Consider the following 112634-nt stretch of genomic DNA (forward strand, 5'->3'; position numbering starts at 1 on the left):
TGTTTCGCTTGGCTCGTCGTGATGGGCAAGCCGTACTCTCGGCTGTACGAAACGAGTTCTTCCGGAGTGATCGTTTTTAATTTTTGCTTGACAAGCTGTTGGTAAATGTTCATCGCAGCCGCCTCCTTGCTTCTGTTCCATCATATGACGTGAATGGAAAAGGCGTGTATGGTATAATGGAAAAAAACAAAAAGGGAAAGGGTGGTAGTTTGGCGCCAAAACAGCATAAAAAAGAACCGCTAGGCCATGTGTTGTATCGGGTGTTGATGATCGCCATCGGCGCCTCTTTGGCGGCGTTTGCCATCGAGCGGCTGCTCGTTCCAAACAAAATGATCGACGGCGGCATCATTGGCATATCGCTGATTCTGGACTACTTGACTCCGGACGAATGGCGGCTGCTCAATTTCGCCACGCTCGTCATCCTCTTAAACGCCCCGTTCATGTATTTCGGCTATAAGCAAATTGGGAAAACATTCATGCTGTCAACGATTTTAGGCGTCGTGATCCTCGGCGTCACCGAACGGCTGTTTCACCATCTTTCCCCGCTGACAACCGAGCCGATTTTGGCCACCGTTTTTGGCGGGTTGTCGCTCGGTCTTGGCGTCGGATTGGTCATCCGTCATGGCGGATCGCTCGATGGGACGGAAATTTTAGGAATTTTGATGACGAAAAGAATCCCGTTTTCGGTCGGCGAGTTTGTCATGTTTGTCAACGTTTTTATTTTTGGCTGGGCGGCGTTTGTGTTTGGCCTCGAGCCAGCCATGTATTCGGTGATGACGTACTACATCGCCTCAAAAACGATCGATGCGGTCATTGAAGGGCTTGACGAGACGCGGGCGGCCTTTATTGTGACCGATCATTATGAGGAAATTTCCGACGCCATTTTGCACCGGCTCGGCCGCGGGACGACGAAATTGCTCGGCAAAGGCGGATATACGGACGAGCAAAAGGAAATCATTTATGCAGTCGTCACGCGCTTGGAAGTGACAAAACTAAAATCGATCGTCAATGAAATCGACCCAGATGCGTTCATCACCATTATGCCGACGCATGAAGTGCGCGGCGCCCGCTTTAAATCAGCGATTCATTGAGGTTTACAAAACGCGGATGGTGGGGTATACTTGCATAGTGAAGCAAATCGGAATGATTCTGAATTAGCAAGGGAGAACCGCCATGGAAAATGGGCTTGTTGTGCAAATTGAGGATGTGTCGTTCCGCTATGAAAACGAGAACGTGCTTGAGCATGTTAGTTTAACGGTGCCGAAAGGGGCATTTTTAGGATTGGTCGGCCCGAACGGCTCGGGAAAATCGACGCTGCTCAAATGTGTGCTCGGCTTGTTAAAACCGAACAGCGGCCGCATTTTTTTGTTCGGCGAGCCGATTGAATCGTTTCGCGAATGGCATCGGATCGGTTTCGTGTCGCAAAAAGCGAACAGCTTCAACCGCAGCTTTCCGGCGACGGTTGAGGAAGTGGCGGCGAGTGGGTTGGCGGCCAAACGCGGCTTATTTCGGCCGCTGACAAACGAAGACCGCCGTGCGGTCGAAGCGGCGCTCGCGGCCGTTGGGTTGAGCGGCCTGGCAAAGCGCAATATCGCGGAGCTGTCCGGCGGCCAGCAACAACGGGTATTTATCGCCCGCGCACTGGCGAGCAAGCCGGATTTGCTCATTTTAGACGAGCCGACGGTCGGCGTGGATGCGCGCCATGTGCACGAATTTTACGAACTGCTCGGCGACTTGAACCGCCGCGGCTTGACGCTTATCTTAGTGACGCATGACATCGGGACGATCACGGACCGGGTGACCGATATCGCCTGTTTGAACAAGCGCCTCTATTTCCATGGAAAGGCGGAAGAGTTCGAACATCTTGGCAACGAGGCGATTTCGCAGTTTTATGGCCATCCGCTCCACGTCCTCTCTCACGAGCATGAACGGGCGGAATGAAACGGTGACGGTGGAGGAATGACACGTGTGGGAAGCCATTTGGCAATACGAATTTTTGCGCAATGCGTTTGTTGCCGGCGTTTTGACCGGTTTTACGGCGCCATTGCTCGGCGTTTTTATTGTCGTTCGGCGGCTGTCGCTCATCGCTGATGCATTGAGTCATGTGACGCTTGCGGGCATTGCCGCCGGGCTCTTGCTTGAAAAAACGATTCCGGCAGCCGCGAGCTGGAACCCGCTTTACATCGGAATGGGGTTTTCCGTCGTCGGGTCGCTGTTTATCGAAAAGCTGCGCGCTGTGTATCGGCATTATGAAGAGCTTGCGATTCCAATCGTGTTGTCGTCCGGTCTTGGCTTGAGCGTCATTTTCATTTCGATGGCCAACGGGTTTACGACCGATTTGTTTTCGTATTTATTCGGCAGCGTCAGCGCCGTCAGCCGTGCTGACGTTTGGACAGCGTTTGCTGTCGCCGCAGCTGCCGCGATGGTGATTTTGACGTTTTACAAAGAGCTGTTTCTTCTTTCCTTTGACGAGGAATACGCCCGTGTCTCCGGTGTTCGCACCACATTGATCCATTTTTTGTTTATTGTGCTTGTTGCGCTCGTCATTGCTGCATCGATGCGCATCGTCGGCGTGCTCCTCATCTCGTCGCTCATGACGCTGCCGGTGGCGGCGAGCATCCGCATCGCCAAAAGTTTTAAACAGGTGATCGGGCTTTCGATTTTGTTCGGGGAGCTGGCCGTCATCGCCGGGCTTTGGGCGGCGTATGAGCTAGACTGGGCGCCGGGTGGAACGATCGTCATCGCAGCGGTTGTCATTTTGCTTTTCGCACTCGGATGGAAAAGGGGGCGGCAGCGATGAATATCGACGAAGCGTTGCAGTTGATGAAAGAGAAAGGATTTAAATATACGGAAAAACGGAGACAAATGCTTGAGTTGTTTGCCGAAAGCGACAAATACTTGACGGCCAAAGACGTGCTTGAAGCGCTCCGTCCCGTCTATCCGGGCTTGAGCGTTGATACCGTGTACCGCAATTTGTCGCTCTTTACGCTGCTTGGCATTTTGGAAATGACCGAGCTTTCCGGGGAGAAACATTTCCGTTTTGCCTGCGGCGCCCGCCGCCACCACCATCATTTCATTTGCATCCAGTGCGGAAAAACGAAGAAGATTGACGCTTGTCCGATGGATGGGCTTGCGGCGCAGCTCGATGGGTATGAGATCACTGACCATAAGTTTGAAATTTACGGCACATGTCCGCAATGTCAACAGAGGGGCTGATCCCAAAACGCATTCGCGTTTTGGATCAGCCCCTTGTTTATGGCCGGAGGCGCTGTTCGATTTCTCGCTTTGCTTCAAGCCAGTTATTGACGCGGATGACGTTTTCGGGGAGCGGGCCTTGGTTGTACGGAGTGTCAAACAAAATGACGGGAATGCCGCATGTTTCGGCGATTTCGCAGGCATTATCGTACTTGTCTTCAAAGAAGGCCGACAGCTTATATTGGCGGACGGCGGCGATTTTGTCGTGCGACCCAATCAGATCAATATGGTGGTAATGGACGCCGTGCCGCCGGAACCAGCGCTCGGTGAGATCGTACAAATGGCGGCCACGGGCGCTGATGTAATACAGCTCGTATTTGTCTTTCCAGCTGTCAATCACCTCAAGCGCATAGCGGGCAAGCGGAGCCCTCTCATAAATATCCGCTTCGTTTTCCTCAAGCCAGCGGTCCATTTCTTCCTCCGCCACGCCGTATAACGGCGCCAAATTGTATTGCGTAATGTCGTTTAATGCGAGCTCTTTGCCGAATGCTTCGTTTAAATACGGAATGAACGTGCTCGGACATGTCACCGTGCCGTCAATGTCGATGCCAAGCCGTTTTTTCACCGCTTCATCCTCCTGTTAGAAAATATTCACACTGATAAAATAACGCCGGTTTCTCATACTAATAATGCTTCTTACTTTAGGAAAGCGAGGGAAGCATATGGCAGACGACCGCGAGCGCACGTATAACGGAAGTTACGTGCAATCGATCGGAAAAGAGGAACCAGAACGCAATTTTATGGAAGAAACAGCGGCGGAAGTCGCTGAACCGATTCGCCGCGGCGACGAACGGGACGAAGAACGCGCGGACGGCGCCGGGCTCGGCTGGCTCGCTTTGGCCCTGTCCATCATCGCCTTGTTGATTTGGCCGATTTTGTTAGGAGCGGCCGGCATTATTGTCGGGTTTATCGCGCGCCGGCGCGGCGCAGAGACGCTCGGTGCGTGGGCCATCGGCATCGGCGTCATCGCGATTCTCGTCCGTCTGTTTATTATGCCGTTTTATACGTAAAAAGCGAGGGTGTCCCCAAGTGGGGACGCCCTTTCTCGTTGTGCAGGAACATTCCGCTCATTGGGCGGAGCTGCCTTTCAGAGCGGCTTTGTTTTCCTTTTGCTTTGCAAAGTATTCTTCCGCCAGCTTGTCGATTTCTTTTTTCAGCTCTTCCACCATTTGCTCTTCGGGTACTTTTCGGACGATTTTGCCGTGGCGGAACAACAAGCCTTCGCCACGGGCGCCGGCAATGCCGATGTCGGCTTCCCGTGCTTCCCCTGGTCCATTGACGGCGCATCCGAGCACAGCGACTTTGATCGGCGCTTGAATTTTGGCGATATAGTCCTCGATTTCATTGGCGATGCTGATCAAATCGATCTCAATCCGCCCGCACGTCGGGCAGGAAATGAGCGTCGCCGCATTGGAAGCGAGTCCGAACGTTTTTAAAATTTCGCGCGCCACTTTTACCTCTTCAACCGGGTCGGCGCTTAACGAAACGCGGATCGTATTGCCGATGCCTTTGCTTAAAATGGCGCCGAGTCCAACCGCGCTTTTGATCGTGCCGGAAAAAAGCGTTCCCGCTTCGGTGATGCCGACATGGAGCGGGTAGTCGAACGTGCGCGCCGCTTTTTCGTACGCTTCAATGGCGAGGCGTACGTCGGACGCCTTTAACGAAACGATAATATCGTGAAAATCAAGTTCTTCTAAAATGCGGATATGATATAAGGCGCTCTCAACCATGCCGTCGGCTGTTGGATAGCCATATTTTTCCAAAATGCGTTTTTCCAGCGATCCGGCGTTGACGCCGATGCGAATCGGCACGCCGCGCTCTTTCGCCGCTTTCACGACCGCTTCGACTTTTTCGCGGCGCCCGATGTTGCCTGGATTGATGCGGATTTTATCGACGCCGCCTTCGATCGCTTTCAGCGCCAATTTATAGTCAAAGTGGATGTCGGCGACAAGCGGGATGTTGATTCGCTTTTTGATTTCCGGTATGGCCTCAGCCGCCCGCTCGTCCGGGCAGGCGACGCGGACGATTTGGCACCCCGCTTCCTCGAGGCGGTGGATTTGCGCCACCGTCGCTTCGACATCGTGCGTTTTTGTCGTCGTCATGCTTTGAATGATGACTTCGTTGCTGCCGCCGATTGTCAGCGGACCGACGCGGACCGGCCGAGTCTTTGAACGATGGATGATTTCACCCACGGGAATTCGCTCCTTTAACATTCAAGTCGCTTTCTGCATTATTGTAACAGTGCCATCCGCCGTTTGACAAGCGATTCGCCGTTCAGCGATAGATCGGCACTTTATAAGTTTTCCCGATTTTTAATGTTTGCGCATGTTCGCCTGGATTTAACCGTTCAAAATCACGGATCAGCTGCTCGAGCGGAACGGGCAATGGACCGTTGAGTTCTTTCTCGATGATGGACAACAACGTATCGCCAGGGCGAATGGTCACCGTCCGGTACGGGATGGCCGCCTGTTTCGACTGGACAACGGCTGCCGCTGTTTCAGATGAAGGGTGAAGCGTTCCGATGGCAAGGTCGCGGTAAACGATATAACTGGAAAGAAAGAGAAGCAGGAGAAAAATGAATTTTTTCATGACGCTTCCTCCGCATGCGTATATCTATTTCATATGTATGCTTGTCCAGCGAAAATATGTCTTCCTTAGCAAGGTCGTTGAGTTCATGAGGAAAACACTTCAACAAAAGAATGTCTCCAATTTGAAAAACGGCATCACCGTTCTTCTTTGCCTTCAAGGCTCGCTTGACGGCTTTTTGAAAATATTCCTGTTTTTTGTCTTTACAGAAACTTAACAACTGCTTTATAAGGGCCTAACAATGTCTCGCTACAATGGTCTTGTACGTTGAAAGTACGAAAACAAAACGGGGGGATTTCTGAATGTGGAGCAAACGAGTCAAATTGGGATTGGCCGCCTTGTTGATGACCGGCGTTTTGGCCGGCTGCGGGCAGACTGAAAAGAACAACGCGGGCGGCAATGAAGGAACGGCAAAGAAAGAAGAAACCTACTCCGGCACCATTGCACTAGCAGGATCTACAGCGCTTCAGCCGCTGGCAGAGGAAGCGGCAAACGCGTTTATGGAAAAGTATCCGGACGTATCGATCACCGTTCAAGGCGGCGGCAGCGGTACGGGCGTCAACCAAGTGGCAGCCGGCGCCGTGCAAATCGGCAACTCGGATGTGCCGGCGGCGGAGAAGCTGGACGACAAATCGAAAGCGTCAGAGCTTGTTGACCATAAAGTGGCCGGCATCGCCTTTGCGATTGTGGTTAACGACGATGTGAAGGTCGATAATTTAACGACGAAGCAAATTCAAGATATTTTCAGCGGAAAGATTAAAAACTGGAAAGAAGTCGGCGGACCAGATGAAGCCATTCACGTGATCAACCGTCCGGCGTCATCGGGTACGCGGGCGACATTTGAGAAAACGATCATGAAAGGCGTAAAAATCGATGATTCCATCGGTACGGTGCAAGATTCGAACGGAGCGGTCGAACAGGCGATCAACTCGACGCCGGGCGCTGTCAGCTATGTAGCCATGTCGTATTTAATCGGGGAAAAGAAAAACTTGAAAACGGTCAAAATTGACGGCGTGGAACCGACGGTGGAAAACATCCGCACGGAAAAGTACCCGTTTTGGTCGTATGAATACATGATTACCAAAGGGGAAGCGAAGGAAGAAGTGCGAGCGTTTATCGACTTTGTCAAGAGCGAAGAATTTGCGCCGACCGTTAAAAAGATGGGGTATATCCCGATGACGGAATTGGAGTAGAGAAGGGCGGAAGGCCGGCTCGTTAGGCCGGCCTTTGACAATGGAGGGATGAAGCCATGCAACAAATGCATACGAAACGGCGGAATCGCTGGCTTGAAGAGTACATCGGCCGCACGTTTGCGGTCATCTGCGGCTGGCTGATCGTTCTGATTACGGTGACGATGATCATCTTTTTGGCGGTAAAGGGAATTCAGTCCTTTACGGACAGCGGTCTTTCGCTTTCCGACATGTTGCTTTCGGCGCAATGGGATCCAAACGGCACGCCGCCGAAGTATGGGGCGCTCATTTTTATTGTTGGCTCGATGCTCGTCTCGCTTGGCGCTTTGTTGATCAGTGCGCCGATCGCGTTGGCGTTGGCGATTTTCATGAACTTTATCGCTCCCAAATGGTTCGTTTCGTTGCTCAAGCCGGTGCTGGAGCTGCTTGTCGGCATTCCGTCGGTGGTGTATGGCTGGCTTGGGGTGACGATTCTCGTTCCGCTCTTGCGCGAATGGTTCGGAGGCTCCGGCTTTAGTCTGCTTGCGGGGATCATCGTCCTTAGTATGATGATCTTGCCGACCATCACCAGCATTGCGGCCGACGCCTTGGCCAATGTCCCGATGACGTATATGGAAGCATCATACGGGCTTGGATCTACGCGTTGGCAGGCCATTTCCCGCGTCATCGTTCCGGCGGCGAAAGCCGGGATTGCCACCGGCGTCGTTCTCGGCTTGGCGCGGGCGTTTGGCGAGGCGCTTGCCGTGCAGATGGTGATCGGCAATACGATTAAGCTGCCTTCAGGCCTTGACAGCCCGACGGCGACGTTAACAAGTGTATTGACGATGGATATGGCGAATACGATCAACGGAACACCATGGAACAACGCGTTATGGACATTGGCGCTCATTTTGCTCTTGATCTCGTTTTTCTTCATTGCCGTGATCCGTTTGGTCGGCCCGAGAAAGGAGCGATAAGATGACAGCGCGAATGATCGATAAAGTTTGGACAGGCATTTTCTATGCGGTGGCTGCTGCAGTCATCGGGTTGCTCATGTTCTTTTTTGCCGTTGTGTTGTCGAAAGGAGCGGGGTTTTGGCAACCTGAGTTTCTGTTCGGACGGCCGAGCAATACGCAAGCGGGCGGCGGCATTGGTCCGCAGCTCATCAATTCATTTTATATGTTGGTTGTGACATTGCTTTTGTCGGTTCCGCTTTCGTTGGGAGCTGGAATTTATTTGGCTGAATACGCCAAACAAGGGCGGATCGTCGGGTTCATTCGCCTTTGCTTGGAAACGATGGCATCATTGCCGTCGATTGTCGTCGGGTTGTTTGGATTGTTGGCGTTTGTCACCTTGACGGGTTGGGGCTATACGCTGCTCGGCGGAGCGTTAGCCGTCACGATCATCAATTTGCCTGGATTGACGCGCATTTGCGAAACGGCGATTTTGGATGTTCCAGCCAACATTAAAGAGGGGAGTCTTGCCCTTGGAGCGACGCGCTGGCAGACGTTGGTCAAAGCGGTGCTTCCGGCCGCCATCCCGCAAATTGTCACCGGCGTCATTTTATCGGCTGGGCGCATTTTCGGCGAAGCGGCTGTTTTCATTTATACCGCTGGGCTGACGACTCCGATGCTTCGTTGGGATGCGGATTGGGGCAGCCAGGCCAACCCGCTGAACGTGTTCCGGCCGGCCGAAACGCTGACGGTGCATATTTGGAAATTGAATTCGGAAGGCATTGTCCCAGACGCAAAGCTGATCGCGGCCAAATCGGCGGCTGTATTGATGGTGGCCGTTCTTTTATTCAATTTGGCCGCACGGCTCGCTTCTTCCTTGCTTGCGCGGCATTTCTCCGGGGGGCGGCGCGCGCGTCGAGGACGAGGAGAAAGAAGCAAAGCAGCGTAAGCACAAAAAAAGCTGTCCTGCATCAACAGGCAGCTTTTTTATATTTCCCGTTTGGCTGATGGCACTTCCTTGACTGCCAAAAAGAGAACGACAAGCGAAACGAACCAATGGATCAACGCGCCGTAGGGCACGACCGCTTGCACCGTTTCCATCACGGTGAAAAAGACGGTCGACAGCGTAATGGCGTAAGCCGACATCACCCATGTATGGCGGTAGCGCAGCGTTTTGTCGAGCACGCCGGCAAGAATCAGGCCGAAAAAGGCAAAGATGCACACGCTGATGAATTTCCCGGCGCAGGCGAGCACGTATAAAACGAGCCCAAAAAGCGGGATGAGGACAGGGAGAAGCGACTGAAGACCGGCGATGAACGCGCGAACGTCTTCGTCGGTAATGGTCACATCCGGAAACGTGGCATAGCTGTAATGCTGCGCCTGATGGCCGGCGACGAGCACGGCTTCATGCTTCAAGAGCGCGATGGCGTTCGGAAACTGCTCGACGTTCTCACTCGTCACTTTGCCGGTGCTGTCAAAAATGATCGTAAATCCGCCTTGATCAATATGAATCGGCGTGGCCGCCTCCGAGTGAAGTTCGCCGTTTTCAATCGAAAACGGCGGCAACTCGTTATTCAATAAGGCGCTCGTTGTGCGGATGCCTTCCATAAGCGACGAGGAGACATAGTAAAACGTCGGAAGAATGGACAGCAAAGTCAGCAAAAACAAATAACCGATCGTTTTCCCAATTCCCTGAAATCGAAAGCGGGCGATGTCTTTTGGAGAATATAAGCTTTTCCACAGTTGGACGAATACGTTCATCGCAGACACACCTTTCTTTGTCTCCTTTTCCATTGTAGCCGGGAAAGAGGAAGAATTCAACTTGAGACAAAGAAAAAGCGGGCATCTTCCCGCTTTAGTCAGAAGGCAAATGAAAGGTGCCAAGCAGGGCGCGCCATTGCAACACCCGTTCATTTAGTGCATCGGCTTCGGAACGAATGGCAGCCATGGCATTGTGCTGGCCGTCTGTAAAATGCGAAATTTGCTCCATCGACGAAGCGATCTGTTGGGCGACGGTGGCAATCTCTGCGATATGTTCACGCATTTCGCTGATTTGCCGCTCGGTAGCGGCGAATTGTTCTGAAATTTGCAGCGTATGTGCGGATGAATGCGACACCATTGCGGTGATTTCTTCAAAGGCTTGTTGGCTTTCCGTGAACGTTTTTTTCGCTTCATCGAGTTGTTTTGCGCTTTCTTTCATCGATTGAACCGCGGCCTCGATTTGGCTTTGCACATCTTGAACAATGGATTGAATTTGTGCCAACGCTTGTCCTGTTTGCGCCGACAGCGCTCGGATTTCTTTCGCCACAACGGAGAACCCCCGGCCATGCTCCCCTGCTTTGGCTGCTTCAATGGCAGCGTTTAGGGCGAGCAAGTTCGTTTGCTCAGCGATGCTTCCGATTAATGACAGAATGCTGGCAATATGGCGCGAATGGTCTTTCAATGCATCGATTGTGTACATCGTTTTCGCAATGGATTGTTGCAGGTAAGCCATGTCGCTGCTTGCCCGTTGAACAAGCCGGTTGCCGCTTTCCGCTTGGGAGTGGGCTTGTTCTGTGGAACGACGGGCTTCCTCCATTCGAAAGGACATTTGTTCCATTTCATCCGCCAGTTGTTGAAAAAAAGAGGCGATGTCAGCCGATTTGCGCGCTTGTTGCTCTGCCCCGTACGCCGTGTCTGCCACCGCCGCTGCGATTTGTTCAGAAGCTGCTGTTGTCTCAGAGGATGTTTGGTTTAAAATGTTGGTAGCCGTTGCGATTTGTTCAGAGCTGAAGCGCATATGTTCGATAAGAACGGCCAAATTGCTGGACATCTGATGGAACCCATCGGTGAGGGCGAGAATATCTTTTGTCGCTGCATGCAATTCGATGCGCGACCGCCAATCGCCAGATCCAAGCCGTTCCATGGCTTGCTGGAGCCAAGCAATGGGGCGGGTGGCGCGGCGGATGATCCCCCATCCGGCGAGGCATACGATCAAAATGGAGGAAACAGACCCTGCTAAGTTTGCTGCTTGTTGTTTCAAAAGCGGCCACAAATAGTCCTTTTCTGGAATGGCAATAATGTAGACCGCTCCTTGCAAATCACTTGAACTAGAAAATGCAGCCAGCCATTGGTCTGTATGCAAAACTCCTTGCTTCTTTTTCAATATATCGCGCACGACCTGTTCGGGCAGCGTTTGGTTAGGCGAGGATGGCCGTTTTGCCACCGCCTTTCCCGTTTTCGTTACAATCAATTGCACCGGATGAAGGTGTAAGGCGTGGAATTTCCGTTCATTTAACGTCAATGAATAATTCAGTTTTTGAGAAAACGCTTCATTGGTCGTTGTCGCTTTTAAAATAGAAATTTTTTCAACCATCGTTTCGCTTGATAGCTGCAACTGTTGTTGGATCGACTGAATCGCTGAATGGCGCCCTTGAATATAGCCGATTGAGGTGATGACAAGGGCCGACAACGTCGTTGTAAGCACCATGGCCATCATGACAATGGTCTCAAGTCGAAAGGCGTTCCATAAAGAACCTGATCGTTTCGTTTCCATTTTCGCTGAGTTCCCCCTTAACTGGAAGCTACCTTATACTATAGCTTGTCATTATGAAGAAACGGTCAACGGTGTGTTGAAAATATGTAAACAAAAAGCGAGGACAAGCAAATCGATTGAAACATTGTGCCAACTTTGGTAAGCTAATCTCAAGCGAACGCGTTGGCGTTCGTGTACATAAACCAAAAAGGAGGAGATCGGTATGCCATTTGAATTGCCAGCATTGCCGTATCCGTACGATGCGCTTGAGCCGCACATCGACAAAGAAACGATGAACATTCACCACACGAAGCACCATAACACATACGTTACAAATTTGAATGCGGCGCTTGAAGGGCATCCGGATTTGCAAAACAAATCGCTCGAAGAATTGCTCAGCAATTTGGAAGCCCTTCCGGAAAGCATTCGCACGGCGGTGCGCAACAACGGCGGCGGTCATGCGAACCACTCGCTTTTCTGGACGATTTTGTCGCCAAATGGCGGCGGTGAGCCGACGGGTGAGCTGGCTGAGGCGATCAACAAAAAATTCGGCAGCTTCACCGCGTTTAAAGACGAGTTTTCGAAAGCAGCGGCCGGCCGTTTCGGTTCCGGCTGGGCATGGCTTGTCGTGAACAACGGCGAGCTGGAAATTACGAGCACGCCGAACCAAGACTCGCCGATCATGGAAGGCAAAACGCCGATTCTCGGCTTGGACGTTTGGGAGCATGCGTACTACTTGAAATACCAAAACCGCCGTCCGGAATACATTGCCGCATTCTGGAACATTGTCAACTGGGACGAAGTGGCGAAACGCTACAGCGAAGCGAAAGCGAAGTAATGAACGAAGCGGGGCGAAACGAAACGCCTCGCTTTTTTTTTAGCGACGGGAGGCCGCAGGCAAAGGAAGCGGTTTTCTTTGCGCCGGGTGCATAGCCATAGCAGAAATGGCCACACTACCGGATAGATGAAAAGGGGAGTTTGCAATGGCATTTTTCCAAAAACTAACCGGCCAAGAACAAGTGAACCGCGATTTGTTGCTTTTGCTTTGCATCGGTGGGTTTTACGCGCTCGGTGTTTCCCTGTCGAACACGTTTGTCAACATTTATTTATGGAAACAGACCGGCGATTTCCGCGACTTGGCGCTATACAATTTGGCGATTGTCACGATGCAGCCGCTGACGTTTATTTTCGCCGGCCGGATGGCAAAACAAATTGACCGCATTCTCGTTTTGCGGCTTGGCGTGTCGTGTTTAGCCGTTTTTTTTGTCACCGTTTTATTGGTCGGCTCTCGCGCCCATCAATATTTGCTTTTTCTCGGTGCGCTGCTCGGCGTCGGCTATGGTTTTTATTGGCTGGCATTTAACGTGTTGACATTTGAAATTACCGAACCGGAGACACGCGACTTTTTTAACGGTTTTTTCGGGGTGTTGACCTCATCAGCCGGCATGATCGGGCCGATTGTCGCCGGCTATATGATTTCATCGCTCGCCGGTGCGAAAGGGTATACGTTCGTTTTCTCGCTGTCGCTCGGCTTGTTTCTTGTCGCTGTGTTGCTCAGTTTTTTCTTGAAGCGCCGCGCGGCCGCGGGGAAATATTTGTTCGTCCGCATTTTAAAGGAGCGGAATGAAAACCGGAACTGGCGGCTCATTACGAATGCCCACTTTTTTCAAGGATTGCGCGAAGGCACGTTTGTGTTTATCATTTCCGTGCTTGTGTACGTCACTTCTGGAAGTGAATGGGCGCTCGGCAAATTCGGGCTTGTCAACTCGTTTGCATCGTTTGTCGCCTATTATGCCGTCTCCCGGCTGATCAAGCGTGAATATCGGATGAAAGCGATTTTGCTGGGAGGAGCGCTGCTATATGGGGCGATTTTTTTGATCGTTTTCCATCCGACCTATCCGCGCCTCATTCTTTATGCCATCACGATCGCCATTGCGTATCCATTGCTGCTTGTTCCGTATTCCTCCTTGACGTTTGACGTCATCGGAAAGAGCTGGAAATCGGCCGAGGCGCGCGTCGAATACATCGTTGTCCGCGAATTGTTTTTAAACGCTGGACGGGTGGCGTCGATTTTAGCCTTTTTGACGGCTGTGGCGCTCTTTGGCGAAGAAGCTGGCATCCGCGTGTTGATGTTTGTGTGCGGAGCCGGGCATTTGGTGATTTATTGGTTTGTCCGCCGCATTCGCTTCACCGATGGTTGTTCAGAGCGCGGCCGGCGCGAGCGGCTGTTGCTTCGGCCGAAGCTGGCCGGCGAACGAGGCCGTTCGCCGGTGTGAGGGGCCAAGTTTTTCCCTAGCCATGCCCGCCTTTTTCTTTTACAATAGGGGGAGGGAAAGGAGGACCGGGGGATGAAACGGAAAAAGCGGGCGCAAGTGCCGATTCGGTTAAACATTTTGTTCTTCTTTGTTTTTTTGTTGTTTTCAGCGCTGATTTTGCGCCTTGGCGTCGTGCAGATCGTCTACGGTGAAGATTATCGGCGCGAAGTGGAGCGAACGCAGGATGAAATCGTCAGCACGCCGGTGCCGCGCGGCAAAATTTACGATCGGTTCGGCCGCGTGATCGTCGACAATACGCCGCAAAAGGCGATTACGTACACGCGCTCCAAAACGACTCAGCCGGAAGAAATATTGGACGTAGCAAGGAAACTCGCCCAATACATCGACATTCCCGATGCAGAGAAAAAAGTGACGGAGCGCGATATGAAAGATTATTGGATTTTGACCCATCCGGAAGAAGCCAAAAAGAAAGTGAGCGAACAAGAACGGAAAAAGCTCGCTGACCAAGGGCTGACACAAAAAGAGATCGACAAAAAGGTGTACGAATGGACGCTTGACCGCATCACTAAGCAAGATTTGGCGCAAATTTCGAAGTCGGAGCTTGAAGTGATCGCCATTAAACATGAGATGGAGAGCGGCTACGCCTTGACGCCGCAAACGGTCAAAAGCAAAGGAGTGACCGACCGCGAATATGCGGTCGTCAGCGAGCATTTGAGCGAGCTGCCCGGCGTCAATACGACGGTGGATTGGGACCGGAAATACGTCTATGACAATACATTCCGCTCTGTGCTCGGCAGTGTGACGGAAGAAGATGAAGGCGTCCCGCGTGAACGGCTCGATTACTTTTTAGCCCGCGACTACAGCCGCAACGACCGCGTCGGCAAAAGCTATTTGGAGATGCAGTATGAAGAAGTGCTGCACGGCAAAAAGGCAAAAGTGAAAAACGTTGTCGACAAATCGGGCAATGTCATCTCGGTTGAGCAAGTGTATCCAGGCGAGCGCGGCAAAGATCTCGTGTTGACCATCGATGCTGAATTGCAGCAAAAAGTCGAAGAGATCATTCAGCAGGAGATTTTGGCGACGAAGCGCAAAGGCCGGTCGCCGCTCTTGGACCGGGCGTTTGTCGTCATGATGAACCCGAAGACGGGCGAAGTGTTGGCGATGGCCGGCAAGCTTCTTCAAGACGGCAAATTTGTCGACTTTGCCATCGGCAACATCACGTCCGCCTATGCGATGGGATCGGCGGTGAAAGGGGCGACCGTTCTCACCGGCTTTCAAACCGGGGTGCTTCATCCGAATACGTATATAAAGGACGAGCCGCTGTATATTAAAGGAACCCCGGTGAAAAAATCATGGAAGACGATGGGGACGATCAACGAACTGACGGCGCTCAAGCAGTCGTCGAACGTCTATATGTTCAAAACAGCGATCGCCATCGGGGGCGGTGTGTATCGTCCGCACGCGCCGCTTCGCATCAATCCAGAGGCATTTACGACGATTCGCCACTATTTCAGCCAATTCGGCCTTGGCGTGAAAACGGGCATCGATTTGCCGAACGAACTTAGCGGCTTCCAAGGACAAAGCACGCGCGGCGGATTTTTGCTTGACTTAGCCATCGGCCAGTACGATATGTATACGCCGATGCAGCTGGCGCAATACGTCTCGACGATCGCCAACGGCGGCTATCGGATGAAGCCGCAGCTTGTCAAAGAAATTCGTGAGCCGTCGGCTGACGGAAAAAAACTTGGCCGGATCATGAAACGGTTCGAACCGGTTGTGCTAAACCGGATTGATATGAAGACGGAATACATCAAGCGGGTGCAAGAAGGATTCCGCCGTGTGATGCAAGAGCCGGGCGGAACGGCGTATTCGTACTTTGCGAGTGCTTCGTACAAGCCGGCCGGCAAAACGGGGACGGCAGAGGCGTTTTACGATGGACCGATCCAAAGCCGACGGAATGATCCAACGTACAACTTGACGCTCGTTGGCTATGCGCCGTACAACGATCCAGAAGTGTCGTTCGCTGTTGTCGTTCCGTGGGCGACGCAAGGGGAGAGCGACGGGATTAATGACCGGATCGGCCGCCGCATTTTGGACGCCTATTTTGAATTGAAAGCGAAGCGAGCCGCTGAAGGCGGGAGCAGCTTCGATGCGCAAGGCGGCGCGGAGGCCGCCGATGCGCGCTGACAGGAAAGGCGCCTAGCCAGGCGCCTCTTTTTTTGCGCTTGCAAAAAAATGGCTCTTCACCAAAAGTTGTACTTGATTTTTTCTGAACATACCCTATTTACGCTTGGGAGGGAAAATCAGCACTTTTTGCATATCTTTGTGCCGGAAACCGTATTGCTTGTCAAGTGCATGTTGTGGTGAAGAGCCAAAAAATGATGTTTGTTTACAAAAACTTTACATACCGTCCACACAGCGTTAACGATCGTTTTGTATGCTCATGATAGGAAAAACTCGATCTTCCGCTGCCAGTGAGGGCGGAAGGAAATGAAAGGAGTCACGCCGATGAGGACGATGGCGGTGGTGGAGCGCCGAAAAGAGGACATTCCTTCGGCCCAGTTGGTGAAAAAAGAGGTCGTTTACGAAACGAATGGACTGAACGTATGGTATGGCGAGCATCATGCGTTAAAACATATTCACCTGTCTTTTTATGAACGCGAGATTACGGCGATTATCGGCCCGTCAGGATGCGGCAAGTCAACCTATATCAAAACGCTCAATCGAATGATCGAGCTCATTCCAAACGTCCGGCTCGAAGGGGAGATTTTGTATCGCGGCCGCCGCATTTTTGACACGTCATACCCTGTTGAACAGCTGCGGACGCAAGTGGGCATGGTGTTTCAAAAGCCCAACCCGTTTCCAAAGTCGATTTATGACAACGTCGCCTATGGGCCGCGCATTCATGGGATCCGCGACCGGCGGCGGCTCGATGAGATCGTCGAAAAAAGCTTGCGCCAAGCGGCGCTTTGGGAGGAAGTCAAAGATCGGCTTCATGAAAATGCCCTCGGTTTATCGGGCGGCCAACAGCAGCGGCTGTGCATCGCCCGCTGTTTGGCTGTCGAGCCGGATGTCATTTTAATGGATGAGCCGACATCAGCGCTCGATCCGATTTCGACAGCGAAGGTCGAGGAGTTGATGGGCGAACTGAAAACAAAATACAGCATCATCATTGTCACGCATAATATGCAGCAGGCGGCCCGCATTTCTGATCGGACGGCGTTTTTCTTAAACGGAGAAGTGATTGAGTACGGCGAGACAAAAACGTTGTTTTCTCGTCCAGCTGATCAGCGGACGGCGGATTATATCGCCGGGCGGTTCGGATGATAAAAGCGGCCGGAGGGCGTCAGGCATGACGGACAAAAAGTTCGTTTCAAAAAAGATGTGCTTCTTTCAAAAAACGCTGTTTGATGCGCAGACACAGCCTTAAGAAAAGGTGTCCCGGTCCTTTGGGAGGGACACCTTCTTTCGTTATGGTTCGGCAATCAAACGGCCGATGGCTGCGTAGTCCATATCGCTCCGCACGTTGTAGACGCCGGGGCGGATGGAGCGCGTCAGCCCATGTTGTTCCAAGTAGTCGTTGAAGGCGCGGGCGCTTTGAACGATGCCAGCCTCTTCAAGTTCGCGGGCAAATGTCTCTGGCGTATCTCCTTTTTGAATAACGAGTCGATAGACGTAAACGGTTTGCCCTGATGGTTCGGACATCTGCTTGGACGCCGCTTTCGGAGCGGCGTTCGGCTGAGCGCTGCGGAGCCTGTCGTATTCCTCTTTCGCCACGGCGACAAGCCCATGCTGTTTGAGGAACGTCTTGATTTCCGCTTCCGTCGGTGCAGCCGGAGGTGAAGCGTAATACGAGGCGCCGATCAGTGCTGTCGATACAAGCAGCCCGAGGGCAAACGAACGCATGGATCGCTTGTTCATCGGCGCAACCTCCTTACCGCCCGCTCGACTTCCGCAACGGTCAGCCCCGTCTCACGGGCGATGTCTTCGAGCGGGAATCCTTGTTTATGCAAAAACAAGATGCGCGGATCGGCCGGCGACAATGATCCGCCAAGCCGCGGCGAAGCGGACCGTTGCCGCTCCGGAATGAGGAGCTCCTCCTCGATGACTTGCAGCCGCTTTTTGATCTGGTACGTTTCTTGCGCCAGGGAAACGGTCAAATGATCGATTTGTTCTTCGAGCGGTTTCAGTTCATCTTTCGCAAAAAAGGAAAGAACAAGGAGAATAATGGCTAGAGCTGCCAAAGCGATGATTGCGTATTCCACCACATGCATCCCTCCCCTTTTCACTATACCATACCATTCTCTGCTTGTGGCGCTCTTATTGAACAAAGATGAAATTTAGAGGTGGAAATCGCCGAAGAAAAATGGTATCATAGAAAGGTCTGATTATATATAAAGTATAAAGCTCGTTTGGAGGGAAAAAAGATGCGCGTGAACATTACATTGGCATGCACAGAATGCGGCGAACGCAACTATATTACATCGAAAAATAAACGCAACAACCCAGAGCGTTTGGAATTGAAAAAATATTGCCCGCGCGATCGCAAAGTCACGTTGCACCGCGAAACGAAGTAAGCAGTGGGAAGATGATTCCTGCTGCTTTTTATCTTTATGGGAGGAAGGGGAAGATGATGGACGGCAAACAGGAATGGCGCCAGCGCATGTTGAATCAGCTTCGGCAGCTTAAAGCGGCAGAAAAAGAGATGTACGATCGGCAAATCGCCGCTCATTTATATCGGTGGCCATTATGGCAAACGGCGCGGACGATCGCCATGACGGTGTCGAGAGAGACGGAAGTCAACACCTTGCCGATCATGGAACAGGCGTGGCGGGAAGGAAAAACGATCGGCGTCCCGAAATGCGATCCAAGGGCAAAAACGATGTCCTTTCGGCGGCTTGAGTCGTTTTCCCAGCTCGAAAAAGCGTACGCCGGATTGTTTGAGCCGATTGAAAAACAAACAACGCCGATCGACCGCGATGAGTTTGATCTCATCATGGTCCCGGGGGTCTGTTTTGCCAAAACCGGCTACCGGATCGGCTATGGCGGCGGGTATTACGACCGATATTTGCGGGGAGCTTCGGCGGTGACGGCAGCGCTGGCTTACTCCTTTCAAGTGATGGACGACATTCCGGCCGAGGAGCATGATGTGCCGGTGAAATTCATTATTACGGATCAAGGAGTTCTTCACTGTGAGCGATGAATGGTGGTATATCGCGGTCTCTGCCCTCGCCGCCGGCGGAGGATGGCTGTTGCGCTCGTTGTCCATATCAGGAGCGGCGGCAGCCGTTGTCATCGGCGCAGCGGTTGGATGCGGCTTTTCATGGGGCGGAATATGGGTGTTAGGCTGCTTTTTTGTCAGCTCCAGCTTCTTTAGCCACATCGGAAAGCAACGCAAGGAAAAACTGTCTGAAAAATTGGCGAAAGGCGGGCGGCGCGATGCCATCCAAGTGCTGGCCAATGGCGGGGTGCCGGCCGTGTTGGCGCTATTGGCCGCTGTCCGTCCCGACCCGATTTGGGATGATCTGTTTGTTGTCGCCGTCGCTGCAGCGAACGCCGATACGTGGGCGTCTGAAATCGGTTCTTTAAGCCCGTGGCCGCCTCGGGTTTGGCCGAGCCTTCGGCCGGTGGAAGCCGGCACCTCAGGGGCTGTGACGCTCCTTGGCACGGCTGCTTCGTTTGCCGGCGCACTGTTTATTGCGGCTGTTGGCGTGTTTTTTCTCGACGTCCGACCCGTTTTTACTCTTGCCTTTTTTGGTTGGCTCGGCAGCTGGTTCGATACGTGGCTTGGCGCGGCTTGGCAAGCGGCTTACCGCTGTCCGGCATGCGGGGCGACGACTGAGCGGAAACGGCATTGCGGGCAGGCGACCATTCATATGAAAGGCTGGCGGTGGCTTGACAATGATGCGGTGAACGTTCTTTCGGTCATCTTTGCGGTGCTGGCCGCCTTCGTGCTGGCGCGTTAGACGCGCCCCGCTTCATATTTGGAGAGAAAAAGGGAAAAAGAATAACGAGCATGTCATATGATGAAGGAGGAACAACGATGAATAAATGGTCGTACTCGCTGCTTGTCGTTGCCGCTGGATGTCTTGCTTACCGCTATCGCTACCGAATGGCCGCCTTCGCATTGCGCGTTCCGCCGTTGCGAAAGCAACTTGTCCGATTTGCGCTCCACATTCCTCCTGTGCGCAACGCCCTTGTTTCGCAAATGTTGCGTCCATGATGCAATAGCGGTGAATCATTTTTGAAGAAGTCGGTTATGAAAAAACCGGCCGCGGCGACCGGCGCCCGCCGGCCCATTCGCTCCGGTTTGCCGGACGGTCGATGAGTTGGCTTTGTTGCTGTTTGTCGGACTTGGCCTCGCCAGGGAAAGGGAGAGGAGAACGTGATTGGAACGATGGATGTACTGTTTTGGCAGCTTGTTCAGCGTTTGTCTCGCGGCGGCTACCGCATCGTACGGATGTCTGAGCAGGCCGATGAAGTATGGCTGGAATCAAACCATTGGCGTCGCCCAACACTCATCCGCCTCGTGCGCGCTGATTTTGATTGGAGCCGATCGTTGCGCCTTGATATGGAATATACATGGCAATTCGTTCAGCAAATGAGGGGATGGAATTTCAGCAAAGCGGGCCGGGTCATCAATGTTTATGTGATGGCGTATCCGCCGGTTGACGATTGGGAATTTCTTGTCGCCGAGCCGTTGCCGCTCTCTGGAGCGTCCGATGGCGTGCTTCATACGCTCCTCCTTCACAGCGGCAATATGGGGGACGTGCTGCCGCGGCTTGCGGAGATGACGGGTGTTGCGCTCCGTTTTGAGCCGCCTGTGGAAACGTCCGATCCGTTTGCTGCCGCCGAGCGCTTAAAGCGCGAGGTGGTCCGCGAATGGCGGCGCCGCCGTGAGGAGGAACGGCGCATTTTTGAGTATGGCAAGCCGATGTTCACCCGGCTGTTCATCGTCGTACAGGTTGCGATGTTTTTGGTTCTCGAATGGAGCGGCGGGAGCACGAATCCGGATGTGTTGATCCACTACGGCGCCAAATTCAATCCGCTCATTGAGGCGGGAGAATGGTGGCGGCTGTTGACGCCGATGTTTTTGCATATTGGTTTTTTGCATCTGCTGACCAACACGCTCGCCTTGTATTATTTAGGGATCACGGTTGAGCGGCTGTACGGCTCGCTTCGCTTTTTGTTCATTTACGTAACGGCTGGATTTTTCGGAGCGCTGGCGAGTTTTTTGTTTACACCATCATTATCGGCCGGGGCGTCGGGAGCCATTTTCGGGCTGTTCGGGGCTCTTCTTTACTTCGGCACTGTCTACCGGCATTTATTTTTTCGAACGATGGGAATGAACGTCATCAGTTTAATCATCGTCAACCTGTTGTTTGGCCTGCTTGTTCCCGGCATCGACAACGCCGGCCATATCGGCGGACTGGTTGGCGGTTTTTTGGCGGCTGGCGTCGTTCATTTGCCAAAACACACCGCTTTAGGGCGGCAGGCGGGAGCGTTGGCGGTGTCGGCGCTGCTTGTCGCCGCTGGCTTATGGATCGGATTTCGGTAAACGCCCCCACTTCGCTTTGTTTGAAGTGGGAGGCCTCTTTTCGAAATGTGTTAAAGAAGTTGCACGAGCATCACTTTTTCCCCGTTTTTCGCTTCAATGAGAACGAAGAGCCTGCTGTAATCTTTGCGAATGAGAATGAGCGGCATCGTGCTGCCGATTGGCGAGAGGATGGATCCATCCTCTTTTTTTATGCCAAGGATGTACGACTTGTACAATCCTTCCCAAAGACGGCCGATGACGGTTTGCGTTTTTGCCGTTGACAACCCCGGCAACGGTTGTTCCGTGTAGGCGACGAGCTCCGGCAAATAAAGGGCGTAATAATCTTTCTTTGACAAAGAAAAGTGGGTGATCAGCTCGTCCGCTTTATGACGAAGAAATTCATTCGTGGCTTTGTTCAAGACGCGCTGCCATTCGCGCTCGTCATCTGTTCTTGGCCGCCGGAACGATGCGCGCGGATGGTACGGTGAGTCAATGACGTACAAATAGCTGCTTGACATCGTTTGGCTGCTTGTGATGTTCTCTCTTGTATGCAGCTCGCCGTGATGGAACGAGACAGCTTGAAAAAAGCGGCTGTCCCGCATCCGGACCGTCTTTTCCATGTCGATCGCGTCCGTGTTCGTTTTCCATTTCGACAGCACATCGGCCAAGCGGCCATCGGCAAACAACAGCGAGATGTCCTGACGCAAATAGGCGCGGCGGTTTAAAATGGAAGCGGCTGACCAGCGGAGCGCGTAGCGTCCGGGTTCATTGTCGCCCTCAAGCGCAAGCGATGTTTTCGCTTCGATGAACGCCGCTTCGCGATCAAGCGGGAAAAACTTGATCGTTTCAGCGGTCTGATCGTGCTCCCACAGCGAGGCGAGCGCGGCGGCAAGGAAAAAAGCAAGCGCCATGAAGGGGATCATCCATCGTTTCATGACATCCTCCCGGATTGGACAAGGTTTTCACCAATATATGCATTGCAAGGAACATTTATGTATGAATTTCCTCATGCTTGTCTATGATGAGAAGTATACAGTGCAAACGATGCAGGGGGATGACGATGGAGAAACAGATGCCCAAACGCCCGGCGTCCCGTCGCCTTCATGACAATGCATCCTATTTAGCCGAACGGCTTGGAGTCGGCAAGAGCTTCGATGTCATTCGCCTTGACGTCGAATATGGCGGCCGGGCAATGGCGTTGTTTATGATTGACGGATTTGTCAAAGACGATATTTTGCATTATTTGATGAGATATTTGTCCCGGCTTGAGGAACACGAACTGGACGTTCACCCGCTTGAGAAGCTCCTGAAAAAATATCTTCCGTACGTCGAGATCGGACAGACAGACGACTTGGAAGAAGCGGTCGCGATGGTGCTTGCTGGGCCGACGGCATTAGTCGTTGACGGCGTTAGGCGGATCATTTTGATTGACGCTCGCACGTATCCGGTGCGCGGGCCGCAAGAGCCGGATACGGAACGGGTCGTACGCGGGGCGCGCGACGGTTTTGTCGAGACGATCGTCTTTAACACCGCGCTCATCCGCCGCCGCGTCCGCGACCCTTCCTTGCGCATGGAGTACGTGCAGGTGGCGCGGCGCTCGAAGACCGATATTTGCATTTGCTATATCGAGGAAATAGCCGACCCAGAACTCGTTCGCCGCGTTCGGGAATCGATTACCGCTATTGACACAGACGGGCTGGTTATGGCTGAGAAAACGGTGGAAGAGTTTATTTCCGGCCGGCATTGGAATCCGTACCCGGTTGTCCGCTATACGGAACGCCCCGATACGGCAGCGGCCCATTTGTATGAAGGCCATGTGCTTGTGATCGTCGATGGATCGCCAAGTGTCATTATTACCCCGGCAACGTTTTGGCATCATTTGCAGCACGCTGAAGAGTACCGGAATAAGCCGATCGTCGGGGCGTATTTGCGGCTCGTCCGCTTTCTGGCCGTTTGGGCGTCGGTGTTTTTGCTGCCGCTTTGGTATTTGCTCATGATCGAGCCGGAACTGCTGCCGGATCCGCTCCAGTTTTTGGGAAAGGCCAAATTGGGAGACATTCCGCTGTTTGCACAAATTTTGATGATTGAAATCGGGATGGATATGCTGCGAATGGCCGCCATTCATACACCGTCTTCGCTGGCGACCGCGCTCGGCCTCGTCGCTGCGCTTATGATCGGCGGCATCGCGGTGGAAGTTGGACTCTTTTCCAATGAAGTGATTTTGTATTTTTCTGTTACGGCCATCGGTACGTTTGCGACGCCCAGCTATGAAATGAGCTTGGCGAACCGGCTCGTCCGCATTGCCTTGCTCATTTTGTCGGGCCTGTTCGGCCTGTACGGTTATGTCATCGGCATCACCGTTTGGATTCTTGCCTTGGCGCGGATGACGTCATTTGGCGTTCCGTACTTATGGCCGTTCATCCCGTTCTCCTACCGAGCGATGCGCGACGTGCTCATCCGGTCGCCGATGCCGCTCAAAAACCGGCGGCCGGCGATTCTTCACCCGCGCGACCCTGACCGCTGACGCAGGTGCTGATTTTAGCGCCTGCGTTTTTTGTCTTGACGGCCGCGGCCGTTTGCCGCTACATTAAAAGAGGAAAAAAGGAGCATGAATGATGATGAAGACGGTATACGATGTTCAGCAGCTGTTGAAACGGTTTGGCACGATCATTTACGTGGGCGACCGGCTTGCTGATTTGGAGCTGATGGAAGAGGAAGTGAAAGAGCTGTACCAGTCCCAGCTGATCGATGCGAAACAGCTGCAAGCCGCTTTGTTTATTTTGCGGCAGGAAGCGCAAATGGAGCGGGAAAAACGGATGAAAAAAGGATGAGGATGCAATGGAACCATGGTTGGTAGGCATTGACCTCGGGGGCACGACAATCAAAATGGCGTTTGTCACCACCGAGGGTGACATCGTGCACAAATGGGAAATTCCGACGAACACCGCCAATCGCGGTGAGCATATCGTCGCTGACATTGCCCGATCGCTTGAAAAGACGCTCGCCCAGCTCGGCGGAGCGAAAGAGAGGCTGCTTGCCGCCGGCATCGGCGCCCCCGGACCGGTCGAAGAGGAAACCGGCATGTTGTATGAGACGGTCAATATAGGGTGGACGAATTATCCATTGAAGCAACGGCTGGAAGAGGCGACGGGGCTGCCCGTTTCGGTCGATAATGACGCCAATCTCGCCGCGCTTGGCGAAATGTGGAAAGGAGCAGGGGGAGGAGCGCGCCATTTGTTGTTTGTGACGCTTGGCACCGGCGTTGGCGGCGGTGTGATTGCCAACGGAGCCATTGTGCGCGGCATAAACGGCGCCGGCGGAGAGATCGGACATATGACGATGATCCCTGATGGCGGCTCCCGTTGCAACTGCGGCAAAACCGGATGTTTGGAAACGATTGCGTCCGCCACCGGCATCGTGCGGATCGCCAAGGAGAAATTGACCGCAGATGAGCGTCCGAGTGAGCTTCGCAACGGGGATGTGACGGCCAAAGCGGTGTTTGACGCCGCCAAAGCGGGCGATGCGCTGGCATTGGAAGTGGTCGATGAAGCAACGTACTATCTTGGTTGGGCGTTGGCGAATGCCGCCAATGTGACGAACCCGGAGAAAATCGTGATCGGCGGCGGCGTGTCCAAGGCGGGTGACATGCTTGTCGAGCGCGTGGCCGCCCATTTCCGCCGCTTCGCGTTCCCGCGCGTCGCCGCTGGGGCGAAGCTTGTTTTAGCGACGCTTGGCAACGATGCCGGCGTCATCGGCGCCGCCTGGCTGGCGAAAGAGCTTGTCGGCGCGTAAACATACGGAAGGTGTCCCAAAAAGGTTGGGGCGCCTTTTCTTATTGTTGGATGATATATGAGATGGGAACGAACTTTGAAGAAGGAGATGTTTGCGAACATTCGTGCACTGCCGCCTGCCAGGCGCTCATTTTTTGCCGTCTGCCGACATATGTTAAGGTAAAGAAATGGGAAGGGGAGACGGCGCATGCATCTTCAAGCATGGCCCGGCGATACGTTTGAAACATATGGACGATGGTTTTCGGTGCCGACTGAACTGATCATCGATTCGAATCCGCATGTCAAAGAGGGATTGCGCCCTGGGCAGACCGTTGCCATCCCGGGATACGCGCCGATCGATACGTGGGAAGCGCTCGCTGACCGCCTATCGCTGCCGACGGAGGTGCTGCGGCGGCTGCCGGGGGCGATGGCGGTCATCAACGGAACAGCGCCGCTGCCGAAGCGGATTTCGTCCCCGGTCGTCCGCAGCGTCCGTCCGTACGATTTTGCCGCTTTGATGGAGGATATCACCGCCCTCGTCTGCCGCTATCCGTTTGTGCGCCAGCGGACGATCGGCCATAGCGTTCTCGGCTTGCCGCTCGTTGAACTGCAAATCGGCCGCGGGCCGGTGCGCGTGCATATGAACGGATCATTCCACGCGAATGAGTGGATCACGACGGCCGTGATCATGGCGCTCATCGACGAGTACGCGAGGGCGTTGGTTAACGATGACGAGCTTGCCGGCCATCGGGTGCTTGATTATTACCGTAAAGTGACTCTTTCCGTTGTGCCGATGGTCAATCCCGACGGCGTCAATCTTGTGCTGAACGGCCCGCCGGAAGAAGAGCCGCATCGGAGCGAAGTCGTCTGCATCAACGGTGGATCGCTCGACTTTTCGCAATGGAAAGCGAACATCCGCGGCGTTGATTTAAACAATCAATTCCCAGCTAACTGGGAAATAGAACAGGCCCGCAAACCGCCGAAAGCGCCGGCACCGCGTGATTTTCCAGGATTCGCCCCGCTTACGGAGCCGGAGGCGAAAGCGATGGCGGCGCTCGCCGAGTCGGGCGATTTTGCGATGGTCGTCGCGTTTCATACACAAGGCAAGGAAATTTATTGGGGATATGAAGGGTTCGAGCCGCCGGAGGCGAAGGCAACGGTTCAGGCGATGGCTGAAGCAAGCGGCTACCAGGCTGTTCGCTACATTGACAGCCATGCCGGCTACCGCGATTGGTTCATTCAAACGTGGAGACGGCGCGGTTACACGGTGGAGCTTGGTGAAGGCGTCAATCCGCTGCCACTTTCGCAGTTTGCTCAAATCTATCGCGACAGCCTCGGCCTGTTTTTAGCAGCGCTCAAAATGGCATAAAAAACGCAAGAGGCATGATTGGCCTCTTGCGTTTTCAGTGCGTGCCGGTTGGAATGCCATGATGTAAAATGGTCATAATGGTAAACCAGCCGAATACGGCGGTAGTGGCAAGTCCAAACAAAAATCCGAGCACGTTTTTCTCGCGCAATGTACGGAGCATTCCATAAAGGGCAAGCAGCGTTACAAGTGCAAAAATAATGACCGTACCCATCGTTTTACCCCCTCATGAAACAGTATGTACAAACGTGTCCATTCTTTTTCATTGTAATCTTTTTTCCCCCATTTGTCGAGGTCCCTTTCTCTTTTCTCTTCCATCGCTTGAAAAAAAACAGTAAAATAAAGTTAAATATTGGACATGCCAAGAAAAGGAGGAGATCGTATGGAATGGACGCGCATCCCTGTCGGTCCGATTCAGGCCAACGCTTACTTGTTGTCGTCTGCAGACCGACAATGCCTGATCGTTGACCCCGGCGCGGAAGGCGCGGCGCTTGTCCGACGGATCGAGGAAAAAGGGCTGACCCCGTTGGCGATTTTGCTGACGCATGCGCATTTTGACCATATTGGCGGCATCCCGGACGTGCTTGCCCGCTGGGACATTCCAGTGTATGTGCACGAAAAGGAAAAACAATGGCTGCAAGATCCGGCATTGAATGGCTCGCTTTATTTCGGCGGTCCGGTCGCTGTCCGCTGCGAACCGACATGCCTGAAAGGACCGACGGCGCTGAACATTGGTCCGTTTGCGTTGGATGTCCGCGAAACGCCGGGTCATTCCCCGGGCAGCGTCTCGTATTATTGCAAACAAGCCAATATTGTGTTTTCCGGCGATGCGCTGTTTGCCGGCAGCATCGGACGCACGGATTTGCCAGGCGGCAACCATCAGCAGCTGTTGAAAAGCATTCATGACGAACTGCTTACGCTGCCGGAGGAAACGATCGTTCTTTCAGGCCATGGGCCAGAGACGACGATCGCCGCAGAGATGGATGCAAATCCGTTTTTGCATGGGTTTTCGTAAGAAAAAAAGCCGTCTACGTCGGCTTCACACAAGCAATCCCCTCGGACAAACGCAGGCGGCTCCTTTGGGCAAGGAAAAGCGCAACGGAAGGCCTCCTGGCGCCGGAACACACAAAAAACCCTTCTTAGCCGCGCCAAGAAGGGTTTTTGGGGGATGTTCTATCCACAATAATGGGAGGGGATATAGTTAAGTTGCTACTATAACAATATATGATTATTTTCACTATGTCAACAGTAAAAAAGTGAACGACTCCCACTTCGCTTTGCTTGAGGCGGGAGCTTCTTTCGGAATGATGATGAAGACGGGGTAGAGAAATGGTGATGGGTCGATTGTATGAACAGATTGCCGCAGCGCCGGGCGGGCGGGTGTCATACGCCGATTACATGCAGATGGCTCTTTACGACGAACGATTCGGCTACTATATGCGAGAGCGGGCGAAAATCGGCAAGGAAGGCGATTTTTTTACGAACAGCTCATTCGCGCCGGTGTTTGGCAAAGCGCTTGCTTCGCTTTGGGTTCGGATGGTGGAACAGAGCGGCCTGCCGCCCGCTGTTTGCGAGTGGGGGGGCGGAGACGGAAGATTGGCGCTTTCGGTATTGGAAGAATGGAAGAAAAAAAGTCCACATACATACGACCGCTTGTCGTATACGATCATCGACCAAAGCCCGTTCCACCGCCGGCGCCAGCGCGAAACGCTTCAACCCGCAGCCGAGAAGGTGGAGCAATATGACGATGTCTCTCGCTGGCTGGCCGAGCGTGGGCCGTTTTCCGGCATTGTGTTTAGCAACGAATTTTTTGATGCGTTTCCCGTTCACGTCATTGTAAAGGAAGGCGGCGTTTTGCACGAATGTTTTGTCGCCGCCCGCGATGGCCGGCTCGTTGAAGAAAAGGCGCCGCTTTGCCGTCCCGCTATTGTCCGCTATTTACATGAGCGCGGATTGGATCTTGCTGAAGGGCAAAGGCTTGAGGTGCCTCTCGCGATGAAGGCGTTTTGGCTCGAGGTTGGGACGCTGTTTCATCAGGCGGTGATGGTGACGATCGACTATGGCTATACGGACGAACAGCTGCGCGCCCCGGCGCGGCGGCATGGAAGCTTGCGCGGATATTTCCGTCATCAGCTTGTTGCCGACCCGCTTCGCCATCCGGGGGAGATGGACTTGACGAGCCATGTACAATGGGATGCGTTTCGCTTGTACGCCCGCCAGGCTGGGTGGGAGGAAGTGGCGTTCGTTCGCCAAGATCGGTTTTTGCTCGCGGCCGGCCTTTTGCATGAATGGAACGTTTCAGAAGCCGGCGATTTCTTTTCGCCGGCAAGCCGCCAAAATCGAATGATCCGCGCGCTGATCGCCGACGATGGCGTCAGCCGCTTTTTTGACGTGCTGATCTTGCAGAAAGGGATGAGTCTTGCCGCGCGCGACTTTTGGCCAGCGCCCGAGTTTTTGCCGGCCGATTAACGGCTTCCTTCGCCTATCTGCAATGGAGAAAAGAGGTTCCGGTCAAAGCGGCAAAAAAACAGGCAGGAGGTTCTGCCTGTTTTTTATTCGCCCATGCCGGGCACCATCATAAACGTCGTCCAATACGTAAACGCCGCGAAGAAGATCGTCAAATATGCCCCGAAAATGTAAATGTACATTCTTTCGGTCAGCTTTAAAAAGCCGAGGAACAGGAAAAACACCGTTTGCCCAAAGAAGATGAGCGACGTCGTATGCATGTGGCCGAGGTAAAACATGACAGCAAAAATGCCGGTCCAAAAGGCGAGCACGCGGAACATGCGATCCATTCTATATCCCTCCTTTGTTTGTGCAAACCATGGTCCTTACTTATTATAATGTACAATGATTGGGAATGTAAATAACGCTTTCGGACAAGTGGTAAGAAATGATGCCAATGCCGGCCGTTGCTTGCTCCAGACAAAAAAGAAGGAAGGAGGGACGCTGTCACGAACGGATGACGATGCGGTAGGCGCAGCGGTGGCTGCCTTCCATCATATTTTCCGTTTCCGTTACTTTAGCACCGGCAAACAGCGTCTCGACGATTCCTTCCAAAAAGGAGTGATGCATACCGCAAACCGTATCAGGTGCTTGCGCGGCGATTTCTTTGAATGGGCAGTTAAAAATATCGAGGTATAGCACTCCTTTTTCTTCATCATAGTGCAATTGCGGCAAAAATCCAGCCGCTTCGGCCGCCTCTTCCATTATGGCGATTTTGTCCGCCATGGTGAGCGCGCTCGCTGCGCCGTTATGCGGCAAACGACTGGCGATGAGCTCACGGCCGAACCGCTTTCCTGTTTCACGCAACGCCTCGCTTCCAATGGGACCGAGTTTGGCCATCGTTTGAATGGCAATGCGGGCAAGGAGTTGATAATCGCGGAACGGAAAATACAGCCCGATCACTTCGTCGGATAGGCGGTACAGCCGGCTCGGCCGTCCGCCTTTTCCCGTTTTTTGCGTATCCGATACGACCATGCGAACGTCTTCAAGCTTCGTTAAGTGCAAGCGGGCAACGTTTGGATGGATATGGAATTTTTCTGCGATTTCTTGAACAGAAACTTCGCGATGCACTTTTGCTATATATTCATAAATATGAAATCTTGTCGGGTCAGACAATACGCTTGTGATTTTCAGCGTTTGTTCCATCGGTTTCCCTCCCAAATGAATCATTGATATGGTTATTATAATGAAATCGTCCAAAACGAGGAATGATTTTTGTCACTATTGGCAGTGAGTGGACTGACATTCAAAAAAATTTCACAAAAAAGCTGCGCCAAAAGCAGGATAACGACTCATGCTCGTCGAAATAAAAAATAGTATGTCGAAAGGAGGGAATATGTGCTGAACGAGATCGAACAAACGGCAAACCGCCTTCTCGCCGAAGCGGTGCAGCGCCGCGCCTCGGATCTCCACCTCGTTCCGCGCCGCCGTGATGCCGCCGTTCGTCTTCGGCTCGATGGCATGCTTGTCGACGTTGGCGCTCTTCCGAAAGAAACGGCGGAACGTCTCATCGCCCACTTTAAATTTTTAGCCGGCATGGACATCGGGGAACGACGCCGTCCGCAAAGCGGCGCCATGGAAGTGGCGGAGTTTGGGGAAACGGTGTATTTGCGTTTATCGACATTGCCAACGCTCTACGACGAAAGTCTTGTCATTCGACTTCTGCCGCAGCGCCTCCCGTTGCCGCTTCGCGAACTATCCTTATTCTTCCACTCCACCGCACGATTATTTTCCTTCATGCAGCATCCGCAAGGACTCGTGCTGTTGACCGGTCCGACGGGGTCGGGAAAAACGACGACCCTGTACACCCTTCTTGATCTTTGCCAAGCGGAAAGGCAACGCAACATCATCACGCTTGAAGATCCAATCGAAAAACAGAACGAACGACTGTTGCAAGTGCAAATCAATGAAAAAGCAGGCATCACATACGCCGCTGGGTTAAAAGCGGCGCTGCGCCATGACCCGGATGTGTTGATGGTCGGCGAGATCCGCGATCATGACACGGCGGCCATTGCCATCCGTTCAGCGTTGAGCGGCCATTTGGTCGTCTCGACGATGCACGCCGCCGATGCAGTCGGCGCCGTCTACCGGCTGCATGAATTCGGCATTCCGCTCGGCGATTTGGCTGAGACGCTGCTTGCCGTCTCTGCCCAGCGGCTTGTCGAGCTTTGCTGCCCGTTGTGCGGCGACGATTGCCATCCATCGTGCGGCCGTCTTGGGCGCCGCCGGCGCACGGCTGTTTATGAGTTGCTTTGCGGTTCAGCCCTGGAGGACGTGATTCATTTTCTCTCCAATGGGAGAGGGAAGCCCAAGCGCTCTTATATGACGCTCGCTCGCTTGATCCGCAAGGGGATTGTGCTTGGCTACCTGCCCGTCCGCATGCTTGAGCTCGTCGGAGGGGAAGAAAGATGAAACGCAAAATGTGGCCGCTTGTTGAACAGGCGTTGTTTTTCACCCGGCTCGGCCGGCTGCTCGAACGCGGTTACCCCCTTGGGCAAGCGCTTGAGTTTTTGGCCATCCAAGCTCCAACACACCGGCGGCTGGAAATAGAGCGCTGCCTGCAGCAGCTGCGCGCCGGGTTGCCGCTGTTTGCGGCTGTCGAAGCGCTGTCGGTCGACCGCATGGCGGTTAACCTTCTCTTTTTTGCCGAACGGCATGGCGACTTGCCGCGCGGCATGGCAGAGACAGGGGAAACGCTGGCGCAAAAAGCGCGCTTCCACGAGCAGCTTCGCCGCTTCAGCCGCTATCCGATGTTCCTTCTTTCTTTGCTCATCATCATGCTCGTCTTGATGGAATGGTGGCTGTTGCCGCAGTTTGAACGGGCGGCGGCGGCGTTTTCTCCACAACGCGGGCACACCGCTTGGCTGCTTGCGGTGATCGCCCATGCCCCTATGGCGATGGCGGCCATCGCCGTCTTGGCGGTGTTCTCCGGGCTGTTTTACACCGCTTGTTTCCGCCGCTGGCCGGTCTCCCGAAAACTTCAATTCGCTTTGCGAATTCCAGGGCTTGCTTCGTTTCTGAGACTGTTTGTCACCTGCCTGACCGCCCGCCAGCTCGGGCGCCTGCTGCAGGCCGGATTGTCGGTTTATGATGCGCTCGGCGTGTTCAGCGAGCCGTCGTCCTGGCCGTTTTTGCAAATGGAAGGCTGGCGCCTTCGCGACGGGTTGATGAAAGGGATGACGCTTGACGGATTAATCGGCGCCGCCCGCTATTACGAACAAGAGCTGGCGCTTGTCATCCGCCACGGCCAGTCGAACGGCGAACTTGGCAAAGAACTTGAACATTACAGCGAGTTTTTGCTGCAGGTGATGGAACAACGAATCGAGTCGGTCTTAAAATGCATGCAACCGCTTTTGTTGGCGGTCGTTGGCTCGTTTGTCGTCGGCATGTATTTGGCGATTTTGTTGCCGATGTTTTCTATGTTGAATGAACTGTAAATCACTTCCATCTAACAAGGATGGGGCGGCTCTGTAGGAACAAGATGCTCAATCTTGATGTGTTGGCTCCTTGGGAGAGGGGCGCGCCCCTCCTCCCAAGGCCCAATCAATGAACAGATTCGATGGTCAAGGAACGGATCGAACTGAACCGGTCATTCGCTAAGCGCTCTTTCTGAAATTTCGTATGCGAGGAGGAGTGACAATGAATCAAAAGGGATTCACATTGATCGAAATGTTGATCGTTATGATGGTGATTTCTGTCCTGTTGCTGATTGCCATTCCGAATATGACAAAGCACAACAGCATGATCAATTCGAAAGGATGCGAGGCGTTTTTGAACACCGTGCAAGCGCAGGTGAAAGCGTATGAGATGGAGCATAACAAAATTCCAACGGTGGAGGAATTGCTCGCTGGCCGCTATATCAAGTCGGACAAATGTCCGAACGGTCGTGCGATCCAAATCAGCGCGAACGGCGATGTGAGTGAAAGTGGCTCGTAACGGCGGGTTTACGCTGCTTGAGATGCTGATCGTTTTCTCGGTGGTGCTGGTGCTTGCCGCGCTGGCTGTTCCGACGCTTGGCGGCGCTGTGCGCCATCAAGAGGAGATGTATATGCTGGCTGTGCTGCGCGCGGATTTGTATGGCGCGCAGCAGCATGCCATCGCCCGGCGGGTGAATGTAGCGGTTTTTTTTACCGACGGTGGCGCTGGGTACAAGGTGATTGATGCAGCGAGCGGCCGGCAGGTTGTCGCTCGTTCGCTCCCTTCTCCGTGGCGGTTTCGGCTCGGCACGCTGCGCAATCCGCTCATCTTTACCGACAACGGCAACATTGAACGGGCTGGAACCATTTGGATAGGGGGTGGCCAAATGACTTATAAAGTCACCTTTTTGCTGGGGAAAGGGCGATTTTATGTGCAAAAAATGTAGCGGCGGATTTTTGCTTGTTGAAGCGTTGTTCGCTTTGGCGCTGCTATGGACGACAGCGGCCGTTCTTCTTCCGCTGTTGACGCAAATGGCGCATGAGCGCAACAGCCTCATTCTCGAGGAGAAAGCGCGCCGGCTGTTGGTCATCGCGTTGTATGAGGAGCCGCTTGCTGGAGAAACCATGATCGCCGACGGGCGTACGGTATTTCGGCTGCAAGCGAGCGATGAAGGGGGAGGAATGTGGAAAGTATGCGTGCGTTGGAACGATTACGCCGGCCGCGAGATGGAGCGGTGCGGGTATGGCAAGCGGTAGCGGCAAAAGAAAACGGGTTTACGATGATCGAAGCACTGTTGGCGCTGGCGGCTGCGATGGCGGTGGCGGCGGCCGTTCCGGCGCTGTTGTCTGTCCGCTTGCTGGCTCCGGAGCCGACGGACGCGTTTTCCCGATTGGAATGGCGGCTGTTTGTGCAACAGCTGCAAATCGAGCTGAATGAAACGAAGCAATGGTCGACTGGCGGCCGTGTCCTCTATTTGCAAAAATGGAGCGGTGAGACGGTCAGTTTTTCTGTTGTTGCGTCAAGAGCCGAACTGATCCGCCGGGTGGACGGCGCTGGCAATGAAACGGCGCTCCGTCATGTGCGCACTGTTTCGTACCGCGCCGGCGCACGCGGGATATTTTTGCAAGTGACGGCTGATGACGGCACCGTTTGCGAGGCGTTTGTGGCGCGGGCGTTTTAGCGGGCGACTTGTACGGTGAGACCCCCTTGACCGCCGCTTCCCCCTTTTAGACTAGAAAAACGAGGGAAGGGGAAATGGGTCGACAAGATGGCGTCATGTTTCCAATTGTGGCTGTTGTTTCTTTGTTGCTAGTCTTTTCTGTCACGCATGTCTTGCTCCTCTATGAAGCGGAACGACAGGCGGCTTATGCGGCCCGGCAGGCAGCCGAGGCGGACGAGCTTGTGCAGATGGCCGTGTTTGACGTAAAAGAACGCATCGCATCAGCAGATCCGTCGACCGCGGGAGAGGCTGGGGAATGGACCTATCCGCGCGGAATGGCCGCCTACCGATGGGTGCGGGAAGATGCAGCGCACGTTCGGGTTTCTTTGTCCATCCGTTCGGCCTCTGGGCTGAGGCGCGCTGTCATGTTTACTGTCACGCTTCCGGCGCTTCATATTGTCGAATGGAGCGAGCAAAACGGTTAAAAGAGGAAAGAAGCGGAAAAACTAAAAGAAAAAAGGGGGGATTTGATGGCGGTCAACGATTATGTCAAGTTTGTCACCCAACAGTTTGTCGCCTACATGGACTTGCCGAAAGAGGAGCGGAGGCAGCGGCGTCAGGTGCGGAAACAAGAGCAGCTTCCGCTTTCATACCGCTTGTTTGGCATGGTGCCGCTTTCGCTTCGCTTGCTGTTTCGGCGCCGCCCGTAGCAGCCGCCCGCTGGCCTAGGCCGGCGGGCGGTTTTCGTGCCGACGGAAGGGGGTTCGTCGGTTTGAGCGCTGCGAGCCGGATGGACACATCCCGGGGTTGATTCACGATGAGCGGGGCAGCAAATAAAACAGTCCGCCGTTGATGACGGAAACGGTGATGCGCGGCTTGTACTGCTTTTCCAACGCTTCCTTCTCAATATAATAGCACTCCGGCTTTTCTTCGCAGTCTTTGTAAAATTCATCAAGCAACGCCAAATCGTCGGCCCAGCGTCGGCGCGCCTCATCCGCCCACTCATGGTTGTCGGCAGCGATGCGGCTGCGTATGTATTGCTCGAGACGGCCGATGCCGCTTCTCGGCTTAATGAGCGGGGAGATGGTGAAACAGTAATCAGGGATTTTCGGCGTCAGCCGTCGCTCGCGCATCCGCTCATGAAACGACTCGACGATCGTTCCGCTAATGAGGTGAAGGCCAAGGGAGACGATTTCATCTTTTTTTCGGTCGCATTCGTACGAAATCGTGACGTTCATGCCGAGCCATGGGTGGAGGGCGGCGTTGCCGTCCAAAGGCGCGTTTGGCTCCTCATACAGGCGGATGAAGCTGCCGCGTTTTTGCGCTGAGCGGAACAGCTGGTGCAGCCGGGGAGCGCCGAAATGGAGGCGCTCGCCTTTGAGTTTGTCCGTCCGCTCGCTCGCGCGGGTGATGAGCGTCAGTCGCATCGGCTGCGGGACGCCGCCCGTCCGTTCGATATAATGCCAGTAAAACGGCCGATTCATCAGCTCTTTGTCCATTTCTGCCGTCAGCTGCACGGTGAGGTAATCGTCGCTTGCTTCCACAAACGTGCAGCCGTTGGCGGCAAAATAGCGTTCGACAAAGCGGCGGATTTCATGTTGCTGCATGCCGCTCTCCTCCTTCCTTTCCGAGCTGCTCCGCCAGCTCGATCATCGCGACGATGTTTTCCATTTTGATTTTCATCTCCCCTTCGCTCCGTGAATGAACGAAGGCGTCTTCGAAGTAGCGCTCCAGGTTGGCGAGGTTCATTTTCGCCAAAATGTCGTCCAGCTCGCCGACGACTCGTTCGAACAGGCGGATTTTTTCGTACAGAAGCGTTAAAATATGTTCTTCGACCGTCTGTTTGACAGCGAAGTTATAAATGTAGACGTCATCCGTCTGCCCGAGCCGGTGGACGCGGCCGATTCGCTGCTCAAGGCGCATCGGGTTCCACGGCAAGTCGTAGTTGATGACATAGCGGCAAAACTGCAAGTTGATGCCCTCGCCGCCCGCCTCGGTGGCGATGAACACTTGGGCGTGGTGTTTAAACAGTTCCTGCATCCAGTCTTTTTTGCCGCGCCGGAAGCCGCCGCGAAACGGAACGGACGAGATGCCGTGCTGCTTTAAAAACCATTGCAAGTAAAGCTGCGTCGCCCGGTATTCCGTGAAAATAATGACTTTGTCATGAATGGAACGGATGAGCTCGAGCGCTTTTTCAGCCTTTGAATTCGTCGTGACGGCGTTGATTTTTTCCAATACGCGTTCAAGCGGCTCTGGAACCGCTCCGCTGCATTTATCGATCATGTTTTTGATCGTGAGAAGCAGCGCCTCGCGGCTGCTGCACGCCTCGCGAAGAAGCGTGATGAGCGAAAACGAGCCGGCGAACGATTCGCGGCGGAGCGCCTTGACCGCTTCATACAGTTCCCGTTCCTCATTCGTAAACTCGATCAGCACCGGTTCAACGTGGCGCTTCGCCCATTCGATCGGCGTATCGGCGCGGCGGTTGCGGATCATCACTTTGTTGACGAGCGCTTTTAAATGGTCGTTCGTCTGTACGGCCCGCGTTTTTCCGTACGTTTTGGCAAACTGTTCCGAGCTGCCTAAATGGCCGGGTTTCAACAGCGAGACGAGGTTGAAAATTTCTTCGATCCGGTTTTGGATCGGCGTCGCTGTCAGGAGCAAACAAAACTTCTTTTTTAAATTTTGCACAAACTCGTAGTTTTTCGTTTTGTTATTTTTCAGTTTGTGCGCCTCGTCGATGATGATCATGTCGTACGACTGCCCGTAGATGATGTCACGGTGCGGCGGTTTTTTCGCCGTGTCGATCGAGGAAACGACGATATCGCACTGCTCCCAGACGTAGCTCTTTTTCTGCTGGACGGCCGGGATGAAAAATTTTTCGTTCAACTCTCTCACCCATTGCGAAACAAGGGAGGCGGGAACGAGAATCAGCGCTTTTTTCACAAGGCCGCGAATCATATATTCTTTTAAGACGAGCCCGGCCTCGATCGTTTTTCCAAGCCCGACTTCATCCGCCAAAATGGCTTTGCCGTTCATTTCCTCGACGACGCGGCGCGCCACTTCAAGCTGGTGCGGAAGGATCGTCAAGTGGGGCAGGTGTTTGGGCGCCTGCAAGCCATGAAATTCTGGGACGCTTAAATGATGGGCGGCCTCAAGCGCCAGTTCGTACATTTCCCAGCTCGCCCACGGACCGTCTTTTTCGACGCGTGCCAAAAATTCCTCCTTCCATGTTTCATCCATTTCAAGGTCAATGTTCATGGCGATCCCCTTCCCTTGTTGCGAATGTTTATATAGATTGCATGTGGTATGTTGGGTAAAACAAGAACATTATTATGACTAATTGCCATGAAAGTTCGATTATTTCCTATTGCCCTTTGACTGTGATTGATGGTAGTATAAATTTAGAACATTCTCATGACTCGTTGATCAGGGTGTTTGTTAGTATACCCGATATGGAAACAATTTATTGATGGGCGGATGACGGCAAGGGGAGAGACTACGGAATGTAGCGCCGAAGGAGCAAGCGGAAACGCGAATCTCTCAGGCAAAAAGACTCTTGCTTGACGCAGCTCTGGAGAGCGCCTGCGTTCACGCAGGCCACCCAAGAGGAAACCGATCGGCCCCATGGACCGCGAACGGACGCGCCAAACGGGCCGGCGGGAAACTTTCAGGTGCCAGGACAGAGCCCCCTTACTTGTTGATAGGGGGAAGTCTGTCCTTTTTTGTGTGACGTGGATCAAAGGAGGGAATCAGATGCTAAAGCGCACGCCCCTATTCTCGGTGTACGCCCGTTACGGCGCCAAAACGATTGAATTTGGCGGCTGGGAAATGCCGGTGCAGTTTTCCAGCATAAAGGAAGAACATGAGGCTGTAAGAACGCGCGCCGGGCTGTTTGACGTCTCCCATATGGGGGAAATTGTCGTCCGCGGCCGTGGGAGCCTCGCGTTTTTGCAAAAGCTCATGACCAATGACGTCGCCAAACTGCGGCCCGGCCGGGCGCAATATACGCTCATGTGCTATGAGGACGGCGGCACAGTCGATGATTTGCTCATCTATCAAAAAGGAGAGAATGACTACTTGCTGGTCGTCAACGCGGCGAATACGGAAAAAGACTTCGCTTGGCTAAGCGGGCATGTTGAGGGCGACGTCGAGCTTCAAGATGTATCGTCCGAAACGGCTCAGCTTGCCTTGCAAGGGCCGGCAGCGGAGCGCGTCTTGCAGCGATTGACGGATTTTGATTTGGCGGCGCTGCGCCCGTTTTCATTCGCTGACGGCGTCGAAGTCTCGGGCGTGAAGGCGCTCGTTTCGCGCACCGGCTATACGGGGGAAGACGGGTTTGAGCTATATTGTAAAGCGGAAGACGCCGCCGCGCTATGGGAGGCGATCCTAGCGGCCGGAGCTCGTGACGGCGTTCTCCCATGCGGACTGGGGGCGCGCGATACGCTCCGCTTTGAAGCATGCCTGCCGCTTTACGGTCAAGAGCTGTCCGACTCGATTTCACCAGTTGAAGCCGGGCTTGGTTTTGCCGTTAAAACGGAAAAAGAGCCGCCGTTTATCGGCCAAGCTGTATTGAAACGGCAAAAAGAGGAAGGGCCGCCGCGCCGGCTCGTCGGCATTGAAATGATCGACAGAGGCATTCCGCGCCACGGATACCTTGTATTTGCCGACGGCGAAGAGGTCGGGTTCGTCACGACCGGCACGCAGTCGCCGACGCTGAAGAAAAACATCGGCTTGGCCTTGGTGAAAGCGGATGTGGCTGCCATCGGCCGGGAGGTGGAGGTAGACATCCGCGGCAAGCGGCTGAAAGCGAACATCGTGCCGATTCCGTTTTACAGGCGGGCCAAGTGACGATTCCAAAGCGACAAGGAAAGGGGAAAAACGCAGTGCTCCATCGTTATTTGCCGATGACGGAAGAAGACAAACAGGAGATGTTGAAGACGATCGGCGTCGCCTCGATTGACGACTTGTTTGCCGATATTCCAGAACAAGTCCGCTTCCGCGGGGAGCTGAATGTGAAACCGGCGAAATCGGAGCCGGAGTTGTGGAAGGAGCTTGTTGCTTTAGCGGAAAAAAACGCCAATCTGAAACAATACGTTTCCTTTTTAGGCGCTGGGGTGTACGACCACTACATTCCAGCGGTGGTAGACCATGTGTTGTCGCGCTCTGAATTTTATACCGCGTATACCCCGTATCAGCCGGAAATTTCTCAAGGCGAGCTGCAGGCGATTTTTGAGTTTCAAACGATGGTGTGCGAGTTGACCGGCATGGATGTCGCCAACTCGTCGATGTACGACGGCGGCACGGCGCTTGCCGAAGCGGTGCTTCTTAGCGCCGCGCATACGAAGCGGAAGAAAGTGCTCATCTCGACCGCCGTTCATCCGCAATATCGGGAAGTTGTGCGCACGTACGCCAAAGGACAGAAGCTCGAAGTGAAAGAAATTCCGTATGACGGCGGCATCACCGATCTTAAGGCGCTTGAAGCGGAAATGGGGGATGATGTGGCGTGCGTTGTCGTCCAATACCCGAACTTTTTTGGTCAAATCGAGCCGCTGAAAGCGATCGCGCCGCTTGCGCATGAAAAGAAAAGTTTGTTTGTCGTCGCCAGCAACCCATTGGCGCTTGGTGTGTTGACTCCACCCGGAGCGTTTGGCGCCGACATTGTGGTCGGCGACATGCAGCCATTTGGCATCCCGACGCAATTTGGCGGCCCGCATTGCGGCTATTTCGCTGTCAAAGCGCCGCTCATGCGCAAAATTCCAGGCCGTCTTGTCGGGCAGACGACCGATGAGGACGGGCGCCGCGGGTTTGTCTTGACGCTTCAAGCGCGCGAACAGCACATCCGCCGCGATAAGGCGACATCCAACATTTGCTCCAATCAAGCGTTAAACGCCTTGGCCGCTTCCGTTGCGCTGTCGGCGCTTGGCAAGCGGGGCGTGAAAGAAATGGCGGCGATGAATATTCAAAAAGCGCATTATGCGAAGGTGGAACTTGAAAAGCGCGGACTGTCGTCGCCGTTTGCCGGTCCGTTTTTCAACGAGTTTGTCATCCGGCTTGGACGGCCGGTTTCTGATGTGAACGATCGCCTGCTCGAAAAAGGAATCATCGGCGGCTATGACCTTGGGGCTGACTATCCGGAGCTTGCCGGTCATATGCTTGTTGCTGTCACCGAACTGCGGACAAAAGAAGAAATCGATCGGTTTGTCAATGAATTGGGGGATGGCCATGCGTAACGATCAACCGCTTATTTTCGAACGAAGCAAGCCGGGGCGCATCGCCTACAGCCTGCCAGCGCTTGACGTGCCGGCTGTCGATGTCAGCGAGCTCGTGCCGGCCGATTATCTTCGCACTGAAGAGCCGGAGCTCCCGGAAGTGTCGGAGCTTGACTTAATGCGCCATTATACGGCGCTCTCGAAACGAAACCACGGCGTCGATTCCGGGTTTTACCCGCTCGGGTCGTGCACGATGAAATACAATCCGAAAATCAATGAAAACGTCGCCCGCCTCGCCGGGTTTGCCCACATTCATCCGCTTCAGCCAGAGAAAACGGTGCAAGGGGCGCTTGAGTTGATGTATGACTTGCAAGAGCATTTAAAAGAAATCACAGGCATGGATGCGGTCACCTTGCAACCGGCGGCCGGCGCCCACGGCGAATGGACCGGGCTGATGATGATCCGTGCTTACCATGAAGCAAACGGCGACTTCAACCGGACGAAAGTGATCGTCCCGGATTCAGCGCACGGCACAAACCCGGCGTCGGCAACGGTCGCGGGTTTTGAGACGGTGACGGTCAAATCGACCGCCGATGGACTTGTCGATTTAGAGGACTTAAAGCGCGTCGTCGGTCCGGATACAGCGGCGCTTATGCTCACGAATCCGAACACACTCGGGCTGTTTGAAGAGCATATTGTCGAAATGGCCGAAATCGTCCACAAAGCCGGCGGCAAGCTGTATTATGACGGCGCGAATTTAAACGCGATTCTTGGCAAGGCGCGCCCGGGGGACATGGGCTTTGACGTTGTTCATTTGAACTTGCATAAAACGTTCACCGGCCCGCATGGCGGCGGAGGCCCAGGCTCGGGCCCGGTCGGGGTGAAAGCCGACCTCGTTCCGTTTTTGCCGAAGCCGGTCATCGAAAAAGGGGAAAACGGTTATTACCTTGATGATGACCGTCCGCAATCGATCGGCCGCGTCAAGCCGTTTTACGGCAATTTCGGCATCAATGTTCGGGCGTACACGTACATCCGCTCGATGGGGCCGGACGGCTTAAAAGCGGTGAGCGAATATGCGGTGTTAAACGCCAACTATATGATGCGTCGGCTTGCTGAGTATTACGATTTGCCGTATGACCGCCATTGCAAGCACGAGTTCGTTCTCTCTGGCCGCCGGCAAAAGAAACTCGGCGTCAGAACGCTCGACATCGCCAAGCGACTGCTTGATTTCGGGTTTCATCCGCCGACGATTTACTTCCCGCTCATCGTTGAAGAATGCATGATGATCGAGCCGACGGAGACGGAGTCGAAAGAGACGCTCGACGCGTTTATTGACGCCATGATCCAAATCGCCAAAGAGGCGGAGGAAAATCCGGAAATCGTTCAAGAAGCGCCGCATACGACCGTTGTGAAGCGACTTGATGAAACGACCGCGGCGCGCAAACCGATTTTGCGCTACCAAAAAGAAACGTAAGCTAAGCCTTGTTCTTATGCGGCCTGCCTCATAAAGGGCGGGCCGCTTCGTTTTGCAACTGGCGCGTTGACAGAAAAGCTCAGTTAGTTTATCATATAAACTAATGGTTGAAGTCAACGAAAGGGGAGAGGGACATGCAATACCGCCAACTAGGAAACACCGATCTTCAAGTGAGCGCCCTCAGTTTCGGCACATGGGCGATCGGCGGTTCGTGGGGAAACGTCGACGACCAAGAATCGCTGCGCGCGCTCGCTTATGCGATTGATCGCGGTGTCAATTTTTTTGATACGGCCGATGTGTACGGCGATGGCCATAGCGAGGAATTGTTAGCGAAAGCGACGAAAGGAAAGGAAGACCGCGTCTATATTGCAACGAAGTTTTGCCGCGCCGGCGATATTCACGATCCGAATACGTATTCCGAGGCGTCGGTGCGCACCTATTGTGAAGCGAGCTTGAAACGGCTCGGACGTGAGACGATCGACTTGTATCAAATTCATTGCCCGCCGTTTGAAATCTTAAAGCAAGGCGCGGTGTTTGAAGTGTTGGAGAAGCTGAAGCAGGAAGGGAAAATCCGCTATTATGGTGTCAGCGTCGAAACGGTTGAAGAAGGGCTGTATGTCCTTGAGCACTCAAAGGCAAGCGCCTTGCAAGTCATCTTTAATATTTTGCGGCAAAAGCCGCTTGAGCGTCTGTTTCCGGAGGCAAAACGGCTTGGTGTCGGCATTTTGGTCCGTCTGCCGCTGGCAAGCGGGTTGCTGACTGGCAAGTTTACAAAACAAACAACGTTCCCTGAGGACGATCACCGTCATTTCAACCGCAACGGCGAACAGTTTAACGTTGGGGAAACGTTCGGCGGCCTTGAGTTTCAAAAAGGGGTGGAACTTGCCGACGAGCTGCGTTGGGTCGCTGATGGGCGCGGCAGCATGGCGAAAGCAGCGTTGCGCTGGGTGATCGATCATGAAGAAGTGACGTGTGCTATTCCAGGTTTTAAGACAGTGAAACAAGTGAAAGAAAACTTAGACGCGCTTCATGTGCCGCCATTTACAGAAGCAGAAAAGGAACGGCTTCGCCAGTTTTATTGGAGCGAGGTGCATCCGCACATCCGCGGGGCATACTAAGCAAATAAGAGGAAAAGGATGACAGAGACGTGCGGACAGGAAACATTTCTCTTGTAAAAAAAATGAATAAACAGCTCGTCTTAAAATTGATTCGCGACCAGCATCCGATTTCGCGCGCCGATATCGCCAAGACAACCGGATTGAACAAGGCCACTGTCTCCGCGCTTGTTGACGAACTGATCGCCGAGCATTTCGTCCATGAAAGCGGAATCGGCGAGTCAACCGGCGGGCGCCGGCCGCTCATGCTTCGCTTCAACGCCGACGCCGGCTCGCTTATCGGCGTTGAGCTGGGGGTGAACTATTTGTATGCCGTGTTGACCAATTTAAACGCGGACATTCTTTGGGAGCAACGGCGTTCGTTCCGCCCGTCTGAAGGGCAGGAGGCGATCATCGGCGAAATGATGGAGCTCATCGAGGCGGCCATCCGCCGGGCGCCGGCGACGCCGTACGGCGTGATGGGAATCGGCATCGGCGTGCCGGGCGTCGTCCATACCGAAAGCGGGACCGTTGTGTTTGCTCCGAACTTGCGCTGGGACGATGTCGCCTTGGCGGCTGTTTTGCGGCAACGGTGGCCTGAGCGTCCTGTCATTGTCGAGAATGAGGCGAAACTGGCGGCGCTTGGAGAAAAGTGGTTCGGCGCCGGCAACGAGTTCGCCCACTTTGTTTACATCAGCGCCGGAATCGGCATTGGCGCCGGCGTCGTTCTTCACCATCAGCTCTATCGGGGTGTCAGCGGCCTAGCTGGTGAAATCGGCCATCATACGATCGATGTCAACGGCATTCGCTGCAGCTGCGGCAACATCGGCTGCTGGGAAATGTATGCGTCGGAAAAATACATTGAACGCCGTTTGGCTGAAGAAGGGCGTTCCGAATGGCTCGATGAACGCTTTTCCATCGCTGCGATGGCGTTGGCAGCAGAAAGCGATGAACAGCTGGCGCGCATTTTGGAGGAAACGGGGCGCTATCTCGGCGTTGGGTTGTTGCAGGTGATTTATGCGTACAATCCAGAAACAGTCATCATCGGCGGTCCGCTTGCCCAAGCGGGCGAGTATGTGATCGGTCCGGCGCGCCAAGAAGTGAGAAAGCGAATTCTCGTCAAAAAAGAAAGCGAGCCGTCCATCATCTCCTCCAAGCTGAAAGAGAAAAGCTGCGCCATCGGCGCGGCTGCTTCGGTGCTTGAGGCGGTCGTCCTGCCGCCGGAATTTGCGGCGGTCTAGCGCATGCGAAAAGAGGCGCCTGCCTGTTTCGGCAGAGCGCCTTTTTGGTTAACGGGCTACGCTTTTTTCTTCACTTTCCCGGTCCATGTTTTAAATCCGCCTTTTAAATGGTACAAGTCGCGGTATCCTTTTCGGTAGAGCATTTGCGCGGCCCGCCCGCTGCGCAGTCCGTTTTGGCAGTACAAATAGATCGGCTGGTCTTTGCGCAATTCTTTCATGCGCACGCGAAGCTGCGTGAGCGGGATGTTGCGCGCCCCTAAAATATGTCCAGCCGCAAACTCATCCGGTTCGCGGACATCAATCAATTGCGCTTTCCGGTAGCCGGCGCGGAATTCTTCTTCCGTCAACGATTTGACAATTCGTCTTTGCCAAATGTATGTGATCACCGAATAAATGATGATCGCGCCGAGAATAATGAGCAATGCTTCCACCCCATCATGCCTCCCTTCGCTTCGTCTGCTATTTCCTATTATATAAAGTCGCCGCCGGGAAGCAAAGAGATTTTCGCCATGCCATTTTTCTTTCCTTCACCGGCGTTGTTTGCTAAACTAATAAAGGCGGCCAAAAGTGTCCCGCCCCTTGGCGGTGGTCGACAAGCCGCCGCAGCGTTTAGAGTATGGAACAATAGAGAAGGTGGAACGATGGCAAAAGAAGTATGGCGCTTTATCGATTCCGGCTATTGCCCGCCGGCGTTCAATATGGCGCTCGATGAGGCGCTTCTCGATTGGCACAGCGAAGGCAAAATTCCGCCGACGATCCGCTTTTACGGCTGGAATCCGCCGACGTTGTCGATTGGTTATTTTCAAAAAGTGGAAAAAGAAATTGATTTAGAGGCGGTGAAACGGCACGGCCTCGGCTTTGTCCGTCGGCCGACCGGCGGGCGCGGCGTCCTGCACGATAAAGAATTGACATACAGCGTGATCGTCTCCGAGTCGCACCCGGCGATGCCGAAGACGGTGACGGAAGCATACCGCGTCATTTCCCAAGGCATTTTAGAGGGATTTCGTTATCTTGGATTGGATGCGTATTTTGCCGTGCCGAGGACAGAAGAAGAGAAAGCCGATTTGCGCAGCCCGCGTTCGGCTGTTTGTTTTGACGCGCCGTCATGGTACGAACTTGTCGTTGAGGGGCGGAAAATCGCCGGCAGCGCGCAAACGCGGCAAAAAGGCGTCATTTTGCAGCATGGTTCGATTTTGCTCGATTTGGACGAAGACTTGCTGTTCAGCTTGTTTAAATATCCAAACGAGCGGGTGAAAGAGCGTCTGCAGCGCGATTTTAAAAAGAAGGCGGTCGCGATCAATGAGTTGACGAGCCGCACGGTGACGATCGAGGAAGCGAAAGAGGCGTTTTACAAAGGATTTGAAAAAGGATTGAACATCGTATTGGAACCGTACACGCTCACCGCCGAAGAGCGGGCGTACGTCGAAGAGCTGGCGCGGACGAAATACGAAAGCGACGAATGGAACTTCAAGCGCTGAGCAGCGACGCGGTAAATCGTTCGTTTTCCGGCAAAAACAGCGGCACTCCCCCGTTTTTCTCCGCTTTTCGCCTTGTTTTGTTTTTTTTTGCTTGACAAAATGAAATCATTTGTTCTCTTTAACAATATATAGTATGATTTTCATAAAAAATCATACTATATATTGTTTTTTTCTGTTTGATATGGTAAGGTAGAGAAGACAGGACAACTTTGCCAAAAACATGAGAGATTATATAAAAGAGGAGAGATAGGAGAATGACGGTGGCGTCATCCGAAAAAATGAAGATCAATATTGACAAGCTGAACGAGGATATCCGCCTATTTCCGCAAGTGCATCCGATTACGCCGGATATGCACATCACCCATAAAGGCGTATCCCGTTTGGTCATGCTTGACCGGTATTCATTCAAAGATACGGAGAAGCTGACGCTCACACCGGGCGACTTCGTCGTGTTGACGATCAAGGAGGATCCGAAATTCCCGGCACGAGGGCTCGGGTTTATCGTCGACATCGATTGGGAGGCGAAAAAGGCGCGCGTGTTGATTGAAGACGAATACCGGCACGTGCTCGAAGGGGAAGAGGCGGAGACCGGCATTGTGGTTCGGTCGCTCGACATTATTGATAAGCCGCTCGAGATTTTCTATGAGCAAATCGCCAAGCGCAATGCGACCGGGCTGGCGGCGGTGGAAAAGACGGAAGAAAAGCGGAAAGAGTGGTTCGAAAAGTTTTATCAAGAGCTCGCAAGCTTGAATTTTGTTCCGGCCGGCCGCGTGTTGTACGGGGCGGGTTCGGGCAAGGAAGTGACGTATTTCAACTGCTATGTGATGCCGTTTGTGAAAGACTCGCGCGAAGGAATTTCCGAACATCGGAAGCAGGTGATGGAAATCATGAGCCGCGGCGGCGGCGTTGGGACGAACGGCTCGACATTGCGGCCGCGCCATACGCTTGCGCGCGGGGTGAACGGCAAATCGTCCGGGTCGGTCTCGTGGCTTGACGATATTGCGAAGCTGACCCACCTTGTCGAGCAAGGTGGCTCCCGCCGCGGCGCCCAAATGATTATGCTGGCCGACTGGCACCCGGACATTATCGAATTCATCGTCTCGAAAATGCAAAACCCGCGCATTTTGCGCTACCTGCTCGAAAACATGGAAGACGAAGGCATCAAAAAAGCAGCGCGCGACAAGCTGAAATTCACGCCGCTCACCGAGCGGGAGCGGGCGATGTACGAAGCGATCGTCCGATACAAGAACGAGCCTGACTACGGCGGATTCACCGAAGACATCATCAAAGACGCCGAAGAAAAACTGCGCACCGGCGGTACATATACGGTGCACAATCCTGACTTTTTGACCGGTGCGAATATTTCCGTCTGCTTGACGAAAGAGTTCATGGAAGCGGTCGAAAAGGACGAAGAATACGCGCTCCGCTTCCCGGACGTGGAAACCTATTCCGAAGAGGAAATGCGCATTTACAACGAAAAATGGCATGAAGTCGGCGATGTACGCGAATGGGAGAAAATGGGCTATCGCGTCCGCGTCTACCGGAAAATCCGCGCCCGCGAACTGTGGAAGCTGATCAACATTTGCGCGACGTATTCGGCCGAGCCGGGCATTTTCTTCATCGACAACGCCAACGAAATGACGAACGCCCGCGCGTACGGGCAAAAAGTCGTGGCGACCAACCCGTGCGGGGAACAACCGTTGGCACCGTATTCGGTGTGCAATCTGGCCGCCATTAACTTGGCGAACATGGTCGACAAAGAACGGAAGGTCGTGGACTACGAAAAACTGAAACGCACGGTCGAAATCGGGGTGCGGATGCAAGACAACGTCATTGACGCCACGCCGTACTTCCTTGAGGAAAACAAAAAACAAGCGCTCGGCGAGCGCCGCATCGGCCTTGGCGTCATGGGGCTTGCAGACTTGCTCATTTACTGCGAAAAAGCGTACGGCTCTGAGGAAGGAAACCAGCTTGTCGATGAGCTGTTCCGCACGATCGCCACGACCGCATACCGGGCATCGATCGAGCTGGCGAAAGAAAAAGGCAGCTTCCCGTTTTTGGTCGGCGAAACGGAGGAAGAGACGCGCAAGCTGCGTGAAGCGTTCATCAACACTGGCTACATGAAACGGATGCCGGAAGATATTCGTCAAGATATTTTGAAATACGGCATCCGCAACTCGCACTTGCTGACGGTGGCGCCGACGGGATCGACAGGGACAATGGTCGGCGTCTCAACCGGGCTTGAGCCGTACTTCTCGTTCTCGTACTACCGGAGCGGGCGCTTGGGCAAATTTATCGAAGTGAAAGCGGACATCGTCCAAGAATATTTGGACAAACATCCGGAAGCCGATCCGAACCACTTGCCGCCTTGGTTTGTGACGGCGATGGACTTGCCTCCGGAAGCGCACGCCGATGTGCAGTGCATCATTCAACGCTGGGTCGACTCGAGCTTGTCGAAAACGGTCAACGCGCCAAAGGGCTACACCGTCGAGCAAGTGCAAAAAGTGTACGAGCGTTTATGGCGTTGCGGTGCGAAAGGCGGAACCGTCTATGTCGACGGCAGCCGCGATGCGCAAGTGTTGACGTTAAAGGCTGAGGAGAATCGGATTGAAGAGCAACTTGAACTGCTTCCAGAGGAGCTTGAGGAAAAAGAGACGAAACGCGCCGTTGTGCTTGTGGATACGATTCAAGATGTGCGCGCCACCGATGTGACGATTGGTTCGGAAGTTGGCAATATTTGTCCGATTTGCCGCGAAGGGACGGTCGAAGAGATCGGCGGCTGCAACACGTGCACCAACTGCGGCGCGCAGCTGAAGTGCGGCCTGTAATGGTGATACGGATGGGTTTGGATGGATGAAACGCTGGTTTCCGTAGAGGAACCGGCGTTTTTTTTACATAAAAGGCAAAAGCCAAAATATAGTGGTAAAAGGAGGGAACGAAAGGGGGAGCGTCATGATTGTCCATGTTGTAAAGCGCGGGGAGACGCTTTGGCAGTTGGCTCAGCGTTACGGCGTTCCACTCGAGCGGATTGTCGCCGCCAATGAACTGAGCGACCCGAACCGGCTAGCCGTTGGCCAAGCGCTCGTCATCCCGGTTCCATATCGTTACCATACGGTCCGCACAGGGGAAACGTTATGGCAAATTGCGCGCCAGTATGGAGTGGCGGTCGAAGCGATTATACAGGCGAACCGGATCACGAATCCGTCGCTCCTTTATCCAGGGACAACGTTGTTCATCCCAGCGCGCATCCATACGGTGCGAAGCGGGGAGACGCTGGCGCAAATCGCTTCGTTCTACGGAGTGACGGTTCAGCAGCTGATCGAAGTAAACGATATTACCGATCCGAACCGGATCGTCCCCGGACAGCGGCTCATCATCCCGCCGGCGAAGCCGCTCATCGAGGTGAACGCATTTACGGTGGACCAAGGGGAGAAAGGAGCGGAGCAAGTGCGCGAAGTCGGCCGCCATTTGACCTATGCCGCGCCATTCGCCTACACGATCCGCGCCGATGGCGGGCTCAATCCGATCAATGATACAGCATTCATTCAGGCGGCTTATGCCGCCCGTGTCGTGCCGATGATGACGATCACGAACTTTACGTACCAAGACCCGGGCTCGAGGCTGGCGCAGACGATTCTGGCCGACGTTGCGCTGCAAACGCGATTGCTTGACAACGTCATTCAAGTGATGCGAGCAAAAGGGTACAGCGCGTTGAATGTCGATTTTGAAAATGTCTATCCGTCCGACCGCAAGCGGTATAACGAGTTTTTGCAGCGGGCGGCCAACCGGCTTCACGCCGAAGGGTATGTTTTATCGACGTCTCTGGCGCCCAAAATAAGCGCTGAACAAAAAGGGCTGCTGTACGAAGCGCACGACTACCCAGCCCACGGACGCATCGCTGATTTTGTTGTCCTTATGACCTATGAGTGGGGCTACCGGTTTGGGCCGCCGCAAGCCATTTCGCCGGTGAATCAAATTCGGCGCGTGCTCGATTATGCGGTGACCGCCATTCCGCGTAGCAAAATCATGATGGGGTTTCAAATTTATGCCCGCGACTGGGTGCTGCCGCACGTGCAAGGGCAAGAGGCGGAAACGTTCAGTCCGAAAGAGGCGCTCGAGCGCGCCGTTCGCTACGGAGCGTCTATCCAATACGATGCGGCGGCGGCTTCGCCTTTTTACCGCTACACGGACGAACAAGGGCGTCAGCACGAAGTATGGTTTGAAGACGCCCGCAGCGCGTTGGCGAAATTTGAATTGGTGAAAGAATACGGATTGCGCGGAATCAGCTACTGGGTGCTCGGGTATCCGTATCCGGAAAACTGGGTGCTGTTAGAAGACAATTTCCGCATTCGCAAGCGGGGATAAGCAGTTCGAGCGTATGCGCCGGTCATCGGGCATGCGCTTTTACTTTGTTTCTTGGAGTTCGAGCCGCTTTTTGAGTTGATAAATTTCCAGATCGTGCTGGCTGATCTTATGCTTTAAATACTCAATCGCCATGGTCGTGTCACGCCAATCATGCGGTAATATGTCGAACATACGCCGATGGCCAGCCAACTTGTCCTCGATTTTTTTGAAATGGCTGCGTGTCTCGATGATGAAATGGTCCAACTTTTCCCCGAGGCGTTGTTGCTGTTCTTCGAGGCGCTGTTGTCGTTCTTCGAGGCGTTGTTGTCGTTCTTCGAGGCGCTGCTGTCCGGCTTCTAGGCGGTCGAGGCGTTCATGAATCGGCTGCAACTCCTCTTTCAGCACCGAGCGAAGCAATTCGACAAGCTCGTGAGACATTCTGCATCCCTCCTTTCAGTTTAGTTTTATTGTATCATTGCGTTCATGGGCTGTCATGGCAAATCGCAAAGGTGTGCGAATGTTTTGCAGGGCAATCTGTATGTTGGAACGAATATAGTAAGCGAAAGGATCGAGTTTCTAGTTGATGGAATTCAATGGCATGAAGAGAGCGAAGAATGTTGTGAAAAGTCGAAGAATAAGGGAGAGGATCAAGTTGAATTTCACATGGGTCGCTGAACGGATCGGTATCGATTTGCATGTGATTGACTTGAAAAAAGAGGATGATCGACGATGGATGAAGGCGCTCATTTGGCCCGAACATAAAGACCGGCGCCAATTGTTTGAAAAGGCAGCCCGATGTCTGGAACAAACGCCGATTCGTCTGATCGAGGGAGACGGGGTTGAACTTCTCTCTGATCTTGTTGCACAAGTTCCGTCCGATACCGTTGTTTGCATCTTCCACACGCATGTCGCGAACCAAATGTCAGATGAGGCAAAGCGTGGATTGCTTGAGCAGCTTCGTGAAATCGGCCGCCAACGGGATTTGTTCCATGTGTATAACAATATGTGGGATCCGAAACTGCATCTGGATCGCATGATCAATGGCCGAGAATGCCGGCAAATCGTTGCTGAAACCGACGGCCATGCCCGCTGGTTTCGCTGGGAGGCGGATGGATGTGGATGAGGAGGCGACAAGGAAACGAAAAAAGAATTCCAAATAAAGTAAGATAACGACTCCCCCGTTCTCGTCCATACTAACTGTAAAGATGGACGAAATGGGGGGAAACGATGAAACCGTTTGTGCCAAAACTTGTGTATTTCGAACCGGAGGCGTTGTCGTACCCGCTCGGGCAGGAACTGTATGAGAAATTTACGCAAATGGGAATTGAGATTCGCGAGACGACATCGCACAACCAAGTGCGCGGCATTCCGGGAGAGACGGAGCTGGCCCGGTATCGAAATGCGAAATCGACGCTCGTTGTTGGCGTGCGGCGGACGCTGAAATTTGATTCATCGAAGCCGTCAGCCGAATACGCCATTCCGTTGGCAACCGGATGCATGGGCCATTGCCATTATTGCTATTTGCAAACGACATTAGGAAGCAAGCCATATATCCGCGTGTATGTCAACTTGGACGACATTTTCGCTCAAGCGCAAACGTATATTGACGAGCGCGCACCCGAGATCACTCGCTTCGAGGCGGCATGCACGTCCGACATTGTCGGGATCGATCATTTGACCCATTCGCTGAAAAAAGCGATTGAGTTTATTGGCGCGACCGACTACGGGCGGCTCCGATTTGTGACGAAGTATGAGCATGTCGACCATTTGCTTGATGCCAAGCATAACGGCAAAACGCGGTTTCGCTTCAGCGTCAACTCCCGCTATGTGATCAACCATTTCGAGCCGGGAACGTCCTCCTTTGACGCGCGGCTTCAAGCAGCGCGCAAAGTGGCCGGTGCCGGCTATAAGCTCGGCTTTGTCGTCGCGCCGATTTACCGGCATGACGGCTGGGAACAAGGGTATTTTGAATTGTTTCAGGAGCTCGCCCGGCAATTGGAAGGGGTGGACTTATCTGATTTGACGTTTGAGCTCATCCAGCATCGGTTTACCAAGCCGGCCAAGCGGGTCATCGAGCAGCGTTACCCGAAAACCAAGCTCGATTTGGACGAATCGAAGCGCAAGTATAAGTGGGGGCGGTACGGCATCGGCAAATATGTGTACCGTGACGAGGAAGCGCGGGAGCTGGAGGAAACCATGCGCTCGTATATTGCTCGCTTTTTTCCATCGGCCCAAGTGCAGTATTTTACGTAATGTTCCCTTCATGGTATAATGGGATTGATTGCTATTTTTTGTTTGCCTGGGCGGCCGACTGGCCCGGCAGCGTCTAGCCGAAGCGGGCAAAGCGGCAATGTTCATGAGAGATGCTGACGGCCGCTGCACTTGTCTGCGGCAGACAAATGTAATGGGAGGGGACAAACGTTGCCGACACCAAGCATGGAAGATTATATTGAGCAAATTTACATTTTGATTGAAGAAAAGGGCTATGCCCGCGTCTCTGACATCGCTGAAGCGTTGTCCGTCCATCCCTCCTCGGTGACGAAAATGGTGCAAAAGCTCGATAAAGATGAGTATTTAGTGTATGAGAAATACCGCGGACTCGTCTTGACGCCAAAAGGAAGAAAAATCGGCCAGCGGCTCGTCTACCGCCATGAGCTGCTTGAGCAGTTTCTCCGTTTGATCGGTGTCAGCGAAGAAAACATTTACCGCGACGTGGAAGGGATTGAACACCATTTGAGCTGGAACGCCATCGACCGGATCGGCGATTTGGTGCAGTATTTTCAAGAGGACGAACGCCGCCTTGAAGCGCTGCGCGATGTCCAAAAGCGCAATGAACAAGGAGAGTAAGCCGATGCTTGCTCTTTTTTGTTTGCCGTACTAAATGCCCTCCTTTTTTCTTACATATGTATAAACGGCAAAAAGGGGGAGGCGGCGGTGGACATTGATCTTGTCTTTTCCGGCGGCGGGGTGAAAGGGTTTGCGTTGCTTGGAGCGTATGAAGCGATTGAGGAAAAAGGTCTGCGCTGGAAGCGGCTTGCCGGCACGAGTGCGGGAGCGTTGCTTTCGGCGTTGCTATCGGCAGGCTACAGCGCTCGCGATATCGACCGACTGCTTGAGGAGTTGGAGTTGGAGCAGTTTTTGGATGAACGGCCGCTATGGATTCCGTTTTCGCTTTGGAAATGGGTGCGCTTGTATTGGCATCTTGGGCTGTATCAAGGAAAGGCGTTTGAGCGGTGGCTCGAGGCCGCGCTCGCCGCCCGCGGCGTGCGGACGTTTCAAGATGTGCCGGCCGGCAGTTTGTATATCGTCGCTTCCGATGTGACGAACGGGCGCATCGTCGTGCTGCCGGACGATTTAGCCATATACGGCATTGACCCTGGGTCGTTTTCCATCGCCAAGGCAGTGCGGATGAGCATCAGCATTCCTTATTTCTTTGAGCCGGTCCGCCTTCGCGGGCGAAACGGTGTGGCTTTCATTGTCGACGGGGGGGTGTTGAGCAACTTTCCGCTGTTTTTGTTCGATGAAGAAAAGAAGAAAAAACGGCCGGTGCTGGGCGTTCAGCTGAGCCCAAAACCAGGGGAGCGGCCGAAACGAACGATCACCAATGCGCTCGATTTGTATGAGGCGCTGTTTGCGGCCATGAGAGAGGCGCATGATGCGCGCTACATTTCGCGTCGCCATGAAAAAAACATCGTCTTTTTGCCGGTGGACAACGTTATTTCCACGGAATTTTCCATCGACCTGGAAGCGCGCCGGCGCCTGATCGATTACGGACGCGAGCGGACGCGGCAGTTTTTGCGCCAATGGGCGTACTAGACGGGAAAGCGGCAATAGGGCACACCTCTGCCGCCGATTTTTCAGCTGAACGGCAGAGGCAAACAAAAAAGAATCAAGCTAAAACGAAGCTCGATTCTTTTTTTTGCCTTTTTTGCCCTCGATCACGGTCAAGTGCGGAATGGCCGTCCGTTTTTTCAGCGGCCGCTTCAGTTTCGCCGGCTTTGCTTGTTTGCGCCCGGAGCGGGGATGGAGCTTTTTCGACTGCCGCACCGCCTTTAAATACGATAACCGATCTTTATCGGTGCGGCGTTGGTATACGAACCGGTAGAAGAGATAAATGGCGGCCAAAAACAGCGCAACAAACAACAGCTGGCGGAACAGCACCGTCGGATGGGCAAAAAGGGTATAGACAATGCCAAGCGTTCCAAGCAAAATCATAAGCCCGACAAGCGGATGAATGGCCCGGCGCCGCAATGAGTCCACCCCCTTTGATCGATTACTGCACCGCTTGTTTCCTTTCGGCTTCCGCTTCCAAATCGAGAAGCCGCTGAAACGAGGCGATGGCCACTTCCACTTGGTCATCGTCCGGTTCTTTTGTCGTCAACCGCTGCAGCCATAGCCCAGGATAGCCAAGCCAGCTTAGCAGCGGAATATCCCTCAATTTATTTGTAAACTGCAAGACTTCAAACGAAACGCCAAGCACGACAGGAATTAAAGCGAGCCTGTTTGCGATTCGCAGCCAAAGCGGATCCGTCGGCACGAACAAATAAAGGAATAAGCTGATCATGACAGTAAATAAAATGAAGCTGCTGCCGCATCGGTAGTGAAGGCGCGAGGCGCGCTGGACGTGCTCAACAGTGAGCGGCCACCCCGCTTCAAAGGCGTTGATGACTTTATGTTCCGCCCCGTGGTATTGGAACACGCGCCTAACAAGCGGCGTCAACGAAATAAAGTAAATGTAGCCGAGCAAAAGAGCAAGCTTAAAGGCTCCTTCAAGCAAAATTTGCCCCATTTTCCCCGGTACGAGCGGTTTAAAGGCGTCGGCGGCGAGCGCCGGAACGAGCGTAAAAATGGTTTTGGCGAATAAAAACGATAGCACGCCGATGACGGCGGCGCCGAGAATCAGCCCGAATTTGGAGCGGCTTTCTTCGGCGGCCTGTTTTTCGTCCGAGGACGCCTCATATTGTTCGCTGGCAAACTGCAAATGCTTGGCCCCGTTTGCGCTCGCCTCAATAATGGCGACAATGCCGCGGACAAACGGGATTTTTTTCAGGGCAGCCAGCGTCGGATGGCTGCGGCGAGGCAGCGTAAAATAGTCAATCGTCCCGTCATGGCGGCGAATAGCGGTGACGGAGTGCGTCTTGCCAGCAAACATCACCCCTTCAACGACCGCTTGGCCGCCGTATAACGGTTTCTCCATTGATGATTTCATCAGGCCAACACCAACCTATTTTTTATGTTTATTATTTTATTCTACAAGAAATATCCGGAAACCTCTAGGTTGATGCTACTATTATGATTTCCAAAAAATCCATGATTTACACAAAAGCGGTCATTTTTTTCGTTTGATTCATGGGACGGTCGGCTTTCGGTCATACTACCAGACAAGGAGGTGCACGATGATGGTGGAACAAAAAGGGGAGCTCGAGCAAGAGAAGACGGAGCGGCCGATGACGCTCATACAAAAAACGATCATCATCGGGTTTGTCGGCGGGGTGTTTTGGAGTTTGATCGGCTATTTGGCCTATTTTTTCCATTTCAGTGAAATCAGTCCGAATATGATTCTCATCCCGTGGGTTGCCGGGGACTGGAAATATGGGAAAGCCGGCAATTATGCGGCCATCGTGCTGATCGGCATCATTTCCATTGCGGCGGCGCTTTTGTACTACGCGTTCCTGCGCAAGATCGCCGGTATGTGGGCGGGAATGGTATATGGCGTGGTGCTTTGGATGATGGTCTTTTATTTGTTTAATCCACTGTTTCCAAACGTCCAACCAGTTGCAGACTTAGAAGCGAATACGATTATTACGACGCTTTGCCTATACATTTTATATGGCGTATTTGTCGGCTATTCGATTTCGTTTGAAGCTCAAGAAATGAATCGACCGGCGTCAAATGTCGGAAAAGAGGCGGCAAATGAAGGAAACTGATGAAGCTTCTTTTTGCTCTCACCCGCTCGAGTGAGTGCTGCATCAAGCGCCGCGCGGATGTCTAGCGGAAACGACCATCTTTATGGTAAAATAAAGAAGGTTTTGGCACGTTTCAGCATCAGGCGTGTTGATGAACCAATAAAAACCAGATGAGAAGGCTCTGTTCCCAGCTTTTCTGCCGTCGTCGGCAAGCGGTTCGCTTGCCGACTGGGCATATGACGGCATGCTCTCCTCAAACAATGAACGTTTTGCTGGCAAATGACATTTGCCTGCCGGCGTTCTTGTTCGAGGGAAGAGACAGAAAAGCTTGTGTTCAGCCATATGATTCTGTGTTTTTTTATCAATTTGAAGTTTTCGCATTTGTAGCTTTTACTGAGCATTGGATCGGCGTGACGGAGGCAAGCAAAGGCTTGCCCTCGACAGTCGAAAAATCGATAAGTGGCTTTTCTGTCAAAGATATGTTAAACGTTTTGGTTGCACCTATATAGTAAAATAATGGATCATCAACACTTGTGTTTCACCATCAGTCCATGGCTGCTGCGGGCGCTGCGTGAAACTGGCGCGCCTACGAGGTCTTTCGCGTCATTCTGACCGCGAAGATTTTCTCCGCTCTCGACGCAGGCAGCCAAGGAGACGAGCACACTCTAAGGGAAGAGGAGACGGAAACATGGAAAAGCTGGAAAAGCTTCGGGAGCTTCTTGACGAGCAGCATATCGACGGGCTGTTAGTCACAAACGGCTACAACCGCCGCTATTTGACCGGGTTTACTGGCACGGCCGGCGCTGTACTTGTCAGCCGTCAAGGGGCGGTGTTGGTTACGGACTTCCGCTACGTCGAACAAGCATCGAGGCAAGCCCAAGGGTTTGAAGTCGTCCAGCACAGCGGGCCGATCATCGAAGAAATTGCCAATCAGGTGAAGCGGCTTGGCATCAAGAGGCTTGGCTTTGAGCAAGAACATGTCACCTATGCCGCATACAAGTCGTATGAAGAAGCCATCCGCGCTGAACTCGTGCCAACGTCTTGGCTCGTAGAAAAATTGCGCTTGATTAAGTCAGAGGCAGAGATTAAGATATTAAAGGAAGCAGCAGAAATCGCCGATGCGGCGTTTTCGCACATTTTGTCGTTCATCCGTCCAGGCGTTAAAGAAATCGAAGTGGCGAATGAGCTGGAATTTTTTATGCGCAAACAAGGGGCGTCTTCGTCCTCCTTTGATACGATCGTTGCCTCCGGCTACCGTTCGGCGCTGCCGCACGGGGTGGCGTCAGAGAAAACGATCGAGCGCGGCGAGCTCGTCACGCTTGATTTCGGGGCTTACTATAAAGGGTATTGTTCCGATATTACGAGAACGGTCGCCGTCGGCGACATTAGCGCGGAGCTGCGGACGATCTATGACATCGTTCTTGAAGCGCAGCAACGCGGCATGAACGGGCTCAAGGCAGGCATGACCGGCAAAGAGGCTGATGCGCTCACGCGCGATTACATCCGCGAAAAAGGGTATGGCGACTATTTCGGCCATTCGACCGGCCATGGGATTGGATTGGAAATTCACGAAGGGCCGACGCTTTCGTTCCGTTCGGATGTCGTGCTTGAGCCAGGCATGGTTGTCACCGTCGAGCCGGGCATTTACATCCCGGGGCTTGGCGGGGTGCGCATCGAGGACGATACGGTCATCACTGCTGACGGGAACGAAGCGCTCACCCATTCGCCAAAAGAACTGATCATTTTATAATGGATTGCGTGAGGAGGATTTCGGCTAATGATTTCAGTCAACGATTTTCGCACAGGACTTACGATTGAGGTGGACGGCGAGATTTGGCGCGTCCTTGAATTCCAGCACGTCAAGCCGGGCAAGGGGGCGGCGTTCGTCCGTTCGAAGCTGCGCAATTTGCGCACCGGCGCCATTCAGGAGCGGACGTTCCGCGCCGGCGAAAAAGTGAACCGGGCGCAAATCGACACACGCAAAATGCAATATTTGTACGCCAACGGCGACCAACACGTTTTTATGGATATGGAAACGTATGAACAAATCGAGCTGCCGGCGAAACAAATCGAGCATGAACTGAAGTTCTTGAAAGAGAATATGGAAGTATTTATTATGATGTACCAAGGCGAAACGATCGGCGTCGAGCTGCCGAACACCGTAGAGCTGAAAGTCGTCGAAACAGAGCCGGGCATTAAAGGTGATACCGCTTCTGGCGGTTCGAAGCCGGCGAAGCTCGAAACCGGCCTTGTCGTTCAAGTGCCGTTTTTCGTCAACGAAGGCGACACGCTCATCATTAATACGGCCGACGGCACGTACGTTTCGCGGGCGTAAGCGCAAGCCCGACAGGCACCGTCTCGGACACCTTCCGGGGCGGTGTTTTTTATGCGCAAAATGGGCGCCGTTTTGCTCTCCCCCATCGTTTTCCTCAGTAAAAACTTCTTCTGAAACGGCTTGTTTTCGCATACGTTTGTACTAATCGATCCCATTTGGCAAAACAGGAGGGGAACATGAAACATTGGCTGCGATCGATCGATCCGTCCGTTATGGCCATGGCTGGCATGCGGATGGTGTCCGCGTTCATTGAACTGAGCGCGGCGCTGTTGATGCTTGTGTTCAATGACGTGAAAAAAGCGCTTGCCGTTAATGCCGCGCTTGCTGTCGTCGGTCCAACCGTCATGATGGTGACCATGGCGATTGGACTGCTTTCGCTTGCGGACGAGCTCTCGTTTTCACGGCTTGGGCTTGTGGCGCTCGGGATAGCGCTCATTTTGTTCGCGATTTACAAGTAAGGCATAAACGGCGCATTCCGCCCATACATATGAACTAGTCCACAAGAAAAGGGGGAGGGCCATGGAAGCGGTGTGGGGAATTTTGCCGAAAACGGTCGCCGCCGCGTTGCAGCACCATCTTCCTTCATGCCGCCGCGGAATTGAAGAAATCCGCATCCGCGTCTCCCGGCCGCTTGAGGTGATCGTCGACGGAACGGCCCGATTGCTGCCGTATGAAGTGACGAAAGAAGACGGCGTGCATTTGCTCAACAAATTGAGTCATTATTCGATCTATGCCGTCGAAGAAGAGCTGAAGCGCGGATTTATGACGATTGAGGGGGGGCATCGCGTTGGGCTGGCCGGCAAAGTCATTACTGAAGGGGGCAAGGTGAAAGCGATCCGCGATGTTTCCTCGTTTAACATTCGCATCGCCAAGGAACAGATCGGCATCGCCGAGCCGCTGATTCCGTATGTGTACGACGGCCGCTGGCGTCATACGATGATCATCGGCTCGCCGCAGACGGGAAAAACGACGCTCCTGCGCGATGCGGCGCGCTTGATTAGCAGCGGGACGAGGCGCATTCCGGCGCAAAAGGTGGCGATCGTTGACGAACGATCGGAAATCGCTGGCTGTGTGAAAGGGATTCCTCAGTTTTCGTTCGGCCCGCGCCTTGACGTGTTGGACGCCTGCCCGAAAGCGGAAGGGATGATGATGATGATCCGCGCGATGAGCCCTGATGTCATGATTGTCGACGAAATCGGGCGCGAGGAGGACAGCGAGGCAGTGCTTGAAGCGGCCAATGCTGGCGTCTCTGTATGGACGACTGTGCACGGCCGCAACATCCAAGACGTCTGGCAGCGTCCGACGCTCGGACCGGTGATGGAACAAAAGGTGTTTGAACGGTTTATTGAGCTGACGAACATTCCCCATCCCGGCTCAATCCGACGCATTCTCGACGCTGGCGGAACGGTGCTGTATGAAAGGGCGGTGGTCCATCGATGAAATGGTTTGGCGCTCTGTTGATTCTCGCCGCCTCAACATGGCTTGGGTTTGCCGCCGCCCGCGTGTTGCACGAGCGGCCGCGCCAGCTCCGCCAGCTGAAAGCGGCGCTGAGGGCGCTTGAGGCGGAAGTGATGTATGGCCATACGCCGCTTGCCGACGCCGCTATGCATCTCGCCCGGCAAACGGCCGCCCCGTTGTCCGAATTGTTCGAGCGGTTTGCCGCCGCGTTATGCACAGAAGAAACGAGCGCCGCCGAGGCATGGGAAAAAAGCTTGCGAGCCGTATGGGGAAAAACCGCTCTAAAGCAAGGAGAATTTGAAGTGATGAAACAATTTGGCGCCACGCTTGGCCAATACGACCGGCTCACCCAGCAAAGGCAAATCGCGCTGGCGCTCGCCCATCTTGAGAGGGAGGAAGCGGAAGCGCTAGACAACCAGGCGCGCTACGCCAAGATGGCGAAAAGTTTAGGCGTGTTGGCCGGCCTGCTGCTCGTCATTTTACTCATGTAGACAGGAGGCAGAATCATGGGCATCGATGTCGATCTCATTTTGAAAATCGCCGGCGTCGGCATCGTCATCGCGTTTTTGCATACGGTGCTCGATCAGATGGGGAGGAAAGAATACGCCCAATGGGTGACGCTGCTCGGCTTTATTTATATTTTGTTTATGGTCGCTTCCATCGTCAGCGACTTGTTCCAAAAAATCAAGGATGTCTTTTTGTTCCGCGGGTAGGAGGGATCGGCCATTGACATTTTGCAAATCGTCGGCCTCGGGTTGATCGCGACGTTTTTGGTCGTGTTGCTGCAAGAGCAAAAGTCGAATCTGGCCTTTTTGTTGACCGTGTTTGTCGGCTGCACCATTTTTCTGTTGTTGGTCGATCAAATCAGCAGCATTTTGGCGATGTTGCGAAAAATGGCCGAAGGCGCCCATATTCAGATGGTGTATTTAGAGACGATGCTGAAAATCATCGGCATTGCCTACATTGCCGAGTTCGCCGCGCAAATTTCCAAAGACGCCGGCCAAGGGGCGATCGCCGCCAAAATTGAGCTCGGCGGCAAAATCGTCATTTTGGCGCTGGCTGTTCCGATTTTAACCGCGATCATCGAAGCGGTCATCGGCCTCATCCCGTCGGCGCGCTAAAGGGGGGAACGGATTGAAGCGAACAGCGTTCCTTATTGTCGGGCTGCTTTCTCTCTTTTTTTGCCCGTTGGTCGTACAAGCCGCAAGCGATGGACCGTCGGTCAGCGAGCAGCTCGCTCAGCTCGATGTGAGCGATATCCGCCGCTATTGGGAAACGATCGTCAGCGAGTATGGAGGGTTTTTGCCGGAAAGCGAGAAAGGGTCGCTCACCGATTTTTTAAGCGGCGACAAGCAATGGTCGCCGTCCGAATGGCTGAAGGCGCTCGCCCGCTATTTGTTTTATGAACTGCAGGTGAACGGCAAACTGCTCGGCACGCTCATTTTGCTTGCTGTCTTCAGCACGGTGCTGCAATCGCTGCAAAATGCATTCGCTCAGCAGGAAGTAAGCAAAATCGCCCAGGCGGTCGTCTATATGGTGCTCTTGTTGATCGCCTTAAACAGCTTTCGCCTCGCGGCGGATTATGCGCTTGAGGCGGTGCGGACGATGAGCCATTTCATCATCGCCCTCGTTCCGCTGCTGCTCGCCCTGCTTGCCACTTCCGGCGGGGTCGCGTCGGCGGCGTTTTTCCACCCGATCATTTTGTTTGTGATGAACACCACCGGCACGGTCGTTGAATACGTCACCTTGCCGCTTTTGCTTCTGGCTGCGCTGCTTTCTGTCGTCAGCACGCTCAGCGACCGTTACAAGGCGACTCAGCTCGCCGATTTGCTCAACAAAGCCGCCCTCGGTTTGCTCGGCCTCATTTTGACCGTGTTCCTTGGTGTCATGTCCGTGCGAGGAGCGACAGCGGCCGTGGCTGACGGCGTGGCGCTCCGGGCGGCGAAATTTGTCACCGGCAATTTCATCCCGGTCGTCGGCAAGCTGTTCACCGATGCCGCCGATACGGTCGTCGCCGCTTCCATGCTGTTGAAAAATACGGTCGGGTTGGTCGGGGCGGCGATTTTGCTCATGATCGCCATCTTTCCAGCGGTGAAAATTTTCGCCGTCGTCATCGTCTACAAACTATCGGCTGCTCTTCTGCAGCCGCTTGGCGGCGGACCGGTATTGTCCTGCCTCAACATCATCGGCAAAAGCATCGCCTACGTGCTGGCGGCGCTGCTCATTGTGTCGCTCATGTTTTTCTTAAGCCTCACCGTCATGGTGATGGCCGGGAACATTACGATGATGGTCCGCTAGGGGGAGCGCTATGCAGCTAGTCATTGAGTGGGTGACAAACATCATTTTGTTTTTGTTGTTTGCTGTCATCATCGATTTTTTGCTGCCGTCGGGGACGATGCAAAAATACGTTAAAATGGCTGTCGGGCTTATGCTCGTTCTCGTGATGCTCGCTCCGATGCTCCGGCTCGCTTCCGTTGATCCCGAGCAGCTCATCGCGTCGGCGCTCGTCCATTTTTCCAACGGCCGTGCGGGGGAAGAGGCAATAAAAAATCAAATCGAACAGCAGAAAAAAGAAATACAAGCCTCGCAACGCGCATATATTTTAAAACAAATGGCTGTCCAGCTCGAAAACGATGTCAATGAGGAGTTGATGGAAAAGTATGGGCTGAAAGCGGATGTCAACGTTTACGCCAAACCAGGCGACGACTGGCGCATGCCGGATGACATCAAGACGATTGAGGTCGTCCTTTCGAAACAGAAGTCAGCCGGTTCGGTGGAACCGGTTGTCATCGATACGACGAAGCCGCCGGCTTTGCCGGAGGGCGATGCTTCGCTGGCAGAGGAGGTGCGCGCTTTTCTCGCCGGCCGATGGGAAATCGATGAAGATAAAATTGACGTGCAATTTAGGGGGAGGGAATAGAGGGGGGATGTTGCCGCTCATCAAACGGCTCTTTTCTTCAGCGCCGAAAGACGGGGAAGGAGCACAGAAAAAATGGCCGTTTTCGTACGTCGTCGTCCTGCTGTTGGCTGGTGTCGCCTTGATGGCGGCAAGCCATTGGGCAAACAGTGGAGAGGAAGCCGAAGCGAAGCCTTCCGCCGGGCAGCCGTCCGCTCCAGCCGAGCCGGCATTCCTGGCAAGCAAGGAGACGAAAGAGAAAGTGATCGCCGCCTATGAGGAGCGGTACGAAAAAGAATTGAAAGCCGCTCTTGAGGCGATCGAAGGGGTGGATGATGTCACGGTCGTCGTCAATCTCGATTCCACGGAGTTGAAACTGTATGAGAAAAAGCGTTCGACCCAGCAGCAGACAACGGAAGAGAGCGACAAGGAAGGCGGGAAGCGGACGATCGAAAACGAGTCGACCAATGAAGAAGTCATCATTATTCATAACGGCGAAGAAGAAACGCCGCTTGTCGTCGCCACGAAAAAGCCGGACATCCGCGGCGTCCTCGTTGTCGCCAAAGGGGCGGATAATTTGCAAATCAAAAAATGGATCGTCGAGGCGGTGACGCGCGTGTTAAACGTTCCGAGCTACCGCGTCGCTGTCTTGCCGAAAAAATGACCGGGTAAGGGGAGGAGATCGGCATGTTGAAAAAACAAACCGTATGGCTGTTGACGATGTTGAGCTTGGTCGTTGTGCTGTCGGTCTATTACGTGACAGCGCCAAAAAATATGAACGACAGTCCGGCATTTACCGCCAATAAGAAAACGGAAAAAACAACCGATCAGCCGAGCGTCGCTGTCGAAGAGGCGAAAAAGCCGTCCGCGTCTGGCGAAACGGGCGACGACTTGTTTACAGCGCTGCGCATGAAAATTGAGGATGAACGGAGCCGGCTGCGCGATGAGCTGAACGCCATTGTCGCTTCAGCGAACGCGACGGTGGAAGAAAAAAATGAAGCGCTCGACAAAATTGAAAAATTGCAAGCATTGTCCGAAAAAGAAGCCACGTTGGAGACGCTCATCAAATCGAAAGGCGGTTATGAAGACGTGCTCGTGCGCGCCGATGACAACCAAGTGCGCGTGACGATCAAAGCGAAACAAAGCTCAGCTAAATCGGCGAATGAAGTCATTCATATGGTGAAAAAAGAAATACCCGATGCTGAATACGTGACGGTTGAGTTTCAGCCGGCTGGATGAACGCGCTGCTCTTTAGGGCAGCTTCTTTTTTTGCGGAAAAGTCTTTTGTTTGTCCTACTGTTGTGTGTATAATCGTTATGGACACGTTTAGGCACCGCCAGAAAGGAACGGGCTGCACGATACTTGGAGAAAGGTGTGAGATCGATGAAAATTCAAGAAATCCGTGAATTGATCCGCTTGGTCGACCAGTCCTCGATTGACGAATTCGTATACGAACAAGGCGAAACAAAAGTACATATGAAAAAAGGAACGGCGGCTGTTGCCGTTGCGTCGGCTGCGGCCGCACAGACGGCGGTCGCGCCGCCGGCGCCTGCCGCTCCGGCAGCGGTCGAACCGGCTCCGGCAGCTCCTCCCGTTCAAGCAGCGGCCTCGGAAGCGCCGGCACCGAAAGCGGAAACGCCGGTGGTCAAAGAAGCAAAGCCGGCTGTGGAAGGCAACTTGCATCAAATTACTTCGCCGATGGTCGGCACGTTCTACGCAGCGCCGGCGCCGGACAAGCCGCCGTATGTGAAGCCGGGCGACAAAGTGAAAAAAGATACGGTCGTTTGCATCATCGAGGCGATGAAGCTGTTTAATGAAATTGAAGCGGAAGTCGATGGCGAAATTGTCGAGGTGTTGGTGCAAAACGGCCAGCTCGTCGAATATGGCCAGCCGTTGTTTTTAGTCAAGCCTGAATAAGGGAGAGAACGGACGATGATCAAAAAAGTGTTGGTGGCGAACCGCGGGGAAATCGCCGTCCGCATCATCCGCGCCTGCCGCGAGCTTGGGATTGAGACGGTCGCTGTCTTTTCGCAAGCCGACCGCGACGCCTTGCACGTGCAGCTGGCTGATGAGGCGTACTGCATCGGGCCGACCGCTTCGAAAGACAGCTATTTAAATTTCACAAACATTATGAGCGTCGCCACGCTGACTGGCTGTGACGCCATCCACCCCGGTTACGGGTTTTTGGCGGAAAATGAAGCGTTCGCCGAGCTGTGCCGTGAATGCAACGTGACATTTATCGGCCCAAGTCCGGAAGCGATTGCAAAAATGGGCATGAAAGACATCGCTCGCGAGACGATGCGCGAGGCGGGGGTGCCGATCGTGCCTGGGTCGCGTGGGGTTATCGAAAGCCTTGATGAGGCGCGGGCGATTGCCGAAGAGATCGGCTATCCGGTCATCATTAAAGCGACGGCCGGCGGCGGCGGGAAAGGAATCCGCGTCGCCCGCGACGAAGGCGAGCTCGTCAAAAGCATCAACATCACCCAGCAGGAAGCGGCGACGGCGTTTGGCAACCCAGGCGTCTATATTGAAAAATATATCGAAGATTTCCGCCATGTCGAAATTCAAGTGCTCGCTGATTCGTACGGCAATACGATTCATCTCGGTGAGCGCGACTGCTCGATCCAGCGCCGGCTGCAAAAACTGGTCGAGGAAGCGCCGTCGCCGGCGCTTGACGACGAGATGCGCCGGAAGATGGGCGAGGCGGCGGTCAAGGCGGCGAAAGCGGTCAACTACACCGGCGCCGGTACGGTTGAATTTATTTATGACCACCGGAACAAACAATTTTACTTCATGGAGATGAATACGCGCATTCAAGTCGAGCATCCGGTCACGGAACTGATCACCGGCATCGATTTGGTCAAGGAGCAAATCCGCATCGCCGCCGGTGAAAAGCTGTCGATCACCCAAGAGGACGTCACGTTTAACGGCTGGGCGATCGAGTGCCGGATCAACGCCGAAAATCCAGCGAAAAACTTTATGCCGTCGCCGGGGAAAATCGCCATGTACCTGCCGCCGGGCGGCCCGGGCGTGCGCGTCGATTCCGCCGTCTATCCAGGCTATACGATCCCGCCGTATTATGATTCGATGATCGCCAAATTGATCGTTCATGCGCCGACGCGTGCGGAAGCGATCGCCCGCATGAGACGGGCGCTTTCGGAGTTTATCATCGAAGGCATTCATACAACGATTCCGTTCCACATAAAATTAATGGAGCATGAGAAATTTCAAAGCGGTGAGTTTAATACGAAGTTTTTGGAGTTATATGATATTATGAAGGCGGAATAGGAGGTGCCTTATGTCTGAGCATGTCTTTGAAACAGAGCAAGTGTACCCGGCGCTCGGCAAGGTGGAAATTGCACCGGAAGTGATTGAGGTGATCGCTGGCATCGCGGCGTCAGAAGTCGACGGCATCGCGCAAATGCGCGGCAATTTTGCCGCCGGCGTCGCCGAGCGGTTTGGAAAGAAACACCATGGCAAAGGCGTCAAGGTTGATTTGCGCGACGACGGCGTCGTCATCGATCTTTATTGCCTCGTCCAGTTTGGCGCATCGATTCCGAACGTGGCGAAAAAGGTGCAGGAAAATGTGCGCCAGGCGCTTTGGAACATGACCGGCCTCGAGGTGAGCGAAGTGAACGTTCATATCGTCGGCATCCAGTTTGAGGGCGGCAAGCAGGAACAAGGCGTCATCGAACAGTGATCTCGCAAGGCAGTTGCTTTTTCGGCGGCTGCCTTTTTGTTTTTTTGGCCAAAGTTTGTTATTGTAATGAACGAGGCCGTTATGGCGCAACAAACGGCAGCGCGAATGATTTGTGGGAAAAGGCTGGCTTTTTCCGAAAAATATGATATGATTTCATTGTGAATGTTCGTTTTTTTGGAAAGGGGGACCGCCATGAAGCGGCATGAAGCACGGGAAAAGGCGTTGCAGGCGCTGTTTCAAATCGATGTCGGACGCATTCCACCAGATGAGGCGCTCCACAATGTCACGGGCGGCGGTGACATCGACCCGTTTTTGCGCCAGCTCGTCTTTGGCGTCGTCGAGCACCAGGAGGAGATTGACGAGCTGTTGCGCGCCAATTTGGAAAAATGGACGCTTGAACGCGTCGCCAACGTTGACCGCGCCATTTTGCGCATGGCGACGTACGAGATGAAATACGCCGATGATGTGCCGGTAAGCGTCAGCCTCGATGAGGCGGTCGAGCTGGCGAAAAAATTCGGCGATTGGAAATCCGGAAGTTTTGTCAACGGCGTGCTTTCGAAAGTGAAGGCGGCGCTGCAAAAATAAAACCGGCTGCATCGCGGGCTGATATCGAACGATGAACGAGGAGAGGGGAACGAAACACGATGACAGCACAAATCATTAGCGGAACGGAGATGGCGAGGACGATTCGCACTGCATTGGCGGATGAAGCCGCACAGTTGAAAGCGGACGGCGTTGAGCCGGGGCTGGCCGTCATTCTAGTCGGCGACGATCCGGCGTCGCATTCGTATGTAAAAGGAAAACAAAAAGCGTGCGCCGAGGTCGGCATTCGCTCGTTCCTTTACACGTTTCCGGCGGCGATCGACGAAGAGACGCTGCTTGCGAAAATCCGCGAGTTAAACGTCGATCCGGCGGTGCACGGCATTTTAGTGCAGCTGCCGCTGCCAGATCACATTTGCGAATGGTCGGTCATTGAAACGATCGCACCGGAAAAAGATGTCGATGGGTTTCACCCGATCAATGTCGGAAAAATGATGATCGGCCAACGGGCGTTTCTCCCGTGCACTCCGCATGGCATTTTAGTGATGGTGCAATCGGCCGGCATTGACATCGCCGGCAAGCACGTCGTCGTCGTCGGCCGAAGCAACATCGTCGGCAAACCGGTTGGCCAGCTGTTTTTGCGCGAACATGCCACCGTCACCTACACTCACTCGAAAACGCCGGATTTGGCCGCCATCACTCGGCAGGCGGACATTTTGATCGTCGCTGTCGGCAAGGCGCGCCTCATCGGCCCGGAACACGTCAAGCCCGGGGCGGTCGTCATCGACGTCGGCGTCAACCGGCTTGAGAACGGCAAATTGTGCGGCGATGTCGATTTTGACGCTGTGAAAGAAGTGGCTGGCTATATTACGCCGGTGCCGGGTGGAGTCGGGCCGATGACGATTACGATGCTCTTGCACAACACGATTGAAGCGGCGCGGCAGCTGGCCGCAAAGTGAGGGCAGGATCAGTGGAAGTCAGATATGTGACGGTCGGGGCGTTGACGAAGTACATCAAACGCAAGTTCGATGTCGACCCGCATTTGCGCGATCTATGGGTGAAGGGCGAGATTTCGAATTTTAAGCAGCATTCGCGCGGCCATATGTATTTTACGTTGAAAGACAGCCAAGGACGCATTGCCGCCGTCATGTTCGCCGGCTACAACCAGCATTTGCCGTTCCGTCCTGAAGATGGGATGAACGTGCTCGCGCGCGGGGAAATTTCCGTCTATGAACCGAACGGCAACTATCAGCTTTATGTCAAAGAAATGCAGCCGGAAGGTGTCGGAAGCCTCTATTTAGCCTACGAACAGCTGAAGCAGCGGCTCGAGGCGGAAGGGTTGTTTTCGCCGGTCCATAAAAAGCCGCTTCCAGCTTTCCCTCGCTGCATCGGCGTCGTTACATCGCAGACTGGAGCGGCGGTGCGCGATATTATGACGACGATTCGCCGCCGCTATCCCCTCGCTAAAGTCATTTTGTTTCCAGCGCTCGTTCAAGGGGACGGGGCGGCGCCCTCCATCGTGCGCGCCATCGAGCGGGCGAATGCGTTCGGCGGGGTTGATGTGCTGATTGTCGGCCGCGGCGGCGGCTCGATCGAAGAATTGTGGGCGTTCAATGAAGAAATCGTCGCTCGCGCCATCTTCGCCTCAAAAATACCGATTATTTCCGCTGTCGGCCATGAAACAGATTTTACGATCGCCGACTTTGTCGCCGATTTGCGGGCGCCGACGCCGACGGCAGCAGCTGAGATGGCGGCGCCGCATGTTGGGGAGCTCGCTGAGCGGCTCGCCGAGCGGAAATGGCGGCTCATCCGCGCCATGAAAGAGCGGCTTGCCGCTGATAAAGAGCAGCTTCGCCGGCTGCAAGGATCCTACGCATTCCGCTATCCCAAGCGGCTCTATGAACAAAAAGAACAGCAGCTTGATGCGTTGCTTGAGCGGCTTAGCCGCCAACGCGAACGGCTCGTCGACAAACATCGTCAGCGGCTGCATGAGCTTGACATGAGACTATGGCGGCACCATCCGGCTGCAGAGCTTGAGCGGATGAAAGAACGGCAAAAGGCGGCCGCCAATGCGCTGGAAAAAGCGATGCGCACCGCGGTGGAGCGCCATCGGTTCCGCTTTCGCTCCAACCTCGCCCGGCTTGAGGCGCTCAGTCCGCTTCGCATCATGGAGCGCGGCTACAGCTTGGTGTACAATGAGCAGGGCGAGCTCGTGAAACGAACGAACCAGCTTCGAATCGGCGAGCATCTTTCCATTCAAGTTCAAGACGGACGAGTCGATTGTCAAGTGACGGGAGTGGAGGAAAAACACGTATGAGCGAAGAAAAAGAGATGACGTTTGAAGAAGCGATGAAAAAACTGGAGGAAATCGTCGAAAAGCTCGAGGAAGGGAACGTGCCGCTTGAGGAGGCGATCGCCTTTTTTCAAGAAGGCATGAAACTGTCCAAGCTTTGCCATGATAAATTGCAGCATGTGGAGAAACAGTTGGAGTACATGCTGCGCGAAGACGGCGAGCTTGTCCCTTTTTCGCCGGAGGAGGAGTGACGGGTGGCGCAGCTTTCGGTTGAACAGTTTCTCAACGAACAAAAACGGGCCGTCGAGGCGGCGCTTTCCTCCTATATGGCGCGGCTTCGTGGGCCGGAGACGCTGAAAAAGGCGATGGCCTACTCGCTTGAGGCCGGCGGCAAACGAATCCGCCCGCTTTTGTTGCTGGCGACCATCCAAGCGCTTGGCAAAGACCCGGCGATCGGTCTGCCAGTCGCTTGCGCCATTGAAATGATCCATACGTACTCGCTCATTCATGATGATTTGCCAAGCATGGACAACGATGATTTGCGGCGCGGCAAACCGACGAACCATAAAGTGTTCGGCGAGGCGATGGCCATTTTGGCCGGGGACGCTTTGTTGACGTATGCCTTTCAATTGATGGCCGAAATCGATGATGATCGCGTGCCGCCTCCCGTCCGTCTGCAGCTCATCGAGCAGCTCGCGAAGGCGGCCGGCCCGGAAGGCATGGTCGCTGGACAGGCGGCTGATATGGAGGCGGAAGGAAAAACGCTGGCGCTTGCGGAACTGGAATACATCCACCGCCATAAGACGGGGAAAATGCTGCAATACAGCGTGCACGCCGGCGCCCTGCTTGGCGGCGCCGATGGTCGGCAGACGCGCGAACTCAACGAGTTCGCCGCACATTTAGGCCTCGCCTTTCAAATTCGCGACGATATTTTGGACATTGAAGGAATGGAAGAAAAAATCGGCAAGCGAGTCGGCAGCGACCGCGACAACAAGAAGGCGACATATCCGGTGCTTCTTTCGCTAGGCGGTGCTAAAGAGAAACTGGCGTTTCACATTGACGCCGCGAAGCGCCATTTGCAGCAAGCCAAAATCGATGACGCGGTGCTGGCCTACATTTGCGAGCTTGTCGCGGTCCGCGACCACTGATGCGGGGCGGCGGCCTCTTGTTCCCGTTGTTCGCTTTCCTTCGGGGCGGAGGCGGCCTTGTTTTTTTGGTTGTTTTCCGCCGGGCGGCCGCCGCAAGTTCTATAGATACACCACAAAACGCGTCCTAGTGGTGACGGGCTGCGTTGGCGGGAAAAGTCGATTTTTCGCGCCGGATCATGTATAATAATACTACCTGTACGAGGAGAAACGGCTCGGAGAACGACAGAATGAAAGCGAGTGATCTTTGTTGGACTTGACAAAAATTGACCATCCGCGCGTTGTCAAAAACATGTCCATTCCTGAGCTGAAACGGTTAAGCGCCGAGATTCGGCGGTTTTTAATTGAGAAGTTGTCGAAAACAGGCGGACATATCGGCCCGAACTTAGGGGTCGTCGAGCTGACGATCGCCCTCCACCGCGAATTCGACAGCCCAAAAGACAAACTCATTTGGGATGTCGGACACCAGTCATATGTGCATAAAATTTTGACCGGACGCGCCGCCGCGTTCGACACGCTCCGCCAATACAAAGGGCTGTCCGGGTTCCCGAAACGGAGCGAAAGCGAGCATGACGTGTGGGAAACGGGCCATAGCTCGACGTCGCTGTCGGCGGCGATGGGAATGGCGATCGCCCGTGATTTGAAAGGGACGGATGAATACATCGTGCCGATCATCGGCGACGGGGCGCTCACCGGCGGCATGGCGCTTGAGGCGCTCAACCATATCGGGCATGAGAAAACGGATATGATTGTCATCTTAAACGACAATGAAATGTCGATCGCCCCGAACGTCGGCGCGTTGCACAACATCCTCGGTCGGTTGCGCACCGCCGGCAAATACCAGTGGGTGAAAGATGAACTGGAGCTGCTGCTCAAGCGCATCCCAGCGGTCGGCGGCAAGCTGGCGGCGACGGCCGAGCGGCTGAAAGACAGCTTGAAATATTTGCTTGTCTCCGGCGTGTTTTTCGAAGAGCTCGGGTTTACGTATTTAGGCCCGGTCGACGGCCACGATTTTGAGGATTTGCTTGAGAACTTGCGCTATGCGAAGAAGATGAAAGGCCCCGTGCTTGTCCATGTCATCACGAAGAAGGGAAAAGGGTACAGTCCGGCGGAAAACGACAAAGTCGGCACATGGCACGGCACAGGGCCGTACAAAATCGAAACCGGCGCTTTTGTCAAAACGAAAGAGGCCGGTCCGTCATGGAGCGCGCTTGTCAGCGAAACCGTGCGCCGGCTCGCCCGCACCGACCCGCGCATCGTCGCGATTACGCCGGCGATGCCGGTCGGCTCGAAGCTGGAAGGGTTCGCAAGCGAGTTCCCCGATCGGATGTTTGATGTTGGCATCGCCGAGCAGCATGCGACAACGCTTGCAGCTGGATTGGCGACGCAAGGGATGAAACCGTTTTTGGCCATTTATTCGACATTTTTGCAGCGCGCCTATGACCAAGTCGTCCATGATGTATGCCGGCAAAACTTAAATGTCTTTTTCGCCATTGACCGTGCTGGGTTGGTCGGGGCGGACGGCGAAACGCACCAAGGGGTGTTTGACATCGCCTTTTTGCGCCATGTGCCGAACTTGGTGTTGATGATGCCAAAAGACGAAAACGAAGGACAGCACATGGTGTACACCGCCATCCGCTACGACGACGGGCCAATCGCCATGCGTTTCCCGCGCGGCAACGGGCTTGGCGTACCGCTTGATGAGGAGCTGAAAGAAATCCCAATCGGCACGTGGGAAGTGTTGCGCGACGGCTGCGATGCGGCGATTTTGACGTTTGGCACGACGATTTCGATGGCGCTTAAGGCGGCCGACGAGCTGGCGAAAGACGGCATATCGGTGAAAGTCGTCAACGCTCGCTTTTTGAAGCCGATGGACGTGGCGATGCTTCACGAACTGCTTGAGAGCCGCCTGCCGATCTTAACGGTCGAAGAGGCGGTGCTGCAAGGCGGCTTTGGCAGTGCTGTGTTGGAGTTTGCTCATGATCATGGTTATCACGGAGCGGTCATCGAACGGATGGGCATCCCGGACCGCTTTATCGAACATGGAAGCGTCAGCGAGCTGCTCAATGAAATCGGGCTGACGTCGACCCATATCATCGACCGCATCAAAACGATGATGCCAAGAAAACAGAAAAGGGCTTGAGACATGAAAGGAAAAAAAGAACGGCTCGATGTGCTGCTTGTTGAACGAGGGCTGGCGGAAACGCGGGAAAAGGCGAAGCGAGCGATCATGGCCGGGCTTGTCTATTCAAACGACATTCGACTCGATAAGCCCGGAGAAAAAGTGCCGGTTGACATTCCGCTTGAGGTGAAAGGCAACCCGCTTCCGTACGTCAGCCGCGGTGGGTTGAAACTGGAAAAAGCGTTGCGCGAGTTTCATATTCGCGTGGAAAATAAAATTGTTCTTGACATCGGCGCGTCGACCGGCGGTTTCACCGACTGCGCCTTGCAGCATGGGGCGAAGCTGACGTATGCCGTCGATGTCGGCTACAACCAGCTTGCTTGGAAGCTGCGTCAAGACGAGCGCGTCGTTGTGATGGAGCGGACGAACTTCCGCTACGTGACGCCGGATCAGTTTACGAAAGGGCTGCCGGAAGTAGCTGTCATCGATGTCTCGTTTATTTCGCTGCGTCTCATTTTGCCGGTCGTCAAGACGGTCATGGTGCCGGGCGGCGATGTGATTGCGCTCGTCAAGCCGCAGTTTGAAGCCGGCAGGGAAAAGGTCGGCAAAAAGGGGATTGTTCGCGACCCGAACATTCACGAGGAAGTGCTCGAATCGATCATTCAATTCGCCTGTGCGGAAGGATTCGATGTTTTGCACTTATCCTATTCGCCCATTACAGGCGGCGATGGCAACATTGAGTTTTTGCTTCACGCCGTTTATTCGGGAGAAAATCGCAAAGGGGAAAACCGTCTGTCGATGCCGATCGCACATATCGTACGTGAGGCGCACGCCCATCTACGTGGCGACAGGACAGAGGGGAATGGCGAATAGAGGCGGGAAACAACAGCGTGGCATTTTGCAAGCAAAGAGGTGGCGCAGTGTGAACAAAGGGCAAAGGCATATTAAAATTCGCGAAATCATTATGAACCATGACATTGAAACGCAAGACGAGCTTGTCGACCGGCTGAGAGAAGCTGGCTTTAACGTCACCCAGGCGACCGTCTCGCGCGACATTAAAGAAATGCAGCTCGTCAAAGTGCCCATGGCCAATGGCCGCTACAAGTACAGCCTTCCGTCCGACCAGCGCTTCAATCCGATGCAAAAGCTGAAGCGGGCGCTTGTTGATGTGTTTGTGAAGCTTGACGGAACGGGCAACTTGCTTGTGTTGCGGACGTTGCCGGGCAACGCCCATGCCGTCGGCGTCTTGCTCGACAATTTGGATTGGAACGAAATCGTCGGTACGATTTGCGGCGACGATACGTGCCTGATCATTTGCCGGACGCCAAAAGATGCCGAAAAAGTGTCCGACCAGCTGTTGTCCATGCTCTAGGCGAGGACCGGCCCAGCTCCCGTTCTGCGTTCAAGGACGGAACGACAGGGCGGTCCTCGTTTGCAAATCCGAACATACGTGCTATAATCAAAAGTGGAATTAATCGGACAGGCAAGGAGTGATGAAATGCTCGCCGAGCTGTCGATTAAAAATTTCGCCATTATCGAGTCGCTCTCGTTGTCGTTCGACAAAGGGCTGACGGTGTTAACCGGCGAAACGGGAGCCGGCAAATCGATCATCATCGACGCGATTCATTTGTTGATCGGCGGACGCGGCTCCGCTGAATTTGTCCGCTTTGGAGCGGAAAAGGCGGAAATCGAAGGGCTGTTTTTGCTTGATGATGACCGCCATCCGTGCTGGCAAAAATGCGCAGACGTTGGCATCGACGCCAGCGACGGCATGATCGTGTTGCGCCGCGATATTTTCGCCAACGGCAAAAGCGTCTGCCGCATTAACGGCAAGCTCGTCACGACGGCGGTGCTGCGCGACATCGGGGCGACGCTTGTTGATATTCACGGCCAGCATGAACATCAAGAACTGATGGATACGTCCCGCCATCTGCCGCTTTTAGACGAGTTTGGCGGCCTAGAGGCGGCAGAGGCGCTTGCTCGCTACCGCGCCGTCTACGAGCGGTATGAGGAGCTCGGAAACAAATTGAAAAAGCTGAGCGAAAATGAACAGCAAATGGCGCACCGGCTTGATTTGCTGACGTTTCAGCTGCGCGAAATCGAGCAGGCGGCGCTCGAGCCGGGCGAGGACGAGCGGCTGATGGAGGAAAAAGTTCGCATCGTCAATTTTCAAAAAATTTATACCGCGCTGCAGAAAAGCTATGAGGCCCTCTCCGGAGAGGGACGCGGGCTTGATTCCATCGGGGAGGCGATGCGCCATCTCGATGACGTCGCAGGCATGGATGCAACGCTCAAAGATGCGCATGAAACGACGTCGAACTGCTACTATTTGCTCGAGGAAGTCATGTACAAGCTGCGCGATCAAATTGAGGAGATGGAGTACGACCCAGAGCGGCTCGATGCCATTGAAAGCCGTCTCGCGGAAATCGGGCAGCTCAAACGAAAATACGGGGCGACGATCGCCGATATTTTGCACTACGCCGAGACGATCGCCGAGGAAATCGAGACAATCGAAAATCGCGAAACGCATGTGCATGAGCTTAAGCAGCAGCTCGCTCTGGTGACGGACGAGTTGCTTACGGAGGCGAAAAACGTCACCGCTGTTCGGCAAACATATGCCCAGCGCCTGATTGAGCGCATTCATCAAGAACTGAAAGACTTGTACATGGACAAAACGAAATTTGACATCGTATTTGCCAAGCGTGAAGGATCGCTTGACGCCCCCTTGGTCGACGGCGTGCCGGTTAGGTTCCAAGAAGACGGCATCGATGTCGTCGAGTTTTACATTTCGACGAACGTCGGCGAGCCGTTAAAACCGCTCGTCAAAGTCGCTTCCGGCGGCGAGCTGTCGCGCATTATGCTGGCGTTGAAAACGATTTTTTCCAAACATCAAGGAGTGACGTCGATTGTTTTTGATGAGGTCGACACCGGTGTCAGCGGACGCGTCGCCCAGGCGATGGCGGAAAAAATTTACCGCATCGCCAGCCAGTCGCAAGTGCTTTGCATTTCCCATCTGCCGCAAGTCGCTGCGATGGCGGACACGCACTTGTTGATCGCCAAAGAGACGGATGGGGAACGGACGAAAACAGTCGTGAGGAAGCTCAATGAGGAGGAGAAAGTGAAAGAAATCGGGCGGATGATTTCCGGCGTCGAGATGACGGAATTGACGAAACGGCATGCCAAAGAGCTGTTGGAACTGGCGGCGAAAATGAAACATTGATTCCTGTTTCCCCTGTTCGTCGAGGGGAGGCGCATCCCTCTCAAAGCGGGCCGATTCCGCCTGCCTGTTCTGCCTTGGCGCCCGCTTTCCTTAAGAGAACTACGGTGTTTCATAAAGATAAGCAAAAAGCCGCGCGGCTGTCCGGATGCAAGTCCATCCAATTCCGGGCAGCTTTTTTATCGACAGGGCGATTATATTTTCCCCGGTTCAGGCAAAATTAAAACTGTAACCGTTTTTGCATGGTGTAGGCGGGAGCGAGGAGAGTGGACGACATTGAATAAAGAAACGGCGCGAAAAATCGCAGGAGTGCTTCTCCTTGGTATATTGACGGCCATCGCCTTTTCCAAACCGATGAAGGAATATTGGCAAATTCCGAAGCAGCTTGTCCTGTTTGAAGGCGATGCGGTTGAATTTCCTGCCGCTTCTCTTCCCGTGCAAGCGGCCGTCAATGACCGAAACGCTCCCAAAACGCTCAATATTGAGCGAAAAAACGGTTCTCTGTCTGTAAAGGCGAAACGCCGCGGACATGAAACGATGGTGTTGCAGGTTGCCGGAATGCCGATCAAGCAAGTGGATGTCAACGTGCTGCCGACGCTCAAAGTCATTCCCGGCGGACAATCGATCGGCGTCAAGCTCAATACCGTCGGCGTTCTTGTCGTCGGTTACCACCTTGTCGAAACCGAAAACGGGAAAAAATCGCCGGGAGAGGCAGCCGGCATTCAAGTTGGCGACATCATTATCGGCATTAACGGCCAAAAAATCGAAAACATGAGCGACCTCTCCCCTTTCATCGAGGAGGCCGGCAAAACGGGAAAACCGCTTCATCTAAAAATTCTGCGCGATCAGCACTCCATGACGGTGAAGCTCGTTCCGCTGAGAGACAAGCATGACGATGTGTACCGCATCGGCCTGTACATTCGCGATTCGGCCGCCGGCATCGGGACGATGACATTTTACGACCCCAAATCAAAAATATATGGCGCACTTGGCCATGTCATCTCTGACATGGATACGAAAAAGCCGATTGTCGTGCAAAACGGGCAAATTATGCGCTCGACCGTCACATCGATCGAAAAAGGGACGAGCGGCAATCCAGGTGAAAAATTAGCCCGCTTTTCCGACGGCGAAGAAGTGATCGGCACGATCACCACCAACAGCCCGTTTGGCATTTTCGGCAAGCTGATCAAACCACTGCCGAATGGTCCGTTCACAAAACCGATCCCGGTTGCCTTGGCGAACCAAGTGAAAGAAGGACCGGCAAAAATATTGACAGTGGTGGAAAACGACAAAGTCGAGCAGTTTGACGTGGAAATTGTCAGCACCATTCCGCAGAAATTTCCGGCGACCAAAGGCCTCGTGATTCGCGTCACGGACCCGCGCTTGTTAAAGAAAACAGGGGGCATCGTCCAAGGGATGAGCGGCAGTCCGATCATTCAGGATGGAAAACTCGTCGGCGCAGTGACGCACGTTTTCGTGAACGATCCGACATCCGGCTATGGCGTCCACATTGAGTGGATGCTGCAAGAGGCAGGCATCGATCTATACGGCAAACAAAAGAAAGCGAGCTGACAAAGTCGGCTCGCTTTTTCCCGGCAGCCAACATTCGATTCTTGCGTATATTTGGTGAAATGACGAGTGATGATTTGGTCACCATTCATCTCTTCCTGATCATCCCAAGGCCAATGTTTCGAAATGCTGTGAGCGGCTTGATTGATCTCGCCATATTGATTAGGCTGCCACTAAAAATTTTTCAAAAAAGGCGGCAAAAATTTTGCCGGTTTGGCATAGATATTTGGTGAAACATCCGTTAAAATGAAATTTGTAAAGATTTTTCGACAAACGCATCGCTGGTGAAAACGAATATTGTCTAATGAGCTCGTTTTTTGTTATAATTTTTATTTTTTGAAAAATAAAAGGATTTTTTGCCGCTGTTGTCGAATGTACGTTAATGGAATGTTACATAGCAAGAAAAAGTGGGGGAGGACGATCGTTTTGAGCATTAAGGTGTGCATTGCCGATGATAACCGCGAATTGGTGACATTGCTTGACGAATATATCTCGAGTCAGCCGGACATGGAAGTGATTGGCACGGCGTATAACGGCCAAGACTGCCTTCATATGCTCGAGAAAAAGCGGCCGGATATTTTGCTTCTGGACATCATTATGCCGCACTTGGATGGGTTGGCTGTGCTTGAGAAAGTCCGCGCAGGTTGTGAGCATCAGCCGAGCGTCATTATGCTGACGGCGTTCGGCCAGGAGGATGTCACGAAAAAGGCAGTAGAACTCGGCGCTTCCTACTTCATTTTAAAACCGTTCGACATGGAGAATTTGGTCCATCACATTCGGCAGATTCATGGCAAAACGGCGCCGATGGTCAGAAAAACCGGCTCTGCCTACCAGGCGCGCGACAACAAACCGAAAAATTTAGATGCGAGCATTACGAGCATCATCCATGAAATCGGCGTCCCGGCGCATATTAAAGGCTATCTGTACTTGCGCGAAGCGATCGCGATGGTGTACCACGACATCGAACTGCTCGGCTCCATCACGAAAGTGCTCTATCCGGACATCGCGAAAAAATACAACACGACCGCCAGCCGCGTCGAGCGCGCCATTCGCCATGCGATCGAAGTCGCTTGGAGCCGCGGCAACCTCGAATCGATTTCCTCGCTGTTCGGCTATACGGTGAGCGTCTCGAAGGCAAAGCCGACAAACTCGGAATTCATCGCCATGGTGGCCGATAAGCTCCGGCTTGAGCATAAGGCATCGTAACGGAAAACGAATGATAGCCAAAGCGGCAAGACGCTCCGCAATCGGGGGCGTCTTTTTTGCCGTTTGGCGGCTTGCTGGAACGAAAAAAGGGGGAACGCGGCTTGCGCCGGTGTGGTGTACAGAGGCGGCTTTACCGCCAAGGGCCAGACGGTTAAGACGGGTCGTTTTCTTTTTCTTTTTTCTCCAATTCCAGCAGCTTGTTCACCAAAATGTGCGGCGGCATATGCATGATCTGCTCGATCGGCACGCCGAGCGCTTTGGCCAGCTTTTGCGCTGTTTCCAGCGAAATTTTCAACGGCTGCATCATCTCACCTCGTTTGTTCATAGTATTACTTTTAGTATAACGAACGACCGCCGGTTTCGGCCAGCTCGTTGGCTGAACGGCGAATAAAGGCGAAAGGAAGAAGGCAGAATGACATTGATTTTTGCCCACCGCGGGGCGGCGGGGACGCACCCGGAAAATACGATGGCGGCGTTTATCGAGGCGGAAAAAGCGGGAGCGGACGGCATTGAATTGGATGTGCAGCTCACAAAAGACGGCGAAGTGGTCGTCATTCATGACGAAACGGTCGACCGGACGACGGACGGCAGCGGCTGGGTGAAAGACATCATGTACCGCGAACTGCGCCGATTGAACGCGGCGGCCATGTGGGACGGCAAGCACGGCCATTGTCCGATTCCGCATCTTGAGGAAGTGCTTGCTTGGCTGTCATCAACACGGATGGCGGTCAACATCGAGCTGAAAAATAGCCTCATTGCCTACGAAACGCTTGAGCAAAAAACGATCTCCCTCGTGCGCCGCTATGGGCTTGAGAAGCGGACGATTTTGTCATCGTTCAATCATCATAGTATGCGCCTTTGCCGAACGCTTGCACCGGAAATCGAGACGGCGCTCTTGTACACAGAGCCGCTGAACGACCCATGGACGTATGTGCGGGCGATGAGCGCTGACGGGGTGCATCCGCACTATCGGACGGTGACGGCGAAGTTCGCGGCTGAGGCGAGGCGGCGCGGGGTGGCGGTCCGCCCGTTTACGGTAAATAAGCGAAATGTGATGAAAACGATGTTTGCTTATGGCGTTGACGCCGTCTTCACCGACTACCCGCGCCAAGCGAAACAATGGAAAGAGAAAACGCCTTAATGAGAGACGTTAAGGCGTTTTTTGTTTGCCTTGATATAAATGTTTCCCAATACAACAGGCATCAACATTCCGAATCAAGGTGTTTTTCGTTTTCGTTGAAAACGCGCCTGCACTTTGTTGCGCTTCCGGTCGCGGTGCAGCAAAAAACCGCCGAGAAACGCCAGCCCGGCGGCAAACAGCGCGAGCCCGGCGAGAAATTGCAGCCATAAGGCAGAAAACAGCGGCCCGCTGATGCCGAACAACGCATCGCGCATCCACTTGATGCCAAGCGCCGCCGAAAGCCCCGGGATGACTAAAATCAACAGTGCAATCATTCGCCCCATCGCGATCGCGTTCCTTTCCGAAAAGAGTGGCCTTATCGACTATCATAGCGGTTATTGGGCGTTTGTCAAGGAAAGAGCAAATCAAGTATGATAAAAGTGTCTGCAAAAATTGGCATACTATAAAGTGTGGTGGACGGACATGAAAAAAGTGATGCTTATTGGCGCTGACTCGCGTGGGACATCATTGTTGAAGCTGCTCCATGGGGCATCAGGGTTTGAAGTCGTGGCAGTCGTGGATGTAGATGAACACGCTCCGGGGTTGCAGCTGGCGCGCCGATGGGGTATTGCCGCCGCCAGCGACTGGCGTCCATGGATGGCCAAACCGCTTGATTTGATCATTGAAACGACGGGCAGGGCGGATGTTTTGGAAGAAATCCGCCGACGGGCACCCGAGGGGGCGAATATTGTTCCGAGCGCGGTCGCGCGGATGATGGCCGAGCTCGTTGCAGAAAAAGAAGCGCTCATCGCTGAGCTGAAAAGTGAAGCAGCTCGGCGCGCGCTCATCTTTCATTCGTCCCATGATGGCATGATTGTTGTAGATGAATATGCTTACATTACCGATATGAATCAAAGCGCGGCGGAGCTCCTTGGAGTGGACAAAGACGAAGTGATTGGCAAACATATTTTGGATGTTTTGCCGTCAAGCGGCTTGCCACGCGTGCTGAAAACGAGGCAGACCGAATTTCATCAGGAAGTGGAACTGGCCAATGGAAAAAAATTGATCACCACCCGCATCCCGATCATCGATGACAATGGCAAACTGTTTGGGGCGCTCGCTGTGTTTAAAGACATTACCGAGCTTGTCGCTTTGGCGGAAGAAATCACCGACTTAAAAGAAGTCCGCATGATGCTCGAAGCGATCATCTATTCGTCGGAAGAGGCGATTTCCGTCGTCGATGAAAATGGGAACGGCATTTTGATCAACCCGGCGTATACACGGCTCACCGGTTTGACAGAGGAAGACGTCATCGGCAAACCGGCGACGGCCGACATCGCCGAAGGGGAAAGCATGCATATGCAAGTATTGAAAACGCGCCGCCCGGTGCGCGGGGCGCGCATGAAAGTCGGCCCGAAAAACCGGGATGTCATCGTCAATGTCGCGCCGATCATCGTCGATGGCGTATTGAAAGGGAGCGTCGGCGTCATTCATGATGTGTCAGAAATTCAGCGGCTGACGGCTGAGCTCAATCGGGCGCGGCAAATCATCCGCACGCTCGAGGCGAAATATTCGTTTGCGGATATTGTCGGTGAGTCAGAGGAGATGAAGGTGGCGATCGAGCAGGCGAAGCTGGCGGCGAAAACACCGGCGACGATTTTGCTGCGGGGGGAATCAGGGACGGGCAAGGAGCTGTTCGCCCACGCCATTCACAACGCGAGCGACCGAAAGTATAACAAGTTTATCCGCGTGAATTGCGCGGCCATTCCGGAAACATTATTAGAAAGCGAACTGTTTGGCTATGAGGAAGGAGCGTTTTCCGGTGCGCGGCGCGGCGGCAAGAGAGGGTTGTTTGAAGAAGCAAACAACGGCAGCATTTTTCTTGACGAAATCGGCGAGCTGTCGGCCAGCACGCAGGCGAAGCTGCTCCGCGTTTTGCAGGAGCGGGAAATCGTTCGCGTCGGCGGGACGAAGCCAATCCCGATCAACGTCCGCGTCATCGCCGCCACGAACGTCAACCTTGAAAAAGCAATTGCCGAAGGTGCATTTCGCGAAGACTTATACTATCGGCTCAATCGGATGCCGATTTATATTCCGCCGCTGCGCGCTCGCAAGGAAGACATTCCAGCGCTTTGCCGGCATTTGATCCAGAAACTGAACCAAGATTACGGGCGCAACGTCGAAGGTGTCACGGATGAAGCGATGGCGAAGCTTCTTGCCTATGATTGGCCGGGAAATGTCCGCGAGCTCGAAAACGTGCTCGGGCGGGCGATGATTTTTATGAAATTTCATGAGGTGATGATCGATGCGACGCATTTGCCGCCGCTCGCTTCGCCTTCGTCAGTGCCGGCTCATCGAGTGGAAACGGAAGAGGAGATTCGGCCGCTTGAGGAAATGGTGAGCCGATACGAAGCGAGCTTGATTGAGCAGGCGCTTCGCCGCCATCGCGGCAATAAAACAGCGGCGGCTCGGGCGCTTGGCATTTCGGTGCGCAATTTATACTACAAACTGGAAAAATACAACCTTGACAAAAAAATCATGCAATAATTTGCGCGTTGTGAAAGAAATTGCGCATATCGGTTTGTTTGTATCACTTGTTTTAAAACGCTTTCATCTATTTTTTAGTTGGCACGGTTTTTGCATAAAAAGACCGTGCCGCACGATTTGCAGAAAAGGTTGGTGCAGATGATGAAGCTTGAATCGTTAGTGGAAGAAGCAAGACAATGCCAAGACCGGACGGTGGCCGTGGCGGCGGCGGAAGATGAAGAAGTGATCGAAGCGGTGGCGATGGCGCTCGAACACCGTCTCGGACGCTTTGTGCTTTATGGCGATCGGGAGCGGCTCGGACGGCTGTTGAAGGAAAAAGGATGCGCCCGCTTTTCCGACGTCGATGTCGTTCATGCGAATTCGATCGGGCAAGCCGCAGAGCTTGCCGTGCGCGCCGTCCATTTGAACGAGGCGGATGCGTTGATGAAAGGGCATGTGCCGACAGCAATGCTGCTGAAAGCCGTTTTGAACAAAGAATACGGGCTGCGCACGGGAAAGGTGTTGTCCCATGTCGCTGTTTTTGAGGTGCCGGAGTTTGACCGGTTTGTCATCGTCACCGACGCGGCGATGAACATCGCTCCGGATTTGGAGCAAAAGGTGCAAATTGTCAACAACGCCGTCAGCATCGCGCGTTCCATCGGCATCGAGCGCCCGAAAGTCGCGGCGCTGGCGGCGGTGGAGACGGTCAATCCGGCCATGCCGGCGACCGTCGATGCAGCGGCGCTCGCAATGATGCAAAAGCGGGGGCAAATCGAACATTGCCTCCTTGACGGACCGCTTGCGTTGGACAACGCGGTGTCGCTGGCGGCGGCGAAGCATAAGCGGATTGAAAGCGAAGTGGCTGGACAGGCTGATATTTTGCTTGTGCCGGACATTGAATCCGGCAACATGCTGTATAAGTCGCTCGTCTATTTTGCGAACGCACGCGTCGGCGCAGTCATCGCTGGGGCGAAGGCGCCGATCGTGTTGACGTCGCGCGCCGACTCGGCGGAAAGCAAACTGTATTCGTTGGCGCTTGCTATTTGTTCGGCAGCAAAATGAAATAGATGAAGGAGGCCATCAGTGATGGAACTGTTTCAATATATGGAAAAATATGATTATGAGCAAGTGTTATTTTGCCAAGACAAAGAATCCGGATTGAAGGCGATCATTGTCATTCATGACACGACGCTCGGCCCGGCGCTCGGCGGGACGCGCATGTGGATGTACAATTCGGAAGAAGAGGCGCTTGAAGACGCCTTGCGCCTCGCCCGCGGTATGACATACAAAAACGCGGCCGCCGGCCTTAATTTAGGCGGGGGCAAGACGGTCATCATCGGCGATCCGCGCAAAGATAAAAACGAGGCGATGTTCCGCGCGTTCGGCCGGTTCATTCAAGGGCTGAACGGCCGCTACATTACGGCGGAAGACGTCGGCACGACCGTTGCCGATATGGATATCATCTATCAAGAAACCGACTATGTCACCGGCATTTCGCCGGAATTCGGCTCATCCGGCAACCCGTCGCCGGCCACGGCTTACGGCGTATATCGTGGGATGAAAGCGGCAGCGAAGGAAGCATTTGGAAGTGATTCGCTTGAAGGAAAAGTTGTCGCCGTCCAAGGAGTCGGCAATGTCGCCTACCATTTATGCCGCCATTTGCACGAAGAAGGAGCGAAACTCATCGTTACCGACATCAACAAGGAAGCGGTGGCGCGCGCGGTCGAGGAATTTGGGGCGAAAGCGGTCGACCCGAACGACATTTACGGCGTGGAGTGCGACATTTTTGCTCCATGCGCGCTCGGCGGCATCATCAACGACCAAACGATTCCGCAGCTGAAAGCGAAAGTGATCGCCGGCTCGGCGAACAACCAGCTGAAAGAGCCGCGCCATGGCGACATGATCCATGAAATGGGCATCGTCTATGCACCAGATTATGTGATCAACGCCGGCGGCGTCATCAACGTCGCCGATGAGCTGTACGGCTACAACCGTGAACGGGCGATGAAAAAAATCGAGCAAATTTATGACAACATCGAAAAAGTGTTTGCCATCGCCAAGCGTGACAACATTCCAACGTATGTGGCCGCTGACCGGATGGCCGAAGAACGAATTGAAACGATGCGCAAAGCGCGCAGCCAATTTTTGCAAAACGGCCATCATATTTTAAGCCGCCGCCGCGCCCGCTAATAGCGGCGAGGGGCGGCCTTCCGCCCCGCCGGCGGATGATGGAGGGACAGCAACGATGGAAGAGCAGAAGTTTCGCATTTTAACGATCAATCCAGGCTCGACTTCAACGAAGATCGGCGTCTTTGAAAACGAACGGCCATTGCTCGAAAAAACGATCCGCCATGAGGCGGACGTGCTTCGGCAATATAAAACGATCGTGGACCAGTATGAGTTTCGCAAGCAAACGATTTTGCAAGCACTGGATGAAGAAGGGATCAATTTATCGAAGTTGAGCGCCGTCTGCGGCCGCGGGGGGCTTCTCCGTCCAATCGAAGGCGGCACGTATCGCGTCAATGAGGCGATGCTTGAAGATTTGCGGCGCGGATATTCCGGCCAGCACGCGTCCAACCTCGGCGGTATTTTGGCGCATGAGATCGCCTCGGCCTTAAACATCCCATCGTTTATCGTCGATCCGGTCGTTGTCGATGAACTTGATCCAATCGCCCGGATCAGCGGATTTCCGCTCATTGAGCGGCGCAGCATTTTCCACGCCTTAAACCAAAAAGCGGTCGCGCGCCGCGTCTCCAGGCAGCTCGGCAAACGGTATGACGAACTGAACTTGATCGTCGCCCATATGGGCGGCGGCATTACGGTCGGCGCCCACAAGCAAGGAAGGGTCGTCGATGTCAACAACGGGCTTGATGGCGAAGGCCCGTTCAGCCCGGAGCGCGCCGGGACGGTGCCAGCGGGCGATTTGGTTGCTTTATGCTTCTCTGGTGAATATTACCGCGAAGAGATCATGAACATGCTCGTCGGCGGCGGCGGCCTTGTCGGTTATCTTGGCACGAATGATGCGGTGAAAGTCGAGAAAATGATCGAAGCCGGCGATGAAAAGGCCAAGCTCGTGTATGAGGCGATGGCGTACCAAGTGGCGAAAGAAATCGGTGCGGCAAGCGCCGTGCTTTCCGGCAAAGTTGACGCCATCATTTTGACCGGCGGACTGGCGTATGGCAAATCGTTTGTCGAACAGATCACTCGCCGCGTGCAATGGATCGCCGATGTCATCGTCCATCCGGGCGAAAACGAACTGCAGGCGCTCGCTGAAGGCGCGCTTCGCGTCCTGCGCGGCGAAGAAGAGGAAAAAGTGTATCCAGGCGAGGCCGTTTCGCCGGTTCCAGCCCGGCGCTGATGCGGCAACGGACAGAAAGGAGAAGGCAAGATGGCAAAAGAATACGATGTCGTCATTCTCGGCGGAGGAACGGGTGGCTATGTGGCCGCCATTCGCGCCTCGCAGCTCGGGTTGAAAACGGCCGTTGTGGAAAAAGGGAAGCTCGGCGGCACGTGCCTGCACGCTGGCTGCATTCCGTCCAAAGCGCTGCTTCGCAGTGCCGAAGTGTACGCACAAACGAAAAATGGCGAGGCGTTTGGCGTCATCGCCGACGGCGTGCGCCTTGATTTTGCCAAAGTGCAGGCGCGCAAAGCGGCGATTGTTGAGCAGCTCCATAAAGGCGTGCAGCATTTGATGAAAAAAGGGAAAATCGATGTGTACGCCGGCACCGGCCGCCTGCTCGGCCCGTCGATCTTTTCCCCGCTGCCGGGGACGGTGTCGGTCGAAATGAACGACGGCAGCGAAAACGAAATGCTCGTCCCGAAATTCGTCGTCATCGCCACCGGTTCGCGCCCGCGCACGCTGCCGGGGCTCGAGCCGGACGGCGAATTCGTGATGACGTCCGATGAGGCGCTGCAAATGGAGACGCTCCCCTCGTCCATCTTGATCGTCGGCGGCGGTGTGATCGGCATGGAATGGGCGTCCATGCTCAATGATTTCGGCGTTGACGTGACGGTGCTCGAATATGCCGATCGCATTTTGCCGACAGAAGATGAAGACGTGTCAAAAGAAATGGAAAAACTGCTTCGCCGCCGCGGTGTCAACATCGTCACGGGAGCGCGGGTGCTGCCGGAAACGCTCGAAAAAGGAAACGGTGTTGTCATTCAAGCGGAGCATCAAGGCGAGCGGAAAACGTTTGCGGCCGACAAGATGCTTGTTTCCGTCGGGCGTCAGGCGAACATTGAGGGGATCGGCCTGGAAAACACCGAGATTGTCGTGGAGAAGGGGTATATTCAAACGAACGAGTTCGGCCAAACGAAAGAATCGCACATTTACGCGATCGGCGATGTCATCGGCGGCCTGCAGCTTGCCCATGTCGCCGCCCATGAAGGGATTGTCGCCATTGAGCATTTGGCCGGGCACAACCCAGCGCCGATTGACTATACGATGGTGCCCCGCTGCATTTACACCCGTCCGGAAGCGGCGGCGGTTGGCTTAACCGAACAAGAGGCGAAAGCGAAAGGCTATGATGTCAAGGTCGGCAAATTTCCGTTTAAAGCCATTGGCAAGGCGCTTGTGTTCGGTGAGGCGGAAGGGTTTGTGAAGCTCATCGCCGACCGGAACACGGACGATCTGCTTGGCGTCCATATGGTCGGGCCGCACGTGACCGATTTGATTTCCGAAGCCGGTCTCGCCCGCGTGCTTGATGCGGCTCCTTGGGAAGTGGCCCATGCGATTCATCCGCATCCGACGCTGTCAGAGGCCATGGCGGAAGCGGCGCTGGCGGTCGATGGCAAAGCTATTCATTTTTAACCGATTTCGCCGTATGCGCGCGGCGCGTGATCATTGGTTGACTATGTGAATCTAAGGGAGGTTGTTGCGATGGCGCAAAACCGTCATCAGGCGCTTGGATTAAGCGATGACACGGTGTTGGAAATGTATGAAACGATGCTCTTGGCCCGCAAGCTCGATGAACGGATGTGGCTGTTAAACCGCGCGGGGAAAATTCCGTTCGTCATCTCATGCCAAGGGCAGGAGGCGGCGCAAGTCGGCGCGGCATTCGCCCTCGACCGGACGAAAGACTATGTCTTGCCGTATTACCGCGATGTGGGCGTTGTCCTGACGTTTGGCATGACGCCGAGAGAATTGATGTTGGCGGCGTTTGCCAAGGCGGAAGACCCGAACTCGGGCGGCCGGCAAATGCCCGGGCATTTCGGGAAAAAGAAAAACCGGATCGTCACCGGTTCATCGCCTGTGACGACGCAAGTGCCGCATGCGGTTGGCTTTGCGCTGGCGGCGAAAATGGAAAAGAAAGATTTTGTCGCCTTCGTCACGTTCGGCGAAGGGTCGTCGAACCAAGGCGATTTCCACGAAGGGGCAAACTTTGCCGGCGTTCATAAACTCCCAGTCATCTTTATGTGCGAAAACAACAAGTACGCCATTTCCGTACCGATTTCGAAACAACTCGCGTGCGAAAAGGTGTCGGACCGCGCCATCGGCTATGGCATGCCGGGCTATACGGTCGACGGCACCGATCCGCTTGAAGTGTACCGCGTCGTGAAAGAAGCGGCCGACCGCGCCCGCCGCGGCGAAGGGCCGACGCTCATCGAGGCGGTGACATACCGGCTGACGTCGCACTCGTCGGACGACGACCACCGCGTCTACCGGACGGAAGAAGAGCTCGCCGAAGCGCGCGCCAAAGACCCGATCGTGTCGTTTGCCAACTATTTGAAAGAAACCGGCGTTTTGACCGATGAACAAGATGAAGAAATTCAAGCGCGCGTCATGAAAGAAGTGAACGAAGCGACCGACTATGCGGAGAAGGCTCCGTACGCCGAGCCGGAGCATGCGCTTCGCTACGTGTATGCCGAGGAGTAAGGGGGAATCGACGATGCCTGTTATTTCCTATATTGATGCCGTCACGATGGCGATTCGCGAAGAAATGGAACGAGACCCGCGCGTGTTTGTGTTGGGAGAAGACGTCGGCCGAAAAGGCGGGGTGTTCAAAGCGACACAAGGATTGTACGAGCAGTTCGGCGAAGAGCGCGTCATCGACACGCCGCTTTCCGAGTCGGCGATCGTCGGCGTCGGCATCGGCGCGGCGATGTACGGCCTGCGCCCGATTGCCGAAATTCAGTTTGCCGATTTTATCATGCCAGCGGTCAACCAAATCATTTCTGAAGCGGCGCGCATCCGCTACCGCTCGAACAACGACTGGAACTGCCCGATCGTCATCCGCGCCCCGTACGGCGGCGGCGTTCACGGCGCTTTGTACCATTCGCAGTCAGTCGAAGCGATTTTCGCCAACCAGCCTGGGTTAAAAATCGTCATGCCGTCGACGCCATACGATGTGAAAGGGCTGCTGAAAGCGGCGATTCGCGACGAAGACCCAGTGCTCTTTTTCGAGCATAAACGCGCCTACCGCCTCATTAAAGGGGAAGTGCCGGAGGACGACTATGTGCTTCCGATCGGCAAGGCGGACGTCAAGCGTGAAGGCGATGACATCACGGTCATCACGTATGGGCTGTGCGTCCATTTTGCCTTGCAGGCGGCCGAGCGCGTCGCCCAAGACGGCATTTCCGTTCACCTGTTGGATTTGCGCACCGTCTATCCGCTTGACAAAGAAGCGATCATCGAAGCGGCGAGCAAAACAGGAAAAGTGCTGCTCATTACGGAAGACAACAAAGAAGGCAGCGTCATGAGCGAAGTCGCCGCCATTATCGCGGAGCATTGTTTGTTTGATCTCGACGCGCCGATTATGCGCCTCGCCGGCCCGGACGTTCCGGCCATGCCGTATGCGCCGACGATGGAAAAATTCTTTATGATCAATCCAGAAAAAGTCGAAAAAGCGATGCGCGAATTAGCGGCGTTTTGAGGCGAAGACATTGCAGCCAAGATAGGAGGGTATCGATGTGGCCATCGAACAATTGACGATGCCTCAGCTCGGGGAAAGCGTCACGGAAGGCACGATCAGCAAATGGCTCGTTTCCCCGGGCGACAAAGTGAACAAATACGATCCGATCGCTGAAGTCATCACCGATAAAGTGAGCGCGGAAATTCCGTCGTCGTTTGCCGGCGTCATTCGCGAGCTGATCGCCAAAGAAGGGGAGACGCTCCCAGTCGGCGCGCCGATTTGCACGATCGAAGTCGAAGGCGCTGCACCGGCTCCGGAAGCGAAGCCGGCGGATGAAGCGCCGAAAGCAGAAGACAACGCGGAACCAGCCGCTCCGAAACAGGCCGGCTGGGCAAACAACGGCCGCTATTCGCCGGCCGTGCTCCGCCTTGCCCAAGAACATGGCATTGACCTTGAACAAGTGAAAGGCACCGGCCTTGGCGGGCGGGTGACGCGCAAAGATTTGCTGAAGCTCATTGAGTCTGGACAAATTCCGAAAGCGGGAGCGGCACCGGCGGCGGAACAAGCGGCGCCAAAAGCGGAACCGAGAGCGGAGCAACCGGCCCCGGCCGCCGCGGCGGCTCAACCGTCTGCCGCTGCCGCACAAGCCGCGCCGCAGGCAGCGCCGATCAAACCAGCGGCCCCGAACGTCGAAGCCGGAGCGGGCGACATCGAAATTCCGGTCACCCCGGTGCGCAAGGCGATTGCGGCGAACATGCTCCGCAGCAAACACGAAGCGCCGCACGCTTGGACGATGGTCGAAGTCGACGTCACCGATCTTGTCGCCTACCGCGATGCGATCAAAGACGAGTTCAAGCGGCGTGAAGGCTTCAATTTGACGTATTTCGCCTTCTTCGTCAAGGCGGTCGCCCAAGCGCTGAAAGAATTCCCGCAGCTGAACTCGACGTGGGCGGGCGATAAGATCATTCAACGCAAAGACATCAACATCTCGATCGCCGTCGCGACGGATGACGCCTTGTTCGTGCCCGTCATCAAGCACGCCGATGAAAAAACGATCAAAGGCATCGCCCGCGAAATCGCTGAACTGGCGGCGAAAACGCGCGCCGGCAAACTGCGCCCGGAAGACATGCAGGGCGGCACGTTCACCGTCAACAACACCGGCGCGTTCGGCTCGGTGCAGTCCATGGGCATTATCAACTACCCGCAAGCGGCCATTTTGCAAGTGGAAACGATCGTCAAACGCCCGGTCGTGAAAGACGGCATGATCGCCATCCGCGACATGGTCAACTTATGCTTGTCGCTTGACCACCGCGTCTTGGACGGCTTGATTTGCGGCCGCTTCCTCGCTCGCGTCAAAGCGATTTTGGAAAACGTGAACAAAGACAATACGCCGATTTATTAACGATTCCCCCATCGCCATCGGTTGGCGGTGGGGGTTTTTGCGTGGCGCGATTTCAAACTTGTTTCTGACCGGACGGTTTCTGTGGATCCCCAATGCCAAACCCGAACCAGCGATGCGGTTAAGTTGATCGCAAGCATCAAAGCGCTCTCGTGTCCATGAGCAGCTGAAGCAAGCCCACCTCGACGACGAATGGTTTTACGTGGCCGATTCCGCCGCGATGACGAAAGACACCTTGGCGCAGACAAAAGCCGCCCGTGCCTTTTTGATCACCAGAGGCCCTTCGTCGCTTCGAATCGTGAAACAGGCGCTCGCGGAGGCCGATTCGCCTCACATCCCGTGGAGCGAACCCTTTACCCTGGCGGAGAGAAACGGCGCCACGTACCGGGTATGGGAAACGGCCGCGACCTACGAAGGCCACCCGGTTCGGCTGATCGTCGTCGAATCGAGCGCGCTCGACCAGCGCAAAGGAAAGACGCTCGAAAAAGAGCGAGTCAAAGAAGCGGAGCTTCTTCGCGAGGAACAAGTCCGTTGGGAGCGCCACCCCTTCTCCTGCCGCGAAGACGCCGAACAAGCCTTGACGTCCCTCAAGGCGTCCCTTCGCCCTCGGTTTCATCGAGTGGAGGCCGCGGTCGAAGAGATCGTGCGTCCGAAAAAACGGCGAGGACGGCCGAAAAAAGGGGCGGAACCCGAGATGGAGACGCTGTACACCCTTCGCCTAAACGTCGAATTCGACCAACCGGCATGGGAACAGGCAAGACGGAAAGCGTCCCGGTTTGTCCTCGTCACGACCGTTCCGAAGGAATGGAAGGGCCAACAAATGGATGCCCAAGAGATCTTGAAGCTGTATAAAGGGCAAATCTCGGTGGAAATGAACTTCGCGTTTTTGAAAGATCCGTTTTTTACGGATGAGATTTATGTCAAAAAACCAGAACGGGTCGCCGTATTGGGCTATCTATTTCTCTTGGCCTTGGCGATTTACCGCGTTTTTCAGCGCCGGGTGCGTCAGTTCATCACACCAGAACGCCCGTTAAAAGGGGCTGGAGGCCGCAAGCTGACCCGGCCAACGGGACAGGTGATTTTTCAGCTGTTTCAATATGTGAACGTCATCCTGCTGGAGCTGCCAGACGGGCGCATCCAACGCGCACTGGATCGCTCCCTCAACCCGGATCAGCGAAGGATTCTGCAGGGATTGGGCATGGATGAGAGCATCTACGTCTAACATGATACAGAACGACTAGCGATGGTAAAAAAAGGATTGCCATCGCTCGTTGTGTTGGTCAAAAAGTTATTCTGAAAAACTAAATAAAAAATCCTTTGTTTTGACCTTGTTAGGGTGCGAAATGTGAGTGTGAACGTCATCCTGCTGGAGCTGCCAGACGGGCGCATCCAACGCGCACTGGATCGCTCCCTCAACCCGGATCAGCGAAGGATTCTGCAGGGATTGGGCATGGATGAGAGCATCTACGTCTAACATGATACAGAACGGCTAGCGATGGTAAAAAAAGGATTACCATCGCTCGTTGTGTTGGTCAAAAAGTTATTCTGAAAAACGAAATAAAAAATCCTTTGTTTTGACCTTGTTAGGGTGCGAAATGTGAGTTTTAAAGGCAAACATGACAGCAATGTTGCCCAAAGAGGAGCATGGAATAAAAAGGAAGAAATACTATTTTGTTTTTACTTATCACAATCCTCTTTTTTGTCAAGTGTAATTTGAAATGAAAATCCTTTTAATTTTTTTATTTACAATAAATAGGTTCATCACCAAAAGATGTACTTGACTTTTAAAGGCAAACATGATAGCAATGTTGCCTTAAGAAGGATGTGGAATAAAAAGGGAGAAGTGCAATTTTGGTTTCCATTATCATCATCTTCTTTCTTTGTCAAGCACACTTTGTGGTGAAGATCCAATAAATATTTTTATTTACAATAAATACTATAAATTTTATAATAAAATTCAAAGCTATCTAAAAGGAGGGGATTAATTTGAAAAAAATTAAAATTTCATTTATTTAGTTTAGTGCTCCTTTTTTCATTATTTTTCTTCAATGATTTCAGCTCTGCAAAAGAAGTGGATAATATCTCAAAAAGTGAAAAATTAACAAAGCAAGAAAGAAAATATTTAAAAGATGTAACAGGACATACTGAAGAAGAAATAGAGATATGTTGCCTTTAGAAGTTGCAAAGCAACTCATTAAAGATAAAGCTGTCATCCAAGATTCAAAAACTGAAATATTTTCGTTCGAAAATGGAGTAAATAATTCTGGAGATTTTACAACGATGGGTACAATTTCGTCCTCAACGATGAAATTATGGGGTACAGTTTATAAAGTAACCTCTGATCGAACAAATTACGATAAATTTTATATTTATGGTAATTTCCAATGGCTAAAATCTCCTTTTTACGAACTTGTAGATAAGATGACTTTCGGTTTTCCTTCAAGTGCAGGATTTTTTCTTCCAACTAGTAATGGAAAAGTAACACAACATCAACATAGATATAGTCAAGATCCACAAGGTAATGGAAACTGGATAGATTATGCAATTGATTACTTACCTAGTGATTGGGAACCAAATGCTGGAGTTGCTGGTGAATTTGACTTAAGAAGCTCTACAGAATTTACTTTACACAAAGGATATATGGGACAATATGTTTATGTACCAACAAAAAATAATGGTACAATTAACATTAAAATTGAATATGGACACCAATTATATATTGGCGAACCTAGTGTATCAGTATTTCCAGCAGGATTATCAATAACTCCATCTAAGTCGGTAGATACTGCTTCTTACGCTTTAACACTAAGTTATTAATGATTTCAAGCCTCTCTTATGTCATGCCCACGCATCTCTGTTTGGCGCGGTCAACCTCCACGATGGCGAAACGGTGCTTCATCAAACGACCGCTGCCCATGCCGCGGCGTTCTTGGGTTTCTTGAGAATGCTCAAAGAGCGCGATCCGGATCGTCTCATGGTCTTGGTGTTGGAACACGCCTGCATTCACTATGCCAAAATGGTCAAGACGTTTTGGTGGGAAGAAGGGCCGTATTTTCCCGTTATTTCCCCTTCCTCCCTATTTGCCACAGCTGAACCCGATTGAACGCTTATGGAAATGGCTGAAAGGTGCGGCGATCGCCCATATATGTCGCAAGGATCGCAACGATATCATGCAAGCATCGCTCCGTTTGTCCACTGCATCCACGAACGTCCGGAGGAAGTGCTGCAGCGCTTAGGATGTGGAGGATGACTGAGAAGCTAACTCTTCATGTTACATGTATATAGGGAGGATTACCCAGAAATCCTCCACTTTAAGCGTTAGCTAAGTGGGAGTGGTTCAAACTTTACAGTAAAAGGAGTTTTTTGAATGGAATATATATACTTACTTATTTTACCGATAATAGGTGTTTTGTGGTTTTTGAATTTAGCAAGCTTTTTAAAAAATTTGAACAGTGATGAAAACACACTTAATCAAACAATGATAGGAGCCGTATTAACCTTTCTCTTTGTTTTTCTATAAGGCCGGTGAAAAAGTACACTCTAAGGCAGGGATTTAGGGAGCTTATGTCGAAAAAGGAAGAAAAATCGTTGGAATGGAGCGTGAATGGATCATGAAAGCCCCCAAAAACCCTTCGACTCAGCCTCGGCTGTTTCAAGTCATCGACATGGAGGACCTGATTCCCCCACATCATATCCTGCGCCAAATCAACGAAGCGGTTGACTTTTCCGTCATTCACGATTGGGTGGCTCCCCCTGTACACGGAAAAAACGGGTCGCCCGGCGGCGGATCCGGAACGGCTGCTTCGCCTGATGCTGCTCTCGTATTTGTTCGACCACTCCGAGCGGGAGTTGTATGAGATCCTCCCCATGCATGCCGGATACTTGTGGTTTTGCGGTCTCGACTTTGAATCCGTGCTCCATCCGGATCCTCATCACCCCACACTGCCGGATCGAACGACGCTCGTCAAAACACGGAAACGCTGGCGCCAACACGGAATCTTTGATCGGCTGATGACCTACGTGGTGGATCAGTGCATCGCGGCGGGTCTGGTCTCGCCGGATGTGCATGCGGCGGCCGATGGCACCCAAGTGCGGGCGAATGCTTCGATCCACAGCTTGCGGGAAGTCAAGCTCGCTCCGGTGGAAACGTTGGAGGACTACCTCGCCCGCACCGCCCGGGAAGATGAACAGACCGAGTCCCCGGAGGCGGACCGGGATCCCGATGACGACCCGCCTTCTCCGTCTCCCCCATCAGGGGAACGCGTCCATGCCGAAGAACGAGGAAACTTCCGTGGAACCACGTTTTCCAACCGGACCCATCGAAGCGTGACGGATCCGGATGCCCGGTTGTACAAGAAAGGCAAAGGCCAGGAAGCGTATCCTCGGTATCTGGTGCACGACGTCATCGACGTCCGGTCGCGCGTGATTTTGTCCAGACGGGCCAGCCTCGCCACCGGAACGGCGGAACGGGAGACGAGTTTGGAGCAGCTGGCTTCGATTCGGTTTCGCCACCCGTCGATCACGATTCGGACCTTGTCCGCGGACAAAGCGTATGGCACCACGGAGTATTTGAAAGCGCTCTTCGTCCAAGGCATCACGCCGCTCGTGTCGCTGCGCCGCAAGGAGATGGAGGAGATTCCAACCTGGAAGCGCCGGGCGAAGGATCCCGCTCAGGAAGCACAACGCCAGGCGAAAGTCCGAGACGTTCAGATTCGCAACCAAGCGAGGCTCATTCAGCAACAGGGCGGTTATCGATCGATTCAAGCCCTTCGCACGCGTTGTGAGCATGTGTTCGCCGAAGGGAAGGAATGTCATGGGCTGGACCGGGCCCGAAGCCGGGGCCTTTACGCCATGGAAGAACAGGCGCTGTTGACCGCCGTCGTGCAAAATCTGAAGCGATTGTGCCGGTTTCGAAAAAAACAAGGGGGGACCGGCTCTTTGGCGTGCGCAAAAACGGAATTGGGAGCAGGAAGTCCTGCTCGTCTTCCCGTCCTTTGGCGCCAAATGGCGGGGAGAATGGTCTCCAAAATTCGACATGAGGGAAGTCTATGCCCCATTAATTCACCGGCCTTCTATATATGTACGGGTTTTTAGGAACACATTAATATTCAATCATCCCCCTGTACAAAAAAAGATGGGACTGCCTCCACTTATCGGCTAATGCCGGTGGAAGTGGGGGATTCTTGTTTACTTTGCAACTCACATTTCGCACCCTCCCGACGAAAATCGGGAGGATTTTTTCATTCCGATGTCGAATGAATCCTTGACACACAAGGACCCGAGTTCGACAGTTTTGAGGTCATTTTAGGCAAATGGAAATGACCAAAATGCTGTTATATCAAGGGTTTCGTAATGCGGATCCTAGGAAAAAACGCCGAATTTCATAGGCACACGATTTATTAATTTTTTCTTTTAAAAATAAAGTTTATACGTTATAATATAGGCATGTACATACGACGAGTCACACGCAAAAACAAGGATGGAACAACCGTTGCTTATCTCCAGCTTGCTCACAATGAATGGGATCCAAAGGCCAAATATGCGAAAGCGAAGGTGATTTATTCGTTCGGGCGCGAAGACGAGGTGGATCGCGCCGTCCTGGAACGTCTGGCCAAAAGCATTTCGCGATTCCTTTCTCCTGAGCAGGCTTGGGAAGTCGAAACGTTGACAGGAGAAGCTTCCGATGACTTTCAATTCCAGTCATGCAAACACCTCGGCGGCGTTTGGCTCTTGGATCAGCTCTGGAGACAACTGGGGTTGGGAGAGATTCTCCACTCCTTGTTTACCTCCCGACATCACCAGATTTCGCTGGAACGGCTGATTTTTGCCATGGTGGCCAATCGCGCCCTTCATCCGTCAAGCAAGTTGGCGATGGAGGAGTGGGTGGAGAAAGACGTGTATATCCCTCACCTTCCTCAAGCCGCCAGCCACCAGTTGTACCGGGCGATGGATGAACTGCTGGCCGTGCAGCCGGAATTGGAACGTCAAGTGTTCCATGCCGTGGCCGATTTATTGAATTTGGAAGTCGACTTGATTTACTTCGATACGACTTCGTCGTACTTCGAAGTGGATCCCTCTGAAACACCGGAAGGAGAATCGCTTCGAAAACAAGGATTCTCGAAAGACAAACGCCCAGACTTGGTTCAAATCGTCATTGGGCTGGCTGTCACCCGGGAAGGAATCCCGATTCGCGCTTGGGTATGGCCTGGCAATACCATGGACATGACGGTCATCAAACAGGTGAAACAAGACTTGATTGGCTGGAAGCTTGGACGTGTGATCAGCGTCATGGACCGCGGCTTTTCCTCTGAAGAGAATTTGCGAATCTTGCAACAGGCCGGGGGACACTACATTGTCGGCGAAAAAATGCGATCCGGCAAAGCCGCCGTCGAAGAGGCCTTAAGCCGTCGCGGACGTTATCATGAAGTGGACGAGAATTTGCACATCAAAGAAATCATCGTCGGCGACGGAGAAGCGCGTCAGCGCTATGTTCTCGTGTACAATCCCAGCGAAGCCGAACGCCAACGCAAGGAGCGAGAAACGCTGCTCGAATCGCTGAAAGAGGAGTTAGAAGGGCTTCGCCAACTCCCAAACGAAGCCCATCATAAGGCGACCTGCCGGTTGCGTTCCCATCCGTCCTACGGAAAATACTTGCGCCAGTTGAAGGACGGAACCCTTCGCATCGACAAGCAAGCGGTTCGTGACGCGGAAAAGTACGACGGCAAATATCTCATCCGGACATCCGATGACACCTTGTCTGCCGAAGATGTCGCCATCGGGTATAAGCAGCTGGTGGATATTGAGCAGGCCTTCCGAACATTGAAGTCTACATTGGAATTGCGACCTATGTATCATCGCTTGGAAGACCGCATTCGGGCGCATGTGCTACTCAGTTGGCTTGCTCTCTTGTTAGTTCGGATCGTGGAGATCCGAACCCATGAATCGTGGCCGAAAGTAAGGGATGAATGTGAGCGTCTTATGCTTGGACATTTTTCTTCCAAAAACGGCGACCTTTATCAACGAACCGAACTGACGGCCAAACAGGCTCAATTCTTTGCGGCTCTAGGGCTGGAGCCTCCTCCGAAGATCCTAGGCATCCATCCTCGCGCCTAGATACACGCCCAAAGTGTGCCCAAATGTCTCTCGTCCCTTTTGCCTCAAGGGGCGAGAGGCATTTTGTTTGCCTAGTGACTGTCGAACTCGGGAAGGAACGTAAAGGAGTTTTTCTCTCATGAATGTGAAAGTCAAAGGGGTCTATCGCAATTCTTATTTGAATATAATAAGTGTTCTAGTCAAAAAACTGGACCTCCCCCACTTGATTGACCATCTTGTGCCCGTCGATCCGCAGTGCCAAACGCGAGTCAGCGATGCCGTTCAAGCCATCCTTTACAATCTATTTGACGGCCGGCAAGCCCTGGTTCACTTAGAACGATGGGCTCAGGAGATCGATCTGGAGAAACTCATCCGTCCCGGTCTCCAGCCTTCCTGGTTGAACGACGATGCCTTGGCCCGTCATCTCGACCGCTTGTATGGGGCCGATATTCACAAGGTCATCAGCACTTGCTTGATTCACATTTATCGCAAAGAAGGCCTTTCCCTCCGAGCCTTTCACGCTGATACGACGGACAAGACGGTTTACGGAGCGTATGAATCGGCCTCGTTGGAGGCTTTGCAGATCACACATGGCTATAACCGCCATCACCGTTGGCAAAAACAGATCGGCTTCGGGCTGGTCGGCAACGAGGACGGCATCCCGTTTTACGGCGATGTGCATGACGGCAATCTATCGGATAAGGCGTGGAATCCTGAGGTGCTGTCGCGGATCCACGAACAGTTCAAACAAGCCAAGATCGACGACGAATGGATTTACGTGGCCGATTCCGCCGCGATGACGAAAGACACCTTGGCGCAGACAAAAGCCGCCCGAGCCTTTTTGATCACCAGAGGCCCTTCGTCGCTTCGAATCGTGAAACGGGCATTAGCGGAGGCCGATTCGCCTCACATCCCGTGGAGCGAACCCTTTACCCTAGCGGAGAGAAACGGCGCCACGCATCGGGTATGGGAAACGGCCGCGACCTATGAAGGCCACCCGGTTCGGCTGATCGTCGTCGAATCGAGCGCGCTCGACCAGCGCAAAGGAAAAACGCTCGAAAAAGAGCGGGTCAAAGAAGCGGAGCTTCTTCGCGAGGAACAAGTCCGTTGGGAGCGCCACCCCTTCTCCTGCCGCGAAGACGCCGAACAAGCCTTGACGTCCCTCAAGGCGTCCCTTCGCCCTCGGTTTCATCGAGTGGAGGCCGCGGTCAAAGAGATCGTGCGTCCGAAAAAACGGCGCGGACGGCCGAAAAAAGGGGCGGAACCCGAGATGGAGACGCTGTACACCCTTCGCCTAAACGTCGAATTCGACCAACCGGCATGGGAACAGGCGAGGCGGAAAGCGTCCCGGTTTGTCCTCGTCACGACCGTTCCGAAGGAATGGAAGGGCCAACAAATGGATGCCCAAGAGATCTTGAAGCTGTATAAAGGGCAAATCTCGGTGGAAATGAACTTCGCGTTTTTGAAAGATCCGTTTTTCACGGATGAGATTTATGTCAAAAAGCCAGAACGAGTTGCCGTATTGGGCTATCTATTTCTCTTGGCCTTGGCGATTTACCGCGTTTTTCAGCGCCGGGTGCGTCAGTTCATCACACCAGAACGCCCGTTAAAAGGGGCTGGAGGCCGCAAGCTGACCCGGCCAACCGGGCAGGCGATTTTTCAGCTGTTTCAATATGTGAACGTCATCCTGTTCCAGCTGCCGGATGGACGCATCCAACGCGCACTGGATCGCTCCCTCAACCCGGATCAGCGAAGGATTCTGCAGGGATTGGGCATGGATGAGAGCATTTACGTGTAACGTGATACGGAACGACTAGCGATGGTAAAAAAAGGATTGCCATCGCTCGTTGTGTTGGCCGAAAAGTTATTCTGAAAAACGAAATAAAAAATCCTTTGTTTTAACCTTGTTAGGGTGCGAAATGTGAGCTATATAGTGTCAAAGCATGCGCCGATTGATTAACGATTCCCCCATCGCCATCGATTTGGCGGTGGGGGGTTGCATGGCGCGATTTCAAACTTCTTTCACAAATGTGAGGTATAATGAGGGCAGAAAAGAACGTGCGAAGGAGAAAAACCAGATGAAACGAGCGAGCGTATGGATGCTGTTGTGTCTGTTCTTTATGCTAAGCGGCTGCGCCAATCCGTCGTTTCCCCCGGTGGCCGATTCGCTTTCCGTCGTCATCAGCCTCGATGTCAAAGCGGAAACGGTCACCTTTTTGAACGCGAAAAATGGCAGCAAAATCGCCCGCTGGAACATCAACGAACCGTTTCAAGGCGGGGCGTTGAGCCCAGACGGCCGGACGCTTCTTTTGTACGGGCGGGATCTTGACCGCGTGTATCGGTACGATCTCGCAGGTGGGAAGCCTCTTTCTGAATGGAAAACGGGAAACGGCATCGTCAGCGCGGCCCCGTCCCCGGATGGCCGCACGTGGTTTTTCGGCGACAGCACCCATCACGCGGTGCGCGTTGTGAGCCGGGGCGGGAAAGAGATCGCCCGCCTTTCGGTCGGACGCTCCCCGATGACGCTGCTTGTCAATCGCCAGGGAACGGAGCTGTATGCCATCGACTTTCAAGACGGCCGCGCCTTTGTCATTGATGCAAGCCGCCTCCGTGTCATTCGCTCATTTTCTGTGCCAAAGTTCGCCTTAGGCGGATTGATGCGCGAGCAGGAAGGGGAGCTGTGGGTCGGCGGACATGGAAGCGGAAACAAGGTGGAGAAGAATGTTCACGTCTATTCGCTTCAAGACGGCCGCTTGCTCCGGACGATGGCCGCCCCGATTATGCCGGTTGATTTTGTCGAAACAGGCCGCGGCGTGTTTGTGCTAAGCCACGGTTCGAACACGGTCTATCAGTTTTTGCCAAGCGGGAAGCGGCTCAACTCCGTTTTGGTCGGCGCCAATCCGTTTGCCATGGAAGCGGCAGGAAGCCGTTTGTATATTGCGAGTTATGACAGCGATGAAATCATCGTGGTCGATGAGGCGACGCTGCGTCCGCTCGCCCGTTGGAAGACGGGAGACGGCCCGCTGCAGCTATTTATTCGGGAGGGACGAACATGAGCGAACGAACCGTTTTAATCGTCGATGATGAAGAAGAAATGCGCCTGCTCGTTGGCATGTATTTGGAAAACGCCGGCTTTCGCTGCCTCGAAGCAGGGGACGGGGAAGAAGCGCTGGTGCTGCTTTCGCAACATCCGGTTGATGCCGTGCTGTTGGACGTCATGATGCCAAAACAGGACGGATTCGCCGTCTGCGCCCGTATCCGTGAGCAGTCGGACGTGCCGATTTTGTTTTTGACCGCGCTTGGCGAAGAATGGGATAAAGTGAAAGGATTGAAGCTGGGAGGCGACGATTACATCGTCAAACCGTTCAGCCCGGGAGAGCTCATCGCCCGCCTCGAGGCGGTGCTGCGCCGGGTGCAGCGCGTCCGCGAGAATGACGGACGGCTGCAATTTGGCGACCTTGCCATCGACGAAAAAGGCCGAACCGTGACCGTTGGCGGCGAGGCGGTGAAGCTGACGTTGAAGGAGTTTGAGCTGCTGCTGTTTTTGGCAAAACACCGCGGCCTGGTGTTCAGCCGCGACGATTTGCTCGTCAAAGTGTGGGGATATGATTATACAGGAAACGCCCGCACGGTCGATACGCATGTGAAAACGCTGCGCATGAAGCTGAAAGACGCCGCTCGCCATATCCAAACCGTCTGGGGCATCGGCTACAAGTTTGAGGGATGAACATGAAACGGCTTCGGTTAGGACAAAAACTATGGCTGTCGATCGGCGCCGCGGTCGTGGTGACGCTGGCGTTTTCCTTTGGCCTTCTGAATTATTTTTACCGGACGGTGTACATGAAAGAAGTTGAGCGAACGTTGATCGCGGAAGGGACGAGCCTCGCCCGCGACTATCGCGGCGGGGCGGTGACGGAGGCATATCGCCGTCAAATCGAATGGTATGACGAAAAATCAACGGCCACGATCTTGTTGATTGACAACCCGCGCGAACTGAGCGCCTGCTTTCCGTTTCCGGTCCACTATGACGCGTTAGTCAGCGGCCGCGACCGGGAAACATTGTTAGCCGGGAAGCCTGTTGTCAAAACGGGATACGAAAAGCGGTTCGGCCGCCGCGTGATGGCGGTCGTCGTTCCGCTTTTGGACGGCAAGCGGCTTGAAGGAGCGATTTACTTGTATTTGCCGTTAGCCGACGTTCAGGAAGCAACGAAGCGGGCGGCCGCCGCGTTTTGGCCGTTGGCCGCCATATTCGCCGCCGCGCTTTTGGTTGTCGGCCGACGGATGGTGCGGCAGATGACCGAGCCGCTCCAAGCGATGGAACAAGCGGCAGAACGCATGGCGGAAGGACGCTACGAAGCGGACATCCCCGTGCGGAGCGATGATGAAATCGGCCGCCTGGCGGAGGCGTTCAACCAAATGGCGGACGCCATTGCCAAAGAAGACGAGCGGAAGCGCGAGTTTTTAGCGAACGTCTCGCATGAGCTGCGCACGCCGCTCAGCTATATGAAAGGATACAGCGAAGCACTCCTTGCTGGCCTCGCGAAAACGAAGGAAGAAGAAAAGGCGTACCTTCGCCTCATCCACCGCGAAACGGAGCGGATGGAGCGGCTGGTGCGCGATCTTCTTGACCTGGCGCGCCTTGAAGGGCAAAGCGTGCCGCTCGAGCGCGCGCCGGTGGCGTTCGCCCAAGTGATCGAAGATGTCATCGCCACGTACGAACCGATCGCCGCGCAAAAGCGGATCGAGCTGGCGTGCGAGTTGGACTATGACATCATCGTCAACGGCGACGCCGACCGGCTCGAACAAGTCGTGCGCAACTTGCTTGACAACGCCATCCGCTACACCCCAGAAGGCGGTGTGATGACGGTGCGGCTTTCCCGCTTGTCGGAAGCGGAAGGCGAGCTCGTGATCCAAGATACGGGCAAAGGCATTCCAAAAGACCAGCTCCCGTTTCTCGGCCAGCGCTTTTTCCGCGTCGACCGCGCCCGCACCCGCAAAGAAGGCGGCACCGGCTTGGGGCTTGCCATCGTCAAACAAATCGTCTCTCTTCATGACGGCGCGATTCGGTTTGACAGCGACCTTGGACGCGGGATGACCGTATTCGTCCGCCTGCCGCTCGTTCGGGAAGAGGAATAAACATCGTTCAAGACACAGGAATGGATGGTGTATAATCAATATAAAATTAGGAGGCAGGTGGAGGATATGGGTTCACCAGAAAAGGAACAGGCCCCTATGACCTACAAAGAGTATGCGACATGGCCGGAAGGAAAACGGTGCGAGGTCTTGGACGGGAACATCATTAGCATGGCGCCGTCGCCGACACCGGAACATCAATCAGTTTCGCTCCAACTTTCCATTGAATTCGGGATGCATCTTCGTGGGAAGGATTGCCGCGTGTTGGCCGCCCCGATCGATGTGTATCTTTTCGAAGATCATCGAAAGGGATGGATGGATGAAAACGTCCGAAACTGGGTATGCCCCGATCTTGTCGTCATCTGCGACAAAAACAAAATTCAAAAAAACCGCATTGTCGGGGCTCCGGATTTGGTCGTCGAGATCTTGTCCCCCGCCACGGCCAAAATCGACCGGATGGACAAACGGATCGCGTACGAGCGGGCCGGGGTGAAGGAATATTGGATCGTTGACCCGGCGAATCAAGTGGTGGAAGTGTATTTGCGCGGAAAAACAGGAAGATTGGAACTTCATGGAGTGTACAACCGGGATGACGCCGTTTTGGTTCATGTATTGAAGGATTTCGTGATCGATTTGCGAAACATTTTCCAATGAATAAATGGCAGTTGAGATTTTCGCTAAGCGGCGATTTGGAGGGGGACGAGGGAGCATCGTCCAAGAGAGCATGCAACAACGCCCTCTTCCTTTCATGTTTTTTCAGGGCTTCTTGGAGGATTTGTGAATCGTTGAGATGGTGTTGTTTCGCCAAGTCATCGAGCCATTTCGGGATCGTTCATGTTTTTTTTTGACCGCTTTGTTTTCCATTTCATGGCGAAATGGTGGCATCAGCAAGTTGTTTGCCTTTGTGTGAGTAAAATATTTGTGGGTGACATTCCGAAATGATCCCCGACGAGGGTTGCGAACTTTTGTTCGCGACGCTCGTCGGGGCCACCAAGCGAAGCGCGGTAGAAAAAAGCAAATGTCATGCAAAAAGGACTCTCTCCCTGCTATGATGGTGATTGTCAACATCAACCGAAAACAGGAGGGAGAGAGTCCATGAAACATCTTACCACAGAATGGCCTTTATTAAAAGAGCTGGAGGAACAATTAGTCAGAACTCTTCAAAAGGTGTTCGCTGTCTTGTTGGCGGCCCTTTTGGAGGAGATTGATCAACAACTGGCGGAAGCGCGGGACAAGCGCCGGTATCAGCTGAAAGACAAACGGCCGACTACGATCCAAACGCTGTTTGGAGAAGTGACGTTTCGACGGAACTACTACTATGACCGGCAAACGGGGAACTATACCTTCTTGCTGGATGCCGAATTAGGCTTTGATGGGGCCCGATCGATCAGTCCTTGCCTCGAGGAAACGGCGGTCGAGTTGGCCGTAGAGTGCTCTTCCTACCGCAAAGCGGCTCGCACACTCGAGTCGATCGTAGGGTATGCGGTCATGAGCCACGAGGCGATTCGCCAACTGGTGCTGGAGGCCCCTGTCTCGCTGCACCACCCTGTTTCCAAACGGCACGGCCGAGTGCTGTTTGTGGAGGCGGATGGGCTGTTCATTTCCCGCCAGGGGAAAGGGAAACGGGCGAAAGAAGAGAAAATCCTGGCGATTCACGAGGGATGGAAACGAAACGGTTCGCAGCTTGAGCTGGTAAACCGGCGCCACTACCTCCATGAAGGGGCGGGAGACGTGTGGGAACGGTTTGAAGAGTGGCTGATGAACGAATATGCCTATGATCCGTGCCGGGACCTTTTGATCATCAACGGCGACGCGGCGTCGTGGATCACGGCCTGCCGGGAGTATTTTGGGAAGCGGGCGTGCTTTCAGCTGGATCGATTTCATGTGGCGCGGGAGCTGCGTCAGTGTCTGTCCGGCCATCCGCGTTGGCGGGAGGTGCGGAAGAAGCTGGCGAAACAAGACGAAGAGGGGCTTCTGGTGGAGCTGAACAGCGCGGTCGGCACGTTGGAGGACGAAGCGAAAGAGAAGCAGATGGCTGCCATGATCCGCCGGATCGAGTCGATGCCGGGATGCATCCGGGACTATCGGGAGTGGCTGTCGGAGCAAGGGGTGGAGACGACCGGCATGCGTCCGATGGGCCACGCCGAGAGCGTGATGAGCCGGTTTGCGCATCGGGTGAAATCCCGCCGCAGCTGGAAAGACCAAGGGCTTCGGGCGTTTCTGAGGGCGATGGCGGCCCGAATCGACGGGATCGGGTGGAGAAAGGGACGGTGGGAGGAGCAAGAGCCCCAGTCGGCCGTCTCGGCCTCAACAAAGTCCAAGCGGATCGAACAGGCCAAACGGAAGGCCGGACGGTTATGGGCAGATGTGGTGCGTCAGAATCTACCGTGTCTGCAGCGGTCATCCGGGACGCCGATCCATCAAGCGTTGTCGGCGCTCCGGGATGGTGGTTGGGTGTAAAAAAATGGAATATCGTATCATCGCCTCAAGATGAGGGATGAGAGTCCGAAAGCGCTTACGATATTAATTCCTGAAAATGGTTCGCTAACTAGTGATTGACAACGCCCGTAGTGAACCGAAAAAATGTTCTCCACAAAGTCTTGACTGACTCTTTGCCTTTTTGTTCATTGCCCAAACGCGGCCGATGTACTACAATAAACATAGAAACCGTTTTTTCCCACACGAAGCGTCATCAGCGCTTCGTTCTGAGCAGACGGGTTCGAGAGGGAAAGGTGCGGCTTGAAAAGAAAGCGGTTTCTTATGTCTGGAAGGCAAAGGGGGATCGGAATGAGCGATGTCGCAAAGATGAAGGAAGCGGCGTTTCCGGCTCCGACGGTGGAGGAGTGGGAGCGGGAAGCGGAAAAGTCGCTGAAAGGCAAGCCGCTCGAGCGGCTTGTATCGATGACGTACGAAAACATTGCGGTCAAACCGCTCTATACGCGCCGCGATGTGGAGGCGCTCGGCCCGCTTGAGCAGTACCCGGGCTTTGGCCGCTATGTGCGCGGGGCGCGGCCGGAAGGGTATCGGGGCGAGCCGTGGAAGGTGAGCCAGGAGATTTCGGCAGCGAGCCCGTCCGACTGGAACGAGGCAGTGAAGCACGACTTGGAGCGGGGGCAGACGGAAATCCATCTTGCCCTTGGTCGGCTGCCGTTTGCCGTCGAGTCGGTTGATGATGTGGCGGCGATGTTTGCTGGTGTGCCGCTCGACCGCTATTCGCTCCGTGTGGACGCCGGGGCGCGGTCGCTTTCGTTTTTGGCGCTGTTGGCCGCTTATTTAGAGGAACGGGGAGTGCCGCTATCGAGCGTACGGGGCGCGATCGGCATGGATCCGCTCGGAGCGTGGGCGGAACAGGGGACGCTCCCGTGTTCGCTTGAGCGGCTATATGATGAAATGGCGGAAGCAACGAAGTGGACGAAGGAACAGATGCCTGCCGTCCGCACGATTTTGGTGCGCGGCGAGCCGTACCATAACGGCGGGGCGAACGCCGTGCAGGAGCTGGCGTTTGCGCTGGCGGCGGCGGTCGAGTACATCCGCGCCGGGCTGGATCGGGGGCTGACGGTGGATGACATCGCGACGCGGATGCAAGCGTCGTTTGCGGTTGGGGCGGACTTTTTTATGGAAATCGCGAAACTGCGGGCGGCGCGGCGGTTGTTTGCGCAAGTGATCGAAGCGTTTGGCGGCGGTGAATCAGCAAGGCGGATCGAGTTGCATGTGCGCACGTCGCCCTTTACGAAAACGGTGTACGACCCGTATGTGAACATGCTCCGGGCGGCGGCGGAAGCGTTTGCGGCCGTTGTCGGCGGCGCCGATGGCGTGCACGTGTCGCCGTTTGACGAGGCGCTCGGACTCGCTGATGAGTTTTCGCGGCGCATCGCCCGCAACACGCAGCTCATTTTGCTTGAAGAGGCGCATGTGGCGAACGTCATCGATCCGGCGGGCGGCTCGTATTATGTGGAAACGTTGACCGCCAAGCTCGCCGAAGAAGCGTGGAAGCTGTTCCAGCGTGTGGAGGAAAAAGGCGGCATGGCGAAGGCGCTCGAAGACGGCTTCGTGCAGGCGGAAGTGGAAGCGGTCGCCAAGCGGCGGCTGGATCGTGTCAAGACGCGGAAGGAAAAAATCGTTGGCACGAACGTGTACGCCAATTTGGAGGAAACGCCGGTCGAAAAGCCGAAGCAAGCCGCAGCGAACGTGGCGCCGCCGCTGGATGAAAAGCGGGTGGCCGAGATTCGCGCCTCGCTCGCGGGCGGGAAGTGGATGGAAGCGGCGATTCGTGCGGCCCGCCGTCGAGCAACCGCTCGGGAGATCGCAGCGGCGCTTGCTGACGGAAACGCGTCAGTCCGCATTGCGCCGATTCACGCATGGCGCTTGGCCGAGCCGTTTGAGCAGCTACGGAAGGCAGCCGAGGAGTATGCCGAACGCACGGGAAGCCGGCTTTCCGTTCACTTGATCAATATCGGGCCGCTTGTCCGCCATCAAGCGCGCGCCGATTTCATCGCCGGGCTGTTTGCGGCCGGCGGGGTGGCGGCTGAGCGGAGCGATGGCTTCGCCTCGGTCGCGGAAGCGGTCGAATGGGTGCGGAACACGAACGGGACGCATTATATCGTGTGCGGCGCCGATGACGATTATCCGGCGTTCGTTCCAGCGTTGGCTGAGGCGTTCAAGCAAGCCAAGCCGAACGCGAAGCTGTATGTGGCCGGAAAGCCGCCGGAAGAGCTTGAGAGAACGTACGCGGATGCGGGCGTGGACGGATCGATTCATCTCGGTTCGAACGCGTACGATGTGATCGTGGCGTTTCTAACGGAAAGAGGGGTGGCGCTTGATGGCGAAGTACGTTGATTTTACCAACATGCCGCTTTCCGCCATAGCGGCCGATGTGGATGAGAAACAGTGGAGAGATGCGGTGGAGCGGCGCGTGCAAGCGTCGATCGATGAGCTCTTGTTTCAGACGAACGAACACATTGCGGTGAAGCCGCTTTATACAAAGGAAGACATCGATGGGCTTGATTTTCTCGATTATATGCCCGGCTTGCCGCCGTACTTGCGCGGGCCGTATCCGACGATGTATGTCGTGCGGCCGTGGACGATCCGCCAATACGCCGGCTTTTCGACCGCCGAGGAGAGCAACGCCTTTTATCGGCGCAACTTGGCGATGGGGCAAAAGGGATTGTCGGTCGCGTTTGACTTGGCGACGCACCGCGGCTATGACTCCGACCATCCGCGCGTCGTCGGCGACGTCGGCAAAGCGGGGGTGGCCATCGACTCGGTGCTCGATATGAAAATTTTGTTTGACGGCATCCCGCTCGACCAAATGTCGGTGTCGATGACGATGAACGGGGCGGTGCTCCCGATCATGGCGTTTTACATCGTCACCGCCGAAGAGCAGGGAGTGACGCAGGACAAACTGTCCGGCACGATCCAAAACGATATTTTGAAAGAATATATGGTGCGCAACACGTACATTTATCCGCCGGAGATGTCGATGCGCATCATCGCCGACATTTTCGCCTATACGGCCAAATACATGCCGAAGTTCAACAGCATCAGCATCTCCGGCTACCATATGCAGGAAGCCGGGGCGCCGGCTGATCTGGAGCTGGCGTACACGCTCGCCGACGGGCTTGAGTACGTGCGCACCGGCTTGAAAGCGGGCATTGACATCGACTCGTTCGCGCCAAGGCTGTCGTTTTTCTGGGCGATCGGCATGAACTACTTTATGGAAGTGGCGAAACTGCGGGCGGCGCGCCTCATGTGGGCGAAAATGATGAAAACGTTCAACCCGAAAAACCCGAAATCGCTTGCTCTAAGGACGCATTCGCAAACGTCGGGATGGAGCTTGACCGAGCAAGATCCGTTCAACAACGTCGTGCGTACGCTCATCGAGGCGCACGCGGCGGCGATGGGGCATACGCAGTCGCTCCATACGAACGCCTTGGATGAAGCGATCGCCTTGCCGACCGATTTTTCGGCGCGCATCGCCCGCAATACGCAGCTGTACTTGCAGGAAGAAACGGGCATTTGCCGGACGATCGACCCGTGGGCCGGTTCGTATTACGTCGAGACGTTGACGAACGAATTGATGAAGCGGGCGTGGGCGCATATCGAAGAAATCGAAAGCTTAGGCGGGATGGCGAAAGCCATTGAAACCGGCATCCCGAAAATGCGCATCGAAGAAGCGGCGGCCCGCCGCCAAGCGCGCATCGATTCAGGAGCGGAAACGATCATCGGCGTCAATAAATACCGCCCGGAAAAAGAAGAACCGATCGACATTTTGGAAGTCGACAACACCGCCGTGCGCCAGCGGCAAATCGAGCGGCTGAACGAGCTTAAGGCGACGCGCGACAACGAGCAGGTCGAAGCGGCGCTTGCCGCCATTACGAAAGCGGCGGAAACGGGCGAAGGGAACTTGCTTGAGCTGGCCGTCCAAGCGGCGCGCGTCCGGGCGACGCTCGGGGAAATTTCGTACGCGATCGAAAAAGTGGCAAAGCGTCATCGCGCCGCCATCCGCTCGATCAGCGGCGTGTACAGCTCGGAATACAAAAACGAATCCCAGCTGGAACGGGTGAAGCGGCGGGTGGAGCAGTTCGCCGAACTCGAAGGACGCCGCCCGCGCATCTTGATCGCGAAAATGGGGCAGGACGGCCATGACCGCGGGGCGAAAGTAATCGCCACGGCGTTTGCTGATTTAGGGTTTGACGTCGACATCGGCCCGCTTTTCCAGACGCCGGAAGAAACGGCGCGCCAGGCGGTCGAAAACGATGTGCACGCCGTCGGCATCAGTTCGCTCGCCGGAGGGCATAAAACGCTTGTGCCGCAGCTAGTCGAGGAGCTCGGCAAACTCGGCCGCGATGATATTTTGGTCGTCGTCGGCGGCGTCATTCCGCCGCAAGACTACGCGTTTTTGTATGAGCACGGCGCCGCCGCCATTTTCGGACCGGGCACGGTCATTCCGGAAGCGGCGGAAAAAGTGTTGGATGAAATTTACGCCCGGCTTGGCTATGAGGAAGTGAACCAATGAACGGCGAAGAGAAACGGCGGGAACAGGCAAGCGGCCAGAGCGCAGTTTCGGACGGGCAGCCGCGGCGCCCGGAATGGGCGGACGGCAATGGTCTGTCGTCGTACGTGCAAGCCGAGCGCCCGCCGGCGCCGAAGCGGCTCGTGCGGCGAAAAGAACGATCGGTTAAAGAATACGTCCAAGGAGTGCTCGCCGGCGACCGCACCATTTTGGCGCAGGCGATTACGCTTGTCGAAAGCAATGCGGCCAGGCATATGGATCTCGCCCAGCAAGTGCTCAATGAACTGCTTCCGCACGTCGGCCGCTCGATTCGCATCGGCATCACCGGTGTGCCGGGGGCGGGAAAAAGCACGTTCATTGAAGCGTTCGGCACGTTTTTGTGCGAGCAAGGGCACCGCGTCGCCGTCTTGGCCGTCGACCCGACGAGTTCGTTGACCGGCGGCAGCATCCTCGGCGACAAAACGCGGATGGAGGCGCTCGCCCGCAATCCGCTTGCTTTCATCCGTCCGTCCCCATCGGGCGGGGCGCTTGGCGGCGTACACCGAAAAACGCGCGAGACGATGATGCTGTGCGAGGCGGCCGGCTATGACATCATCCTCGTCGAGACGGTCGGCGTCGGGCAAAGCGAGTTTGTCGTCCGCGGGATGGTTGACTTTTTCTTGTTGCTCGCCTTAACCGGCGCCGGCGACGAGCTGCAAGGCATGAAGCGCGGCATCATGGAGCTGGTGGACGCCATCGTCATCAACAAGGCGGACGGCGATAATAAAGAAAAAGCAAAAGCGGCGCAAAAAGAATACAACCAGTTTCTCCATTACCTCCGCCCGGCCACGCCCGGCTGGGAGACGAAAGCGTACACATGCTCGGCGCTTTTGGGAGAAGGGATCGCCGACATGTGGCGCGTCATTCAAACGTTTGTCAAGACGACAAAGCGATCCGGCGTCTTTTTCGACCGCCGCCGCCAGCAGCAAAAAGACTGGATGCACGCCATGATCAAAGAATATGTGGAAACGCGCTTTTTTGCCGATCCGGTCGTGAAAGAAAAGCTCCCGATGCTCGAGAACAGCGTCATTTCCGGCGCCAAGCCGGTCACCGCCGCCGTCCGCGAGCTGATCGAGGCGTATGAACGGAAGCGAGGCGGTGAACTGTGATATGATAAAGGCAAATCGAAGGAGGTGTTGAGATGTTCCAATTTCAATTTCCGCTCTATAACGACATCGTCGAACAAGCGCGGCGCGAAGCGGTCGAAGCCGGATTTGAAGAACTGCGCACGCCGGAAGACGTCGATGCGGCATTCCGCCGTCCGGGCACAACGCTCGTGCTTATCAACTCGGTGTGCGGCTGCGCCGGCGGCATCGCCCGTCCGGCAGCGGCCCACGCGGTTCATTACGACAAGCGCCCGGACCATTTAGTAACTGTCTTTGCCGGCCAAGACAAAGAAGCAACCGCCCGCGCGCGCGAATATTTTGTCGGCGAGCCGCCATCCTCGCCGTCGTTCGCCTTGTTAAAAGACGGGAAATTGTGCGCCATGCTGCACCGATACGACATCGAAGGGCACGAACCAGTCGCCGTCGTGCAAAAGCTGCAGACGCTGTTCGATGAATATTGTGAGGAAGTGTGAAAGGAGAACCCGAAGTTCGAAAAGGGACTTCGGGTTTTTGCATGACCATTATTGTTTGTGATAATATAATTTTAAAGAGATCAGAGACAGGCAAACAGCAGTGCATATGATCATCATTTTAGCAGGCTTCTCTTGCGATCAACTTTTTCTCTTGTTTCTATCAAAAACCAAAAACTAAAAAAAGGATCATCTTTTATGGAGTTATATGATGTTAGTCATTGGAAAAAAGATGAGGAGCGGCAAGCTTCTGGGACAAGAGAGAAGTTTTGGTTAATTAATCCAGATAATAAACGTCGGTATCTATTTAAAATTCCTAAGGAAAATACTGGAGAAGCGTGGGCAGAGGTTGTTGCATCAAAAATCGGCCAACATATAGGGTTAGATATGATGAAGGCCGATTTAGCTGTTTACGATGGAACAATAGGTATTTTATCTGAAAATTTCGTCTCATATAATGAGGAATTTTACGAAGGTGGCGATTTGTTCTTTACAATTGAAGAGAGTTTTGATCGCCGCAATTTAAAACATTATCATTTTCTGAATGTAATAAAAGTGTTGTCTGGATTTCATCTTGAAAAAGAATTTGTCCAAATCCCTGTATTTGACGCGCTAATCGCCAATCAAGATCGTCACTGTGATAACTGGGGGATTATTGTTCACCACACTAGCTGTAAGCTTGCACCTATATATGATAACGGGGCGTCGCTAGGATACCAATTGAAGGAAGAACGTATTCTAAAAATGTTTCAAGATCAGAGAATGTTCGAAGCTTTTACAAATCGGAGTTTTTCTTTAATCGGACTTCCTCATAAGAAGAAGCCTAAATATAAAGAATTACTAAGTTTCATTTATGAATTGTATCCAAAAGAAATGAAGAAGGAAATTGATCGTATCAGTCAAATTAATGAGCAACAAATCATAAGTGTTTTAGAGGGTATTTCAGAAAACGCCATGAGTAAAATTCACAAAGAATGGGTATTAAAGTTATTACAGTATCGAAAGGAATGGCTCTTAAATTGGTATATGGAGGTGAGGTAAGGTGGTGCGCCCTTTTGTGCTGTGGTTAATTTGGCAAAATGAATATACTCGGCAGCGATATCATATTGGAAATTTATTGCATGATGGAGAAAAATATGTATTTTATTACGAACACAGCAGGAAAAGAAGAGGATTACTCGAGGCTCTAGAAAACGGTTACAAGCCTCATTTAGCCTTTCGGGATATGGAAAGAAAATATGTTTCAGACAAATTGTTTGGACCGTTCGAGCGACGTTTGCCTGACCGGCGCCGTCCGGATTTTTTAGAAATTTTGCGGACATACGGTTTGCCGCGCGATTGTACAGATATGGATTTGTTACGGGCTACCGGTGGTAAACTTGCGACAGATTCTTATGAATTTGTAGCGCCTATTTATGTATCGGGAAATCATTTCGATTTTGATTTTTATGTCGCGGGTTGGAGATATTACGAGGGAAATCGAGTGATTCAACATCTTAAAGTGGGGGATGAGGTGCATTTTCGATTAGAGCCGGAGAATAGGCAAGATTCTAAAGCAGTAGAAGTGTTGACAGATAAAGGATGCAAGCTAGGATATATTCCTGCTTTCTATAGCGAGTTTATGTTTAACCTTATTCAAAACAACGGGCGT

The 112634-nt window shown here is 53.9% G+C and carries 114 protein-coding genes, 3 pseudogenes and 1 riboswitch (2 of these 118 only partly in view); of the genes and pseudogenes, 97 read left to right on the forward strand and 20 right to left on the reverse strand.

The window, feature by feature from the left end; genetic code table 11:
* Positions 1-113 carry the 5' portion of a DUF2624 domain-containing protein gene (locus GC56T3_RS05465; RefSeq protein WP_012820518.1) on the reverse strand. The gene continues 148 nt to the left of window position 1, outside the view, so only the first 113 of its 261 coding nucleotides appear in the window; the start codon lies at positions 111-113; the stop codon falls past the left edge of the window.
* Positions 114-209: 96 nt separating this feature from the next.
* Here GC56T3_RS05465 and GC56T3_RS05470 point away from each other — a divergent pair, with 96 nt between their 5' ends.
* The 4 genes from GC56T3_RS05470 (at position 210) to GC56T3_RS05485 (ending at position 3216) form a co-directional block, all read left to right on the forward strand.
* Positions 210-1091 carry a YitT family protein gene (locus tag GC56T3_RS05470; RefSeq protein WP_013144722.1) on the forward strand — a complete coding sequence of 294 codons (882 nt, stop codon included), beginning with the start codon at positions 210-212 and terminating at the stop codon, positions 1089-1091.
* 82 nt (positions 1092-1173) lie between these two features.
* Positions 1174-1941 carry a metal ABC transporter ATP-binding protein gene (locus GC56T3_RS05475; RefSeq protein ID WP_013144723.1) on the forward strand — a complete coding sequence of 256 codons (768 nt, stop codon included), beginning with the start codon at positions 1174-1176 and terminating at the stop codon, positions 1939-1941.
* 25 nt (positions 1942-1966) lie between these two features.
* On the forward strand, positions 1967-2800 hold the full coding sequence (locus tag GC56T3_RS05480; protein ID WP_012820521.1) for a metal ABC transporter permease: 834 nt from the start codon (positions 1967-1969) through the stop codon (positions 2798-2800).
* Complete coding sequence (locus tag GC56T3_RS05485; RefSeq protein ID WP_013144724.1) at positions 2797-3216, forward strand: Fur family transcriptional regulator; 420 nt, start codon at positions 2797-2799, stop codon at positions 3214-3216. Before GC56T3_RS05480 ends, GC56T3_RS05485 begins: the two co-directional genes overlap by 4 nt.
* A gap of 37 nt (positions 3217-3253) precedes the next feature.
* Here GC56T3_RS05485 and GC56T3_RS05490 read toward each other — a convergent pair whose 3' ends face one another.
* Positions 3254-3820: a nucleotidase gene (locus GC56T3_RS05490; RefSeq protein ID WP_011231948.1), complete on the reverse strand. Its 567-nt coding sequence runs from the start codon at positions 3818-3820 to the stop codon at positions 3254-3256.
* Positions 3821-3917: 97 nt separating this feature from the next.
* Between GC56T3_RS05490 and GC56T3_RS05495 the strand changes: the two genes are divergently transcribed.
* Positions 3918-4265, forward strand: a complete 348-nt coding sequence (locus tag GC56T3_RS05495; protein WP_013144725.1) for a hypothetical protein — start codon at positions 3918-3920, stop codon at positions 4263-4265.
* Positions 4266-4322: 57 nt separating this feature from the next.
* Here GC56T3_RS05495 and ispG read toward each other — a convergent pair whose 3' ends face one another.
* Complete coding sequence (gene ispG, locus GC56T3_RS05500) at positions 4323-5447, reverse strand: flavodoxin-dependent (E)-4-hydroxy-3-methylbut-2-enyl-diphosphate synthase (protein ID WP_012820524.1); 1125 nt, start codon at positions 5445-5447, stop codon at positions 4323-4325.
* Positions 5448-5529: 82 nt separating this feature from the next.
* Positions 5530-5844, reverse strand: a complete 315-nt coding sequence (locus GC56T3_RS05505) for a LysM peptidoglycan-binding domain-containing protein (protein ID WP_012820525.1) — start codon at positions 5842-5844, stop codon at positions 5530-5532.
* A 299-nt stretch (positions 5845-6143) separates the two neighbouring features.
* Here GC56T3_RS05505 and GC56T3_RS05515 point away from each other — a divergent pair, with 299 nt between their 5' ends.
* The 3 genes from GC56T3_RS05515 to pstA all read left to right on the forward strand — a co-directional run bounded on the left by GC56T3_RS05515 (position 6144) and on the right by pstA (position 8912).
* Positions 6144-7034: a phosphate ABC transporter substrate-binding protein PstS family protein gene (locus GC56T3_RS05515; protein ID WP_013144726.1), complete on the forward strand. Its 891-nt coding sequence runs from the start codon at positions 6144-6146 to the stop codon at positions 7032-7034.
* A 65-nt stretch (positions 7035-7099) separates the two neighbouring features.
* Complete coding sequence (gene pstC / locus GC56T3_RS05520) at positions 7100-7987, forward strand: phosphate ABC transporter permease subunit PstC (RefSeq protein WP_041468712.1); 888 nt, start codon at positions 7100-7102, stop codon at positions 7985-7987.
* Between the two features lies 1 nt (position 7988).
* Positions 7989-8912 carry a phosphate ABC transporter permease PstA gene (gene pstA, locus GC56T3_RS05525; protein WP_011231941.1) on the forward strand — a complete coding sequence of 308 codons (924 nt, stop codon included), beginning with the start codon at positions 7989-7991 and terminating at the stop codon, positions 8910-8912.
* Positions 8913-8950: 38 nt separating this feature from the next.
* Here the strand turns inward: pstA and GC56T3_RS05530 are convergent, their stop codons facing one another.
* Both GC56T3_RS05530 and GC56T3_RS05535 read right to left on the reverse strand, forming a co-directional pair.
* Entirely contained in the window at positions 8951-9724 is a 774-nt protein-coding gene (locus tag GC56T3_RS05530; protein WP_033006581.1) for a DUF1189 domain-containing protein, read from the reverse strand.
* Between the two features lie 94 nt (positions 9725-9818).
* Positions 9819-11498: a methyl-accepting chemotaxis protein gene (locus GC56T3_RS05535; protein ID WP_013144727.1), complete on the reverse strand. Its 1680-nt coding sequence runs from the start codon at positions 11496-11498 to the stop codon at positions 9819-9821.
* A gap of 202 nt (positions 11499-11700) precedes the next feature.
* Here GC56T3_RS05535 and sodA point away from each other — a divergent pair, with 202 nt between their 5' ends.
* The 4 genes from sodA (at position 11701) to pstB (ending at position 17080) form a co-directional block, all read left to right on the forward strand.
* Positions 11701-12315, forward strand: coding sequence for a superoxide dismutase SodA (gene sodA / locus GC56T3_RS05540; RefSeq protein ID WP_011231937.1), 615 nt, complete (start codon positions 11701-11703; stop codon positions 12313-12315).
* 145 nt (positions 12316-12460) lie between these two features.
* Positions 12461-13753, forward strand: coding sequence for an MFS transporter (locus tag GC56T3_RS05545; protein ID WP_013144728.1), 1293 nt, complete (start codon positions 12461-12463; stop codon positions 13751-13753).
* Positions 13754-13825: 72 nt separating this feature from the next.
* A complete protein-coding gene (locus GC56T3_RS05550; RefSeq protein ID WP_013144729.1) occupies positions 13826-15940 on the forward strand; it encodes a penicillin-binding protein 2 in 2115 nt (704 codons plus the stop codon).
* A 330-nt stretch (positions 15941-16270) separates the two neighbouring features.
* A complete protein-coding gene (gene pstB, locus GC56T3_RS05555; RefSeq protein WP_119878022.1) occupies positions 16271-17080 on the forward strand; it encodes a phosphate ABC transporter ATP-binding protein PstB in 810 nt (269 codons plus the stop codon).
* Positions 17081-17224: 144 nt separating this feature from the next.
* On the opposite strand, the gene GC56T3_RS05560 is transcribed toward pstB, so the two are convergent.
* Positions 17225-17674 (reverse strand): endolytic transglycosylase MltG, encoded by a 450-nt coding sequence (locus GC56T3_RS05560; protein WP_013144731.1) that lies wholly within the window; start codon positions 17672-17674, stop codon positions 17225-17227.
* Positions 17671-18021 (reverse strand): hypothetical protein, encoded by a 351-nt coding sequence (locus GC56T3_RS05565; RefSeq protein ID WP_013144732.1) that lies wholly within the window; start codon positions 18019-18021, stop codon positions 17671-17673. The genes GC56T3_RS05560 and GC56T3_RS05565 overlap by 4 nt, the downstream gene beginning before the upstream one ends.
* 159 nt (positions 18022-18180) lie before the next feature.
* Here GC56T3_RS05565 and rpmG point away from each other — a divergent pair, with 159 nt between their 5' ends.
* The 5 genes from rpmG (at position 18181) to GC56T3_RS05590 (ending at position 21311) form a co-directional block, all read left to right on the forward strand.
* Positions 18181-18330: a 50S ribosomal protein L33 gene (gene rpmG, locus GC56T3_RS05570; RefSeq protein ID WP_011231931.1), complete on the forward strand. Its 150-nt coding sequence runs from the start codon at positions 18181-18183 to the stop codon at positions 18328-18330.
* A 53-nt stretch (positions 18331-18383) separates the two neighbouring features.
* Positions 18384-18956: a 5-formyltetrahydrofolate cyclo-ligase gene (locus tag GC56T3_RS05575; protein ID WP_013144733.1), complete on the forward strand. Its 573-nt coding sequence runs from the start codon at positions 18384-18386 to the stop codon at positions 18954-18956.
* The gene (locus tag GC56T3_RS05580) at positions 18946-19719 is read left to right on the forward strand and encodes a DUF92 domain-containing protein (protein ID WP_013144734.1); all 774 of its coding nucleotides are present in this window, start codon (positions 18946-18948) and stop codon (positions 19717-19719) included. Before GC56T3_RS05575 ends, GC56T3_RS05580 begins: the two co-directional genes overlap by 11 nt.
* Before the next feature lie 77 nt (positions 19720-19796).
* Positions 19797-19976, forward strand: coding sequence for a hypothetical protein (locus tag GC56T3_RS05585; protein WP_012820537.1), 180 nt, complete (start codon positions 19797-19799; stop codon positions 19974-19976).
* A gap of 174 nt (positions 19977-20150) precedes the next feature.
* Positions 20151-21311, forward strand: coding sequence for a rhomboid family intramembrane serine protease (locus tag GC56T3_RS05590; protein ID WP_013144735.1), 1161 nt, complete (start codon positions 20151-20153; stop codon positions 21309-21311).
* A 50-nt stretch (positions 21312-21361) separates the two neighbouring features.
* On the opposite strand, the gene GC56T3_RS05595 is transcribed toward GC56T3_RS05590, so the two are convergent.
* Positions 21362-22225: a hypothetical protein gene (locus tag GC56T3_RS05595; RefSeq protein ID WP_013144736.1), complete on the reverse strand. Its 864-nt coding sequence runs from the start codon at positions 22223-22225 to the stop codon at positions 21362-21364.
* Between the two features lie 125 nt (positions 22226-22350).
* Here GC56T3_RS05595 and GC56T3_RS05600 point away from each other — a divergent pair, with 125 nt between their 5' ends.
* The 4 genes from GC56T3_RS05600 (at position 22351) to GC56T3_RS05615 (ending at position 26429) form a co-directional block, all read left to right on the forward strand.
* Positions 22351-23814, forward strand: coding sequence for a spore germination protein (locus GC56T3_RS05600; protein WP_013144737.1), 1464 nt, complete (start codon positions 22351-22353; stop codon positions 23812-23814).
* 94 nt (positions 23815-23908) lie between these two features.
* Complete coding sequence (locus GC56T3_RS05605) at positions 23909-24121, forward strand: YqgQ family protein (RefSeq protein WP_011231924.1); 213 nt, start codon at positions 23909-23911, stop codon at positions 24119-24121.
* Between the two features lie 7 nt (positions 24122-24128).
* Positions 24129-25082, forward strand: a complete 954-nt coding sequence (locus GC56T3_RS05610; protein ID WP_013144739.1) for an ROK family glucokinase — start codon at positions 24129-24131, stop codon at positions 25080-25082.
* A gap of 186 nt (positions 25083-25268) precedes the next feature.
* Entirely contained in the window at positions 25269-26429 is a 1161-nt protein-coding gene (locus GC56T3_RS05615) for a M14 family metallocarboxypeptidase (protein ID WP_013144740.1), read from the forward strand.
* Positions 26430-26463: 34 nt separating this feature from the next.
* On the opposite strand, the gene GC56T3_RS18410 is transcribed toward GC56T3_RS05615, so the two are convergent.
* Positions 26464-26640 (reverse strand): DUF2759 domain-containing protein, encoded by a 177-nt coding sequence (locus GC56T3_RS18410; RefSeq protein ID WP_011231921.1) that lies wholly within the window; start codon positions 26638-26640, stop codon positions 26464-26466.
* Between the two features lie 168 nt (positions 26641-26808).
* Here GC56T3_RS18410 and GC56T3_RS05625 point away from each other — a divergent pair, with 168 nt between their 5' ends.
* Both GC56T3_RS05625 and GC56T3_RS05630 read left to right on the forward strand, forming a co-directional pair.
* Positions 26809-27441, forward strand: a complete 633-nt coding sequence (locus GC56T3_RS05625) for an MBL fold metallo-hydrolase (RefSeq protein ID WP_012820544.1) — start codon at positions 26809-26811, stop codon at positions 27439-27441.
* Positions 27442-27761: 320 nt separating this feature from the next.
* Positions 27762-28895: a class I SAM-dependent methyltransferase gene (locus GC56T3_RS05630; RefSeq protein ID WP_012820545.1), complete on the forward strand. Its 1134-nt coding sequence runs from the start codon at positions 27762-27764 to the stop codon at positions 28893-28895.
* Positions 28896-28978: 83 nt separating this feature from the next.
* On the opposite strand, the gene GC56T3_RS05635 is transcribed toward GC56T3_RS05630, so the two are convergent.
* Positions 28979-29221: a DUF2626 family protein gene (locus tag GC56T3_RS05635; RefSeq protein WP_008879854.1), complete on the reverse strand. Its 243-nt coding sequence runs from the start codon at positions 29219-29221 to the stop codon at positions 28979-28981.
* A 157-nt stretch (positions 29222-29378) separates the two neighbouring features.
* Complete coding sequence (locus GC56T3_RS05640) at positions 29379-30077, reverse strand: metalloregulator ArsR/SmtB family transcription factor (protein WP_013144741.1); 699 nt, start codon at positions 30075-30077, stop codon at positions 29379-29381.
* A 192-nt stretch (positions 30078-30269) separates the two neighbouring features.
* Here GC56T3_RS05640 and comGA point away from each other — a divergent pair, with 192 nt between their 5' ends.
* The 8 genes from comGA to GC56T3_RS05680 all read left to right on the forward strand — a co-directional run bounded on the left by comGA (position 30270) and on the right by GC56T3_RS05680 (position 34718).
* The gene (gene comGA / locus GC56T3_RS05645) at positions 30270-31343 is read left to right on the forward strand and encodes a competence type IV pilus ATPase ComGA (RefSeq protein WP_013144742.1); all 1074 of its coding nucleotides are present in this window, start codon (positions 30270-30272) and stop codon (positions 31341-31343) included.
* Positions 31340-32368 carry a competence type IV pilus assembly protein ComGB gene (gene comGB / locus GC56T3_RS05650; RefSeq protein WP_013144743.1) on the forward strand — a complete coding sequence of 343 codons (1029 nt, stop codon included), beginning with the start codon at positions 31340-31342 and terminating at the stop codon, positions 32366-32368. Before comGA ends, comGB begins: the two co-directional genes overlap by 4 nt.
* A gap of 202 nt (positions 32369-32570) precedes the next feature.
* Positions 32571-32867 carry a competence type IV pilus major pilin ComGC gene (comGC, locus tag GC56T3_RS05655; RefSeq protein WP_012820551.1) on the forward strand — a complete coding sequence of 99 codons (297 nt, stop codon included), beginning with the start codon at positions 32571-32573 and terminating at the stop codon, positions 32865-32867.
* The gene (gene comGD, locus GC56T3_RS05660) at positions 32857-33294 is read left to right on the forward strand and encodes a competence type IV pilus minor pilin ComGD (RefSeq protein ID WP_013144744.1); all 438 of its coding nucleotides are present in this window, start codon (positions 32857-32859) and stop codon (positions 33292-33294) included. The genes comGC and comGD overlap by 11 nt, the downstream gene beginning before the upstream one ends.
* Positions 33278-33604, forward strand: a complete 327-nt coding sequence (locus tag GC56T3_RS05665; RefSeq protein WP_013144745.1) for a competence protein ComG — start codon at positions 33278-33280, stop codon at positions 33602-33604. The genes comGD and GC56T3_RS05665 overlap by 17 nt, the downstream gene beginning before the upstream one ends.
* Positions 33583-34029: a competence type IV pilus minor pilin ComGF gene (gene comGF / locus GC56T3_RS05670; RefSeq protein ID WP_013144746.1), complete on the forward strand. Its 447-nt coding sequence runs from the start codon at positions 33583-33585 to the stop codon at positions 34027-34029. Before GC56T3_RS05665 ends, comGF begins: the two co-directional genes overlap by 22 nt.
* A gap of 74 nt (positions 34030-34103) precedes the next feature.
* Positions 34104-34493 carry a competence type IV pilus minor pilin ComGG gene (gene comGG, locus GC56T3_RS05675; protein WP_013144747.1) on the forward strand — a complete coding sequence of 130 codons (390 nt, stop codon included), beginning with the start codon at positions 34104-34106 and terminating at the stop codon, positions 34491-34493.
* A 45-nt stretch (positions 34494-34538) separates the two neighbouring features.
* Positions 34539-34718, forward strand: coding sequence for a YqzE family protein (locus GC56T3_RS05680; protein ID WP_011231910.1), 180 nt, complete (start codon positions 34539-34541; stop codon positions 34716-34718).
* A 102-nt stretch (positions 34719-34820) separates the two neighbouring features.
* Here the strand turns inward: GC56T3_RS05680 and GC56T3_RS05685 are convergent, their stop codons facing one another.
* Both GC56T3_RS05685 and GC56T3_RS05690 read right to left on the reverse strand, forming a co-directional pair.
* Positions 34821-35615 carry a YqhG family protein gene (locus GC56T3_RS05685; RefSeq protein ID WP_013144748.1) on the reverse strand — a complete coding sequence of 265 codons (795 nt, stop codon included), beginning with the start codon at positions 35613-35615 and terminating at the stop codon, positions 34821-34823.
* On the reverse strand, positions 35602-37266 hold the full coding sequence (locus tag GC56T3_RS05690; RefSeq protein ID WP_013144749.1) for a DEAD/DEAH box helicase: 1665 nt from the start codon (positions 37264-37266) through the stop codon (positions 35602-35604). The genes GC56T3_RS05685 and GC56T3_RS05690 overlap by 14 nt, the downstream gene beginning before the upstream one ends.
* Positions 37267-37485: 219 nt before the next feature.
* Positions 37486-37574, forward strand: a riboswitch (glycine riboswitch).
* A gap of 187 nt (positions 37575-37761) precedes the next feature.
* On the opposite strand from GC56T3_RS05690, the gene gcvT reads away from it, so the two are divergent.
* The 5 genes from gcvT (at position 37762) to GC56T3_RS05715 (ending at position 44026) form a co-directional block, all read left to right on the forward strand.
* Positions 37762-38856 carry a glycine cleavage system aminomethyltransferase GcvT gene (gene gcvT, locus GC56T3_RS05695; RefSeq protein ID WP_013144750.1) on the forward strand — a complete coding sequence of 365 codons (1095 nt, stop codon included), beginning with the start codon at positions 37762-37764 and terminating at the stop codon, positions 38854-38856.
* Positions 38857-38891: 35 nt separating this feature from the next.
* Complete coding sequence (gcvPA, locus tag GC56T3_RS05700; protein WP_041468273.1) at positions 38892-40238, forward strand: aminomethyl-transferring glycine dehydrogenase subunit GcvPA; 1347 nt, start codon at positions 38892-38894, stop codon at positions 40236-40238.
* A complete protein-coding gene (gene gcvPB / locus GC56T3_RS05705; protein ID WP_013144752.1) occupies positions 40231-41691 on the forward strand; it encodes an aminomethyl-transferring glycine dehydrogenase subunit GcvPB in 1461 nt (486 codons plus the stop codon). The genes gcvPA and gcvPB overlap by 8 nt, the downstream gene beginning before the upstream one ends.
* A 134-nt stretch (positions 41692-41825) precedes the next feature.
* Entirely contained in the window at positions 41826-42809 is a 984-nt protein-coding gene (locus GC56T3_RS05710) for an aldo/keto reductase (protein ID WP_013144753.1), read from the forward strand.
* A 29-nt stretch (positions 42810-42838) separates the two neighbouring features.
* Positions 42839-44026, forward strand: a complete 1188-nt coding sequence (locus GC56T3_RS05715) for an ROK family protein (protein WP_013144754.1) — start codon at positions 42839-42841, stop codon at positions 44024-44026.
* A gap of 56 nt (positions 44027-44082) precedes the next feature.
* On the opposite strand, the gene GC56T3_RS05720 is transcribed toward GC56T3_RS05715, so the two are convergent.
* On the reverse strand, positions 44083-44457 hold the full coding sequence (locus tag GC56T3_RS05720) for a rhodanese-like domain-containing protein (RefSeq protein WP_012820561.1): 375 nt from the start codon (positions 44455-44457) through the stop codon (positions 44083-44085).
* 210 nt (positions 44458-44667) lie between these two features.
* Between GC56T3_RS05720 and GC56T3_RS05725 the strand changes: the two genes are divergently transcribed.
* The 3 genes from GC56T3_RS05725 to GC56T3_RS05735 all read left to right on the forward strand — a co-directional run bounded on the left by GC56T3_RS05725 (position 44668) and on the right by GC56T3_RS05735 (position 49869).
* Complete coding sequence (locus GC56T3_RS05725) at positions 44668-45504, forward strand: biotin/lipoate A/B protein ligase family protein (protein WP_012820562.1); 837 nt, start codon at positions 44668-44670, stop codon at positions 45502-45504.
* A 254-nt stretch (positions 45505-45758) separates the two neighbouring features.
* The gene (locus GC56T3_RS05730) at positions 45759-48332 is read left to right on the forward strand and encodes a vitamin B12-dependent ribonucleotide reductase (RefSeq protein WP_013144755.1); all 2574 of its coding nucleotides are present in this window, start codon (positions 45759-45761) and stop codon (positions 48330-48332) included.
* Positions 48333-48456: 124 nt separating this feature from the next.
* On the forward strand, positions 48457-49869 hold the full coding sequence (locus tag GC56T3_RS05735) for a LysM peptidoglycan-binding domain-containing protein (RefSeq protein WP_013144756.1): 1413 nt from the start codon (positions 48457-48459) through the stop codon (positions 49867-49869).
* Between the two features lie 39 nt (positions 49870-49908).
* Here GC56T3_RS05735 and GC56T3_RS05740 read toward each other — a convergent pair whose 3' ends face one another.
* On the reverse strand, positions 49909-50286 hold the full coding sequence (locus GC56T3_RS05740; RefSeq protein ID WP_013144757.1) for a hypothetical protein: 378 nt from the start codon (positions 50284-50286) through the stop codon (positions 49909-49911).
* A gap of 214 nt (positions 50287-50500) precedes the next feature.
* Here GC56T3_RS05740 and GC56T3_RS05745 point away from each other — a divergent pair, with 214 nt between their 5' ends.
* The 4 genes from GC56T3_RS05745 to GC56T3_RS05760 all read left to right on the forward strand — a co-directional run bounded on the left by GC56T3_RS05745 (position 50501) and on the right by GC56T3_RS05760 (position 53664).
* The gene (locus tag GC56T3_RS05745; RefSeq protein ID WP_255347859.1) at positions 50501-50971 is read left to right on the forward strand and encodes a DUF2332 domain-containing protein; all 471 of its coding nucleotides are present in this window, start codon (positions 50501-50503) and stop codon (positions 50969-50971) included.
* A gap of 104 nt (positions 50972-51075) precedes the next feature.
* Positions 51076-52101, forward strand: coding sequence for a spore photoproduct lyase (splB, locus tag GC56T3_RS05750; protein WP_013144758.1), 1026 nt, complete (start codon positions 51076-51078; stop codon positions 52099-52101).
* Between the two features lie 168 nt (positions 52102-52269).
* Entirely contained in the window at positions 52270-52695 is a 426-nt protein-coding gene (gene mntR, locus GC56T3_RS05755) for a transcriptional regulator MntR (RefSeq protein ID WP_011231898.1), read from the forward strand.
* Between the two features lie 87 nt (positions 52696-52782).
* Entirely contained in the window at positions 52783-53664 is an 882-nt protein-coding gene (locus tag GC56T3_RS05760) for a patatin-like phospholipase family protein (RefSeq protein ID WP_013144759.1), read from the forward strand.
* Between the two features lie 78 nt (positions 53665-53742).
* Here the strand turns inward: GC56T3_RS05760 and GC56T3_RS05765 are convergent, their stop codons facing one another.
* Both GC56T3_RS05765 and GC56T3_RS05770 read right to left on the reverse strand, forming a co-directional pair.
* On the reverse strand, positions 53743-54099 hold the full coding sequence (locus tag GC56T3_RS05765) for an SA1362 family protein (RefSeq protein WP_013144760.1): 357 nt from the start codon (positions 54097-54099) through the stop codon (positions 53743-53745).
* 22 nt (positions 54100-54121) lie between these two features.
* Complete coding sequence (locus GC56T3_RS05770; RefSeq protein WP_013144761.1) at positions 54122-55057, reverse strand: DUF1385 domain-containing protein; 936 nt, start codon at positions 55055-55057, stop codon at positions 54122-54124.
* 187 nt (positions 55058-55244) lie between these two features.
* On the opposite strand from GC56T3_RS05770, the gene GC56T3_RS05775 reads away from it, so the two are divergent.
* From GC56T3_RS05775 to spo0A, 26 genes are all read left to right on the forward strand, one after another.
* Positions 55245-55775: a YqhR family membrane protein gene (locus GC56T3_RS05775; protein ID WP_013144762.1), complete on the forward strand. Its 531-nt coding sequence runs from the start codon at positions 55245-55247 to the stop codon at positions 55773-55775.
* Between the two features lie 667 nt (positions 55776-56442).
* Positions 56443-57504 carry a Xaa-Pro peptidase family protein gene (locus GC56T3_RS05785; RefSeq protein ID WP_012820573.1) on the forward strand — a complete coding sequence of 354 codons (1062 nt, stop codon included), beginning with the start codon at positions 56443-56445 and terminating at the stop codon, positions 57502-57504.
* A gap of 27 nt (positions 57505-57531) precedes the next feature.
* Entirely contained in the window at positions 57532-58089 is a 558-nt protein-coding gene (efp, locus tag GC56T3_RS05790) for an elongation factor P (RefSeq protein WP_011231892.1), read from the forward strand.
* A 176-nt stretch (positions 58090-58265) separates the two neighbouring features.
* On the forward strand, positions 58266-58547 hold the full coding sequence (locus GC56T3_RS05795; RefSeq protein ID WP_011231891.1) for a YqhV family protein: 282 nt from the start codon (positions 58266-58268) through the stop codon (positions 58545-58547).
* Between the two features lie 61 nt (positions 58548-58608).
* Positions 58609-59529 carry a stage III sporulation protein AA gene (spoIIIAA, locus tag GC56T3_RS05800; RefSeq protein WP_013144763.1) on the forward strand — a complete coding sequence of 307 codons (921 nt, stop codon included), beginning with the start codon at positions 58609-58611 and terminating at the stop codon, positions 59527-59529.
* Positions 59526-60038: a stage III sporulation protein SpoIIIAB gene (gene spoIIIAB / locus GC56T3_RS05805; RefSeq protein ID WP_011231889.1), complete on the forward strand. Its 513-nt coding sequence runs from the start codon at positions 59526-59528 to the stop codon at positions 60036-60038. The genes spoIIIAA and spoIIIAB overlap by 4 nt, the downstream gene beginning before the upstream one ends.
* 15 nt (positions 60039-60053) lie before the next feature.
* Positions 60054-60260, forward strand: a complete 207-nt coding sequence (gene spoIIIAC / locus GC56T3_RS05810) for a stage III sporulation protein AC (protein ID WP_011231888.1) — start codon at positions 60054-60056, stop codon at positions 60258-60260.
* A gap of 21 nt (positions 60261-60281) precedes the next feature.
* Positions 60282-60668, forward strand: coding sequence for a stage III sporulation protein AD (gene spoIIIAD, locus GC56T3_RS05815; RefSeq protein WP_012820577.1), 387 nt, complete (start codon positions 60282-60284; stop codon positions 60666-60668).
* A gap of 13 nt (positions 60669-60681) precedes the next feature.
* On the forward strand, positions 60682-61845 hold the full coding sequence (spoIIIAE, locus tag GC56T3_RS05820; RefSeq protein ID WP_013144764.1) for a stage III sporulation protein AE: 1164 nt from the start codon (positions 60682-60684) through the stop codon (positions 61843-61845).
* A 10-nt stretch (positions 61846-61855) separates the two neighbouring features.
* Positions 61856-62467 (forward strand): stage III sporulation protein AF, encoded by a 612-nt coding sequence (gene spoIIIAF, locus GC56T3_RS05825; RefSeq protein WP_013144765.1) that lies wholly within the window; start codon positions 61856-61858, stop codon positions 62465-62467.
* A gap of 7 nt (positions 62468-62474) precedes the next feature.
* Entirely contained in the window at positions 62475-63107 is a 633-nt protein-coding gene (gene spoIIIAG, locus GC56T3_RS05830; RefSeq protein WP_011231884.1) for a stage III sporulation protein AG, read from the forward strand.
* Between the two features lie 23 nt (positions 63108-63130).
* Positions 63131-63682 carry a SpoIIIAH-like family protein gene (locus GC56T3_RS05835; protein ID WP_013144766.1) on the forward strand — a complete coding sequence of 184 codons (552 nt, stop codon included), beginning with the start codon at positions 63131-63133 and terminating at the stop codon, positions 63680-63682.
* A 144-nt stretch (positions 63683-63826) separates the two neighbouring features.
* On the forward strand, positions 63827-64360 hold the full coding sequence (gene accB, locus GC56T3_RS05840; RefSeq protein ID WP_041468279.1) for an acetyl-CoA carboxylase biotin carboxyl carrier protein: 534 nt from the start codon (positions 63827-63829) through the stop codon (positions 64358-64360).
* A gap of 15 nt (positions 64361-64375) precedes the next feature.
* Positions 64376-65731, forward strand: a complete 1356-nt coding sequence (accC, locus tag GC56T3_RS05845; protein ID WP_013144768.1) for an acetyl-CoA carboxylase biotin carboxylase subunit — start codon at positions 64376-64378, stop codon at positions 65729-65731.
* A gap of 10 nt (positions 65732-65741) precedes the next feature.
* Positions 65742-66143: an Asp23/Gls24 family envelope stress response protein gene (locus tag GC56T3_RS05850; RefSeq protein WP_013144769.1), complete on the forward strand. Its 402-nt coding sequence runs from the start codon at positions 65742-65744 to the stop codon at positions 66141-66143.
* Between the two features lie 192 nt (positions 66144-66335).
* The gene (gene nusB / locus GC56T3_RS05855; protein WP_011231879.1) at positions 66336-66728 is read left to right on the forward strand and encodes a transcription antitermination factor NusB; all 393 of its coding nucleotides are present in this window, start codon (positions 66336-66338) and stop codon (positions 66726-66728) included.
* A gap of 59 nt (positions 66729-66787) precedes the next feature.
* Positions 66788-67642 (forward strand): bifunctional methylenetetrahydrofolate dehydrogenase/methenyltetrahydrofolate cyclohydrolase FolD, encoded by an 855-nt coding sequence (gene folD, locus GC56T3_RS05860; RefSeq protein WP_013144770.1) that lies wholly within the window; start codon positions 66788-66790, stop codon positions 67640-67642.
* Positions 67643-67653: 11 nt separating this feature from the next.
* Positions 67654-69000 (forward strand): exodeoxyribonuclease VII large subunit, encoded by a 1347-nt coding sequence (gene xseA, locus GC56T3_RS05865; RefSeq protein WP_013144771.1) that lies wholly within the window; start codon positions 67654-67656, stop codon positions 68998-69000.
* On the forward strand, positions 68997-69227 hold the full coding sequence (locus GC56T3_RS05870; protein ID WP_012820585.1) for an exodeoxyribonuclease VII small subunit: 231 nt from the start codon (positions 68997-68999) through the stop codon (positions 69225-69227). Before xseA ends, GC56T3_RS05870 begins: the two co-directional genes overlap by 4 nt.
* Before the next feature lie 3 nt (positions 69228-69230).
* Complete coding sequence (locus GC56T3_RS05875) at positions 69231-70124, forward strand: polyprenyl synthetase family protein (RefSeq protein WP_012820586.1); 894 nt, start codon at positions 69231-69233, stop codon at positions 70122-70124.
* Positions 70125-70371: 247 nt separating this feature from the next.
* Entirely contained in the window at positions 70372-72264 is a 1893-nt protein-coding gene (gene dxs, locus GC56T3_RS05880; RefSeq protein ID WP_013144772.1) for a 1-deoxy-D-xylulose-5-phosphate synthase, read from the forward strand.
* Positions 72265-72267: 3 nt separating this feature from the next.
* Positions 72268-73116, forward strand: a complete 849-nt coding sequence (locus tag GC56T3_RS05885; RefSeq protein ID WP_013144773.1) for a TlyA family RNA methyltransferase — start codon at positions 72268-72270, stop codon at positions 73114-73116.
* A 49-nt stretch (positions 73117-73165) separates the two neighbouring features.
* Entirely contained in the window at positions 73166-73615 is a 450-nt protein-coding gene (gene ahrC, locus GC56T3_RS05890; RefSeq protein ID WP_013144774.1) for a transcriptional regulator AhrC/ArgR, read from the forward strand.
* 126 nt (positions 73616-73741) lie between these two features.
* The gene (recN, locus tag GC56T3_RS05895) at positions 73742-75463 is read left to right on the forward strand and encodes a DNA repair protein RecN (protein ID WP_013144775.1); all 1722 of its coding nucleotides are present in this window, start codon (positions 73742-73744) and stop codon (positions 75461-75463) included.
* Between the two features lie 273 nt (positions 75464-75736).
* A complete protein-coding gene (gene spoIVB, locus GC56T3_RS05900; RefSeq protein ID WP_013144776.1) occupies positions 75737-77032 on the forward strand; it encodes a SpoIVB peptidase in 1296 nt (431 codons plus the stop codon).
* Between the two features lie 384 nt (positions 77033-77416).
* On the forward strand, positions 77417-78235 hold the full coding sequence (gene spo0A, locus GC56T3_RS05905; RefSeq protein ID WP_193568255.1) for a sporulation transcription factor Spo0A: 819 nt from the start codon (positions 77417-77419) through the stop codon (positions 78233-78235).
* Positions 78236-78386: 151 nt separating this feature from the next.
* Here the strand turns inward: spo0A and GC56T3_RS18415 are convergent, their stop codons facing one another.
* Complete coding sequence (locus tag GC56T3_RS18415) at positions 78387-78539, reverse strand: YycC family protein (protein ID WP_011231868.1); 153 nt, start codon at positions 78537-78539, stop codon at positions 78387-78389.
* 108 nt (positions 78540-78647) lie between these two features.
* On the opposite strand from GC56T3_RS18415, the gene GC56T3_RS05910 reads away from it, so the two are divergent.
* A complete protein-coding gene (locus GC56T3_RS05910) occupies positions 78648-79376 on the forward strand; it encodes a glycerophosphodiester phosphodiesterase (RefSeq protein WP_013144778.1) in 729 nt (242 codons plus the stop codon).
* Positions 79377-79450: 74 nt separating this feature from the next.
* On the opposite strand, the gene GC56T3_RS05915 is transcribed toward GC56T3_RS05910, so the two are convergent.
* Positions 79451-79699: a DUF2627 domain-containing protein gene (locus GC56T3_RS05915; RefSeq protein WP_013144779.1), complete on the reverse strand. Its 249-nt coding sequence runs from the start codon at positions 79697-79699 to the stop codon at positions 79451-79453.
* Positions 79700-79838: 139 nt separating this feature from the next.
* Here GC56T3_RS05915 and GC56T3_RS05920 point away from each other — a divergent pair, with 139 nt between their 5' ends.
* The 27 genes and pseudogenes from GC56T3_RS05920 to GC56T3_RS06030 all read left to right on the forward strand — a co-directional run.
* Positions 79839-81902 carry a sigma-54-dependent Fis family transcriptional regulator gene (locus tag GC56T3_RS05920; protein ID WP_012820593.1) on the forward strand — a complete coding sequence of 688 codons (2064 nt, stop codon included), beginning with the start codon at positions 79839-79841 and terminating at the stop codon, positions 81900-81902.
* A 138-nt stretch (positions 81903-82040) separates the two neighbouring features.
* Positions 82041-82943, forward strand: coding sequence for a phosphate butyryltransferase (gene yqiS, locus GC56T3_RS05925; protein ID WP_012820594.1), 903 nt, complete (start codon positions 82041-82043; stop codon positions 82941-82943).
* Between the two features lie 24 nt (positions 82944-82967).
* A complete protein-coding gene (locus tag GC56T3_RS05930; RefSeq protein WP_011231863.1) occupies positions 82968-84071 on the forward strand; it encodes a leucine dehydrogenase in 1104 nt (367 codons plus the stop codon).
* Between the two features lie 55 nt (positions 84072-84126).
* On the forward strand, positions 84127-85239 hold the full coding sequence (gene buk / locus GC56T3_RS05935; RefSeq protein ID WP_013144780.1) for a butyrate kinase: 1113 nt from the start codon (positions 84127-84129) through the stop codon (positions 85237-85239).
* Between the two features lie 30 nt (positions 85240-85269).
* Entirely contained in the window at positions 85270-86691 is a 1422-nt protein-coding gene (gene lpdA / locus GC56T3_RS05940) for a dihydrolipoyl dehydrogenase (protein ID WP_013144781.1), read from the forward strand.
* Positions 86692-86760: 69 nt separating this feature from the next.
* Positions 86761-87756 (forward strand): thiamine pyrophosphate-dependent dehydrogenase E1 component subunit alpha, encoded by a 996-nt coding sequence (locus GC56T3_RS05945; RefSeq protein ID WP_012820597.1) that lies wholly within the window; start codon positions 86761-86763, stop codon positions 87754-87756.
* 13 nt (positions 87757-87769) lie between these two features.
* A complete protein-coding gene (locus GC56T3_RS05950) occupies positions 87770-88753 on the forward strand; it encodes an alpha-ketoacid dehydrogenase subunit beta (RefSeq protein ID WP_011231859.1) in 984 nt (327 codons plus the stop codon).
* 37 nt (positions 88754-88790) lie between these two features.
* Positions 88791-90134, forward strand: coding sequence for a dihydrolipoamide acetyltransferase family protein (locus GC56T3_RS05955; RefSeq protein WP_013144782.1), 1344 nt, complete (start codon positions 88791-88793; stop codon positions 90132-90134).
* Between the two features lie 145 nt (positions 90135-90279).
* Positions 90280-91353 (forward strand): annotated as a pseudogene (locus GC56T3_RS05960) (IS1634 family transposase); the annotation flags it as partial.
* Positions 91354-91482: 129 nt separating this feature from the next.
* Positions 91483-91605 (forward strand): annotated as a pseudogene (locus tag GC56T3_RS20265) (transposase); the annotation flags it as partial.
* Between the two features lie 689 nt (positions 91606-92294).
* Positions 92295-92948 carry a hypothetical protein gene (locus GC56T3_RS18420; protein ID WP_013144783.1) on the forward strand — a complete coding sequence of 218 codons (654 nt, stop codon included), beginning with the start codon at positions 92295-92297 and terminating at the stop codon, positions 92946-92948.
* 73 nt (positions 92949-93021) lie between these two features.
* Entirely contained in the window at positions 93022-93234 is a 213-nt protein-coding gene (locus tag GC56T3_RS19885; protein WP_227456692.1) for a hypothetical protein, read from the forward strand.
* Positions 93140-93367, forward strand: coding sequence for a transposase (locus tag GC56T3_RS20270; RefSeq protein WP_368483960.1), 228 nt, complete (start codon positions 93140-93142; stop codon positions 93365-93367). The genes GC56T3_RS19885 and GC56T3_RS20270 overlap by 95 nt, the downstream gene beginning before the upstream one ends.
* A 357-nt stretch (positions 93368-93724) precedes the next feature.
* Positions 93725-95225, forward strand: a pseudogene (locus tag GC56T3_RS05965) (transposase).
* Positions 95226-95576: 351 nt separating this feature from the next.
* On the forward strand, positions 95577-97244 hold the full coding sequence (locus GC56T3_RS05970; protein WP_041468282.1) for an IS1634 family transposase: 1668 nt from the start codon (positions 95577-95579) through the stop codon (positions 97242-97244).
* A gap of 118 nt (positions 97245-97362) precedes the next feature.
* Positions 97363-99021: an IS1634 family transposase gene (locus GC56T3_RS05975; RefSeq protein ID WP_041468283.1), complete on the forward strand. Its 1659-nt coding sequence runs from the start codon at positions 97363-97365 to the stop codon at positions 99019-99021.
* Positions 99022-99301: 280 nt separating this feature from the next.
* Positions 99302-100279 carry a YncE family protein gene (locus tag GC56T3_RS05980; RefSeq protein WP_012820601.1) on the forward strand — a complete coding sequence of 326 codons (978 nt, stop codon included), beginning with the start codon at positions 99302-99304 and terminating at the stop codon, positions 100277-100279.
* Positions 100276-100950 (forward strand): response regulator transcription factor, encoded by a 675-nt coding sequence (locus GC56T3_RS05985; protein WP_013144785.1) that lies wholly within the window; start codon positions 100276-100278, stop codon positions 100948-100950. Before GC56T3_RS05980 ends, GC56T3_RS05985 begins: the two co-directional genes overlap by 4 nt.
* Before the next feature lie 2 nt (positions 100951-100952).
* Entirely contained in the window at positions 100953-102359 is a 1407-nt protein-coding gene (locus GC56T3_RS05990; RefSeq protein ID WP_013144786.1) for a cell wall metabolism sensor histidine kinase WalK, read from the forward strand.
* A gap of 66 nt (positions 102360-102425) precedes the next feature.
* Complete coding sequence (locus GC56T3_RS05995; RefSeq protein WP_011231854.1) at positions 102426-103010, forward strand: Uma2 family endonuclease; 585 nt, start codon at positions 102426-102428, stop codon at positions 103008-103010.
* Between the two features lie 441 nt (positions 103011-103451).
* Positions 103452-104816 (forward strand): ISLre2 family transposase, encoded by a 1365-nt coding sequence (locus GC56T3_RS06000; RefSeq protein ID WP_013145704.1) that lies wholly within the window; start codon positions 103452-103454, stop codon positions 104814-104816.
* A 327-nt stretch (positions 104817-105143) separates the two neighbouring features.
* Positions 105144-107192 (forward strand): methylmalonyl-CoA mutase family protein, encoded by a 2049-nt coding sequence (locus GC56T3_RS06005; RefSeq protein ID WP_013144787.1) that lies wholly within the window; start codon positions 105144-105146, stop codon positions 107190-107192.
* Complete coding sequence (gene scpA / locus GC56T3_RS06010) at positions 107176-109371, forward strand: methylmalonyl-CoA mutase (RefSeq protein WP_013144788.1); 2196 nt, start codon at positions 107176-107178, stop codon at positions 109369-109371. The genes GC56T3_RS06005 and scpA overlap by 17 nt, the downstream gene beginning before the upstream one ends.
* Positions 109368-110516 (forward strand): methylmalonyl Co-A mutase-associated GTPase MeaB, encoded by a 1149-nt coding sequence (gene meaB, locus GC56T3_RS06015; protein WP_013144789.1) that lies wholly within the window; start codon positions 109368-109370, stop codon positions 110514-110516. The genes scpA and meaB overlap by 4 nt, the downstream gene beginning before the upstream one ends.
* 32 nt (positions 110517-110548) lie before the next feature.
* Complete coding sequence (locus GC56T3_RS06020) at positions 110549-110986, forward strand: BrxA/BrxB family bacilliredoxin (protein WP_013144790.1); 438 nt, start codon at positions 110549-110551, stop codon at positions 110984-110986.
* 195 nt (positions 110987-111181) lie between these two features.
* A complete protein-coding gene (locus GC56T3_RS06025) occupies positions 111182-112024 on the forward strand; it encodes a HipA domain-containing protein (protein ID WP_013144791.1) in 843 nt (280 codons plus the stop codon).
* Between the two features lie 4 nt (positions 112025-112028).
* Positions 112029-112634, forward strand: partial view of an HIRAN domain-containing protein gene (locus tag GC56T3_RS06030; protein ID WP_041468718.1) — the 5' portion only. Its footprint extends 141 nt past the window's final position; the window shows 606 of its 747 coding nt (coding positions 1-606); its start codon is at positions 112029-112031; its stop codon lies beyond the right edge, outside the window.

Source organism: Geobacillus sp. C56-T3 (assembly GCF_000092445.1).
GTDB lineage: Bacteria > Bacillota > Bacilli > Bacillales > Anoxybacillaceae > Geobacillus > Geobacillus thermoleovorans.

What these genes read in the sequence shown, in the direction of transcription:
- GC56T3_RS05710 (WP_013144753.1), top strand. Translation starts at nt 41,826, where the DNA reads ATGCAATACCGCCAACTAGGAAACACCGATCTTCAAGTGAGCGCCCTC.
- GC56T3_RS05995 (WP_011231854.1), top strand. Translation starts at nt 102,426, where the DNA reads ATGGGTTCACCAGAAAAGGAACAGGCCCCTATGACCTACAAAGAGTAT.
- accB (WP_041468279.1), top strand. Translation starts at nt 63,827, where the DNA reads ATGAAAATTCAAGAAATCCGTGAATTGATCCGCTTGGTCGACCAGTCC.
- GC56T3_RS05590 (WP_013144735.1), top strand. Translation starts at nt 20,151, where the DNA reads ATGGATGTACTGTTTTGGCAGCTTGTTCAGCGTTTGTCTCGCGGCGGC.
- GC56T3_RS05725 (WP_012820562.1), top strand. Translation starts at nt 44,668, where the DNA reads ATGGCAAAAGAAGTATGGCGCTTTATCGATTCCGGCTATTGCCCGCCG.
- GC56T3_RS05850 (WP_013144769.1), top strand. Translation starts at nt 65,742, where the DNA reads ATGTCTGAGCATGTCTTTGAAACAGAGCAAGTGTACCCGGCGCTCGGC.
- GC56T3_RS05495 (WP_013144725.1), top strand. Translation starts at nt 3,918, where the DNA reads ATGGCAGACGACCGCGAGCGCACGTATAACGGAAGTTACGTGCAATCG.
- GC56T3_RS05575 (WP_013144733.1), top strand. Translation starts at nt 18,384, where the DNA reads ATGATGGACGGCAAACAGGAATGGCGCCAGCGCATGTTGAATCAGCTT.
- gcvPB (WP_013144752.1), top strand. Translation starts at nt 40,231, where the DNA reads ATGCGTAACGATCAACCGCTTATTTTCGAACGAAGCAAGCCGGGGCGC.
- GC56T3_RS05690 (WP_013144749.1), bottom strand. Translation starts at nt 37,266, where the DNA reads ATGAACATTGACCTTGAAATGGATGAAACATGGAAGGAGGAATTTTTG.
- GC56T3_RS05600 (WP_013144737.1), top strand. Translation starts at nt 22,351, where the DNA reads ATGGAGAAACAGATGCCCAAACGCCCGGCGTCCCGTCGCCTTCATGAC.
- GC56T3_RS05680 (WP_011231910.1), top strand. Translation starts at nt 34,539, where the DNA reads ATGGCGGTCAACGATTATGTCAAGTTTGTCACCCAACAGTTTGTCGCC.
- GC56T3_RS05560 (WP_013144731.1), bottom strand. Translation starts at nt 17,674, where the DNA reads ATGAACAAGCGATCCATGCGTTCGTTTGCCCTCGGGCTGCTTGTATCG.
- spoIIIAF (WP_013144765.1), top strand. Translation starts at nt 61,856, where the DNA reads ATGCAGCTAGTCATTGAGTGGGTGACAAACATCATTTTGTTTTTGTTG.
- GC56T3_RS05795 (WP_011231891.1), top strand. Translation starts at nt 58,266, where the DNA reads ATGAAACATTGGCTGCGATCGATCGATCCGTCCGTTATGGCCATGGCT.
- sodA (WP_011231937.1), top strand. Translation starts at nt 11,701, where the DNA reads ATGCCATTTGAATTGCCAGCATTGCCGTATCCGTACGATGCGCTTGAG.
- GC56T3_RS05595 (WP_013144736.1), bottom strand. Translation starts at nt 22,225, where the DNA reads ATGAAACGATGGATGATCCCCTTCATGGCGCTTGCTTTTTTCCTTGCC.
- comGG (WP_013144747.1), top strand. Translation starts at nt 34,104, where the DNA reads ATGGGTCGACAAGATGGCGTCATGTTTCCAATTGTGGCTGTTGTTTCT.
- GC56T3_RS05610 (WP_013144739.1), top strand. Translation starts at nt 24,129, where the DNA reads ATGGAACCATGGTTGGTAGGCATTGACCTCGGGGGCACGACAATCAAA.
- GC56T3_RS05730 (WP_013144755.1), top strand. Translation starts at nt 45,759, where the DNA reads ATGACGGTGGCGTCATCCGAAAAAATGAAGATCAATATTGACAAGCTG.
- GC56T3_RS05885 (WP_013144773.1), top strand. Translation starts at nt 72,268, where the DNA reads ATGAAAGGAAAAAAAGAACGGCTCGATGTGCTGCTTGTTGAACGAGGG.
- GC56T3_RS05970 (WP_041468282.1), top strand. Translation starts at nt 95,577, where the DNA reads ATGTACATACGACGAGTCACACGCAAAAACAAGGATGGAACAACCGTT.
- gcvT (WP_013144750.1), top strand. Translation starts at nt 37,762, where the DNA reads ATGCTAAAGCGCACGCCCCTATTCTCGGTGTACGCCCGTTACGGCGCC.
- GC56T3_RS06005 (WP_013144787.1), top strand. Translation starts at nt 105,144, where the DNA reads ATGAGCGATGTCGCAAAGATGAAGGAAGCGGCGTTTCCGGCTCCGACG.
- splB (WP_013144758.1), top strand. Translation starts at nt 51,076, where the DNA reads ATGAAACCGTTTGTGCCAAAACTTGTGTATTTCGAACCGGAGGCGTTG.
- efp (WP_011231892.1), top strand. Translation starts at nt 57,532, where the DNA reads ATGATTTCAGTCAACGATTTTCGCACAGGACTTACGATTGAGGTGGAC.
- spoIIIAC (WP_011231888.1), top strand. Translation starts at nt 60,054, where the DNA reads ATGGGCATCGATGTCGATCTCATTTTGAAAATCGCCGGCGTCGGCATC.
- GC56T3_RS06020 (WP_013144790.1), top strand. Translation starts at nt 110,549, where the DNA reads ATGTTCCAATTTCAATTTCCGCTCTATAACGACATCGTCGAACAAGCG.
- GC56T3_RS05685 (WP_013144748.1), bottom strand. Translation starts at nt 35,615, where the DNA reads ATGCAGCAACATGAAATCCGCCGCTTTGTCGAACGCTATTTTGCCGCC.
- GC56T3_RS05910 (WP_013144778.1), top strand. Translation starts at nt 78,648, where the DNA reads ATGACATTGATTTTTGCCCACCGCGGGGCGGCGGGGACGCACCCGGAA.
- GC56T3_RS05530 (WP_033006581.1), bottom strand. Translation starts at nt 9,724, where the DNA reads ATGAACGTATTCGTCCAACTGTGGAAAAGCTTATATTCTCCAAAAGAC.
- GC56T3_RS05990 (WP_013144786.1), top strand. Translation starts at nt 100,953, where the DNA reads ATGAAACGGCTTCGGTTAGGACAAAAACTATGGCTGTCGATCGGCGCC.
- GC56T3_RS05975 (WP_041468283.1), top strand. Translation starts at nt 97,363, where the DNA reads ATGAATGTGAAAGTCAAAGGGGTCTATCGCAATTCTTATTTGAATATA.
- GC56T3_RS06025 (WP_013144791.1), top strand. Translation starts at nt 111,182, where the DNA reads ATGGAGTTATATGATGTTAGTCATTGGAAAAAAGATGAGGAGCGGCAA.
- pstC (WP_041468712.1), top strand. Translation starts at nt 7,100, where the DNA reads ATGCATACGAAACGGCGGAATCGCTGGCTTGAAGAGTACATCGGCCGC.
- comGC (WP_012820551.1), top strand. Translation starts at nt 32,571, where the DNA reads ATGAATCAAAAGGGATTCACATTGATCGAAATGTTGATCGTTATGATG.
- GC56T3_RS18420 (WP_013144783.1), top strand. Translation starts at nt 92,295, where the DNA reads ATGTTGCCTTTAGAAGTTGCAAAGCAACTCATTAAAGATAAAGCTGTC.
- spoIIIAA (WP_013144763.1), top strand. Translation starts at nt 58,609, where the DNA reads ATGGAAGCGGTGTGGGGAATTTTGCCGAAAACGGTCGCCGCCGCGTTG.
- lpdA (WP_013144781.1), top strand. Translation starts at nt 85,270, where the DNA reads ATGGCAAAAGAATACGATGTCGTCATTCTCGGCGGAGGAACGGGTGGC.
- GC56T3_RS05770 (WP_013144761.1), bottom strand. Translation starts at nt 55,057, where the DNA reads ATGAAATCATCAATGGAGAAACCGTTATACGGCGGCCAAGCGGTCGTT.
- GC56T3_RS20270 (WP_368483960.1), top strand. Translation starts at nt 93,140, where the DNA reads ATGCCAAAATGGTCAAGACGTTTTGGTGGGAAGAAGGGCCGTATTTTC.
- GC56T3_RS05550 (WP_013144729.1), top strand. Translation starts at nt 13,826, where the DNA reads ATGAAACGGAAAAAGCGGGCGCAAGTGCCGATTCGGTTAAACATTTTG.
- GC56T3_RS05665 (WP_013144745.1), top strand. Translation starts at nt 33,278, where the DNA reads ATGTGCAAAAAATGTAGCGGCGGATTTTTGCTTGTTGAAGCGTTGTTC.
- GC56T3_RS05945 (WP_012820597.1), top strand. Translation starts at nt 86,761, where the DNA reads ATGGCGCAAAACCGTCATCAGGCGCTTGGATTAAGCGATGACACGGTG.
- spo0A (WP_193568255.1), top strand. Translation starts at nt 77,417, where the DNA reads ATGTTACATAGCAAGAAAAAGTGGGGGAGGACGATCGTTTTGAGCATT.
- buk (WP_013144780.1), top strand. Translation starts at nt 84,127, where the DNA reads ATGGAAGAGCAGAAGTTTCGCATTTTAACGATCAATCCAGGCTCGACT.
- folD (WP_013144770.1), top strand. Translation starts at nt 66,788, where the DNA reads ATGACAGCACAAATCATTAGCGGAACGGAGATGGCGAGGACGATTCGC.
- yqiS (WP_012820594.1), top strand. Translation starts at nt 82,041, where the DNA reads ATGATGAAGCTTGAATCGTTAGTGGAAGAAGCAAGACAATGCCAAGAC.
- nusB (WP_011231879.1), top strand. Translation starts at nt 66,336, where the DNA reads ATGAAGCGGCATGAAGCACGGGAAAAGGCGTTGCAGGCGCTGTTTCAA.
- GC56T3_RS05515 (WP_013144726.1), top strand. Translation starts at nt 6,144, where the DNA reads ATGTGGAGCAAACGAGTCAAATTGGGATTGGCCGCCTTGTTGATGACC.
- GC56T3_RS05475 (WP_013144723.1), top strand. Translation starts at nt 1,174, where the DNA reads ATGGAAAATGGGCTTGTTGTGCAAATTGAGGATGTGTCGTTCCGCTAT.
- GC56T3_RS05930 (WP_011231863.1), top strand. Translation starts at nt 82,968, where the DNA reads ATGGAACTGTTTCAATATATGGAAAAATATGATTATGAGCAAGTGTTA.
- comGB (WP_013144743.1), top strand. Translation starts at nt 31,340, where the DNA reads ATGAAACGCAAAATGTGGCCGCTTGTTGAACAGGCGTTGTTTTTCACC.
- GC56T3_RS05920 (WP_012820593.1), top strand. Translation starts at nt 79,839, where the DNA reads ATGAAAAAAGTGATGCTTATTGGCGCTGACTCGCGTGGGACATCATTG.
- meaB (WP_013144789.1), top strand. Translation starts at nt 109,368, where the DNA reads ATGAACGGCGAAGAGAAACGGCGGGAACAGGCAAGCGGCCAGAGCGCA.
- GC56T3_RS05775 (WP_013144762.1), top strand. Translation starts at nt 55,245, where the DNA reads ATGATGGTGGAACAAAAAGGGGAGCTCGAGCAAGAGAAGACGGAGCGG.
- GC56T3_RS05605 (WP_011231924.1), top strand. Translation starts at nt 23,909, where the DNA reads ATGAAGACGGTATACGATGTTCAGCAGCTGTTGAAACGGTTTGGCACG.
- GC56T3_RS05915 (WP_013144779.1), bottom strand. Translation starts at nt 79,699, where the DNA reads ATGGGGCGAATGATTGCACTGTTGATTTTAGTCATCCCGGGGCTTTCG.
- GC56T3_RS05615 (WP_013144740.1), top strand. Translation starts at nt 25,269, where the DNA reads ATGCATCTTCAAGCATGGCCCGGCGATACGTTTGAAACATATGGACGA.
- GC56T3_RS05640 (WP_013144741.1), bottom strand. Translation starts at nt 30,077, where the DNA reads ATGGAACAAACGCTGAAAATCACAAGCGTATTGTCTGACCCGACAAGA.
- GC56T3_RS05950 (WP_011231859.1), top strand. Translation starts at nt 87,770, where the DNA reads ATGCCTGTTATTTCCTATATTGATGCCGTCACGATGGCGATTCGCGAA.
- GC56T3_RS06000 (WP_013145704.1), top strand. Translation starts at nt 103,452, where the DNA reads ATGAAACATCTTACCACAGAATGGCCTTTATTAAAAGAGCTGGAGGAA.
- scpA (WP_013144788.1), top strand. Translation starts at nt 107,176, where the DNA reads ATGGCGAAGTACGTTGATTTTACCAACATGCCGCTTTCCGCCATAGCG.
- GC56T3_RS05545 (WP_013144728.1), top strand. Translation starts at nt 12,461, where the DNA reads ATGGCATTTTTCCAAAAACTAACCGGCCAAGAACAAGTGAACCGCGAT.
- GC56T3_RS05870 (WP_012820585.1), top strand. Translation starts at nt 68,997, where the DNA reads ATGAGCGAAGAAAAAGAGATGACGTTTGAAGAAGCGATGAAAAAACTG.
- GC56T3_RS05485 (WP_013144724.1), top strand. Translation starts at nt 2,797, where the DNA reads ATGAATATCGACGAAGCGTTGCAGTTGATGAAAGAGAAAGGATTTAAA.
- GC56T3_RS05985 (WP_013144785.1), top strand. Translation starts at nt 100,276, where the DNA reads ATGAGCGAACGAACCGTTTTAATCGTCGATGATGAAGAAGAAATGCGC.
- GC56T3_RS05785 (WP_012820573.1), top strand. Translation starts at nt 56,443, where the DNA reads ATGGAAAAGCTGGAAAAGCTTCGGGAGCTTCTTGACGAGCAGCATATC.
- accC (WP_013144768.1), top strand. Translation starts at nt 64,376, where the DNA reads ATGATCAAAAAAGTGTTGGTGGCGAACCGCGGGGAAATCGCCGTCCGC.
- GC56T3_RS05505 (WP_012820525.1), bottom strand. Translation starts at nt 5,844, where the DNA reads ATGAAAAAATTCATTTTTCTCCTGCTTCTCTTTCTTTCCAGTTATATC.
- GC56T3_RS05980 (WP_012820601.1), top strand. Translation starts at nt 99,302, where the DNA reads ATGAAACGAGCGAGCGTATGGATGCTGTTGTGTCTGTTCTTTATGCTA.
- pstA (WP_011231941.1), top strand. Translation starts at nt 7,989, where the DNA reads ATGACAGCGCGAATGATCGATAAAGTTTGGACAGGCATTTTCTATGCG.
- GC56T3_RS05835 (WP_013144766.1), top strand. Translation starts at nt 63,131, where the DNA reads ATGTTGAAAAAACAAACCGTATGGCTGTTGACGATGTTGAGCTTGGTC.
- GC56T3_RS05740 (WP_013144757.1), bottom strand. Translation starts at nt 50,286, where the DNA reads ATGTCTCACGAGCTTGTCGAATTGCTTCGCTCGGTGCTGAAAGAGGAG.
- GC56T3_RS05585 (WP_012820537.1), top strand. Translation starts at nt 19,797, where the DNA reads ATGAATAAATGGTCGTACTCGCTGCTTGTCGTTGCCGCTGGATGTCTT.
- GC56T3_RS18415 (WP_011231868.1), bottom strand. Translation starts at nt 78,539, where the DNA reads ATGCAGCCGTTGAAAATTTCGCTGGAAACAGCGCAAAAGCTGGCCAAA.
- GC56T3_RS18410 (WP_011231921.1), bottom strand. Translation starts at nt 26,640, where the DNA reads ATGGGTACGGTCATTATTTTTGCACTTGTAACGCTGCTTGCCCTTTAT.
- GC56T3_RS05735 (WP_013144756.1), top strand. Translation starts at nt 48,457, where the DNA reads ATGATTGTCCATGTTGTAAAGCGCGGGGAGACGCTTTGGCAGTTGGCT.
- GC56T3_RS05630 (WP_012820545.1), top strand. Translation starts at nt 27,762, where the DNA reads ATGGGTCGATTGTATGAACAGATTGCCGCAGCGCCGGGCGGGCGGGTG.
- spoIIIAG (WP_011231884.1), top strand. Translation starts at nt 62,475, where the DNA reads ATGTTGCCGCTCATCAAACGGCTCTTTTCTTCAGCGCCGAAAGACGGG.
- recN (WP_013144775.1), top strand. Translation starts at nt 73,742, where the DNA reads ATGCTCGCCGAGCTGTCGATTAAAAATTTCGCCATTATCGAGTCGCTC.
- GC56T3_RS05635 (WP_008879854.1), bottom strand. Translation starts at nt 29,221, where the DNA reads ATGGATCGCATGTTCCGCGTGCTCGCCTTTTGGACCGGCATTTTTGCT.
- GC56T3_RS05625 (WP_012820544.1), top strand. Translation starts at nt 26,809, where the DNA reads ATGGAATGGACGCGCATCCCTGTCGGTCCGATTCAGGCCAACGCTTAC.
- spoIIIAB (WP_011231889.1), top strand. Translation starts at nt 59,526, where the DNA reads ATGAAATGGTTTGGCGCTCTGTTGATTCTCGCCGCCTCAACATGGCTT.
- GC56T3_RS05535 (WP_013144727.1), bottom strand. Translation starts at nt 11,498, where the DNA reads ATGGAAACGAAACGATCAGGTTCTTTATGGAACGCCTTTCGACTTGAG.
- rpmG (WP_011231931.1), top strand. Translation starts at nt 18,181, where the DNA reads ATGCGCGTGAACATTACATTGGCATGCACAGAATGCGGCGAACGCAAC.
- pstB (WP_119878022.1), top strand. Translation starts at nt 16,271, where the DNA reads ATGGCGGTGGTGGAGCGCCGAAAAGAGGACATTCCTTCGGCCCAGTTG.